Source organism: Arthrobacter sp. OV608, assembly GCA_900110595.1.
Taxonomy (GTDB): Bacteria; Actinomycetota; Actinomycetes; order Actinomycetales; family Micrococcaceae; genus Arthrobacter.
The window spans coordinates 111273-226016 of the sequence record FOEZ01000008.1 but is presented as its reverse complement, the minus strand read 5'-3'; the positions used below and the strand labels follow the sequence as shown (position 1 = coordinate 226016).

The 114744-nt window shown below is 65.4% G+C and carries 107 protein-coding genes (2 of these 107 running past the window's edge); 30 read left to right on the top strand and 77 right to left on the bottom strand.

Translation table 11 applies throughout. From position 1 onward, the window contains the following. The 3 genes from BMX78_RS13010 to BMX78_RS13000 form a co-directional block, all read right to left on the bottom strand. A protein-coding gene (locus BMX78_RS13010; protein WP_091419991.1) for an NfeD family protein crosses the window boundary here: on the bottom strand, positions 1 to 157 show its 5' end (the start). The gene continues 317 nt to the left of window position 1, outside the view; 157 of the gene's 474 nt are visible here — the first part of the coding sequence; it begins with the start codon at positions 155 to 157; its stop codon lies beyond the left edge, outside the window. A gap of 126 nt (positions 158 to 283) precedes the next feature. Next, positions 284 to 1165 carry a putative RNA methyltransferase gene (locus BMX78_RS13005; RefSeq protein ID WP_091419989.1) on the bottom strand — a complete coding sequence of 294 codons (882 nt, stop codon included), beginning with the start codon at positions 1163 to 1165 and terminating at the stop codon, positions 284 to 286. Positions 1166 to 1225: 60 nt separating this feature from the next. Next, entirely contained in the window at positions 1226 to 1906 is a 681-nt protein-coding gene (locus tag BMX78_RS13000) for a peptide deformylase (RefSeq protein ID WP_091419987.1), read from the bottom strand. Positions 1907 to 1959: 53 nt separating this feature from the next. On the opposite strand from BMX78_RS13000, the gene BMX78_RS12995 reads away from it, so the two are divergent. Continuing rightward, entirely contained in the window at positions 1960 to 2388 is a 429-nt protein-coding gene (locus BMX78_RS12995) for a nuclear transport factor 2 family protein (protein WP_091419986.1), read from the top strand. Here the strand turns inward: BMX78_RS12995 and BMX78_RS12990 are convergent. From BMX78_RS12990 to BMX78_RS12980, 3 genes are read right to left on the bottom strand one after another with little or no spacing between them, the layout of a single operon-like run. Next, complete coding sequence (locus tag BMX78_RS12990; RefSeq protein ID WP_091419984.1) at positions 2379 to 3575, bottom strand: FAD-dependent oxidoreductase; 1197 nt, start codon at positions 3573 to 3575, stop codon at positions 2379 to 2381. The genes BMX78_RS12995 and BMX78_RS12990 overlap by 10 nt on opposite strands. Before the next feature lies 1 nt (position 3576). Beyond that, the gene (locus tag BMX78_RS12985) at positions 3577 to 4260 is read right to left on the bottom strand and encodes a methyltransferase domain-containing protein (RefSeq protein WP_091420032.1); all 684 of its coding nucleotides are present in this window, start codon (positions 4258 to 4260) and stop codon (positions 3577 to 3579) included. A 17-nt stretch (positions 4261 to 4277) separates the two neighbouring features. Continuing rightward, positions 4278 to 5468 carry a type III polyketide synthase gene (locus tag BMX78_RS12980; RefSeq protein WP_091419982.1) on the bottom strand — a complete coding sequence of 397 codons (1191 nt, stop codon included), beginning with the start codon at positions 5466 to 5468 and terminating at the stop codon, positions 4278 to 4280. A 308-nt stretch (positions 5469 to 5776) separates the two neighbouring features. Here BMX78_RS12980 and BMX78_RS12975 point away from each other — a divergent pair, with 308 nt between their 5' ends. Further along, positions 5777 to 7495, top strand: coding sequence for a multicopper oxidase family protein (locus BMX78_RS12975; protein WP_091419980.1), 1719 nt, complete (start codon positions 5777 to 5779; stop codon positions 7493 to 7495). A 1-nt stretch (position 7496) separates the two neighbouring features. Then, positions 7497 to 8282, top strand: a complete 786-nt coding sequence (locus BMX78_RS12970) for a hypothetical protein (protein WP_091419978.1) — start codon at positions 7497 to 7499, stop codon at positions 8280 to 8282. A 59-nt stretch (positions 8283 to 8341) separates the two neighbouring features. Here BMX78_RS12970 and BMX78_RS23140 read toward each other — a convergent pair whose 3' ends face one another. The 3 genes from BMX78_RS23140 to BMX78_RS12960 form a co-directional block, all read right to left on the bottom strand. Next, a complete protein-coding gene (locus tag BMX78_RS23140) occupies positions 8342 to 8491 on the bottom strand; it encodes a hypothetical protein (RefSeq protein ID WP_170850803.1) in 150 nt (49 codons plus the stop codon). Between the two features lie 72 nt (positions 8492 to 8563). Continuing rightward, on the bottom strand, positions 8564 to 9034 hold the full coding sequence (locus BMX78_RS12965) for a VOC family protein (RefSeq protein WP_091419977.1): 471 nt from the start codon (positions 9032 to 9034) through the stop codon (positions 8564 to 8566). A 55-nt stretch (positions 9035 to 9089) separates the two neighbouring features. Then, positions 9090 to 9578 carry a VOC family protein gene (locus tag BMX78_RS12960; protein ID WP_502686293.1) on the bottom strand — a complete coding sequence of 163 codons (489 nt, stop codon included), beginning with the start codon at positions 9576 to 9578 and terminating at the stop codon, positions 9090 to 9092. Positions 9579 to 9602: 24 nt separating this feature from the next. Here BMX78_RS12960 and BMX78_RS12955 point away from each other — a divergent pair, with 24 nt between their 5' ends. Both BMX78_RS12955 and BMX78_RS12950 read left to right on the top strand, forming a co-directional pair. Beyond that, entirely contained in the window at positions 9603 to 10004 is a 402-nt protein-coding gene (locus BMX78_RS12955; protein WP_091420028.1) for a DUF3054 domain-containing protein, read from the top strand. A gap of 109 nt (positions 10005 to 10113) precedes the next feature. After that, entirely contained in the window at positions 10114 to 10392 is a 279-nt protein-coding gene (locus BMX78_RS12950; protein WP_091419975.1) for an Lrp/AsnC family transcriptional regulator, read from the top strand. A gap of 13 nt (positions 10393 to 10405) precedes the next feature. On the opposite strand, the gene trpD is transcribed toward BMX78_RS12950, so the two are convergent. After that, positions 10406 to 11464, bottom strand: a complete 1059-nt coding sequence (trpD, locus tag BMX78_RS12945) for an anthranilate phosphoribosyltransferase (RefSeq protein WP_091419973.1) — start codon at positions 11462 to 11464, stop codon at positions 10406 to 10408. 148 nt (positions 11465 to 11612) lie between these two features. Here trpD and ctaE point away from each other — a divergent pair, with 148 nt between their 5' ends. The 4 genes from ctaE to qcrB all read left to right on the top strand — a co-directional run bounded on the left by ctaE (position 11613) and on the right by qcrB (position 15944). Beyond that, positions 11613 to 12251, top strand: a complete 639-nt coding sequence (ctaE, locus tag BMX78_RS12940; protein ID WP_181762574.1) for an aa3-type cytochrome oxidase subunit III — start codon at positions 11613 to 11615, stop codon at positions 12249 to 12251. A gap of 86 nt (positions 12252 to 12337) precedes the next feature. After that, positions 12338 to 13126 carry a cytochrome bc1 complex diheme cytochrome c subunit gene (gene qcrC, locus BMX78_RS12935; protein WP_091419969.1) on the top strand — a complete coding sequence of 263 codons (789 nt, stop codon included), beginning with the start codon at positions 12338 to 12340 and terminating at the stop codon, positions 13124 to 13126. 96 nt (positions 13127 to 13222) lie between these two features. After that, positions 13223 to 14296 (top strand): cytochrome bc1 complex Rieske iron-sulfur subunit, encoded by a 1074-nt coding sequence (qcrA, locus tag BMX78_RS12930; RefSeq protein WP_091419967.1) that lies wholly within the window; start codon positions 13223 to 13225, stop codon positions 14294 to 14296. Continuing rightward, positions 14274 to 15944 (top strand): cytochrome bc1 complex cytochrome b subunit, encoded by a 1671-nt coding sequence (gene qcrB, locus BMX78_RS12925; protein ID WP_091419965.1) that lies wholly within the window; start codon positions 14274 to 14276, stop codon positions 15942 to 15944. Before qcrA ends, qcrB begins: the two co-directional genes overlap by 23 nt. Before the next feature lie 122 nt (positions 15945 to 16066). On the opposite strand, the gene BMX78_RS12920 is transcribed toward qcrB, so the two are convergent. Further along, positions 16067 to 16837 carry a GntR family transcriptional regulator gene (locus tag BMX78_RS12920; RefSeq protein ID WP_091419963.1) on the bottom strand — a complete coding sequence of 257 codons (771 nt, stop codon included), beginning with the start codon at positions 16835 to 16837 and terminating at the stop codon, positions 16067 to 16069. Between the two features lie 166 nt (positions 16838 to 17003). Here BMX78_RS12920 and BMX78_RS12915 point away from each other — a divergent pair, with 166 nt between their 5' ends. Then, on the top strand, positions 17004 to 17297 hold the full coding sequence (locus tag BMX78_RS12915) for an HPr family phosphocarrier protein (RefSeq protein WP_091419961.1): 294 nt from the start codon (positions 17004 to 17006) through the stop codon (positions 17295 to 17297). Between the two features lie 128 nt (positions 17298 to 17425). Here BMX78_RS12915 and BMX78_RS12910 read toward each other — a convergent pair whose 3' ends face one another. The 5 genes from BMX78_RS12910 to BMX78_RS12890 all read right to left on the bottom strand — a co-directional run bounded on the left by BMX78_RS12910 (position 17426) and on the right by BMX78_RS12890 (position 22629). Next, a complete protein-coding gene (locus BMX78_RS12910; RefSeq protein WP_091419959.1) occupies positions 17426 to 17827 on the bottom strand; it encodes a cytochrome c oxidase subunit 4 in 402 nt (133 codons plus the stop codon). Further along, the gene (ctaD, locus tag BMX78_RS12905) at positions 17824 to 19551 is read right to left on the bottom strand and encodes an aa3-type cytochrome oxidase subunit I (RefSeq protein WP_050055218.1); all 1728 of its coding nucleotides are present in this window, start codon (positions 19549 to 19551) and stop codon (positions 17824 to 17826) included. Before ctaD ends, BMX78_RS12910 begins: the two co-directional genes overlap by 4 nt. 10 nt (positions 19552 to 19561) lie before the next feature. Beyond that, entirely contained in the window at positions 19562 to 20434 is an 873-nt protein-coding gene (gene ctaC, locus BMX78_RS12900; RefSeq protein ID WP_091419957.1) for an aa3-type cytochrome oxidase subunit II, read from the bottom strand. A 186-nt stretch (positions 20435 to 20620) separates the two neighbouring features. Beyond that, positions 20621 to 21010, bottom strand: coding sequence for a HesB/IscA family protein (locus BMX78_RS12895; RefSeq protein ID WP_050055216.1), 390 nt, complete (start codon positions 21008 to 21010; stop codon positions 20621 to 20623). Positions 21011 to 21177: 167 nt separating this feature from the next. Continuing rightward, positions 21178 to 22629 carry a dipeptidase gene (locus tag BMX78_RS12890; protein ID WP_091419955.1) on the bottom strand — a complete coding sequence of 484 codons (1452 nt, stop codon included), beginning with the start codon at positions 22627 to 22629 and terminating at the stop codon, positions 21178 to 21180. 91 nt (positions 22630 to 22720) lie between these two features. Here BMX78_RS12890 and BMX78_RS12885 point away from each other — a divergent pair, with 91 nt between their 5' ends. Then, positions 22721 to 23323 carry a DUF3043 domain-containing protein gene (locus BMX78_RS12885; RefSeq protein WP_091419954.1) on the top strand — a complete coding sequence of 201 codons (603 nt, stop codon included), beginning with the start codon at positions 22721 to 22723 and terminating at the stop codon, positions 23321 to 23323. A gap of 77 nt (positions 23324 to 23400) precedes the next feature. Here the strand turns inward: BMX78_RS12885 and BMX78_RS12880 are convergent, their stop codons facing one another. After that, entirely contained in the window at positions 23401 to 24483 is a 1083-nt protein-coding gene (locus BMX78_RS12880) for a quinone-dependent dihydroorotate dehydrogenase (RefSeq protein WP_091419952.1), read from the bottom strand. A gap of 122 nt (positions 24484 to 24605) precedes the next feature. Between BMX78_RS12880 and BMX78_RS12875 the strand changes: the two genes are divergently transcribed. Further along, on the top strand, positions 24606 to 25604 hold the full coding sequence (locus BMX78_RS12875) for an alpha/beta hydrolase (protein WP_091419951.1): 999 nt from the start codon (positions 24606 to 24608) through the stop codon (positions 25602 to 25604). Between the two features lie 30 nt (positions 25605 to 25634). On the opposite strand, the gene BMX78_RS12870 is transcribed toward BMX78_RS12875, so the two are convergent. The 3 genes from BMX78_RS12870 to leuA form a co-directional block, all read right to left on the bottom strand. Next, on the bottom strand, positions 25635 to 26471 hold the full coding sequence (locus BMX78_RS12870; protein ID WP_091419949.1) for an isoprenyl transferase: 837 nt from the start codon (positions 26469 to 26471) through the stop codon (positions 25635 to 25637). Positions 26472 to 26473: 2 nt separating this feature from the next. Then, positions 26474 to 27226: a DNA repair protein RecO gene (gene recO / locus BMX78_RS12865; protein WP_091419947.1), complete on the bottom strand. Its 753-nt coding sequence runs from the start codon at positions 27224 to 27226 to the stop codon at positions 26474 to 26476. A 122-nt stretch (positions 27227 to 27348) separates the two neighbouring features. Beyond that, positions 27349 to 29088 carry a 2-isopropylmalate synthase gene (leuA, locus tag BMX78_RS12860; RefSeq protein WP_091419945.1) on the bottom strand — a complete coding sequence of 580 codons (1740 nt, stop codon included), beginning with the start codon at positions 29086 to 29088 and terminating at the stop codon, positions 27349 to 27351. 252 nt (positions 29089 to 29340) lie between these two features. Between leuA and BMX78_RS12855 the strand changes: the two genes are divergently transcribed. Beyond that, positions 29341 to 31293 (top strand): M13 family metallopeptidase, encoded by a 1953-nt coding sequence (locus BMX78_RS12855; RefSeq protein ID WP_091419944.1) that lies wholly within the window; start codon positions 29341 to 29343, stop codon positions 31291 to 31293. A 76-nt stretch (positions 31294 to 31369) separates the two neighbouring features. On the opposite strand, the gene BMX78_RS12850 is transcribed toward BMX78_RS12855, so the two are convergent. The 5 genes from BMX78_RS12850 to BMX78_RS12830 form a co-directional block, all read right to left on the bottom strand. After that, a complete protein-coding gene (locus BMX78_RS12850) occupies positions 31370 to 32818 on the bottom strand; it encodes an LCP family protein (RefSeq protein WP_091419942.1) in 1449 nt (482 codons plus the stop codon). A gap of 215 nt (positions 32819 to 33033) precedes the next feature. Then, a complete protein-coding gene (gene era, locus BMX78_RS12845) occupies positions 33034 to 33993 on the bottom strand; it encodes a GTPase Era (protein WP_091419940.1) in 960 nt (319 codons plus the stop codon). Beyond that, positions 33977 to 35308 (bottom strand): hemolysin family protein, encoded by a 1332-nt coding sequence (locus BMX78_RS12840; RefSeq protein WP_091419939.1) that lies wholly within the window; start codon positions 35306 to 35308, stop codon positions 33977 to 33979. Before BMX78_RS12840 ends, era begins: the two co-directional genes overlap by 17 nt. After that, complete coding sequence (ybeY, locus tag BMX78_RS12835) at positions 35305 to 35778, bottom strand: rRNA maturation RNase YbeY (RefSeq protein ID WP_091419937.1); 474 nt, start codon at positions 35776 to 35778, stop codon at positions 35305 to 35307. Before ybeY ends, BMX78_RS12840 begins: the two co-directional genes overlap by 4 nt. Continuing rightward, on the bottom strand, positions 35775 to 36863 hold the full coding sequence (locus BMX78_RS12830; RefSeq protein ID WP_091419935.1) for a PhoH family protein: 1089 nt from the start codon (positions 36861 to 36863) through the stop codon (positions 35775 to 35777). Before BMX78_RS12830 ends, ybeY begins: the two co-directional genes overlap by 4 nt. A gap of 376 nt (positions 36864 to 37239) precedes the next feature. Between BMX78_RS12830 and BMX78_RS12825 the strand changes: the two genes are divergently transcribed. Next, entirely contained in the window at positions 37240 to 38199 is a 960-nt protein-coding gene (locus BMX78_RS12825) for a GerMN domain-containing protein (protein WP_285250260.1), read from the top strand. A gap of 11 nt (positions 38200 to 38210) precedes the next feature. On the opposite strand, the gene BMX78_RS12820 is transcribed toward BMX78_RS12825, so the two are convergent. The 3 genes from BMX78_RS12820 to hrcA all read right to left on the bottom strand — a co-directional run bounded on the left by BMX78_RS12820 (position 38211) and on the right by hrcA (position 41219). Beyond that, on the bottom strand, positions 38211 to 38993 hold the full coding sequence (locus BMX78_RS12820; protein WP_091419931.1) for a 16S rRNA (uracil(1498)-N(3))-methyltransferase: 783 nt from the start codon (positions 38991 to 38993) through the stop codon (positions 38211 to 38213). 2 nt (positions 38994 to 38995) lie between these two features. After that, positions 38996 to 40123, bottom strand: a complete 1128-nt coding sequence (gene dnaJ / locus BMX78_RS12815) for a molecular chaperone DnaJ (protein ID WP_091419930.1) — start codon at positions 40121 to 40123, stop codon at positions 38996 to 38998. Positions 40124 to 40205: 82 nt separating this feature from the next. After that, positions 40206 to 41219, bottom strand: coding sequence for a heat-inducible transcriptional repressor HrcA (gene hrcA, locus BMX78_RS12810; RefSeq protein ID WP_091419928.1), 1014 nt, complete (start codon positions 41217 to 41219; stop codon positions 40206 to 40208). Between the two features lie 175 nt (positions 41220 to 41394). Here hrcA and BMX78_RS12805 point away from each other — a divergent pair, with 175 nt between their 5' ends. Both BMX78_RS12805 and BMX78_RS12800 read left to right on the top strand, forming a co-directional pair. Further along, positions 41395 to 42249, top strand: a complete 855-nt coding sequence (locus BMX78_RS12805; protein ID WP_091419927.1) for a DUF3097 domain-containing protein — start codon at positions 41395 to 41397, stop codon at positions 42247 to 42249. A gap of 140 nt (positions 42250 to 42389) precedes the next feature. Continuing rightward, positions 42390 to 42809, top strand: coding sequence for a DUF4870 domain-containing protein (locus BMX78_RS12800; protein ID WP_091419925.1), 420 nt, complete (start codon positions 42390 to 42392; stop codon positions 42807 to 42809). Positions 42810 to 42891: 82 nt separating this feature from the next. Here BMX78_RS12800 and hemW read toward each other — a convergent pair whose 3' ends face one another. Further along, positions 42892 to 44121, bottom strand: coding sequence for a radical SAM family heme chaperone HemW (hemW, locus tag BMX78_RS12795; RefSeq protein WP_091419923.1), 1230 nt, complete (start codon positions 44119 to 44121; stop codon positions 42892 to 42894). A gap of 36 nt (positions 44122 to 44157) precedes the next feature. After that, entirely contained in the window at positions 44158 to 46011 is a 1854-nt protein-coding gene (lepA, locus tag BMX78_RS12790) for a translation elongation factor 4 (protein ID WP_170850802.1), read from the bottom strand. Positions 46012 to 46188: 177 nt separating this feature from the next. On the opposite strand from lepA, the gene BMX78_RS12785 reads away from it, so the two are divergent. Both BMX78_RS12785 and rpsT read left to right on the top strand, forming a co-directional pair. Further along, the gene (locus BMX78_RS12785) at positions 46189 to 46758 is read left to right on the top strand and encodes a type II toxin-antitoxin system PemK/MazF family toxin (RefSeq protein ID WP_091419920.1); all 570 of its coding nucleotides are present in this window, start codon (positions 46189 to 46191) and stop codon (positions 46756 to 46758) included. A gap of 169 nt (positions 46759 to 46927) precedes the next feature. Next, a complete protein-coding gene (gene rpsT / locus BMX78_RS12780) occupies positions 46928 to 47188 on the top strand; it encodes a 30S ribosomal protein S20 (RefSeq protein ID WP_091419918.1) in 261 nt (86 codons plus the stop codon). A 342-nt stretch (positions 47189 to 47530) separates the two neighbouring features. Here the strand turns inward: rpsT and holA are convergent, their stop codons facing one another. The 5 genes from holA to leuS all read right to left on the bottom strand — a co-directional run bounded on the left by holA (position 47531) and on the right by leuS (position 55191). Then, on the bottom strand, positions 47531 to 48547 hold the full coding sequence (holA, locus tag BMX78_RS12775) for a DNA polymerase III subunit delta (RefSeq protein WP_091419917.1): 1017 nt from the start codon (positions 48545 to 48547) through the stop codon (positions 47531 to 47533). Continuing rightward, a complete protein-coding gene (locus BMX78_RS12770) occupies positions 48481 to 50430 on the bottom strand; it encodes a ComEC/Rec2 family competence protein (protein ID WP_286138936.1) in 1950 nt (649 codons plus the stop codon). Before BMX78_RS12770 ends, holA begins: the two co-directional genes overlap by 67 nt. Before the next feature lie 186 nt (positions 50431 to 50616). After that, the gene (locus tag BMX78_RS12765) at positions 50617 to 51534 is read right to left on the bottom strand and encodes a ComEA family DNA-binding protein (RefSeq protein ID WP_091419914.1); all 918 of its coding nucleotides are present in this window, start codon (positions 51532 to 51534) and stop codon (positions 50617 to 50619) included. 80 nt (positions 51535 to 51614) lie between these two features. Then, the gene (locus BMX78_RS12760) at positions 51615 to 52610 is read right to left on the bottom strand and encodes a DegV family protein (protein WP_286138935.1); all 996 of its coding nucleotides are present in this window, start codon (positions 52608 to 52610) and stop codon (positions 51615 to 51617) included. A 55-nt stretch (positions 52611 to 52665) separates the two neighbouring features. Next, positions 52666 to 55191, bottom strand: a complete 2526-nt coding sequence (gene leuS / locus BMX78_RS12755) for a leucine--tRNA ligase (RefSeq protein ID WP_091419911.1) — start codon at positions 55189 to 55191, stop codon at positions 52666 to 52668. A gap of 287 nt (positions 55192 to 55478) precedes the next feature. Between leuS and BMX78_RS12750 the strand changes: the two genes are divergently transcribed. Continuing rightward, on the top strand, positions 55479 to 57017 hold the full coding sequence (locus BMX78_RS12750) for an FAD-dependent oxidoreductase (protein ID WP_286138934.1): 1539 nt from the start codon (positions 55479 to 55481) through the stop codon (positions 57015 to 57017). Positions 57018 to 57134: 117 nt separating this feature from the next. Here BMX78_RS12750 and glpK read toward each other — a convergent pair whose 3' ends face one another. The 3 genes from glpK to BMX78_RS12735 all read right to left on the bottom strand — a co-directional run bounded on the left by glpK (position 57135) and on the right by BMX78_RS12735 (position 61349). Further along, on the bottom strand, positions 57135 to 58649 hold the full coding sequence (glpK, locus tag BMX78_RS12745) for a glycerol kinase GlpK (RefSeq protein WP_091419910.1): 1515 nt from the start codon (positions 58647 to 58649) through the stop codon (positions 57135 to 57137). A 44-nt stretch (positions 58650 to 58693) separates the two neighbouring features. Continuing rightward, positions 58694 to 59440: an MIP/aquaporin family protein gene (locus tag BMX78_RS12740; protein ID WP_091419908.1), complete on the bottom strand. Its 747-nt coding sequence runs from the start codon at positions 59438 to 59440 to the stop codon at positions 58694 to 58696. 91 nt (positions 59441 to 59531) lie between these two features. Next, complete coding sequence (locus tag BMX78_RS12735) at positions 59532 to 61349, bottom strand: glycerol-3-phosphate dehydrogenase/oxidase (RefSeq protein WP_091419906.1); 1818 nt, start codon at positions 61347 to 61349, stop codon at positions 59532 to 59534. A 167-nt stretch (positions 61350 to 61516) separates the two neighbouring features. On the opposite strand from BMX78_RS12735, the gene BMX78_RS12730 reads away from it, so the two are divergent. Genes BMX78_RS12730 through BMX78_RS12715 form a run of 4 tightly spaced genes read left to right on the top strand, consistent with a single transcriptional unit; the run spans position 61517 to position 65345 of the window. Continuing rightward, complete coding sequence (locus BMX78_RS12730) at positions 61517 to 62449, top strand: sugar-binding transcriptional regulator (protein WP_370455829.1); 933 nt, start codon at positions 61517 to 61519, stop codon at positions 62447 to 62449. A gap of 10 nt (positions 62450 to 62459) precedes the next feature. Then, positions 62460 to 63329 carry an aldo/keto reductase gene (locus BMX78_RS12725; protein ID WP_091419903.1) on the top strand — a complete coding sequence of 290 codons (870 nt, stop codon included), beginning with the start codon at positions 62460 to 62462 and terminating at the stop codon, positions 63327 to 63329. Between the two features lie 7 nt (positions 63330 to 63336). Beyond that, a complete protein-coding gene (locus BMX78_RS12720) occupies positions 63337 to 64266 on the top strand; it encodes an alpha/beta fold hydrolase (RefSeq protein ID WP_091419901.1) in 930 nt (309 codons plus the stop codon). Next, complete coding sequence (locus tag BMX78_RS12715) at positions 64263 to 65345, top strand: glycosyltransferase family 4 protein (protein ID WP_091419900.1); 1083 nt, start codon at positions 64263 to 64265, stop codon at positions 65343 to 65345. The genes BMX78_RS12720 and BMX78_RS12715 overlap by 4 nt, the downstream gene beginning before the upstream one ends. A gap of 95 nt (positions 65346 to 65440) precedes the next feature. Here the strand turns inward: BMX78_RS12715 and BMX78_RS12710 are convergent, their stop codons facing one another. From BMX78_RS12710 to pyrR, 13 genes are all read right to left on the bottom strand, one after another. Continuing rightward, a complete protein-coding gene (locus BMX78_RS12710) occupies positions 65441 to 67588 on the bottom strand; it encodes a primosomal protein N' (RefSeq protein ID WP_286138933.1) in 2148 nt (715 codons plus the stop codon). A 107-nt stretch (positions 67589 to 67695) separates the two neighbouring features. After that, entirely contained in the window at positions 67696 to 68931 is a 1236-nt protein-coding gene (gene metK / locus BMX78_RS12705; protein ID WP_050054961.1) for a methionine adenosyltransferase, read from the bottom strand. Positions 68932 to 69018: 87 nt separating this feature from the next. Continuing rightward, positions 69019 to 70260, bottom strand: coding sequence for a bifunctional phosphopantothenoylcysteine decarboxylase/phosphopantothenate--cysteine ligase CoaBC (gene coaBC / locus BMX78_RS12700; RefSeq protein WP_091419898.1), 1242 nt, complete (start codon positions 70258 to 70260; stop codon positions 69019 to 69021). Between the two features lie 34 nt (positions 70261 to 70294). After that, positions 70295 to 70555 carry a DNA-directed RNA polymerase subunit omega gene (rpoZ, locus tag BMX78_RS12695; RefSeq protein ID WP_003800778.1) on the bottom strand — a complete coding sequence of 87 codons (261 nt, stop codon included), beginning with the start codon at positions 70553 to 70555 and terminating at the stop codon, positions 70295 to 70297. A 15-nt stretch (positions 70556 to 70570) separates the two neighbouring features. Beyond that, complete coding sequence (gene gmk / locus BMX78_RS12690) at positions 70571 to 71167, bottom strand: guanylate kinase (protein WP_050054959.1); 597 nt, start codon at positions 71165 to 71167, stop codon at positions 70571 to 70573. Positions 71168 to 71212: 45 nt separating this feature from the next. Continuing rightward, the gene (gene mihF, locus BMX78_RS12685) at positions 71213 to 71530 is read right to left on the bottom strand and encodes an integration host factor, actinobacterial type (protein WP_170850801.1); all 318 of its coding nucleotides are present in this window, start codon (positions 71528 to 71530) and stop codon (positions 71213 to 71215) included. A gap of 113 nt (positions 71531 to 71643) precedes the next feature. After that, positions 71644 to 72516, bottom strand: coding sequence for an orotidine-5'-phosphate decarboxylase (gene pyrF / locus BMX78_RS12680; protein WP_091419895.1), 873 nt, complete (start codon positions 72514 to 72516; stop codon positions 71644 to 71646). Next, the gene (carB, locus tag BMX78_RS12675) at positions 72509 to 75823 is read right to left on the bottom strand and encodes a carbamoyl-phosphate synthase large subunit (RefSeq protein WP_091419894.1); all 3315 of its coding nucleotides are present in this window, start codon (positions 75821 to 75823) and stop codon (positions 72509 to 72511) included. The genes pyrF and carB overlap by 8 nt, the downstream gene beginning before the upstream one ends. Continuing rightward, entirely contained in the window at positions 75823 to 77115 is a 1293-nt protein-coding gene (carA, locus tag BMX78_RS12670; RefSeq protein WP_091419892.1) for a glutamine-hydrolyzing carbamoyl-phosphate synthase small subunit, read from the bottom strand. The genes carB and carA overlap by 1 nt, the downstream gene beginning before the upstream one ends. Further along, positions 77096 to 77617, bottom strand: a complete 522-nt coding sequence (locus BMX78_RS12665) for a PH-like domain-containing protein (RefSeq protein ID WP_091419891.1) — start codon at positions 77615 to 77617, stop codon at positions 77096 to 77098. Before BMX78_RS12665 ends, carA begins: the two co-directional genes overlap by 20 nt. After that, complete coding sequence (locus BMX78_RS12660; protein WP_091419889.1) at positions 77617 to 78951, bottom strand: dihydroorotase; 1335 nt, start codon at positions 78949 to 78951, stop codon at positions 77617 to 77619. Before BMX78_RS12660 ends, BMX78_RS12665 begins: the two co-directional genes overlap by 1 nt. Further along, positions 78951 to 79973: an aspartate carbamoyltransferase catalytic subunit gene (locus tag BMX78_RS12655; protein WP_091419888.1), complete on the bottom strand. Its 1023-nt coding sequence runs from the start codon at positions 79971 to 79973 to the stop codon at positions 78951 to 78953. The genes BMX78_RS12660 and BMX78_RS12655 overlap by 1 nt, the downstream gene beginning before the upstream one ends. Beyond that, complete coding sequence (gene pyrR, locus BMX78_RS12650) at positions 79970 to 80557, bottom strand: bifunctional pyr operon transcriptional regulator/uracil phosphoribosyltransferase PyrR (protein ID WP_091419886.1); 588 nt, start codon at positions 80555 to 80557, stop codon at positions 79970 to 79972. Before pyrR ends, BMX78_RS12655 begins: the two co-directional genes overlap by 4 nt. A 179-nt stretch (positions 80558 to 80736) precedes the next feature. Between pyrR and BMX78_RS12645 the strand changes: the two genes are divergently transcribed. After that, positions 80737 to 82008, top strand: coding sequence for a PrsW family intramembrane metalloprotease (locus BMX78_RS12645; RefSeq protein ID WP_091419885.1), 1272 nt, complete (start codon positions 80737 to 80739; stop codon positions 82006 to 82008). Here BMX78_RS12645 and BMX78_RS12640 read toward each other — a convergent pair. The 23 genes from BMX78_RS12640 to BMX78_RS12535 all read right to left on the bottom strand — a co-directional run bounded on the left by BMX78_RS12640 (position 82005) and on the right by BMX78_RS12535 (position 104042). Then, positions 82005 to 82865 (bottom strand): triose-phosphate isomerase family protein, encoded by an 861-nt coding sequence (locus tag BMX78_RS12640; RefSeq protein ID WP_091419883.1) that lies wholly within the window; start codon positions 82863 to 82865, stop codon positions 82005 to 82007. The two genes, BMX78_RS12645 and BMX78_RS12640, sit on opposite strands and share 4 nt — an antisense overlap. A gap of 9 nt (positions 82866 to 82874) precedes the next feature. Beyond that, the gene (locus BMX78_RS12635; protein WP_091419881.1) at positions 82875 to 84227 is read right to left on the bottom strand and encodes an MFS transporter; all 1353 of its coding nucleotides are present in this window, start codon (positions 84225 to 84227) and stop codon (positions 82875 to 82877) included. A gap of 40 nt (positions 84228 to 84267) precedes the next feature. After that, positions 84268 to 84423 (bottom strand): hypothetical protein, encoded by a 156-nt coding sequence (locus BMX78_RS23135; protein ID WP_170850800.1) that lies wholly within the window; start codon positions 84421 to 84423, stop codon positions 84268 to 84270. A gap of 12 nt (positions 84424 to 84435) precedes the next feature. Then, the gene (locus BMX78_RS12630; protein WP_091419880.1) at positions 84436 to 85203 is read right to left on the bottom strand and encodes an SDR family NAD(P)-dependent oxidoreductase; all 768 of its coding nucleotides are present in this window, start codon (positions 85201 to 85203) and stop codon (positions 84436 to 84438) included. 27 nt (positions 85204 to 85230) lie between these two features. After that, complete coding sequence (locus BMX78_RS12625) at positions 85231 to 86223, bottom strand: 3-hydroxyacyl-CoA dehydrogenase family protein (protein ID WP_091419878.1); 993 nt, start codon at positions 86221 to 86223, stop codon at positions 85231 to 85233. 2 nt (positions 86224 to 86225) lie between these two features. Beyond that, positions 86226 to 86720 (bottom strand): ribose-5-phosphate isomerase, encoded by a 495-nt coding sequence (locus tag BMX78_RS12620; protein ID WP_091419877.1) that lies wholly within the window; start codon positions 86718 to 86720, stop codon positions 86226 to 86228. Further along, complete coding sequence (locus tag BMX78_RS12615; protein WP_091419875.1) at positions 86717 to 88483, bottom strand: dihydroxyacetone kinase family protein; 1767 nt, start codon at positions 88481 to 88483, stop codon at positions 86717 to 86719. The genes BMX78_RS12620 and BMX78_RS12615 overlap by 4 nt, the downstream gene beginning before the upstream one ends. Before the next feature lie 57 nt (positions 88484 to 88540). Continuing rightward, entirely contained in the window at positions 88541 to 89545 is a 1005-nt protein-coding gene (locus BMX78_RS12610) for a sugar phosphate isomerase/epimerase family protein (RefSeq protein ID WP_091419874.1), read from the bottom strand. A 127-nt stretch (positions 89546 to 89672) separates the two neighbouring features. Further along, a complete protein-coding gene (locus BMX78_RS12605) occupies positions 89673 to 90389 on the bottom strand; it encodes a GntR family transcriptional regulator (RefSeq protein ID WP_091419872.1) in 717 nt (238 codons plus the stop codon). A 107-nt stretch (positions 90390 to 90496) separates the two neighbouring features. Next, positions 90497 to 90907, bottom strand: a complete 411-nt coding sequence (gene nusB, locus BMX78_RS12600; protein ID WP_091419871.1) for a transcription antitermination factor NusB — start codon at positions 90905 to 90907, stop codon at positions 90497 to 90499. After that, positions 90907 to 91470, bottom strand: coding sequence for an elongation factor P (gene efp, locus BMX78_RS12595; protein WP_050054941.1), 564 nt, complete (start codon positions 91468 to 91470; stop codon positions 90907 to 90909). The genes nusB and efp overlap by 1 nt, the downstream gene beginning before the upstream one ends. 182 nt (positions 91471 to 91652) lie before the next feature. After that, positions 91653 to 92171, bottom strand: coding sequence for a tetratricopeptide repeat protein (locus tag BMX78_RS12590; protein WP_091419869.1), 519 nt, complete (start codon positions 92169 to 92171; stop codon positions 91653 to 91655). Continuing rightward, positions 92171 to 93262: a 3-dehydroquinate synthase gene (aroB, locus tag BMX78_RS12585; protein WP_091419867.1), complete on the bottom strand. Its 1092-nt coding sequence runs from the start codon at positions 93260 to 93262 to the stop codon at positions 92171 to 92173. The genes BMX78_RS12590 and aroB overlap by 1 nt, the downstream gene beginning before the upstream one ends. Next, positions 93259 to 93768 carry a shikimate kinase gene (locus BMX78_RS12580; RefSeq protein WP_370455834.1) on the bottom strand — a complete coding sequence of 170 codons (510 nt, stop codon included), beginning with the start codon at positions 93766 to 93768 and terminating at the stop codon, positions 93259 to 93261. The genes aroB and BMX78_RS12580 overlap by 4 nt, the downstream gene beginning before the upstream one ends. A 57-nt stretch (positions 93769 to 93825) precedes the next feature. Further along, positions 93826 to 95025 (bottom strand): chorismate synthase, encoded by a 1200-nt coding sequence (aroC, locus tag BMX78_RS12575; RefSeq protein ID WP_091419864.1) that lies wholly within the window; start codon positions 95023 to 95025, stop codon positions 93826 to 93828. 26 nt (positions 95026 to 95051) lie between these two features. Further along, on the bottom strand, positions 95052 to 95912 hold the full coding sequence (locus BMX78_RS12570) for a shikimate dehydrogenase (protein ID WP_091420021.1): 861 nt from the start codon (positions 95910 to 95912) through the stop codon (positions 95052 to 95054). Next, positions 95909 to 97627, bottom strand: coding sequence for an endolytic transglycosylase MltG (gene mltG / locus BMX78_RS12565; protein ID WP_091419862.1), 1719 nt, complete (start codon positions 97625 to 97627; stop codon positions 95909 to 95911). Before mltG ends, BMX78_RS12570 begins: the two co-directional genes overlap by 4 nt. Then, positions 97624 to 98223, bottom strand: coding sequence for a Holliday junction resolvase RuvX (gene ruvX / locus BMX78_RS12560; RefSeq protein WP_091419860.1), 600 nt, complete (start codon positions 98221 to 98223; stop codon positions 97624 to 97626). Before ruvX ends, mltG begins: the two co-directional genes overlap by 4 nt. Before the next feature lie 7 nt (positions 98224 to 98230). Next, positions 98231 to 100909 carry an alanine--tRNA ligase gene (alaS, locus tag BMX78_RS12555; protein WP_091419858.1) on the bottom strand — a complete coding sequence of 893 codons (2679 nt, stop codon included), beginning with the start codon at positions 100907 to 100909 and terminating at the stop codon, positions 98231 to 98233. 133 nt (positions 100910 to 101042) lie between these two features. Then, complete coding sequence (locus BMX78_RS12550; RefSeq protein ID WP_286138931.1) at positions 101043 to 101285, bottom strand: hypothetical protein; 243 nt, start codon at positions 101283 to 101285, stop codon at positions 101043 to 101045. Positions 101286 to 101303: 18 nt separating this feature from the next. Beyond that, positions 101304 to 101678 (bottom strand): DUF948 domain-containing protein, encoded by a 375-nt coding sequence (locus BMX78_RS12545; RefSeq protein WP_050054932.1) that lies wholly within the window; start codon positions 101676 to 101678, stop codon positions 101304 to 101306. A gap of 146 nt (positions 101679 to 101824) precedes the next feature. Then, positions 101825 to 102451 (bottom strand): 30S ribosomal protein S4, encoded by a 627-nt coding sequence (gene rpsD, locus BMX78_RS12540; RefSeq protein ID WP_015937210.1) that lies wholly within the window; start codon positions 102449 to 102451, stop codon positions 101825 to 101827. Between the two features lie 169 nt (positions 102452 to 102620). Beyond that, positions 102621 to 104042, bottom strand: coding sequence for a replication-associated recombination protein A (locus tag BMX78_RS12535; protein ID WP_091419854.1), 1422 nt, complete (start codon positions 104040 to 104042; stop codon positions 102621 to 102623). Between the two features lie 66 nt (positions 104043 to 104108). Here BMX78_RS12535 and BMX78_RS12530 point away from each other — a divergent pair, with 66 nt between their 5' ends. Further along, complete coding sequence (locus BMX78_RS12530; RefSeq protein WP_091419852.1) at positions 104109 to 104786, top strand: acVLRF1 family peptidyl-tRNA hydrolase; 678 nt, start codon at positions 104109 to 104111, stop codon at positions 104784 to 104786. A gap of 8 nt (positions 104787 to 104794) precedes the next feature. Here the strand turns inward: BMX78_RS12530 and BMX78_RS12525 are convergent, their stop codons facing one another. Further along, positions 104795 to 105574 carry a GNAT family N-acetyltransferase gene (locus tag BMX78_RS12525; RefSeq protein WP_091419851.1) on the bottom strand — a complete coding sequence of 260 codons (780 nt, stop codon included), beginning with the start codon at positions 105572 to 105574 and terminating at the stop codon, positions 104795 to 104797. A 73-nt stretch (positions 105575 to 105647) separates the two neighbouring features. Next, complete coding sequence (aspS, locus tag BMX78_RS12520) at positions 105648 to 107426, bottom strand: aspartate--tRNA ligase (protein ID WP_091419849.1); 1779 nt, start codon at positions 107424 to 107426, stop codon at positions 105648 to 105650. 109 nt (positions 107427 to 107535) lie between these two features. Here aspS and BMX78_RS12515 point away from each other — a divergent pair, with 109 nt between their 5' ends. Continuing rightward, complete coding sequence (locus BMX78_RS12515) at positions 107536 to 108777, top strand: APC family permease (protein WP_091419847.1); 1242 nt, start codon at positions 107536 to 107538, stop codon at positions 108775 to 108777. A 144-nt stretch (positions 108778 to 108921) separates the two neighbouring features. Then, positions 108922 to 110517, top strand: a complete 1596-nt coding sequence (locus BMX78_RS12510) for an HNH endonuclease (RefSeq protein ID WP_091419846.1) — start codon at positions 108922 to 108924, stop codon at positions 110515 to 110517. 27 nt (positions 110518 to 110544) lie between these two features. On the opposite strand, the gene hisS is transcribed toward BMX78_RS12510, so the two are convergent. After that, the gene (hisS, locus tag BMX78_RS12505) at positions 110545 to 111915 is read right to left on the bottom strand and encodes a histidine--tRNA ligase (protein ID WP_091419844.1); all 1371 of its coding nucleotides are present in this window, start codon (positions 111913 to 111915) and stop codon (positions 110545 to 110547) included. A gap of 225 nt (positions 111916 to 112140) precedes the next feature. On the opposite strand from hisS, the gene BMX78_RS12500 reads away from it, so the two are divergent. From BMX78_RS12500 to BMX78_RS12490, 3 genes are all read left to right on the top strand, one after another. Then, positions 112141 to 112947 (top strand): peptidylprolyl isomerase, encoded by an 807-nt coding sequence (locus tag BMX78_RS12500; protein ID WP_091419843.1) that lies wholly within the window; start codon positions 112141 to 112143, stop codon positions 112945 to 112947. Positions 112948 to 113014: 67 nt separating this feature from the next. Further along, positions 113015 to 114556 carry a DUF349 domain-containing protein gene (locus tag BMX78_RS12495; RefSeq protein WP_091419841.1) on the top strand — a complete coding sequence of 514 codons (1542 nt, stop codon included), beginning with the start codon at positions 113015 to 113017 and terminating at the stop codon, positions 114554 to 114556. Positions 114557 to 114659: 103 nt separating this feature from the next. Continuing rightward, a protein-coding gene (locus BMX78_RS12490; RefSeq protein WP_170850799.1) for a type IV toxin-antitoxin system AbiEi family antitoxin crosses the window boundary here: on the top strand, positions 114660 to 114744 show its 5' portion. It continues 653 nt past the right edge of the window; the window shows 85 of its 738 coding nt (coding positions 1–85); its start codon is at positions 114660 to 114662; its stop codon lies off the right edge, out of view.

Genomic DNA, 114744 nt, shown 5'->3' with positions numbered 1-114744 from the left:
ACAGGTCTGCGCCTGCGAAGTCGGCCACGAGTGCGGCCAGGGTACCCCCGCCAAGCATGATGAAAAACAGGTCAAGCGTGATCATCTCGATCACTGCAAACGCCAGGAAAGCCGTGAGCCACAGCGCCCACCAGTTTTCCCCGAGCCATTCGAACAAGTTCTCCCCCTTTGCTACGGGGAGCCGCGGACGCGCACCCGCCAGTAACTGTCCTACAATCTTAGTGCTCGCTTGCCCAGGTGTGGGCAGGCTCATAGTGGTGGCCGGAGGATAGTGGCCAACTCGTTACCCGGCGGCGTGTTTCCTGGGGCGGAAGACCATCAGCTGGAATTTCGCGTCCGAGATGATCGGCTCCGGGAGACTTCCAAGCCGGTCCTGAAGGGCCGTCCTATCCAGGTGGTGACCTGCCGGTCCCATAAACGCAAGGTCCGCGGCAGCCTGCCGGGTCAGCGCCAAAGGGACGTCGACGTCGACGGTTGTATCGGCGTCGAAATGGCCGCCCATTGCTTCGGCGAGCCGCGCTTCCTTTCCCTCCTCGATGCCCAGCATGCCGGTCACGGCCGCAAGGGAGGCCAGGTGTCCGGCGCGGGGAGTCACCAGCACCAGCCGCCCGGACGGCCGCAGCACACGGGCGAATTCTGCGGCGTTGCGCGGGGCAAAGATCACGGTGACGGCATCCACGGCGTCCTCTGCCAGCGGTAAGGGCTGCCAGATATCGCAGACCAGGTTCACAGCTTCCGGGTTAAGCCGTGCGGCACGGCGGAGGGCGAACTTCGAGATGTCCAGGCCAAGGGCAGCGACGTTCCGGCCCTCCGCTGCCGCAGTATCCAACAGGGCCCGAAGGTAGTGTCCCGTCCCCGTTCCAGAATCCAGGACGGCAGCGCCGTCCGCCGGGAGGAAGGGTACGACGGCGGCTGCCACCGCGTGCGCGAGGGGCCCGTAATGGCCGTTCCCCAGGAAGTCGGCGCGGGCCTGGACCATGGCGGCCGAGTCGGCCTCGAAGGCCGTCCCCTTACCCACCAGCAGGTTGAAGTATCCCTGCCGCGCGGCATCGAAACTGTGACCGGAAGGGCAGGCCAGGCGGCCCTGGCCGGTTTCCGTTGTCAGAAGGTCCAAGGGATGGGAGCACACCGGGCACAGCAGCGGCAGGTCCGTGGTGGAGGGCATGGGATCAATCCTATGGCGCTGCTGGCGCCCTTTCTTCGGCGCAGGTGCGCGGCGGGAGGGTCAGCTGCGGCTGATCCCGGCCGGTCGGGCGTCGAAACCCAGCCCCTGCTGCGCCCTGCTGATGCCTGCTTCGGCCCAATGTGCAGCATATTCGGCGTTGCTGCTGAGGGACCGCAACTGGGCACGGTCCACGTACAGCACACCATTCAGATGGTCCGTCTCATGCTGCACAATCCGGGCCTGCCAGCCGGAAAACTCCCGCCGCGCGGCCGCCCCGTCCGGGGTCTGGAATTCGAGCAGTACTTGTTCGTGGCGGGCAACCACGGCCTGCAGGCCGTTGAGCGACAGGCAACCTTCGTAGAAAGCGGCGAACCCGGAGCCGAGCGGCGTATAGCGGGGGTTCACGACGGCCAGGAACTCCAGCGGGTTCCGTATCCGAAGGGCAGCGGCTTCGGGATCGACGTCGTACTGATCCTCGAGGACCGCCAGCTGCAGGGGAATCCCGAGCTGCGGCGCTGCGAGGCCCACACCGGGCGCCTGGTGCATCACCTCGCGCATGATGTTGATCAGCCTGGTGAGCAGTTCGCCGGAGAGCTGCCCGTCAAATGCTGCGGCGCGCTGGCGGAGGGCGGGGTGGCCTGCCTGCACGATGGGCGGAAGCGTCCCGGCGGCGAGGATCTGCTCCACGGTTTCGCGGATTTGTTCGGCAGTGAGGTCTGTCCCGGGCGTGCTCTGGCTCATGAGCAAAGCCTAGTGGCCTGCCGCCACATGCACGCTCAGCTAGTGTCTATCCCATGCCTGATCCTTTGCCGCGGCACGAGCCCGCACCGCAAACCTCACCCCTGGATTGTGTCCTGGGGTTCATTCGTGTCATCGAAGCCGGCGGGGGAGCCGCCGGAATCCGGCCTTTCCTTGCAGACTCGTTTGTGCTGGTGGAAGCGCCGCACCTCCTGGCGCCCGAGGGTTCCACCCGGACACTGACCGAAGTCCTGCAGGGAGCGGACCAAAGCTCCGACGTCGTGTCCCACCAGGAGTTTGTCATCCGGCGGACCACCTGCGAGGGCGGCCGCGTGGTTGTCGAAGCCGACTGGTCCGCGACGGTTGCGATGGACCTCCGCTACTGGGACCGGGGTGAAACCATCCGGGCCAGGACGTCTTCAGTCTTTGAGGTGCGCGAGGGGTTGATTGTCAGCCAGGACAGTTACGACTGCTACTACCGGTAGGCGCTGCTGGGGAGCCGGCCGCGTGCCAGTGACTGCATGGTAAAGCGCCGGGCAACCCAGAGATTGACGGCCGGGCTGGCGGCAGCGGCGCGGATTCCCAGGTTCCGCAGGGCCAGCAGGGGCTCCGGCAGCGGCCGGCCCAGCATCATGTTGATTTCAGACTGGCGCCTGGCCACTATGGCCGCCTGACGCCGCGAGGTGTCGAACTCCTTGAACTGCCGGGCCGCCGAGTCCTTTTGGCCGCCCGACAACGCCGACAGGATGATGGGGGAGAGGGCTTGGGCATCCAGCCAGCCGAGGTTCATGCCCTGGCCGCCGATGGGGCTGATCTCGTGTGCTGCGTCTCCGATCAGGACAATCCGTCCAGCGGCCATCGTGCGGGCTAGGGCGGACCGGACGCTGAACGCGCTCAGCATGGTGCTGGTCCGAGCGTCCGGAAGGATCCCGGTGCGTTCCCGCACCAGCTCCGCCAGCTGGACAGGACCGGCGCTGCCGGCGGGACGGCCCAGCCGCACCACCCACCGCCGGATACCCCCGGGCAAGGGGAATGACTCAACGATTCCACCGGGCTCAAGGAACAAAACCGCCTTTTCGCCATGGAGCCCCGGATCCAGGAAATCGCCCATCAGATAGTGGTCGGGGTAGCTCCTGCTCTCCACAGGAACGCCGAGAAGATTGCGCACCCGGGACCGCGCGCCGTCGGCCGCCACCACGAGGGACGCACCGAACTTCACCTCGCGGCGCCCGGCCGGTCCGCAGGCCTGCCCAACAACGGTGACGTGGCCGCCGTCGTCCGTAACTTCCAAGGCCTGCACGCCCCGGACGATTGCCTCCCCGTCAAGCTGGCGGACACGCTCCTCCAGGAGCTGCTCGGTGCGGTACTGGGGCAGGGCCAGCACAAACGGGAACGCATCGGAGACTGCGCCAAAGGACATCGTGCCAACGGTCTTCCGGCCGCTGACCGCCATCCCTTCCCGGATCTGGACCCCGTCCTGCACTGCGGACCCGGCAATCCCTACCTGGTGCAACGCCTCGAGGGCGGGCGGGTGGATGCCGATGGCGCGGGTGTGCAGGTTCCTCGAGCGCCGCTGTTCAAGCACCCTGACGCTGGCGCCGTCCTGGAGGAGCAGGGCTGCGAGGAACAATCCGACAGGGCCCCCGCCAATAATCAGGACGTCCGTTGCCACGTCAGTTCCTGCGCAGGGTGAGGACCTGGTGGAAGGCCGCGCCCGGTTCCACTTTCCAGCCCGGCGGGGCGATGGCCGACAATTCCGCTGGCGTGTAGCTCCTGCGGATGGAGGTCAGGCCGTCAGCGCGGATGTAGGACTGGCGGAACGGCAGCGCCGCGGCCCAGAAAAGCGCGTACGCGGCGGGGCTGCGGCGGAGGTCGTTGTGGAGGACTTTCCGGCTGGCCAGCGCCGCGGAGTCAGAGAGGAGCTGTTGCAGATCGGCGGCCGGAAGATGGTGGAGCACATGGTTGGAGATGACGAAGTCAAAGCTGTTGCCTTCCCGGACCAGGTCTGAACTGTGCGCCTGCCGGAATTCAACGCCCGGCAGCGCGGGACGTCTGCGGGCGAAGGCGGCCGCCCGGGCGTCCGGGTCTATGCCGGTGATCCGCAGCGCCAGTCCGTCGCGGCGGGCCCATTCGGCGAGCTGGCAGGCCAGATCGCCGCCGCCGGAGCCGATGTCCAGCAGCCGGGCGGGAGCGGTGCTTTGCTCCAGCGCCGGCCGAAGTTCCCGGATGTACAGCTTCCGCCAGCCGGACACCATGCGGTTGACCAGGCCAAACTGGCGATAGGTATTGTCCAGGAGCCGGGCGTCGCAGTCCGGCAGGTCCATCAGTTCCACGGCATCGGCGGCGCGCCGCCGCATCAGGACGTCCACCGGCCTCAGGCGACCGGCACTTCCGCCGCGTGCCCGGTCACCTGGTCCGGGCGCATTCCGGCAGGTGCCTGCCGCAGCTTGGTGAACAGTCCTGTCTCCACTGTGAGCCCGGGACCGAAGGCCATGGAGCAGATCCGTTCGTCGCCGTCTTCGGGAGCCTGTTCCAGGATGTGTTTGAGCACAAACAGCACCGTGGAGCTGCTCATGTTCCCGTAGTTGCGCAGTGTTTCGCGTGCAGGGACCAGTTGCTCGTCGGTGAGTCCGAGCCGGGACTGGACTTTGTCCAGAATGCTCCGCCCGCCGGGGTGGATGGCCCAGTGGCGGATGGAGGTGTAGGGGAGTGCGGCCAGTTCCGGATCCTTGGCCAGGAGGGGCTGCAGGGCGCCCACGATGTGGTCATCGATGATGTGCGGCACATAATTGCCCAGGACCATTTCAAACCCGTGGTCGCCGATGTTCCAGGCCATTGAGTCTTCACCCACCGGCGTAAGGACGGTTTCGAAGTGGTCCAGTTGAAGCAGGGACTGTTCTTCGCTACCGCTCCGGGCGGTGACGACGGCGGCCGCGGCACCATCGGCGAACAGGGCCGATCCCATGATCGTGTCCGGATCGTTGGAGGTGCGGACGTGCAGGGAGCAGAGCTCGGCGCAGACCACCAGCACCACCGCGTCCGGATCCGCTTCGCAGAACAGTTTCGCTGCCCGCAGCGCCGGGAATGCCGCGTAGCAGCCCATAAATCCGAGGTGGTAGCGCTGCACGGCCGGATCCAGGCCGAGTGCGCGGACAATCTTGTAATCGGGTCCGGGATTGAAGAATCCTGTGCATGACACGGTAATGAGATGAGTTATGTCAAGTAAATCGAGTTCAGGGGCGGCAGCGACGGCGGCACGGGCAGCGTCCACGAAGAGCTTGGTGGCCTCCCGGCCGAAAATCTCGTTGCGGGCCTTGGTGCTGGGATTCAGCAGCAGTCCGGTGGCCGGATCGTAGAACTGCGGGTTGTCGGAGCGGAAGTCATTGGTGAGTTCCTCAACGGCGGTGAAACGGGTGTCGATGGCGGCTGAGTCAAAGCAGGTATTGACCAGCCGCGAACCAAGCCTGGATAAACCTGGTTGGGCCGCGAACACGTCTCGGGCCTGGGTCTGGATCAGCATGGTTTTCGGGACAGCTGTTTCAAGGGATCGCACATAGACCGTCATTGATTCATTCTTAACGAGCACTCCGGTTAAGACAATGCTGACCTGCGGATTTGTCTGCGGGAGCGGATTTGTGGGGGCCGGAACTGGGACGTCCGGGATCGGCGCCCGACCCCTTTCGGAGCCTCTTTGCAAAGTGCCGATAATCTACATTATGTCAAGTAGCGTGAATCAGCAGCAGGATCACGACCAGGATCCGGCGGGTAACCCCTTCCCCGTAAGGTACCCCCAAGTTTTTCCCAACGTAGGGGCCGCACTATTTCGTGGGGCGACAGTACAAAGCCGGTCTCAACCACAGATGTGGAGGAGTCATGAAATCACGTCGAGAAGCTTTGAAGCTGGGCCTGCTGGGCGGCGTTGTCGCCGTCACCGGGTTGCAGCAGGGAGCGGGCCTGGTTGGAGGAGTGCATGCGGAAGGCGCGGAGGGACCGGCCCCGGCGAGCCCCAGCACGCTGGCAGCCAACAACATGCCCGTACCCTACCGGGCGGTGTTTAAGCGTCCCCCGGAACTTGTCCCCTACGAAACAGGCCTCGATCCGGACGGCCAGCCCTTCGCCAGGTACTCGCTTTCGCAGCGGTTGGGGCAGGCCCAGATCGCTAACGGCCCGTCAACCACTCTGGCCGGCTACAACGGGATATTTCCCGGTCCGTCAATTCAGGTTCAACAAGGTACGCGCACGGAGGTGCGGATCAGCAACAGATTGCCGGCCCAGGGCCTCCTGTATAGCGACCCCTTCAACACGGTGACCCACCTTCACGGCTCCGCCTCGCTCCCCCAGTACGACGGCTATGCCAACGACCGTACAGCGCCCGGGCGCATCAAAAACTACCACTACCCGAACTGGCAGGCCGCCCGCACTCTTTGGTACCACGATCACAACCACATGCTCACCGCACAGGGCGTGTACTCGGGCCTTGCCGCTTTGTACACGATCACCAACTCCCTCGAGCGGGAGCAACTCCCCCAAGGCGAATTCGACGTGCCGATCCTGGTGTCCGACGTAATGCTGAATGCCGACGGATCGCTTGGATACAACGACAACGGCCACGCCGGACTTTGGGGTGACATCATCATGGTGAACGGCGTGCCTTGGCCCACCATGAAGGTCAAACCGCGGATCTACCGGTTCCGGTTCCTGGTTGGCTCCATCACCAGGTCCTACCGGTTCTCGCTCTCCACCGGCGATCCCTTCTACGTGGTAGGAACCGATGCCGGAATGACGCCCACCGTTCAGGCAGTTTCCTCGTGGCGGCAAGGGACGGCAGAGCGCTACGAGGTCCTGATCGACTTCCGCAAGTACAAGCCCGGCCAGAGCGTGGAGTTGCGGAATCTCAGCAACAAGAACAACGTGAACTTCGCCAACACCGGCAAGGTCATGAAGTTCGAAGTTGTTGCCGATGCTCCGTCTCCACGGCCGGAGTCACGATCGATCACCTCCATTCCCACCACACTGGATCCCGGTGAGCATCCCACAAAAGCCGAGGGCGGACTGGACACGATGTCGCTGACCCCGGACATGGCCGTAGCCAGGAGAACCTTGCGTGTTCGGCGTGAGGGCGGCGAATGGACCATCAACGGCGATACGTGGGACGACGTCGAGAAATCAGGATTCAGGAAGTGCTTCGCAAATCCGCAGCGCAACCAGGTTGAAGAGTGGACCATCGTCAATGAATCCGGCGGATGGTTCCATCCTGTCCACATCCATTTGATCGATGGGAAAATCATTGGCCGCAACACTAACGGCGGCAAACCCTTTGCCTGGGAAAACGGGCCCAAGGACGTCTTCTACGCCGGCGAAAACGAGGCTGTCACCGTGCTCATGCAGTTCGATACAGGCAAACACGAGGGCGGCCGCTACATGGTCCACTGCCATAACCTCGTGCACGAGGATCACGACATGATGGTCCAGTTCGCGGTCGGTGACCTGGAAAACAACGATCCCATCACCTCCGACGCGCCCGTCGTGGAAAACACCCCCGAAGGGGCATTTGCCTCCACCTACAAGCCCTCCTATCCGGCCGGCACCTGACGTGAACGTGAAGTTTCTGCTCCCGCTCGCCGTCGTCCTCTCCATAGCGCTGGCTGGCTGTACCGGCCAGCCGGTCAGCTCAACACTCCCCGCGACGCCCAGCGCGGCAGCACCACAAGCGGAGGAAGGCCAGGACGTCGGGAACAGCCGGCCCACGGTCGGTTACGACGGGCTCATGGTGCGACGGCGTGTGGTGGTCGCCGTCCACTCCGCAATGGACGCAGATCTGGCCGGCCTGCGCATGAAGCTGGAATCGGCGGCCGAGCAGCAGGGCCTGACCCTGGCCGACATGTCACCTGACGTACTGGAACCGGCCATCCTCGAGCATGTTATGCCCGAGGTCCTGGTGGCGCTGCCGGCCTCGGCCACGCTTGATGACGGCCGGTCCCTGGTTACCCAGGTGTCCGGTCCGGACACGGAACGGCTCGGCGCTGAGCATTTCCACGTCCTCCAGGCCTTGATCCACGATCTGCGCTTCAGCATTCCCACCCCCGACCCCGGCGCCCTGGCCTTGGCTGTCGACAGGGAGGGAATACTCGCTGACGCGCTCGGGAACTACCGGACCACAGCCGTCAACGGCGGCCTCGACATCAGCTACACCGGGCCGCTGCTCGGTGACGAGGTAGTCGAAAGCGTGCGGTCCGGCATTGCCCGCCAGGCACACGCTGCGGCTTCCGCAGTCACCGTGGAACCGGCCTCCACAGACGGGGCCGGAGTGGACATGGCATCGGAACCGCCTTGGCAACCTGAAACAACCCAGGAGGCGCACAGCTCTTCCCACGGCTGACTGAAGCCGGAACCAGGAAGCTTGCGGCCACTGCCCTGCCCCCGGACAACGATGACGGGTCAGTGGCGCTTCCCGATGCCGGCGCCCACCACAGCACCGAGGCCCAGTCCCAGCGCGAAACCAATGAACGGGCTGTCAAAGACAGCCAGGCCCACGGCTATTCCGACGGCCGCGCCCACAAGGCAGCAGATCCACAAAGGTTTGTTCATCGGCACCGATGCTACCCGCCGCCCTGCGTTTCACCACGGATGCAGGACGGGGAACGCCGGCATCCCGGGGCCTCAGCCGTCGTAAGCCTTCTGCAGCTCCGCGATGTCCAGCTTCCGCATCCCCAGCATCGCCTGCATCGCCCGCTGGGAACCGAGCGGATCGGTCCCGGCGATCAGTGAGGTGAGCACGGACGGGATGACCTGCCAGGAAACCCCGAAGCGGTCCTTGAGCCAGCCGCACTGGCTTTCGCTGCCGCCGTCGGTCAGGGCTGACCAATAGCGGTCCACCGTATCCTGGTCCTCGCAGTCGACCATAAACGAAACAGCTTCGGTGAACATGGCGCCGCGCGCACCGTTCAGCGCGGTGAAGGGGCGGCCTTCGAGCTCGAATTCGACGGCGACGACCTGTTTTTCGGGGCCCGGCGCTCCTTCGAGACGTGAGACGTTCAGGATCCTGGAATTATCAAAAACCGAGGTGTAGAACCCGGCTGCCTGTTCCGCCTCGTTCTCGAACCATAGACAGGTTCCGATGGTGCGTGGCATAGGTTGCTCCCTTCCGGCTTGAGCCTAGTGGCGGTATCCGAAAGGCACAACGGTCTCAGGCGCCGTCCGGGGCCTGTGCTGCCCCCTGCGCGGGAAGCTGGCTGACGAGCCCAACAGTATTGCCCTCGCTGTCCCTGATGAAGGCCATCCACTCATCCGTGCCGGCAGGGCCCAGCAGCCCGTCACTGTGGCTGAAGATGATGTGCGCATCTGTCACGACTTCGACTCCCCTGCCCCTAAGCCCGGCCACTGACGTCCTCACATCGGGAACCTCGAGGTAGAGCAGCGCCCGCGGGGCTTCCCGCTCCAGCAACAGCCGCAGGCCGTCGAGGTCGAAGAACACCAGGCCGGGCGGGTCGAATACGGCTGTGGGCTGGACGTCGAGGAGCTCCGAATAAAAGTCCGCCGCCCGCCCGAGGTCGCCTGCGTACTGCGCTACCTGGATCAACCGCATGTCCTGCCCTTCCCGATGCCCGGATTTGTCCATCCTGCCCAGTTGCGGGGACAGGTACAAGGGGTGGCGGCGGACGGCAACCGGCAGCACGTTGACATTGCTAGGCTCGAATCCATGACTCCTCCAATCCAGCGGCCCGTGCATGTTCTTTCCAAGGGAACCATTGCAGCCGCAGCCGTCACGGACGCCGTCCTGATCCTGGTGTTTGCTGGCGTGGGCCGGGACGCACACCAACGGGGCGATGTTGTGGCCGGCGTGTTCCTGACAGCGTGGCCGTTCCTGGCCGGGGCGGCCCTGGGCTGGCTGGCCTCCAAAGCCTGGCGCAACCCGCTGGCCGTGCGCCGGACCGGCCTGGCAGTCTGGCTCGGAGCCTTGGCCGGAGGCATGGTGCTCCGGCTCCTCACCAACCAAACCGTCGTACTGCCGTTCATCATCGTCGCCTTGCTGAGCCTGGGCCTGCTGCTGGTCGGCTGGCGCCTGGTGTGGGCAGGAGCACGCCGGCTCCGGAAGAACTGACGCAGGGCGCGGATGATCCCGCGGGGTCCGGACCGGAATGTAATAGGCTGGCAGCACCCAGAAGCCTGCCGGGCCCTGCTACGGCGCAACAGATCCGAAAGGATTAAACGTGATCACCGCTTTCGTTCTGATCAAGACCGACGCTGCCCGCATTCCTGAAACTGCCGAAGAGATCTCAGCAATCGAGGGCATCAGCGAGGTTTATTCAGTGACGGGTGAATGGGACCTGATCGCGGTGGCACGGGTACGGCAGCACGAGGACCTTGCCGATGTCATTGCCGACCGGCTTTCCAAGGTGCCCGCAGTGGTCCACACCACCACGCATATCGCATTCCGCGCCTACTCCCAGCACGATCTGGACGCAGCCTTCGCCCTCGGTTTCGAGTAGCAGGCCGCACCCGTCAGGAACGGCTGAGCGACACCCATTTCTCGAGCACCGCGGCAGCAGCCCCGGACCCGATGGATTCTGCTGCCCGAGCATAGGCAGTCCGCATGCGTTCGAGCAATGGACCTTCCGCGCCGGCGTCAAAAGCCACCAGTCCGGCTGCTGCGTTGAGGAGGACGGCGTCCCGGGCGGGCCCCTCCTTGCCTGCGAGGACATCGCGGACAACAGCAGCGTTGGCGCGAGCATCTCCGCCCCGCAGCTGATCCACCGTTGCACGTTGGATGCCGAGGTCCTCAGGGGAGAACTCCTGCTCCACCACGGTGCCGTTCCGGATTTCCCAGACGGTCGAGGGGCCGGTGGTAGTGAGCTCGTCCAGGCCGTCATTGCCGCGGAATACCAGTCCCCGGCTCCCCCGCTGGGCCAGGACACCGGCCACCAGCGGCGCCATTCGCGCGTTGGCGACGCCGACTGCCGACGCCTGAACGCGGGCAGGGTTGGTCAGCGGTCCCAGGAAGTTGAAGGCAGTAGGAATAGCCAGTTCCTTCCGCGGCACGGCCGTGTGACGAAAAGACGGATGGAACACCTGCGCGAAACAGAAGGTGATTCCCGCCACCTCGGCGTTGCGGGCCACCTGGTCGATGGACAGGTCCAGCCGGACTCCCAAGGCCTCCAGCACATCCGCTGACCCGGACGACGACGACGCCGCGCGGTTGCCGTGCTTGACTACTTTGGCGCCGGCACCGGCAGCAACCAGGGCGGCCATGGTGGAAATGTTAACGGTGTTGAGTTGGTCACCGCCGGTACCGACGATGTCCAGCTTTTCGCCGGAGATCGAGACCGGATTGGCGTGGGCCAGCATGGCATCCACGAGGCCTGAGAGCTCTTCGACGGTTTCGCCCTTGGCGCTGAGGGCAACCAGGAATCCCGCGATCTGGGCTGGTGTCGCCTCCCCGGACATGATGGTGTCCATTGCCCACGCGGTGCTGTCCGCGGTGAGGTCCTTGCCGTTGATCAGGGCCGAAATCAGCCGGGGCCACGTGTTGTCCGCCAATGCCGCAGATGCCTGTGAAGTCACTTGCTGATGCTATCGAGGGATAGCAGCGGCTGACCAATGTGAACCGTCAAGGGAACTTTTCCCGGCGATTTCGCGTCTTTGTAGAAAAAGTCCCCCGAAAAGCCGGTTTGCGTTGGGCAGCACGGAGTTTTACAGACATAATGTCTATGTGACATCTGCGACCCATGCCCCCAGTACCCCGGCGCACCCCACGCTGAACCGCCCCAATATGGTTTCCGTTGGAACCGTAGTGTGGCTCTCCAGCGAGTTGATGTTCTTCGCCGGTCTCTTTGCCATGTACTTCACGCTCCGCTCCACCAGCGGCGAGATGTGGGCCGAAGAGACAGCCAAGCTCAACTTCCCCTTTGCGCTCGTCAACACGATCGTCCTCGTGGCCAGTTCCTTTACTTGCCAGATGGGCGTCTTCGCCGCCGAGAGGCTGCAGCCGCGCAAAACAGGCGGGGCTTTCCAGTTCGCCCGCTGGGGTATGAACGAATGGTTCACCCTCACATTCCTGATGGGTGCGTTCTTCGTCGCCGGCCAGGCCACTGAATACGCGATGCTGGTTTCCGAGCACGTTTCGCTCTCCTCCAACGCCTACGGTTCGGCCTTCTACATGACCACCGGCTTCCACGGCCTCCACGTGATCGGCGGGCTTGTTGCCTTCCTCCTGATCATGGGCCGGTCCTTCGCCGCGAAGAAGTTCGGGCACTTCGAAGCCACGTCAGCGATCGTCACCTCGTACTACTGGCACTTTGTGGATGTGGTCTGGATCGGCCTCTTCCTGGTCATCTACGTCCTCAAGTAGCCAGCTTTGATTCTTTTTCTACAAGAGGCAGAATTTCAGGTAGCGGCTCCCGGAGCCCGCCCAGGATCGAATAAAGGAACCACCACGTGAAGGCACTCTCGCAAAAGCGGCGACACCCACTGGCAGTCATTGCCCTCCTACTGATGGGCCTCCTCATCACTGGCGGGCTGTACGCCGTGGCCACCACCGTCAACGAGGCCAAGGCTTCCACCACCACGTACAGCACAAGTGACGTCGAGGAAGGCGGAAAGCTTTTCGCCGCCAACTGCGCCACCTGCCACGGCATGGGCGCCAGCGGTTCCAAGGATGGTCCGTCGCTCGTGGGTGTCGGCGCTGCTGCCGTCGACTTCCAGGTTGGTACCGGCCGCATGCCCATGCAGATGAACGGCCCCCAGGCGCTGAAGAAGCCTGTTCAGTTCAACGACGAACAGACCCACCAGCTTGCAGCCTATGTCGCCTCCCTGGGCGCCGGCCCGGCTCTTCCTGAGGAAAGCCTGCTGGACGAAAAGGGTGACGCGGCTGCCGGTGGCGAACTCTTCCGCACTAACTGCGCCATGTGCCACAACGCTGCTGCTGCCGGCGGTGCGCTCACCCGCGGCAAGTTCGCTCCCGCCCTGGCCGATGTTTCGGGAAAGCACATCTACGAGGCAATGGTCACCGGTCCGCAGAACATGCCGGTCTTCAGCGATTCCAACATCACCCCTGAGGGCAAGCGCGATGTCATCACCTTCCTCAAGCAGATTGAAACCAACGGCTCCCCCGGCGGCGCTGACCTGGGATCCCTCGGCCCCGTGGCTGAAGGCCTGTTCGTCTGGGTTGCAGGCCTCGGCGTCATCATTGCCTTCACCATCTGGCTGACCTCCCGGACGTCCTAGCACTTCCGGAACACCAAACTTCTGCTGACGAGTCAGCAGTTTGATATTAGAAACTAACCCGGCATCCGCCGGGACGAGAGAAGGATGAGGCGAATTATGGGCAACCATAGTGACGGCAGTCCGAACCACTCGGGCACCGTAGCTACGGCTGGTCAGAATGAGGTGGAGAAGTTCCAGGATCCTGGAATTCCTCCGCACCGTTTGCGCCTGGCTGACACGGACCCGAAGGCCGCAAAGCGGGCAGAACGGCAGGTCGCCTTACTATTTGGCATTTCTGTTGTTGGCACCCTGATCTTCCTGGTGGCGTACTTCGCCATCGATCTGGGGGCCGGTGAATCAACGATTGAAAGCATCCGGCTCCAGAACATGCTGCTGGGTATCGGTACCGCGTTCGCGATGCTGGGCATCGGAACCGGCATCGTGCACTGGGCCAAGGCCCTGATGCCGGACCACGAAGTCTCCGAAGAGCGTCACGCGATCCGTTACGAGGAGGACCGCCGCGCCGCTGTCCGGATCGTGGACGACATCGTGGAAGAGACGGGCATCAAGCGCCGCCCGCTGATCCGCAACACCCTCCTTGGTGCCGTTGCGTTGGCTCCGCTGCCCGCAGTTGCCCTTTTCGGTGACCTGGGTCCGCGTCCGGACAATAAGCTCGCACACACCATGTGGGCCCCCGCGGACGGAAAGCTCAAGCGCCTCGCCCGGGACCCTGACGGGACCCCGATCAAGGCATCCGATGTCACCATCGGCTCAGCCTTCCACGTCATTCCGGAAGGCCTCAACGAACTCCACGAGGGCAAGCTCAACGAAAAGGCCAAGGCCGTTGTGCTGCTCATGCGCCTGGATCCCGCTTCCCTGAACCCTTCCGAGGGCCGCGAGGACTGGGGTTACAACGGCATCGTTGCCTACTCCAAGATCTGCACCCACGTCGGTTGCCCGGTTGCTCTGTACGAGCAGCAGACGCACCACCTGCTGTGCCCGTGCCACCAGTCCACCTTTGACCTCACTCAGGAGTGCAAGGTGATCTTCGGCCCCGCCAGCCGGCCTCTCCCCCAGCTGCCCATCGCAGTTGACGACGAAGGCTACCTGGTCGCCACCAGCGACTTCAAAGAACCTGTAGGACCAAGTTACTGGGAGCGTGATATGCATGAGCGCAGCATCAACAGCTGAGCCCGCTTTCGTCGCCAAAACCAAGACAGGCCGGTTCACCGACTTCGTCGATTCACGTGTTGGCGGTTCCGGGATCCTCCGCGAATTCGGCCGCAAGGTCTTCCCCGACCACTGGTCCTTTATGTTCGGCGAAGTGGCCCTGTACTCGTTTGTCATCCTGCTGCTGTCCGGCACCTTCCTGACATTCTTCTTTGATCCGTCCATGGCGGAGACGCACTACGACGGTTCGTACGTGCCCCTCAAGGGCGTTGAGATGTCAGTGGCCTACAGCTCGTCCCTGGACATCTCCTTCGACGTGCGCGGCGGCCTGTTCATGCGCCAGGTGCACCACTGGGCAGCACTGCTGTTCGTCGCTTCCATCGCCGTGCATATGCTGCGCGTCTTCTTTACCGGAGCCTTCCGCAGGCCCCGCGAGATGAACTGGGTGGTGGGCAGCGTGCTGCTCATCCTGGCCATGGCTGCCGGCTTCACCGGCTACTCCCTCCCCGATGACCTGCTGTCCGGAAACGGCCTGCGCATCATCGACGGCGTGATCAAGTCCATCCCGGTCGTGGGAACCTACATCTCGTTCTTCCTCTTCGGCGGGGAATTCCCGGGCACGGCCATCATCGGCCGCCTGTACATGCTGCACATCCTGCTTGTCCCGGCACTGATCCTGCTGATGATCGTCCTGCACCTGTTTATGGTGGTCGTCCACAAGCACACGCAGTACCCCGGCCCGGGACGCAACGACAATAACGTTGTGGGCTACCCCCTGGGTCCTGTTTACGCAGCGAAGGCCGGCGGATTCTTCTTCATCGTCTTCGGCGTGCTGGCCCTGATGGCCGGTTTCTTCACGATCAACCCGATCTGGAACTACGGTCCGTACGACCCCTCCCCGGTGTCCGCCGGTACCCAGCCCGACTGGTACATCGGATTTGTTGACGGCGCGCTGCGCCTGATGCCCGGCACCTTGGGTAACTGGCACGTGGAGCAGAACTGGTTCGGCTTCGTCTTCACCTTCAATGTCCTGCTTCCGGCCCTTGTGCCGGCCGGGATCCTGTTCACGGTGATGTTTATGTACCCGTGGATTGAGCGGTGGATCACCAAGGACGACCGCGAGCACCACGTGCTGGACCGTCCGCGCAACGCACCGACCCGTACTGCAATCGGTGTTGCCGGCTTCATCTGGTACTGCGTGATGTGGGCTGCGGCCGGTTCCGACCTCATCGCCACCCACTTCCATGTATCGCTCAACGACGTGACGTACTGGCTGCGTGCACTGTTCTTCGTCGGGCCGATCATTGGTTTCGTCGTCGCCAAGCGCGTGGCCCTGGCCCTGCAGCGCAAGGACCGCGAGATAGCCCTCCACGGCCGGGAGACCGGACGTATTGTCCGCCTCCCGCACGGCGAGTTCATCGAGGTACACGCGCCGCTGGACGAGTACAAGCGTTACAAGCTGGTGGGCTTCGAATCTCCCGAGGTCCTGCCCGCTGTTCCCAACGAACACGGTGTGGTGACGCGCAAGGAGAAGCGCCGCGCGTTCCTCTCCCGCTGGTTCTTCGAGGACCGTGTTGCCCCGGCCACCCCGGCTGAGCTGGAAGCTGCCCACGGCCATGGCCATGCGGCAGTCGAAGCACCCGAGGAAGCCAAGAGCCTGAGCCACTAGGCCCAGTCATTCAGCAAAGAGAAGGCCCAGTCCATGAGGACCGGGCCTTCTCTGTGTGCAGTTCCACTGTGTGCTTAGCTGTAAGGCTCCGCGCGGCGCCTGATATCAGCCGCGGAGCAACGTCAGTGGCTGCGGGACCGGCGTGCACCCGGGCGCTGCAACGGAACCCACAGCTTGTAGCGGTCGGCCCGGTAGTACGAGACCGAATAGTCCACCATGGTGCGGGCCACGAACGCATGGCGCTGGATCTTCAGCAAGGGTGCACCGACCTCGACATTGAGCAAGCGCGCGGTGGAGGGCGAAGCAGCCGTGGCCTCAATCATGTCCTCCCCCCACTCCATCACCAGGCCGTACTGTTCGCTGAGCACGTTGTACAGCGAGGTGGGTGGCTCTCCATCCAGCAGGCCGGGAACCCGGTGGGTCGGGATGAAGTTCTCGTCGACGCTCATCGGCTCGCCGTCGGCCAGCAGAAGGCGCCGGAAACGGACCAGTGGGGTGCCCTCGTCCAGCTGGAGCTCGCGTGCCAGGAATGCACTGGCCCCGATCTGTTCGAAGCTGAGGACTTTGGCGGCCGGGACCATGCCGCGGCGCTGCATCTCTTCGCTGTACGAGGTGAGCTTGACCTGCAGGTCCAGCTTCGGCCTACGCACAAACGTGCCCAGCCCTACCACCCGCTCGATCACTTCTTCGCCCACCAGGGCATCAATCGCCTGCCGGACGGTCATCCTGGCGAGGCCAAAACGCTCCGCCAGGTCGCGTTCCGAGGGCAGCGCCGATCCGGGCCGGCACGATTCGACGATATAGGTCCGGAGGATTTCACGCAGCTGAACATAGATGGCCGTACCGCTGGTCCGGTCAATCTCGCCGGCGATGGCTGCCGCGCTACCAGCCACGGGACTTTGCCGTTTGGTTGAGGATCACCCAGCCATTTTAGGACAGGTCTAGACCAGTGTGCGCCACAGTACAGGAGCATTTCGCTGATCACGGGAAGGTGCCGCTATATTGGACAGGAAAATTTCAATACCAGACGGATGGGGCCGTCATAAAGAAGGAGTCCCGTTGCCAACTCAGAAGGCCGTGGTCACAGCCTCAATCGGACTGCATGCGCGTCCGGCCGCCGTATTTGTCCGGGCGGTCACCGAAACCGGGCTGCCGGTGACCATCTCCAAGGCGGGCACGGCATACGTTGATGCACGGTCTCTGCTGCAGGTGATGACGGCTGACTTCCATCACGGTTGCGAGGTGGAGCTCAACATCCCTGATGCAGCCCTAGACGGTCCACTGGGACGCGAAGAAGCACAGGATGTCCTCCAAACCCTTGGCAGGCTCCTGGAGTCGCAGGGAGCCGGGTAGGCCCCTGCCGGGACTGTTCCTGGGTTGCCCTGCAGGTGCTCAGGGAACGGCTCAACCACGTGATACAACAACGACGGCGGGCCTCACCTTTCAGGTGAGGCCCGCCGTCGTTGTTTACTTCCTTGTGCCTAGTGGGCGTGGTCGCCGCGGCTGTATTCGTAGACCCAGCCAATGAGCGCTACCACGGCCAGGCCGGCGGCGATGAAGACGATCCAGAAGCCGACTGCCAGGCCAAGGAACCCTGTGGCGCAGGCGATGCCCAGGACCAGGGGCCACCAGCTCCACGGGCTGAAGTGGCCCTGTTCGCCGGCGCCCTCGTGGATCTCGGCGTCAGTGCGGTCCTCGGGACGCATGCCAACACGCTTGCCGGTGAAGCCGAGGTATCCGCCGATCATGCCGGCGAGGCCGCCGACCAGGAGGATGCCGAGGATACCGACCCACTCACCCCAGTTGGTGAGGAACCCGTAGACCAGCGAAACCGGTACGAAGAAGAAGACTCCGGAACCAAAGATCCATGATTCGATTTTCACTGTGCAGTGTCCTTCTGGTCGGCGTTACCGAGTACCTGGGCTGCGGGAGCCGGCGACTCGGCAGTGTGGACCTGTCGAAGCTCGGGGTGGTGCAGGTCAAGGGCGGGACGCTCGGAGCGGATCCGGGGCAGCGACGTGAAGTTGTGCCGCGGCGGCGGGCAGGACGTGGCCCACTCGAGCGAAGCGCCGAAGCCCCAGGGGTCGTCCACCTGTACCTTTTCGGCACTGCGCCACGTGATGTAGACGTTCCAGAAGAACGGGATCAGCGATGCGCCCAGGACAAACGAAGCCACGGTGGAGAACTGGTTCATCCAGGTGAAGTTGTCCTCCACCAGGTAGTCCGCGTAACGGCGGGGCATGCCCTCGACGCCCAGCCAGTGCTGGATGAGGAAAGTGCCGTGGAAGCCGAGGAACAGGAGCCAGAAGTGGATCTTGCCCAGGCGTTCGTTGAGCATCTTGCCGGTCCACTTGGGCCACCAGAAGTAGAAGCCTGCGAACATCGCGAACACCACGGTGCCGAACACCACGTAGTGGAAGTGCGCCACCACGAAGTAGGAGTCGGAGACGTGGAAGTCCAGCGGCGGGGATGCCAGGATGATGCCGGTGAGGCCGCCGAAGAGGAAGGTGATCAGGAAGCCGATGCTCCACAGCATGGGCGTTTCGAACGTCAGCGATCCGCGCCACATGGTGCCGATCCAGTTGAAGAACTTCACGCCCGTGGGCACTGCGATGAGCATGGTCATGAATGCGAAGAACGGCAGCAGCACTGCGCCGGTGACGTACATGTGGTGGGCCCACACGGTCACGGACAGGGCAGCGATGGCGATCGTTGCGTAGACCAGGCCCTTGTAGCCGAAGATCGGCTTGCGGCTGAAGACCGGGAAGATCTCCGAGACGATGCCGAAGAACGGCAGGGCGATGATGTACACCTCGGGGTGGCCGAAGAACCAGAACAGGTGCTGCCAGAGGACGGCACCGCCGTTTTCGGGATCGAAGATGTGGGCACCGAAGCGGCGGTCGGCACCGAGTGCGAACAGCGCGGCGGCCAGCGGCGGGAACGCCATGAGTACCAGAATGGCGGTGACCAGGGTGTTCCAGGTGAAGATCGGCATCCGCCACATGGTCATGCCCGGTGCGCGCATGCAGATGATGGTGGTGATGAAGTTGACCGCACCAAGGATGGTGCCGAAGCCGGACAGTGCCAGGCCGAACACCCACAGGTCGCCACCGATGCCGGGGCTGAACGTGGTGTTGGACAGCGGCGCGTAGGCGAACCAGCCGAAGGAAGCGGCACCCTGCGGTGTGATGAAGCCGGACACCGCGATGGTGGAGCCGAAGAGGAAGAACCAGAAAGCCAGTGCGTTCAGCCGCGGGAACGCGACATCGGGTGCGCCGATCTGCAGGGGCATAATGACGTTCGCGAAGCCGGCGAAAAGCGGGGTGGCGAACATCAGCAGCATCACGGTGCCGTGCATGGTGAACAGCTGGTTGTACTGCTCCTTGGTCTGCAGGATCTGCATACCAGGCTCGAACAGTTCGGCGCGGATCAGCAGCGCCATCACGCCGCCGAGGCAGAAGAACACAAACGAAGCGATCAGGTACATGTACCCGATGGTTTTGTGGTCAGTGGAGGTGATCCAGTTGACGACGATGCGTCCCTTGGATTTGGGAACCACGGGAGCCGTGAGGACTCCGGTGGGTGCGGATTGAGTGTACGTAGCCACGTCGCTCCCCTTACTTAATTTCGTTCAGGTTCGGGTTGCGGTCGTACTCCACACCAAGGAGGCCCGTGTTGCCGGCGGCCTTGAGCTCTTCCATGTGGGCCTGGAATTCAGCTTCCGACACCACCTTGACGCGGAACAGCATTTCGGAGTGGTACTCGCCGCAGAGTTCGGCGCACTTGCCGTCGTAGGTGCCCTCTTTAGTGGGGGTAAACCGGATGTAGTTGGTCTTGCCGGGGATCATGTCGCGCTTCTGCAGGAAGGCGGGAACCCAGAAGGAGTGGATCACGTCGCGTGCGTTGAGTTCGAGGTCAACGGACTTGTTGACGGGCAGGTACAGCGTGGGGAGCTGTTCCTTGTCGATCGTGTTACCCGTGAGGTGCGCCTGGACGCCGGCCTCGTGGAGGTCTTCTTCGATGACGTCGCCGGACTTGTAGTTGAAGTCCCAGGCCCACTGCTTGCCGCGGACATCAACAACGACGTCGGCGGGCTTGGAGCGGTCGTCAATGGCCTGCTGGTCACGGTCAGTGAAGTAGAAGAACACCAGGACCATAAACAGGGGGATGGTCAGGTAAAAGACTTCCAGGGGAAGGTTGAAGCTGGTCTGCCGCGGGAATCCCACGGTGCCCTTGCGGCGCCGGTAGGCGACGAGGCACCAGACGATCAAGCCCCAGGTAATGATGCCCACAGCAAGGGCGGCAATCCATGAGTTGACCCAGAGGTCCATGATGCGGTCGCTGTTGTTGGTGGTGCCACGTTCTGTGGGCAGCCACCCCTTCTCTACCTCTGGCGAACATCCGGTCAAAACCAACGCGCCGGCAATTGCCAAGCTTGAGATCGTGGTGATCGTTTTGCGTCGGCTGCCGGTTCGGTTCTGCGAACTCACAGACGGCCCTTCCTACTTGTTGCTGTTGTCCGGGCAGCCATCGGCGCCGCGGGCACACTAAAAGTTTTACTACTCGGTGTAGAGCTTACCGCTCCCCCGGGCGTTTCGCCCACATGTCGGCGCCGTGGCTCCCGCAGTGTTGATTGCGGGAGGCCACGGCGCCGGCACCAGGCGAAACAACCGGTTCTAGTGGAACGAATCTCCACAGGCGCAGGAGCCGCCGGCGTTCGGGTTGTCGATGGTGAAGCCCTGCTTCGAAATGGTGTCTTCGAAGTCGATGCTGGCGCCGCTGAGGTACGGAACGCTCATCTTGTCCACCACTACTTCAACGCCGTCGTAGTCGCGGACGGCATCTCCGTCAAGGAGGCGCTCGTCGAAGTAGAGCTGGTAAATCAGCCCTGAGCAGCCGCCGGGCTGCACGGCGACACGGAGGCGGAGGTCCGTGCGGCCTTCCTGCTCAAGGAGACTGCGGACCTTGCCTGCGGCGACGTCGGTCAGGTTGACCTCGTGGACGGGCAGCTCATCAGTAGCAGCGCTGGTGGTCTCGGTGCTGTTCTCATTGGTTGCGGTGCTCATTGGCCTACCTTCTTAGGACGGTCTGGCGGCCCCGCGCTAACGGTGGCCTGCCCCTACGGATACGGTATGGGCTATAGCTACATGCTACGCGGGGCGCACGTGTAGCTCTAACTCCTGACGTAACCATGCAGGGTCCGCTCTTGTTCCCGCGGAGCCTGGCCAGGACCTCAGGCTTCCTGGAGCCCGCCGCTGTCCATCCGCGCGAGCAGCAGCGCTTCGGCAAGGATGGCTTTCCGGAAATCCCCGAGATGCAGCGACTCGTTGGCGCTGTGGGCGCGCGAGTCCGGGTCCTCCACACCCGTCACCAGGATCTGGACGTCGGGGTAGAGCTCCGTGAGATCGGCGATGAACGGGATGGAACCGCCGATTCCGGTCTCCACCGCCGGCACGCCCCACGCCTCCCCCAGCGCCCACATGGCCAAGGCTGCAGCAGCCGAGGACGTGTCCGTCTGGAACGGGTTGCCGCTCTCCCCCGGCGTAAAAGTGACCTTCGCGCCAAATGGGGCGTTGGACTCAACATGCTTGCGGACTGCCGCCATGGCTTCTTCCGGCGACTGCCCGGGCGCCAGCCTCAGGCTGAACTTCGCCCGCGCCCTGGGCAGCAGCGTATTGGACGCCACATCCACGGCCGGCGCATCAAAGCCGATGATGGACAGGGCAGGCTTCGTCCAGAGCCGTGAGGCGATGCTGCCCGTGCCGGCGAGGCGGACGCCGTCGAGCACTGAAGCGTCGGCCCGGTAGTCGGCCTCGGGGAAATCCACTGAGGCGTTATCAGTGGCGACGAGCCCCGGGATGGCGACGTTGCCGTCGTCGTCATGGAGGGTGGCAATCAGGCGCGCCAACAGGGTGGGGGCATCAAGCACGGGGCCGCCGAACATCCCTGAGTGCACCGCGTGCTCCAGGACCTGGACTTCGATGGTTCCGTCCACCAGCCCCCGAAGGCTTGTGGTCAGGGCGGGTATGCCCACCTTCCAGTTGCTGGAATCTGCGACGACAATCACATCGGCGCGGAGGAGTTCCCTGTTCGCCTCCAGGAAAGGCCTGAACGTGGGTGAGCCGGCTTCCTCTTCACCCTCGATAAAGAAGGTGACCCCCAGGCCAAGCTCCGCACCGAGGACCTCGGAAACAGCTGCATAAGCGGCGATGTGCGCCATGATGCCGGCCTTGTCGTCCGCAGCGCCACGGCCATACAGGCGGCCGTTCTTCTCGACGGCGGCGAAAGGTTCTGTTTCCCACAGTGCTTCGTCGCCTGCTGGCTGTACGTCATGGTGCGCGTACAGCAGGATGGTGGGTTTGCCTTCCGCGGCGGGACGGCGGGCGACGACGGCGGGGCCGCCGGGAGTGCCGTCCGGTTTGTCACAGCCGAGGATTTGAACGTCTTCGAGACCGGAATCCCGCAGCAGTACTGCTACGGCTTCCGCGCTCCGCTCAAGGGGCGACCTGTCAAAACTGGGCCAGGCGATACCGGGAATCGCCACGAGGTCCTTGAGGCGCGTAAGGGTCTGGTCAAAGGAACGGTCTATGGCGGCCCGGAGGTCTTCCGTAGCCGCGGCGGAGCCGGAACCGGCCGCTTGGGCGCCGACAAAACTGACCGGGGTTTCCGGTGAGGGTGAAGTCATGGAAAAAACATTACCCCCGTCACATTGGGCGTTGCCGCAGGCATGAGTACACACAGGAATCCGGCGCCCTCCCGCAAGGTATTCTGTTCAGGTGTTCGGACGTAAAAAGGAAGCGCCCTCGGCGCAGGAATTAATTGACCAGCAGGCTGCGGATGCTGCGGCGCGGCAGGGCGGCGTAGCCGGCAAGGGCGCCCCCACCCCAACGCGCAAGGCTCAGGAAGCGGCCCGCAGGCGCCCGCTGGTGCCCGAGGACCGCAAAGCCTCGAAGGCTGCCGAGCGACAGGCCGTCCAGGACCAGCGCCTCAAGATGCGCCAGGCGCTGGACACCGGGGACGAGAAGTTCCTCCCGCTCCGGGACAAGGGGCCGCAGAAGAGGTTCGCCCGTGACTACGTGGATGCACGGTTCAGCCTCGGCGAATACCTGATGTTCGGCGCCTTGGTATTTGTCCTGGTGTCCTTGGTGGTGCCGGCGTCCAGCGACATGATGATCTATGTGCTGGGTGGTTTCTGGGTAATGTTCCTGGCCGTCTTCGTGGACGTGTTCATCCTCTCCCGCAAGCTCCGCAAGCGGCTGGCCGAAAAGTTCGGCGAGGTGGAACGCGGCACCGTTTGGTACGGCTCCATGCGCTCACTGCAGTTCCGCAAGCTCCGGCTGCCCAAGCCCCAGGTCAAGCGCGGGCAGTACCCGGCCTGACCAGTGCGGCGGCGCCCGCGCCCCACAGAGCAAAAACAACCCCGGCGGGATGACCCGCCGGGGTTGCCCCGTTAAGACTACAAAGCCGGCTGGGCCGCGCGGCTCTTCGCCAACTGCTTGTTGATGCGGGCAGCCCAGAAGGGTCCTTCATACAGGAAGGCCGTGTAGCCCTGCACCAGGGTTGCTCCGGCGTCGAGCCTGTCCTGGACATCCTGGGCAGTCTCCACGCCGCCAACCGCCACCAGGGTCAGCGAATCGCCAGTAATTTCCTTAAGCCGCCGCAGCACGTCCAGGGAGCGTTGTTTCAGCGGTGCGCCGGAAAGGCCGCCTGCACCGCATTTTTCCACTTGCTCCGCGGGGGTGGCCAGACCGGTGCGGGCAATGGTGGTGTTGGTGGCGATGATGCCGTCCAGCTTCAGGTCCAGCGCAAGGCGGGCAACGTCGTCGATATCCTCATTGCTCAGGTCGGGCGCGATTTTCACCAGCAGGGGAACGTGGTGGCCGGCAGCACGGTCTGCTTCTTCTCCCACTGCCGTGAGCAGCGGCCGGAGGCTCTGAACATCCTGCAGGAGCCTCAGCCCGGGCGTGTTGGGCGAGCTGACGTTGACCACCAGGTAGTCCGCGGCGGGGGCGAGGCTGCGGGCACTGACCAGGTAGTCCTCCACGGCGTCTGCCAGTTCCACCACCTTGGTCTTGCCGATGTTGACGCCGATGACGGGGCGAACAGAAGGGTGCCTGCGTTGAAGGGCAGCCCTGGCAGCCTTCAGCCGCGGGGCCACGGCAGTGGCGCCGTCGTTGTTGAATCCCATCCGGTTAATCACGGCCCGGTCTTCAATCAGGCGGAACAGGCGCGGCTTTTCGTTGCCGGGCTGGGCCTGGCCGGTGATGGTTCCCACCTCGACATGGCCGAAGCCGAGCTCAGTGAGGGCTTCAATGCCGTGGCCTTCCTTGTCGAAGCCCGCGGCAAGGCCAAAGGGCGAGGGAAAGGTAATCCCGAACGCCGTTGTCTGCAGAGATGGTGCCGGCGCTGTCAGTTTCGCCAGGACTTTCCCTGCTCCCGAGCGGTGCGCGAGCCTGATGCCCTTGAATCCGATCTTGTGGGCGCGCTCGGCGTCCATCCATGAAAAGGCCAGCCTGAAGAATGTGGGGTAAACGCGCATGCATCCTAGTTTTCCGTCTTGTTGGCGCCACACCAAAACGGAGCGGCCACGAGACGAACCGGGACCTCCACGGACCGGGCCGGACGAGGCAAAGGAACTGGAAGGCGGATTAGCATAAAGCCATGGAATGGCAGCGGGACATCCTGGGCGAGGAATTCGAATCCTATGCCTTTTCCGCCGTCGGGGACGACGCGGTGGAGCGGACGGCCACGCTGGTCCGGTTCCGGCCGGCCCACCAGGAATCAGGGCAGCGGGAGTCCAGCCAGGAGCCAGTTGCATCCACGAAGCCCCGGAGGGCCGTCCTCTTCCTGCACGGCTGGAGCGACTACTTCTTCAATGTTGACCTGGCCCGTTTCTGGTCGTCCGCAGGCTACGACTTTTACGCCCTGGATATGCACAACCACGGACGCAGCCTGCGCCCCGGATCCCCAGGCGGATATGTGTCCGATCTGGCCGACTATGACGCTGAAATTGAGACGGCATACCGGCTCATCGGCCAGGAGGGCGCTGCCGCCCCGCTGACCCTGATGGGCCATTCGACGGGCGGGCTGGTTGCGGCATTGTGGGCAAGCAGGCACCCCGGGGCCGTGTCGCAGCTGATCCTCAACAGTCCGTGGCTGGAGATGCATGGGAGCGCCCTGGTCCGGCGCGCGGCCTACGGCATGGTGGGGCCGGTAGCACGTTTCCGTCCGGAGGCGGTGCTGCGCCTGCCGCCGCGCGGCTTCTACTGGCGCACCATCAGCAGCGCGGCGGAGGGCGAATGGGCCCTGGATGACCAGTACCGTCCGCCCATGGCGTTTCCGGTCCGGGCGGGCTGGCTCAGCGCCGTACTCGCCGGCCACGCAAGGGTGGCACGCGGCCTCAACCTCGAGGTCCCGGTGTTGGTGCTGTTGTCCCGCGGAAGCGCCAATGGCCTCTTCTGGTCGGAGGAGATGCGGCGGACCGACGCCGTGCTTGACGTCAACGTTATTGCCGCCCGGGCCCTCACCCTGGGCCGCACGGTCACGGTTGAAAGGATCGACGGTGCCCTGCACGATGTGTTCCTCTCCCAAGCTGCCGTCCGCGCCGACGCCTACGAGAGGCTGGCGCGCTGGCTCGTTGCCTATGGCGGGACGGCGTGAAGGTGGAAGCGTGACCTGCCCCGGATGGCCCTACTGTGCGGCGTCTCTTGCCGGGCCGGCAGCGTCAACGGCACCGCCGTACCGGCGATCCCGGCGGGCGTACTCTTCCACTGCAGTCCACAGGGTGCGGCGGTCGACGTCGGGCCACAGGGTGTCCATAAACACAAACTCGGCGTAGGCGGACTGCCAGAGCATGAAGTTGGACAACCGCTGTTCTCCGGAGCTCCGCAGGAAAAGGTCAACGTCCGGGAGGTCGGGCTCGTCAAGATATTTCTGGATAGTGCGCTCGGTGATGGCGCCGGGCTTGAGCCTGCCCGCTGCAACGTCCGCAGCGATGGCGGAGACAGCGTCCGTGATTTCCGCCCGGCCGCCGTAATTAACACACATGGTTAACGTGCACGTACTGTTGCCCGCCGTGAACTCTTCTGCCTCTTCGAGTTCGCGGATGACTGAGCCCCACAGCCGCGGCCGCCGGCCGGACCAGCGGACCCGGACGCCCCATTCATCGAGCTGGTTCCGCTGCCGCCGTAGCACGTCCTTGTTAAATCCCATCAGGAAGCGCACCTCCTCAGGGGACCGCCGCCAGTTTTCGGTGGAGAAGGCGTAGACGCTCACGTACTCAATCCCCAGCTCGATGGCCCCGGCCATCACATCCAGCAGTGCCGGCTCGCCGGCCTTGTGCCCTTCGATTCGGGGCAGCCCCCGCTGGTTGGCCCAGCGGCCATTGCCGTCCATCACAATGGCCACGTGGCGCGGAATGAACTCTGACGGGATGGACGGCGCCACGGCGCCTGAAGGATGCGGGTAGGGCGCAACCACAGGGTGGCTCCGCTTCGGGGCTGCGTTGTTCTTTTTTCCCAGGGCCACTGTCAGCTGCGCTCCACATGTTTGAGGGACTTCAGTACTCGTTCAAGATGCCATTGCAGGTATGCGGCCACCAGACCGCCTGCTTCCTTGCGGTGTACCGGCAGTGAGGCGTCTGCCGTTGCCCACTCCCCCGTCAGGAGCGCGGCCAGCAACACCACCGTTTCCGGCGCGGGCGCCGGTGATCCCGGCGGCCTGCATCCGGCGCAGACCATCCCGCCCAAAGGCGCCGAAAAGGCGTTGTGGGGCCCGGCCTGTCCGCAGCGGGCACAGTCCGTGAAGCTCGGCGCCCAGCCGCCGGTGGCGAGGGCCCGGAGCAGGTAGGAGTCCAAAATCAGCCCCGCGGCATGTTCGTCCCGGCTCAGCGAAGCCAGTGCCCCGACCAGCAGGTTGTACTGTGCGGTTCCCGATTCGCCATCGACGTCCGTGAGTTTTTCGGCGGTCTCCGTCATGGCGGCGGCGACCGTATACCGGCCATAGTCTGCGGCGATGCTGCCGCCATAGGCCCCTTTGGCCACTGCCTGCGTGACGATATCCAGGCTCTTCCCGGACACAAGCTGCAGGTCCGCCACCATAAAGGGCTCGAGGCGGGCGCCGAACCGGCTGCTGGTCCGCCGGACGCCCTTGGCGACGGCACGGACCTGGCCATGGTGTTTGGTCAGGAGCGTGATGATGCGGTCCGCCTCACCCAGTTTGTGGGTACGGAGGACGACGGCGTCGTCCCGGTACGCGCGGGAGGCGAAAGAGTGTTGGGCCACGCCTTATCTTCCCATTTCTTTGCGGTGCGGCCTCGCGCCGCTCCCGGACAGCCGCTCCCGGACACCAGTGATGCCCCTGCCATTGTGCCGCCGGGCATTGCCCGGCGGCACTATATGCGGCATCAGCCCTGGGCGTCCCGGATGGCGCGGTTGACCGCTGAGATCACGGCTTTGAGGGAGGACATGCTGGTGTTGGCGTCGATACCTACACCCCAGAGCACGCGTTCCCCCACGGCGCATTCGACGTAGGCGGCGGCCATGGCGTTTCCGCCTTCAGAGAGGGCGTGCTCGCTGTAGTCCAGCACCCGGACGTCCACGCCGTCCTCGCCCAGGATGCTCAGCAGTGCGGCGATGGGACCGTTGCCGGTCCCTGTGCGCTGGACCTCAACGCCGTCCACGGTGAGGGAGGCGTGCAGCGTCATGCCGCCGTCGGCATCTGTTTCTGTCTTGACCCCGCCCAGGGAGTAGCGTCCCCACTGCCCGTCAGCTTTCCCGGACGGCAGGTACTCGTCCTGGAAGACCTGCCACAGCTGGGCTCCGCTGACTTCGCCGCCCACGGTGTCGGTGCGCTTCTGGATGACGCCGGAGAATTCGATCTGGGCGCGCCGCGGCAGGTCCAGGCTGTGCTCGTTCTTGAGCAGGTAGGCCACGCCGCCCTTGCCCGACTGCGAGTTGACCCTGATCACGGCTTCGTAGCTGCGGCCCAGGTCCTTGGGATCCACGGGCAGGTACGGAACCTGCCAGGTGAAGTCGGCCACGTCCTTGCCGGCGGCGGCTGCGTCGCGCTCCAGGGCCTCGAAGCCCTTCTTGATGGCGTCCTGGTGCGATCCCGAGAACGCGGTGAACACGAGGTCGCCGCCGTAGGGGGAACGCTCCGGGACGGGCAGCTGGTTGCAGTACTCGACGGTCCGGCGGACGTCGTCGATGTTGGAGAAGTCGATCATGGGGTCGATGCCCTGGACAAAGAGGTTCAGGCCCAGGGTGACCAGGTCCACGTTGCCGGTCCGCTCACCGTTGCCGAAGAGGCAGCCTTCAATCCGGTCCGCACCGGCCATGTAACCCAGTTCCGCGGCCGCGACGCCCGTCCCGCGGTCGTTGTGCGGGTGCAGGGAGAGGATGATGCCCTCCCGCGGGTGCAGGTGGCGGCTCATCCACTCGATCGAATCGGCGTAAACGTTGGGGGTGGCCATTTCCACGGTGGCGGGCAGGTTGATGATGACCTGGCGGTCAGCGGAGGCTTCAAACACATCGGCGACAGCGTTGCAGACGCGCACGGCATACTCCAGCTCCGTGCCGGTGAAGGATTCCGGGGAGTATTCGTAGGTCACGTGTGTGTCCGCGAGGGTCTCCTCGTACTTCTTGCACAGGCGTGCGCCCTGGAGCGCGATGTCCAGGATTCCGTCCTCGTCCTGGTTGAACACCACCCGGCGCTGCAGCACTGATGTGGAGTTGTAGAGGTGGACGATGGCCTGCTTGGCCCCGACCAGGGACTCATAGGTCCGTTCGATCAGGTGCTCGCGGGCCTGGGTCAGGACCTGGATGGTGACGTCGTCCGGGATGTGGTTGCCCTCGATGAGCTGGCGGACAAAGTCGAAGTCTGTCTGGGAGGCGGAGGGGAAGCCGACTTCGATCTCTTTGTAGCCCATCCGGACCAGCAGGTCGAACATCTTCATCTTGCGGGCCGGGCTCATGGGATCGATCAGGGCCTGGTTGCCGTCGCGCAGGTCCACTGCGCACCAGCGCGGAGCCTTGGTGATGATCTTGTCCGGCCAGGTGCGGTCCGGCAGCTCAACTTTGATCTGGTCCTGGAACGGCGTGTAACGGTGGGCGGGCATTCCGGAGGACTTCTGTGCGTTTCGCATTACTATCGGGGCCTTTTCTGTGGTTCTTCTTTGAAAGGGTGGCCGGGCAACACAAACTCCGCAGCGAGGGTGGCCTTGCGCTAGATCGCGTCTGAGGCCTCGCCGCGGCAGCTAAGAAGAAGAAGCTCTGCACGCACCTTTTGAGGGTAGCACGCATGCGTAAGATGAAAGGGCACTACCGTCCGTTACGTCCACCATGCAGACGCCGCCCGGTATCCAGCTGGCCGCGGCTCTTCGTCAGAAGGAGCTTCCGTGCCCATTTCGGGGATCGACCTGTCCACCTTTGATAACACTGTCCGGCCGCAGGATGACCTCTACCAGCATGTGAACGGGGCCTGGCTCAAGGCCACCGAGATTCCCGATGACCGGCCCCTCGAAGGCACGTTCACCGCGCTGCGCGACGGCTCGGAAATCGCCGTCCGCGACATTATCGAGGAAGCGGCTGCGAAGGGCGCGGACGCCAGCGGCATCGAGCGGAAAGTGGGTGGACTCTACAGCAGTTTCATGGACGAAGCAGCCGCGGAGGCCAAGGGGATGGAACCGATCCGCCAGCGCCTGGCCGACGTTTTTGCGACCACGTCCGTGGCCGATCTTGTGTCCCTGGCGGGCCGGCTGTTCCGCGCCGATGTTGGCGGACTTTTCTACATCTACCCGGCACCTGATGCAGGGAACCCGGACCGCGTCCTCCTTTACACGGGACAGGGCGGCCTCGGGCTGCCGGACGAGTCCTACTATCGGGAAGAAAAGTTCTCGGCGATGGTCACCGCCTACGAGGCACATGTACGCAGGATGCTGGATCTGGCGGAGGTGCCGGATGCCGGTGCCGCCGCCGCACGGGTGGTGGAGCTGGAAACAAAGCTGGCATCACATCACTGGGACAACGTCACGCTGCGGGATCCGCAGAAGACCTACAACCTGAAGACAGCGGACGAGGCCTCGGCACTGTTCCCTCTGCTGTCCGCCTGGTTCGAAGCCGCCGGCATCGATGAGGCCAAGCGGCAGGAGATTGTGGTGAGCACCCCGCCATTCTTCGACGGCGCCGCCGGGCTCCTCGAGTCCGAGCCTTTGGCCCATTGGCAGGAATGGCTTGCCATGCGTGTGGTCAGTGCCGCGGCGCCCTACCTGTCCTCGGCTTTCGTCGACGCCAACTTTGCGTTCTACGGCACCACCATCAGCGGAACGCCGCGGAACAAGGACCGCTGGAAGCGCGGCGTGGGCGTGGTGGAGGGAGCCCTCGGCGAAGCCGTTGGGCAGATCTATGTTGCCCGGCACTTCCCGGAAACCCACAAGGCGCGGATGCAGACACTTGTTGGCAACCTGATTGAGGCCTACCGGCAGAGCATCACCGGCGTGGGCTGGATGGGTGAGGCCACCAAGGCGGAGGCGCTGCGGAAACTGGAAGGGTTCCGCGCGAAGATCGGCTACCCGGAGGAATGGATTGACTACTCCGCCGTGGAGATCGACCCTGCTGATCTCCTGGGCAACGTCGAACGGGCCCACAATGCCGACGTCGACCGGCACCTGGACGAGGTGGGCAAGCCGGTGGACCGCAACAAGTGGCTGATGACCCCGCAGACCGTGAACGCCTACTACCACCCGATGATGAACGAGATTGTGTTCCCGGCGGCGATCCTGCAGCCGCCGTTCTTCACCGCCGACGCTGACGATGCCGTGAACTACGGCGGGATCGGGGCGGTCATCGGTCACGAGATCGGCCACGGGTTCGATGACCAGGGGTCCCAGTTCGACGGCGGCGGGGCGCTTCGGAACTGGTGGACCGACGAGGACCGCCAGGCCTTCGAGCAGCTGACTGCGAAACTGGTGGCCCAGTATGATGCCCTTTCCCCCTATGCAGCACCGGGGCATAACGTCAATGGCCGGCTCACGCTTGGCGAGAACATCGGCGACCTCGCCGGCCTGGCCATTGCCTACAAGGCCTACCTGATCAGCCTGGATGGCAAGGAGCCCGAGGTCCTTGACGGCCTCACGGGGCAGCAACGCTTCTTTGCTTCCTGGGCAGCGGGCTGGCGGCAGGTCATCCGGAGTGAGGAGGCGATCCGCCGGCTTGCCACGGACCCGCACTCCCCCAACGAGTTCCGGACCAACGCCATTGCGAAGAACCTGGACGCGTTCCACGAAGCATTCGACGTCACTGACCAGGACGGGATGTGGATGGCCCCCGGGGAGCGCGTCAGCATCTGGTAGCCATTAAAAATCGGGGCCCGCCATTGCGGGCCCCGATTTTTTAGTGCTGGTTGGTATGGCCTGCAGCCAATGCCGGCTAGTTGTTGACGATCAGCTCCGGATTGGCCTGCTGGCAGGTGGCATCGCCGGCGGTCTGGTTGACAATGTCATCGGGCAACGCGACCTTCGCACCGTAGGTGGTCCCCGAGGTGAAGTCGGTGCCGAGGTAAACCTGGACACCCGATACGGCCGGAGCCGGGAGGATCTGTGCTGCGGGTATCCCGAGTTGGGCGGCGACGTCGGCGGCTACGTCCTGGAAGCCGGTCCCGTAGTAGACCACGGACTGGTCCACAGCCACGGCCTCGAACCGTCCGGTCTGGGTGAACCCGCCGGAGACCAGGGCCTGGACGATCTCCTGGGACCGGCCGGGAAGGCCGCTGCCGTTGGCCACAGTGACAGGCTGGACCGCCTTGTCATAGGGCGGGAGGGGGGTGGCCGTCTCGGTGGGAGCTGCTGAGGGCGTCTCGCTGGGCGCAGGTGTGGTGGGCGCCGTCGGGTCGGTCAGGTCGATGTCCCGTTGCAGGGCGGAGAAGAGCTGCGGGCCGGCCGGTTCCGCGATCTGTAGCCTGTTCGGATCAACAAGCGCCGGGGTGGTGGGAACCGCCACGAAGGCGACCTTGCTGATGTCGATGTCCTTGAGCCGGTTGCCGATGGTCAGCAGACTGGGAACGGAAGCGAGTCCCTCGTCCACGGTCAGGTTCTGGGTGACGACGTCGGCGATCTTCAGCATCCTGCCGGGATCGGACAGCGTTCCTTCATCCTTGATTTTCCGGGTGAGCGAGGAAAGGAAGCCCTGCTGCGCCTTGATGCGGCCAAGGTCGCCGCCGTCGGCAAATGCATGGCGGGTGCGCAGGAAGGCGAGGGCCATTTCACCCTGGACGGCGGAGGTCCCCTTGGGCAGCCGAAGCCGCGAATCGGGGTCGTAGACGGCGTCGCTGATGCAGACGTCCACGCCTCCCACGGCATTGGACAGTTCCTTCACCGCGTTGAAGTCCGCCATCATGAAGTGGTCCACCGTCAACCCGGTCAACTTGTTGACGGTATCCACGGCGCAGCCGATCCCCGCCTCACCCATGGCCTCGTTGATCATCACACCACTGCGGGCAGGGAAGGTCTGCTTGGTCTTCTCGTCCTTGCACTCCGGAATATCAACCAGGAGGTCGCGCGGAAAGCTGATCACGCTGACGCGCTTGTTGTCCTCGGAAATATCCATCAGCATCATGACGTCGGACTTGCCATAGCCCTTTGAATCATCAGAAGTTCCGTACTCGCCGTTCAGGCCGTCGCGCGTGTCCGAGCCCAGGATCAGGATCTGCATCCGCCCGGTGGCGTCACTCACTGGAGCGTCAGTGCCGCCCCCGCCGGCGTTCAGCGGGGCCTTGGAGATGTTGCTTTGCAGCCGCACGAACCAAAATCCGGCGAACGCAAGGGCGCCGATCATCACCAGCGACAGAATACCGGTGACGATCTTCAACCACACCGGCATTCCCCGCTCGGGGCCCAGGTGGCGCGCGGCTCCAACGGTGCCGGCTTCCGCGTGCCTGGACCTTGGTCCCCCGGCTGACACGTCAGCTCCGTTATCGCGCTTTTCGCGGCCTCGCCCCACGTAATGAACCTTCCTCTAGATTCTGAATCCGGTCCATTTTAGTGGCCCAGTCTGGGAAATTGCCGGGCTGCCCTTTGCGGCACCGGCAGGCGGGCTCAGAAGCCCAGCTTGACCAGCTGTTTCGGGTCCCGCTGCCAGTCCTTGGCAACCTTGACATGCAGGTCCAGGTAGATGCGCGTCCCCAGGAGCGCCTCGATGCCCTTGCGTGCGTTGGTGCCCACTTCGCGCAGCCGGCTGCCGCCCTTGCCAATGATGATGGCCTTCTGTGACGGCCGCTCCACATAGAGGTTCACGCGCACGTCCAGGAGGGGGTTATCGTCTGGACGGTCCTCCCGTGGAACGATCTCTTCCACGACCACCGCGAGCGAGTGCGGCAGCTCGTCCCGGACCCCTTCCAGCGCCGCTTCCCGGATGAGCTCGGCGACCATCACGGCTTCCGGTTCATCGGTCAGCTCCCCATCCGGGTAGAGCGGGGGCGACGGCGGCATGTGGCTGATCAGCACATCGGCTACGGTTTCCACCTGGAAGCCGTCCGTAGCGGACACAGGGACGATATCCTTCCAGCCTTCCTCCCCCAGCACTTCGCGTCCGAGCGCGGCCACGGCCAGGAGCTGTTCCGTCAGGGCCTGCCTGTCCACCAGGTCCGCCTTGGTGACGATGGCGATGACGGGCTTGCGGCCCACGGCGGCGAGTTGCGCCGCGATGAATTTGTCGCCCGGGCCGATTTTTTCGTTGGCGGGAAGGCAGAAGCCGATGGCATCCACCTCGGCCAGGGTGTCGGCCACAAGATCGTTCAGGCGCTTGCCGAGCAGGGTGCGGGGCCGGTGCAGGCCGGGAGTGTCCACCAGGATCAGCTGCGCGTCCTCCCGGTGGACGATGCCGCGGATGGTGTGGCGGGTAGTTTGCGGCTTGGCGGAGGTAATGGCCACCTTCTTGCCCACCAGCGCGTTGGTCAGGGTGGATTTTCCTGCATTGGGACGGCCCACCAGGACCGAAAACCCTGCGCGGAAACCGCCGAAATCCTCTTCGCCGGCGGCCTTATTTTTCTTGCTCACGTGGAACTCCCTGCTGGGTTGCTTCCGCCTCTTGGAAGAGGTCTTCAAGGTCAGTGTCTACTTTTGGAACGGGCGCCGCAATGATGTGGCTGACACGGTTCCGGCGTCCTTCGAGCCGGTCGGCGCGCAGCGACACCCCGTCCACGTCCACATGGCTGCCGACGATGGGAACGCGGCCCAGCGCTTTGGCCAGCAGGCCGCCCACGGTGTCCACTTCGTCGTCGTCGAGCTCGATGTCAAAAAGCTCTCCGAGGTCGTCGATGCTCATGCGGGCGCTGACGCGGTAGGAGCCGTCGCCGAGCTCCACGGCCTCGGCACTCTCGGTGTCGTACTCGTCCACGATTTCGCCCACGATTTCCTCAATCAGGTCCTCGAGGGTGACGAGCCCGGCGGTGCCGCCGTATTCATCGATCACGATGGCAACGTGCGTGGATTCTTTCTGCAGTTCCCGGAGCAGGTCGCTGACCGGCTTTGATTCGGGGACATACCGGACTTCACGGACCAGGGAGTCCACCAGGGGCGGTTCCTCATCCGGTGCCAGCTCATGGAGGACGGCCGCCACGTCCTTGAGGTAGACAATGCCCAGGATGTGGTCGCTGTCTTCGCCGATCACCGGCATCCTGGAGTAACCCGAACGGAGGAAGAGTGACATGGCCCGGCGGAGGCTGGAGCCTGCTTCAACGCTGAGGATGTCGGTCCGGGGCACCATAACGGCCCGGACCAGGGTGTCGCCGAAGTCGAAGACGGACTGGATCATCTCCGCCTCGGTGTCCTCGATCATGTCCGATTCGCTGGCCCGGTCCACCAGCTCGCGGAATTCCTGCTCACTGAAGAACGCCTCATCACCGGTGGGCGCCCCGGGGGCCGCCGCGCTTCCCACCGCCACGAGCCAGCCCGGGATGGGCCCCAGGACCCAGGTGAGGAAGCGGATCATGGGCGCGGTGAACCGCACCACCGCAGCCGAATGCAGCCTGCCGAGCTGGCGCGGTGAGACGCCCACAATCACAAATCCCAGCAGGGCCATAATGCCAGTGGCAGCCAGGCCCGCAAACCAGATATTGTCCAGCAGGCTGTAGAGGAGGACGGCGACGGCAACCGCCGAGGCCATCTCGAACCAGATGCGCCAGAACCGCAGGGCCCGGATATGGGCCACCGGCTGGGCCAGGATCCGCCGCATGGCGGTGCCGCGGCTTTTCAAGAGCGCTTCTTCCGCATCGTGGCGCGGGAGGAAATTGAAGGCGGCTTCGGCCGCGGTCAGTACTGCCGCGATACCCAGGAAAGCCAGGGCCATCGCGACCAGGAGCAAAGGCGTCACTGGGTAGTCTCGGCGGGCGCTTCTTTACCGGTGAAGCCGGACAGGAGTTCGCGCTGGAGGCCGAACATCTCGGCCTTCTCCTCAGGTTCGGCATGGTCGTAGCCCAACAGGTGCAGGATGCCGTGCGTGGTCAGCAACAGCATTTCATCCTGCAGCGAGTGGCCGGCATTCTTGGCCTGGACAACGGCCACCTGCGGGCAAACGGCGATGTCCCCGAGCATGCCCTGCGGCGTGGGCCGGTCCGGAGTCCCCGGGGTCAGTTCATCCATGGGCACTGACAGGACGTCCGTGGCGCCGGGCTCATCCATCAGTTCGATGTGAAGCTTCTCCATGGCCGGCTCGTCCACCAGGAGGATGGACAGTTCGGCCTGCGGGTGGATGTACAGCTGCTCGAAGATGTACCTGGACAGCGCAACGAGTTCAGATTCGTCCACCTGGACGCCGGACTCGTTGTTCACCTCGATGCTCACGCGCGTTCCCCCCGTTTTTCCCGGCTTGCCGAATGCTTCACCCTGTTCCGCTGGGCGTCGTCCCAGATGCTGTAGGCGTTAACGATGTCACCCACCAGCCGGTGCCGGACCACGTCTGCGGCGTCCAGGACGGAGAAGTTCACATCGTCAATGCCCTGCAGGATTTCCTCCACGATCCGCAGCCCCGAGCGCGTGCCGAACGGCAGGTCCACCTGGGTGATATCGCCCGTGACCACCATCTTGGACCCGAATCCCAGCCTGGTGAGGAACATCTTCATCTGTTCCGGCGTGGTGTTTTGGGCCTCATCGAGGATGATGAAGGCGTCATTGAGGGTGCGGCCGCGCATGTAGGCCAGCGGCGCCACCTCAATGGTTCCTGCTGCCATGAGCCTCGGAATGGACTCCGGGTCCATCATGTCGTGCAGGGCGTCATACAACGGACGCAGGTACGGGTCGATTTTGTCGCTCAAGGTGCCCGGGAGGAAGCCAAGCCGCTCCCCTGCTTCCACTGCGGGGCGGGTCAGGATGATGCGGCTGACCTCTTTTTGCTGCAGGGCCTGGACGGCCTTGGCCATGGCGAGGTAGGTCTTGCCGGTGCCGGCCGGACCGATCCCGAAAATGACTGTGTTGGCGTCAATGGCATCAACGTAGTTCTTTTGGTTCAGCGTCTTGGGGCGGATCGTTTTGCCCCGGCTGGACAGGATGTCATGGGTCAGCACGTCCACCGGGTTCTGCAGGGACTGGGTGCGGAGCAGGGCAACGAGTTGCTGCAGTACGGCCGGGCTGATGACGGTTCCGCGTGCCACCAGTCCCCGGACCTCGTGGAGGAGCCGCATGATCCGCGGCACGTCCGTAGCCGGTCCGCTAATGGAAAGCTCGTTGCCGCGGACGTGGAAGTTCACGTCAGGGAACTGCTCTTCAATGAACCGCAACGCTTCATCATGGCTGCCGAGGGATTGAACCATCTGGTCGGAGCTGTCGAAGAGGACAACTTCGGTGCGGACGCCAGGGAGTGTGTGGGGAAATTCCCCCGCGGCGCCTTCGCCGGTGACAAGCCTGCGCTTTCCGTTAGCTGATTCAGTCATGGTGTTGGCCCGCGGGCCCGTGATCCCCTCGATCTCGAAAAAGTGGCTGCTGGCTGATCGGCGGCGGGCTGTCCCCGTTGCGTCTCAGCGGTACCTTCCATCTTACGCCAGAGGGCAGCCCTGGCCCGATGCCCGCCCCGGTACGGGCGCGGGGTGCTTGGCCCTGGCCGCCGATACTGTTCCGGTTCCGGCTGTCCGTCATTAGGTATCAACTTCATATCGGCCTCATATCGTTCACGTTGCAGTTGGGCCGCTGGGCGCATCCGGCGGCTTTTGCCCGCCGGCGCTGTGTAATGCTGGAAATCCAGGGTGCTACGGAAGCGCCCAGGCTGACCGGGGATCGGCCAATCCAACCAGGGAAGGACAGGCAATTACGGTGCCGGAAACCGCAGGGCCCCACCGGGCCGGAAGAACACTGAACGGCGCCCGTTCAATGGTTCTTGCCGGGCTGCTGGTTGCCATCCCTGCCCTGACCGGCTGCATCGCCGAACCGGGCCCGTCACCCACGGGCCTCCTGGCCTCGAGTCCCGCCGCCACCGGCAGTGTCTCTGGTGCGCCCGCCACCAGCGCACCCCTGGAAACCACGCAGTCCTCCAACAAGGCCCCGGTTTACTGGATTGGCCGCAGCAACAGCAACGTTTTCCTGTACCGCGAGTTCAGGGATGTTCCCGAGCAGGAAAATCCAGTGACGCGGGCCCTGCGCGCCATGATGTCTGAAAAGCCCCTGGACCCGGACTTCTTCACCCCCTGGCAGAACCCCAAACAGCTGGCAACCTCGATTTCCGGCAAGGACATCATCACCGTTGACGTGTCGGAGGACGCCTTCAACAGCAACCTGGACGCCGATATGGCGGCCCGGGCCATCCAGCAGCTGGTCTATACGGCCACCGCGGCTGCGGCGAGTTCCGGCCTGATTGACTCCGGCCAGCAGATCCGCGTGCGCATCCTGGTGGACGGGCACACAGATTACGTGGCGTTCAACCACGTGCAACTGGGGTCCCTCATGGCCCGCACGGCCGGGCTCGTGGCTCCGGTGTGGATCATCGACCCGCAGGAAAACGTTGAGGTGGCGGACGGCAGCGTCAAGATCACCGGCCGGAGCACGGCCGCGGGCGGCAAGCTCCGCTGGCAGATCCTACGGTCGGAGGAGAACGGGAACAAGACACCATTCCTGACCGGCGAGACCACCGCCGCGGCGGACCCTGCCCAGGCGGGAGTCTTTACGCTGGCCCTGACCCTGCCCGCCGGCGACTACGAGCTCCGGGTCGGGCAAACGTCCAACCCCGACAGCCAGCAAAACGGCACCGAAGATACCCGGGGATTCAAAGTACGGTAAGCCGTGGCCGTTCAGGCTGCGGGCGCCGCCCAGCGGCCCAGGACATCGCTGGCAAGCACGACGGCGGCGGGACCGGCGGTTGATGAACGCAGCACATGGTGCCCCAGCAGGGCAGTCACGGCTCCCTGGCCGCACAGTTTCGTCACCTCGCGCTGGCTGATGCCCCCTTCGGGGCCGACAATCAGGAATATTTCCCGCGGCCCTTCTACAGCATCATTCGAGAGCCACGATTCCAGGACCAACCGCAGTGGACGCACGGCGTCCTCGTGCAGGATAACGGCGAGGTCGGCCGCCCCGGCAGCAGCAGCGAGACCGGCAGTGTCGACGGCGGCACGCACCTCGGGGATCCAGGCCCGCCGGGCCTGTTTGGCAGCCGCGGTAACAACAGACTGCCACTTTGCATGGGCCTTGGCCGCCCGGTCCCCCTTCCAGCGCACGATGGACCTTTCGGACTGCCACGGTATAACGGCGTCGATCCCCAGTTCGGTGGCGGTTTCGATGGCCAGCTCGTCCCTGTCGCCCTTGGCAAGGGCCTGGACCAGAACCAGCCTGACGCCGGGCCGCTCCTCAACCGCCATGGACGTGCATTCGACCTCGAGCCCGGCCGGGGAGGCAGACAGCACTTTCCCGCTCATCCGGGTGCCGGCGCCGTCAACGATGTCCACGGGCTCGCCGGGAGCCAGCCGTTTGACGGTCACTGCGTGCCGGGCCTCAGGTCCCTCAAGGACAAAATGCCCTTCGGGTGCCATCTGGTCCAAGGACCCGGACGCCGTGAAAAAGACGGGGTTGCTCACCGCTACAGGTTACCGAACCGGTCCCGGAGCTTGGCGAACATACCGCCGCTGGCGGCCAGCTTGCCCTCCGTGATCTGCTCGCCGCGCAACCTGGCGAGCTGGCGCAGCAGGTCCTCCTGCGCCGCGTCCAGTTTCGCCGGCGTCTCCACCTGCAGATGGACCTTCAAATCACCACGGCCGTAACCGCGCAGGTGGGTCACACCCAGCCCGCGCAAGGTGATGATCTCGCCGGACTGCGTTCCTGCCTTCACATCGATCTCCTGGGGACCGTCGAAGGTTTCCAGGGTGACGTCTGTTCCCAGCGCGGCTGCGGTCATGGGGATGTTCAGGGTGGCGTGCAGGTCGTCGCCCTCCCGGACATATGTGGCGTCGTTGTTGACGCGGATTTCAACGTACAGGTCTCCGGCGGGGCCGCCGGCAGGACCGGCCTCGCCCTGGCCGGAGAGCTGGATGCGGGTGCCTGTGGCAACGCCGGCGGGAACCTTGATGGTCAGGGAACGCCGGCTGCGGATGCGGCCCTGCCCGCTGCATTCGTTGCAGGGGTCCTTGATGACGGTGCCGAAGCCTTCGCAGGTGCCGCACGGGGCGGCGGTCATGACCTGGCCCAGGATGGACCGGACCGCCCGCTGGACCTGGCCGCTGCCGCCGCAGATGTCGCAGCGCTCGGGGTGGGTGCCCGGCCTGCAGCACGAGCCTTCGCACGTTGGGCAGACCACTGCCGTATCCACTTCGAGCTTCCTGTTGACGCCGAAAACGGCGTCGCGAAGTTCGATCCGGACGCTGATGAGGGCGTCCTGGCCGCGCCGGACGCGCGATGCGGGCCCGGAGGAACCGCCGGCGCCAAAGAACGTATCGAAGATGTCCTGGAAGGCGAAGCCCTGGCCGGCGTAGGCTCCCCCGCCGAACCCGTTGTCCGTGCCGTTCTCGTTGCCGGTGGTGTCGTACACCCGGCGCTTCTGGGGATCGGAGAGAACTTCGTAGGCGTGGGTCACGGCCTTGAAGCGGTCTGCCACATCTTCGCCGGGGTTAACGTCCGGGTGAAGGGTGCGGGCCAGCTTGCGGTAGGCCTTCTTGATCTCTTCGCCGGTTGCATCCGGTGAGACTCCAAGGACTTCGTAGTGGCTGCTCAAAGTTCGTATCTCTTCCTTGTTGTTTTGCCTGCAGTTGTACTGCGGGCGCTACTGTTCGTGCCTGGCCGCAGGACGGTTCGGGTCAGGGACCTAAAATCCGTGACAGGTACCGGGCGACGGCCCTGACCGCGGCCATGGTGGTGGGGTAGTCCATCCTCGTGGGGCCCAGGATGCCAATCTTCGCGACACTGTCCGGCCCGTACCCGGTGGCCACCACCGATGCCTCCGCCAGGCCGTCGTACGGGTTCTCGCGGCCGATGCTGACGGCCACCCCACGGTGGTCCTGCGCCATCTCGCTCAGGAGCCGCAGCATCACCACCTGTTCCTCCAGCGCCTCCAGCACGGGGCCGATGCTGAGCGGAAAATCCACGTTGGAACGGGCAAGGTTGGCTGTCCCGGCCATCACCATGCGGTCCTCCCGGCTGCTGTGGGCCAGGGCTTCCAGCCCGTGCGCCAATGCCTGGGCTGCCTGCCGCTGTGCGGGGGCGACGCCGGACACCACCGCGGGCAGCGACTGCGTCAGCTGGCTCAGGGCAGTCCCGCCAAGGGATGCCAGGAAATGCGTGCGTAAAGTACCGAGGACGTCGTCGCCAAGGTCCTGCCCGACGTCGATGACCCGCTGCTCCACCTTGCCGCTGTTGGCGATCAGCACCACCAGCACCTTCCGCGGTGCCAGGAGGACGAATTCGATATGCCGGACCAGGGCTCGGTTGAGGTGCGGATACTGGACCACTGCCACCTGGTTGGTCAGCTGGGACAGCAGCCGGACGGTGCGCTCCAGGACGTCGTCGAGGTCGTCTGCCCCTTCCAGCAGGGACTGAATGGCCCGGCGTTCGGCCTGGGACAGCGGCTTGACCGCAGAAATCTGGTCCACAAAGAGCCGGTAGCCCTTGTCCGTGGGAATGCGGCCTGCGCTTGTGTGCGGGGCTGTGATCAGCCCTTCGTCCTCAAGTGCGGCCATATCATTGCGAATGGTGGCGCTGGAGACACCAAGATGGTGCCGTTCCACCAGGGCCTTGGACCCGACGGGCTCGCGCGAGTGGACATAGTCCTCCACGATGGCCCGCAGTACTTCAAGCTTGCGCGGTTCGCTCACACTCCACCTCCATCCAGGGATCAGGGCAGCCGTTCCGCCCGCACCGTACCTCACAGGGGTTAGCACTCGACATGCCTAAGTGCTAACAGTCTATTATGACTCGCCCCGTTGTTAGCATTGGTACCGCTCCGGGCGAAATTCCGGGCCCGGATCCAGCACGAAGCGGAGTTCATCCATGCAATACCAGAACTGGGGAGCCCAGGACCTGACGGCACCTGCAAGAACGCAACTGCCCGAAGTGCCGGTGGAGCGCGGCATGGTACTGGAGGAGGTCCAGTCCGGCTGGGTAGGCGCAGTGACGCGGGTGGAAAAATCAGGCGGCATGCACGTGGTGGCCCTGGAGGACCGCCGGGGCAAGTCCAGGTCCTTCCGGCTGGGTTTCGGTTTCCTTCTGGAGGGCCAGCCCATCCGGCTGATGCCACCGGTACCGAAGCAAACCCAGGCCGGGGGCCCGGCCGGCGGCCGGACAGCATCCGGTTCGGTGCGGGTGGCGGGCCAACGGGCACAGGTGGCCAAGGCGAGCCGCATCTGGGTGGAAGGAAAGCACGACGCCGAACTGGTGGAGAAAGTATGGGGCGATGACCTCCGGGTGGAGGGCATCGTCGTCGAACCCCTGCACGGCATTGATGACCTGGCGGCGGCGGTTGCCGGTTTCAGGCCCGGTCCCGGGCGGCGCCTGGGCGTGCTCGTGGACCATTTGGTGCCCGATTCGAAGGAGTCACGGATCGCGGATGCGGTCATGGCCTCCCCCGGAGCCGCCGGCAACGTGCTGATCGTTGGCCACCCCTATGTCGACGTCTGGCAGGCGATCCGCCCGTCGGTCCTGGGCATTGAAAAGTGGCCCGAAGTGCCGCGCGGGCAGGACTGGAAGACCGGCATCCTCAAGGCGTTCGGGTGGCCGCACGCCACCAAGGAGGACACCGGGCTGGGCTGGCAGAAACTGCTGGGCGCAGTGCGCACCTACGCGGACCTGGAAGCGTCGCTGCTGGGCAGGGTCGAGGAAGTAATTGACTTCCTCACTGTCCCCTGAACTGACAGGATCCAGCGGCAGGACGTCGGAGCGGGCGGCTTCACCAAGTATTCTTGGTACTGCGGTGTCTGCTTCTGGCATTACCTCAGCAGATATTGGCATTCTTACCCAGCACCATTGCACTTTCGAAGGAACAGACTGTGGCAGAAAACGCACAAGATCACAGGGACAGCCAGGGCGGCGAGGGCCGTTCGGAGTACCATGGCGTCCCCGCGAATGCGCTGCCCCTGACGGCCAGCGAAGACAGGCAGTGGGCTACGCTCTCGCATTTCGGCGGGATCCTGGGCTGCGTCCCTGCACTCCTGATCTACCTGATCTTCCGTGACCGGGGGCCCTTCACCGCGCAGGAGTCCAAGGAGGCGCTGAACTTCAGCCTGCCCCCAACCATCGCCGCCGTGCTTGCCAACATCCTGGTGTTTGTGCCGGTCGTGGGCAACATCTTCGCCGTCATCGCAACCTTGATCTGGATTGCCCTGACGTGCTTCTCGGTGGCGGCCGGAATCCACGTGAACCGTGGCCAGCCGCACCGCTACCAGTACAACCTCCGCTGGATCAAGTAGCGTTCCAGCAACACGGGGTCACTCCCTGCCCGATAACCAGGCGTTTTTGGGCAGGGAGTGACCCCGTGTTGGTGTTGGCGGATCAGTCCGGGAGGACCCGGCGCACCACCGCATCGGCCAGGAGCCTGCCCTTCAGCGTTAGGACCAATCGGCCCCGGAAGGCTGCCGCCGGTTCCACCAGGCCGTCCGCGATCAGGCCGGCCACTTCGTGCCTGCCGTCTGCACCGAGGGTGGAGACAGCCAGCCCTGACTGCAGCCGCGCCTCAAGCATCACCCGCTCCACGTTCCGGGTTTCCGGGTCCAGCGTTTCCCGGCCGGCGGCGGGCGAGAGGCCCTGGGCCAGCCGGCCTGCATAGGCCGTGGGGTGTTTGACGTTCCACCAGCGGACGCCGCCCACGTGGGAGTGCGCACCGGGCCCGATCCCCCACCAGTCATCCCCGCGCCAGTAGGCGAGGTTGTGGCGGCAGGCCTGCTCCGGCGTGCGGGCCCAGTTGCTGACTTCATACCAGCCCAGCCCGGCTTCGGTGATCAGCTGATCGGCCAGCTCATACTTGTCGGCGTGATCGTCGTCGTCGATACCGGGAACTTCGCCACGGCGGATCTGGGCCGCAAGCTTGGTCCCGTCCTCAACGATCAGCGCGTAGGCGCTGATGTGGTCGGGCTCGTAGGACAGCGCGGTTTCCAGGGAGTGGCGCCAGTCGGCGAGCGACTCCCCCGGCGTCCCGTAAATCAGGTCCAGGCTCACCGCCAGTCCCGCTTCGCGTGCCCAGTGCACCACCTGTGGAACGCGGCTTGGGGTGTGCGTCCGGTCCAGGACCTTCAGGACGTGCGGGACGGCGGACTGCATGCCGAAGGAGACCCTGGTGAACCCTGCCTCTTTCAGGACCGCGAGGGACTCCGGCGTTACCGAGTCCGGATTGGCCTCCGTGGTGACCTCGGCGCCGTCTTCGATGCCCCACTGGTCGATGGCACGGCGGAGGATCAGGGCCAGGTCTGCGGCGGGCAGCAGCGTGGGCGTGCCGCCGCCGAAGAACACCGTGCTCAGTTTTCGGGGAGGAAGGCCCGACGCCGAGAGCACCTTCGCTGCCAGCGTCACCTCCGAGGCTGCCGTCTGGGCGTACGCATCCTGGGAGGCGCCGCCGCCCAGTTCCGTTGCGGTGTAGGTGTTGAAGTCGCAATAGCCGCAGCGCACCGCACAGAACGGTATGTGGACGTACAGCCCGAACGCCCGCGCCGCCGCACCGTCCGCTGCCTGGGCAGGCAGCAGGCCGTCCGACGGCGCCGGGTCGCCGAGGGGAAGAGTACTAGGCATTGCGGGGGCCTCCGGTCTTGCCGGACGCGGTGTTCACTACTTCTTGGCCTTATCCTTGGACTCGTCAGTGGTGAGGGCGGCAATGAACGCTTCCTGGGGGACCTCCACGCGGCCCACCATCTTCATGCGCTTCTTGCCTTCCTTCTGCTTCTCCAGCAGCTTGCGCTTGCGGGAGATGTCGCCGCCGTAGCATTTGGCCAGGACGTCCTTGCGGATGGCGCGGATGCTTTCGCGGGCGATGATCCTGGAGCCGATGGCAGCCTGGATGGGCACCTCGAACTGCTGGCGCGGAATGAGCTCGCGCAGCTTGGTGGTCATCATGACGCCATAGGAGTACGCCTTGTCGCGGTGGGTGATGGCGGAGAAGGCATCCACCTGCTCGCCCTGGAGCATGATGTCCACCTTGACGAGGTCGGCCACCTGGTCGCCGTCGGCCTTCCAGTCCAGCGAGCCGTAGCCGCGGGTCTTGGACTTCAGGATGTCGAAGAAGTCGAAGACGATCTCGGCCAGCGGCAGGCGGTACCGGATTTCCACCCTGTCCTCGGACAAGTAGTCCATGCCGCCCATAACACCGCGGCGGCTCTGGCACAGTTCCATAATGGCGCCGACGAATTCATTCGGCGCCAGGATGGTGGCGGACACCATCGGTTCGCGGACCTCGGAGATTTTGCCGGAAGGGTACTCGCTGGGGTTGGTCACGTGGACCACCTTTTTGTCTTCCAGCGTTACCTCGTATTCCACGTTGGGAGCGGTGGAGATGAGGTCCAGGTTGTATTCGCGTTCGAGCCGTTCACGCGTGATTTCCAGGTGGAGCAGTCCGAGGAAGCCCACGCGGAAACCGAAGCCCAATGCAGCAGACGTTTCCGGCTCATACACGAGCGCGGCATCGTTGAGCATCAGTTTCTCCAGTGCGTCGCGAAGCACGGGGTAGTCAGTGCCGTCGAGGGGATACAGGCCGGAGAAGACCATCGGCTTGGCATCGGCATAGCCGGGCAGCGAGTCAGCGGCTGGTTTGGCAAGGTTTGTGACAGTATCACCGACCTTGGACAGCCGGACATCCTTAACACCCGTGATGAGGTAGCCCACTTCACCGACGCCCAGGCCCTTGGAGGGGGTGGGCTCCGGGGAGCTTACCCCGATCTCCAGGAGTTCGTGCGTTGCCCGGGTGGACATCATCTGGATGCGTTCGCGCGGGTGCAGCATGCCGTCCACGACGCGGACGTAGGTGACCACGCCGCGGTACGTGTCATAGACGGAGTCGAAGATCATGGCTCGGGCAGGAGCATTTGCGTCGCCCTCGGGGGCGGGCAGGTCGCGGACGATCTTGTCCAGCAGCGCTTCAACGCCCATTCCGGTCTTCCCCGAAACGCGGAGCACGTCCTCGGGGTCGCCGCCGATCAGGCTGGCAAGTTCTGCCGCGTACTTCTCGGGCTGGGCCGCCGGGAGGTCGATCTTGTTCAGGACCGGAATGATGGTGAGGTTGTTTTCCATCGCCAGGTACAGGTTGGCGAGCGTCTGGGCCTCAATGCCCTGCGCTGCGTCAACCAGCAGGATTGCGCCTTCGCAGGCCGCGAGGGAGCGGGAGACCTCGTAGGTGAAGTCCACGTGGCCGGGGGTGTCGATCATGTTCAGCGCGTAGCTGGTGCCGTCGAGTTCCCAGGGCATACGGACAGCCTGGGACTTGATGGTGATGCCCCGCTCACGTTCGATGTCCATGCGGTCCAGGTACTGGGCCTTCATGTCGCGGCTTTGGACGACCCCGGTGAACTGCAGCATGCGGTCCGCCAGGGTGGACTTGCCGTGGTCAATGTGCGCGATGATGCAGAAGTTCCGAATAATAGCCGGATCTGTCGCGGCGGGCACCGGGGCGGTGCGGGCCATGGGAGACACGCAGGGTCCTTACTGTTGGCATTCACGCGGTTCCGCCGGCAGGGCACAACGAAGGCCCCAGCGGTCAGCCGCACATCTTGGAACCTCCAGTGTCCCACGTCCACGCCCGTGTCACCGCATTCCCCGGTCCCGTTGACGTTCCGCCGGCGGGGAGGCTGCCGGGGATAGGGTTGCCGGATGGCCATCAACCTCCATTCCCTCACAAGCGCCGTCAAAGCTGGCCTGCGCATCCTTCGAAACGCAGGCACAGGCAGACCTGCGGGCGGGGGCCGCCCGGCCCGGCGCGGCAGGCCCGGCCGGAGTAACTCCATCCCCGCGAAGGACCAGGGCGGAGCGCGGTTCGACACCCTGTATCCGGGCGATTATCGGGGCAGCATTTCTGTCCGGTACGCGCCCCGACCCGATGGTGCACCCGATCCGGGCGAAGTGGTGTGGGCCTGGGTCCCGTATGAGGAGGACTTCAGCCGGGGCAAGGACCGGCCGGTGCTCGTGGTGGGCAGAAGCGGCGGCTACCTGCTGGGACTGATGCTGACCAGCAAAGACCACGTTCCGGCGTCGGCAGCATCAAAGGACTACGTGGACCTTGGACCTGGCGCCTGGGACCGGCAGGGACGCCCCAGTGAGGCTCGGGTGGACCGCATCGTGCAGTTGCGGCCGGACAGCATCCGCAGGGAAGGCTCAGTGCTGGACCGGAAGCGTTTTGACAAGGTGGCAGCAGCACTCCGGCGGCGACACGGCTGGGACTAGGCGGCAAAATGGCCAGCCCCGCGCCTGACCTGCTATTCTTTATAGCTGTGTGTCCGTGCAGGTCGACGGCCACTGATGGTTGGCCGCCATAGGTATCCCCACGCCGCTCAGTCAATGGCCAATCTGAAAGCCCTCTAGACCATTTCCGCATTAAAAAGAGAGTTCACACGTGGCGAATATCAAGTCCCAGAAGAAGCGCATCCTCACCAACGAGAAGGCACGCCTGCGTAACAACGCAGTCAAGTCCGAGCTGAAGACGGCCATCCGCGCCGTCAACACCGCCGTTGAGTCCTCGGACAAGGATGCCGCTGCTACGGCCCTGGTTGCTGCCAGCCGCAAGCTGGACAAGGCTGTTAGCAAGGGTGTTCTGCACAAGAACAACGCAGCGAACCGCAAGTCGGCGATCTCCAAGAAGGTCAACGCACTGTAAGGTTTCCAGTTCGCTTGAACTGATGGTTGTGGCCGGTACCGTTTGGTACCGGCCACACATCTTTAACGGCGACAATCTTTTCCGGGCGGTTGGGGGCTAACCCCGGTTGGGCGGATTGAATCAGCCCGGGGGTTGCCTCATGCAGGGTCCAGTCCATTGCTCCGCCACACACCGGGCCCTTCGCTGGATACGCCCCGGCCGAGCGCGTCCGCCCAGTACCGGCCGAGCGCTGAGCCATCCCCCGCGTTGAAGTTCACTTGAACAAGTCGCAACGCCGTAACGCCGACCCCATACCTGGCTGCCGACCGCTCCGGGAGTTCGGCCCGGCGAGGTACCGGCGGCCTACCTGCCCTGGACTGACATCGCAATGATCCGCACCGCATTTTCCACCGCATACACGGGGTCCCTGGCCAATCCCTTGACTTGGGCGTCGGCCTCAGCCGTCGCCTGGATGGAGCGCACCAGGCCTTCCGGCGTCCATCGCCGGACATCGCGCTGTGCCTGTTCCACCAGCCATGGCTGCATTCCGAGTTCTGCCGCGATCTGCGCTGACGAACCGGAAGCGCCGGCCACGCGGGCCACGGTCCGGAGCTTGGCCGCCAGGGCAGCGACCAGCGGAACGGGATCTGCTCCCGTGGCCAGTGCGTGGCGGAGGGTGGACAGTGCCAGCGGGCCGTTTCCTGCCATGGCGGCATCTGCCACCTTGAAGGCCGTTGCCTCGATCCGGCCGCCGTAGTAGCGGTCCACGACGTCAGTGGTGACCGTGGTGGCGGCGTCGGCGATGAGCTGGCTGCAGGCTGCGGCCAGCTCGGAGAGATTCGCCCCGACGGCGTTGACCAGCGCCTGCACCGCGTCCGGTTCGATCCGCCGTCCCCCGGCCTTGAACTCGGCCGCCACGAACGCCACCTTGTCCGCGTCCTTTTTCAGGGGCTGGCAGTCCACTACTGGCCACCCGCCTTTTTTGATGGCGTCGAGCAGTTTCTTGCCCCGGGCTCCCCCGCCGTGGCGCAGCACCAGAACAGCATCGGGCTCCGGGTGGGCGAGGTAGGCCAGCGCGTCCGCCAGGAAAGCGTCGTTCATCGCTTCAACGGCTTCGACCTCGATGAGTTTGCTTTCGCCAAAGAGGGAGGGGCTGACCTGCATCATTAATGTGCCGGCCTCATAGGCGGCGGCGTTGATGCGGCTCACTTCGACATCAGGGGTAGCTGCCCGCACCTGGGCGCGTACCCGGTCCATGGCCCTGATGCCCAGATACTCTTCCGGGCCGCCCACCAGGACCACGCCGGCTGGAGTTACATCCCGCCAGGTGGGGCCGTTCGGTGCCGGGGAACGGGTTGCACGCTTCTGCGCAGCGGCCATCGGGGCTTCCTTCCGGAAATTTTAGTGGAGTATCCCAGCCTGCCATGTCCCGCGGCCCGGTCCAAGCCGGCCCCGCGGCGCACCTGCCGTGATCCCCGTCCAGGCCAGGGCAGCGGCCTGCCGTGAGTTTTTCGCAGTGTCCGGGCCGCGTATCCCTCCAGCCGTTCAATCAGGGTAACGGTCTGCCCGTGGGCAGCACTGATTCCGCGGCGGAGTCGGTGTGGGCGGGCTGCCGCCCACAAAGCGCCGTAGGTCAGCACGGACAGGAACAGCATGGTCAGCAGTCCGGGAGCGCCATCGGGCCACGGCAGGGCCGCCCCCGGAAGCTGCGCCGTAAACCTCGCTGTGGCTGCTACTCCCGCGCTGAAGGTGCCTGCCACCGCGATCAGCGCAGTACCCGCCCACGGAACCAGCACCACCAGGGGAACGGCAGCGGTTCCCAGGAGTGTCACCGGCGCTACAAATGGTGAGGCCAGGACGTTGGCCAACAGCGAGTACGTTGAAAACTGCGGCTGAAGCACTACGGTCACCGGCCCGCACAGCAGTTGCGCGGACAAGGGAACAGCAACCGCCGCTGCTGCCCAGCGCGGTATCAGTGCCGGGATCCAGTTCATGATGTGCCGGCCCAGGATGATGATCCCGAGCGTTGCCAGCACCGACAGGAGGAAGCCGAAACTCGACCCCAGCCCCGGGTCCGCCAGCAGCAGGCCGATCACGGCCAGGCACAGGAAGCTCAGCCCCCGGCCCGTACGTCCACCCGCCAGGGAGGCCACTGCAACGGCTCCCATCAGGGCTGCCCGCAGGACACTTGCGTCCGGACCCACCAGCAGGACAAACAGTCCAAGGCCTGCCACAGCGAGTACCGCCGCAGGCACCCGGGGCAGGCGGAGCCGCCGGCAGGCCATCAGCAGGGCGCCGAGCACCAGGCTGCAGTTGGCCCCGCTGACAGCGGTCAGGTGGGTCATACCCACGGTCTTCATTGTGGTCTCCAGGCCCTCATCCAGAGCGCTGGTGTCCCCGGTGACCATCCCGGGAAGCAGGCCCTGTGGATCCGGGGCGAGGAACGAGGCCGCCGAGACAAAGCGTTCCCTCAATTCCTTCGCGGATTCCTGCAGGAACGGCGAATCGGTGGGCTTTCCCGGTCCCGAGGACGCCGTCAGCATGCCGGCTTCCTCCCGTCCGGGATCCGGGGGCCGGAGCTTCCCCGTTGCGCGGACCAGTTGTCCGGGCACCACGTTTCCCCAGGCGCCGCCGCCTGTTATCAAGAGTTGGGCACGGGTGCGCAGCAGCACGCCTCCCGTACTGACGTCCCGGGTCCATACAGCGACCGACCAGCGCGAGGGCGTACCTGCCTGGTTCGGTGGGTTCAAGGCCCGCGGCGTTCCTGCCACTTCCACGACCGCCACCACCGACCTGCCTGACGAAACCGCAGCTGCCAGCGGGCCTTCATGACGCTGGGTGGACGCCACCGCCGAGTGCGCTGCCGCGGTGGCGGCCAGCAGGAGCGCAATCGCTGTGGTGGTCAGGAAACTCCGCCGGGCGGGTTTCCGAGGGTCGTCAGTGACCGGCCTCATCCTGCGGGCACGCCAGGCCTTGTGCAGAAGCATGGCCGAAAGCAGCAGCAATATGCAGCAGAGGCCCGCCAATGCACCGGGCGGCAGCCAGAGCCCCGCAATCGACGCGGCCCAGACGAAGGCCGCAGGCAGTGCCAGCCGCAGGTCGGTCCGCCGTCGTGGTGCTTCCTCCACAGAGTCCGCGTCCTGGGCCGCCTTCTTGGTGCCGGCGGCAAATCTGGCGGACTGCGCAGTCCAGTATTTCCGTATAGCTTCGGTTGGTCCCCGGCCCCGCGGCAACGCCCGGAAGTCCGGCCTGGCCGCCGCCATGGGCTCCTGCCCCCTAGCCCCGCGGGCCTCCCCCGGTCCCGGGCGCCCATCACCGTCCGGCGGCGTCGCATACCCCCGGACGGCTGACTCTACATACCGGCTCCACGGGCTGGACCCCGTCCCCGGCGTCCGGTCACCCATAACAGCGGCAGGCCATCGACGTTGTCACCGCATCTTCCCTTCGCCTCATATGGTCACCAGCGGGAGCAGGGCCTCAAGCATCTTTGGGCCGACGCCGTCAATGGCATCAAGTTCCTCCACTGCTTTGAAGGGCCCGTGTTCCTTGCGCCAGTCCACGATGCGCTGGGCCAGCACGGGGCCGACCTTCGGCAGACCGTCCAGTTCCTCCACTCCGGCCGTATTCAGGTTCACCTTTGAACCCGCGGCTGCGCGTCCGTCCGTGGAGTCTCCTGCATCCGGCGCTCCGGCTTCCCCGGCACTGCCGGGCACCACTTCACCCTGCCGCGGGACATGGATCTTTTGTCCGTCCTCCACCGCTGCAGCAAGATTCAGGCGGTCCAGGTCGGCGCCGGGACCGCCTCCTCCTGCCGCCGCGACGGCATCGTGCACGCGGCTCCCTGCCGGCAACTGCACCACCCCGGGCCGCACCACGGCCCCGGCAACGTGGACCACTACCGTGCCGGCCGGGGCGCTTTCCTGCGCTCCCGGCAACGCATCGGCAGGGGCTCCGGGCGATGGACCGGCCCGGCTCCCGCCACCGCCGTCCTCGCCTGATGCGGCGTCCTCACCAGTTTTGGCTGTGGTCTCCGGACCAACCCCGCTCAGGGGAAGGATCTCGGGCCGCCCCGACGCCGCCTGCCACCAGAACCAGGCACCTCCGGCCACGGCAAGGATGCCCAGGAGCACGGCAAGCCGCAGGCCAAGGCGCCAGCGGATGGCCGGTCCGGCGTCGTGGGCTTGGGTATGACTTGCACCGCCGACGGTGTCAGCGCCGGCATCGGGACCAGGTGTGCCCCGGTATTCGAAGGCATGCCCGTCCTCCTCAACGAGGAGCCCGCCAGTACTGGTGCCCAGCGTGGCCTCCAGCCGGTTCCTGGCATGGCGCGCCTGCTGACCTGCGGCTCCAGCATCCCGGCGTGACATGCACCCCACGCTAGGAAAATGCCGCACCCCGCAACAGAGCGAGGCCCTGCTATGTGGAAAGGGTGCCCACAGCCGGCACCTTAAGCGCTGTCCTCACCCGCACCGCTGCCGCTGCCCACAATGACGGCCAGGACACCAAGGCCCGCATGAGCCGCGAGTACGGCGGGAAGGGAACTGATCTGGGCAGGGGGGCACTGCGGCAAAGCCGCTTCAAGACGTGCCGCCAGGCTCTGGGCCTCTGCCGGGTTTCCGAAGTGGTGGACGGCCAACCGCACCCCGTCCGGCCGTGCGGCCGCGTCGGCTGCGACAATTTCTTCGAGGCGCGCGACCGCCTTGGCAGCGGACCGGACTTTTTCCAGCGGTACGATCCTGCCGTCGTCGACTGCCAGGATGGGTTTGATGGCCAGCATGGTGCCCCAGAGCGAAGCTGCCGCTCCGATCCGGCCGCCGCGGCGGAGCTGCTCCAGGCTGGGAACGTAGAAATAGACCTTGGTTCTGGCTGCCTGGTCCGCCGCAGCAGCGGCCACCGTCCCGGCTTCTGCGCCTTCCGCCGCCGTGCGGACACTTGCCTGCACTGCCATGCCGAGGGCCATGCCCACTGTTGCTGAGTCCACCACTTCCACGGGAATGCCCACGCGCGCGGCCGCCAGGCGCGCCGCGTCCGCCGTCCCGGACAGGCCGCCGGAAATATGCACGGAGACCACTGCGTCGTAGCCGCGGCGCTGCGCGGCCAGGTACGCCTGTTCGAACTGTCCGGGCGAGGGCCGCGAGGTTTTTACCGAGGTGCCGCTGGCCAGTGCCAACGCGATGGTCTCCGAAATGTCGTCCTCACCCTCGCCGTAGATCTCCTCACCCACCATCACGGGCATGGGGATGATGGTCAGGCGCCCGTCACCAGTGAGATCTGCTGACCAGTCCGCGGGCAAAGCAGACGCGGAATCGGTGACCACGGCAGTCCGTACGACGGCGTCCGGCTGGGGTGCGGCGCTGCCCCGCCGGGCGTCGTCCTGCTTTGCGCGCATGGCGGCTACGCGCGCCCGGAGCCAGGGCCAGGCGGCGGCGTCGCGGTGGGGCAAGGTGGCCTCCTGGGGTCAAGCAGGCCGCCGGAGGTTTCCGGCGGCCCGGTCCAGCCTAAGCCGGGACGATGTTGACCAGTTTAGGGGCGCGGACGATGACCGTGCGGATGCCCCGGCCGTCGAGGGCGCGCTGGACGTTGTCCGAGGCCAGCGCCAGTTCCCGCAGCTGGTCCTCAGAGACATCCGGGGAGACCTCAAGCCGGTCCCGCACCTTGCCCTGGACCTGGACGACAGCCGTGACGGTGTCCTGCACCAGGAGTGAAGCGTCGTGGGCAGGCCAGCCCGCGTTGGCTACCGAGGCCGGGTGCCCCAGGACGTTCCACATGTCCTCGGCCGTGTAGGGGGCAAAGAGGCTCAGGATGACGGCAACAGCTTCTGCGGCTTCCCGGACTGCCGGGTCGGCACCGCCGGCACCGGAGTCGATGGCCTTCCGGGTGGCGTTCACCAGCTCCATCAGCTTGGCCACCACCACGTTGAACTTGTTGGCGTCCAGCAGTTCAGCCGCGTCAGCGATAGTCCGATGCGTGACTGACCGCAGGGCGCGGTCTCCGGTGGTGACGTCGACGCCCGGCGCACTGGACACGTCCTGGGCGAGGCGCCAGGCGCGGGCAAGGAACTTCGCTGAGCCGGAGGGCGAGACGTCTGCCCAGTCGACGTCGTCCTCGGGCGGGGACGCGAAGATCATGGTCAGCCGGACGGCGTCCACGCCGTACTTGTCCAGCTGCTCGCCGAGGTCCACACCGTTGCCCAGCGACTTGCTCATGGCCTTGCCGCCGTTGAGCACCTGGCCCTGGTTCAGGAGCGCGCTGAAGGGCTCGTTGGCCTCGATCATGCCGAGGTCGTTGATGACCTTGGTGAAGAAGCGGGCGTACAGCAGGTGCAGGATGGCGTGCTCAACGCCGCCCACGTACTGGCCCACGGGCATCCAGTCGTTGATCTTGTCGGGGTCGAACGGGCCTTCGGTGTACTGCGGGGAAACGAACCGCAGGAAGTACCAGGACGAGTCCACGAACGTGTCCATGGTGTCCGTGTCCCGCTTGGCCGGACCGTGGCAGGAGGGGCATTCGACGTTGACCCAGGCTTCGGCCGCAGCCAGCGGCGAGGTGCCCTTCGGCGAGAGGTCCTCGCCGCGCAGGTCGGAGGGCAGCGTGACGGGCAGCTGCTCGTCAGGAACGGGAACCTCGCCGCAGGACGGGCAGTGGATGATCGGGATGGGAGTGCCCCAGAAGCGCTGGCGGCTGAGCAGCCAGTCACGCAGGCGGAAGTTCACGAACTTCTCGCCGGTGCCCTGGCGCTCCAGGATGGCGATTGCAGCGGGGATGGCTTCGGCCTTGGGCATGCCGTCCAGGTCGCCGGAGTTGATCAGCGTCCCCTCCCCCGCGGTGGCGGTGCCGGAGACTGCGGGATCCTCTTCGCCGGTGTCAAGGACGGCGCGGACCGGCAGGTCGAAGGTCTTGGCGAAGTCAAGGTCGCGCTGGTCGTGGGCGGGCACCGCCATGATGGCGCCCGTGCCGTAATCGGCCAGGACGTAGTCCGCGGCCCAGACCGGCAGCTTCTCCCTGTTCAGCGGGTTGATCGCGTACCGGCCGGTGAAGACACCGGTCTTCTCACGCTCCGTGGACTGCCGTTCGATTTCCGAGAGTGCTTTGACCTGCTCGCGGTATTCGTCCAGGGCAGCGGTGTGCTCCTCTGTGACGAGTTCGACGGCGAGCGGCGCGTCCGCTGCCACCACAAAGAACGTTGCGCCGTACAGGGTGTCGGGGCGGGTGGTGAAGACGGTGACCTCTTTGGCGGGCTTGCCGCCGTCGGCCTCGATCACGAAGTTGACGTGTGCACCCTCAGACCGGCCGATCCAATTCTTCTGCATCGCCAGGACACGCTCGGGCCAGTGGCCGCGCAGCTGCTCCATATCGTCCAGCAGCCGGTCGGCGTATTCAGTGATCTTGAAGTACCACTGGTTGAGGGACTTCTTGGTGACGGTGGTGCCGCAGCGCTCGCAGGCGCCGTTGACTACCTGCTCGTTCGCCAGGACGGTCTGGTCCTTGGGGCACCAGTTGACCGGGGAGTTCTTCCGGTAGGCCAGGCCGCGCTCGTAGAAGCGCTTGAACAGCCACTGGGTCCAGCGGTAGTACTCGGGGTCCGAGGTGTGCAGGCGGCGCGACCAGTCAGCGGAAATGGCGTACCGCTTGAAGGACGCTGCCTGGGTGTCGATGTTGGCGTAGGTCCACTCGCTGGGGTGGGCGTTGCGCTTAATCGCGGCGTTCTCGGCGGGCAGGCCAAAGGAGTCCCAGCCGATCGGGTGCAGGACGTCGTAGCCCCGCTGGCGCAGGTAGCGTGCCACCACGTCGCCCATGGCGAACGCCTCTGCGTGGCCCATGTGCAGGTCGCCGGACGGGTACGGGAACATGTCCAGCACGTAGCGGCGCTCCCGGGACCCGTCATCCACCGGGGTGAAGACCTTGAGGTCCTCCCACACCTGGGGCCATTTGGCCTCCATGGCGGTGAAACTGTAGGTGCCCTCTTCAGGCTCCGCCGATACTGTTGTTGCTGTTCCGGTCTCTGTCTCCGGCTGAACGCCCACTGCTGCCCTCTTCTGTTCTGTTACGGCATCTGTGCTGCCATAACGGCCTGATCCTCCTGCTGCCGGCCCGACAAACACGCCCGGACACACAAAAGCCCCTCGCCAGGGAGGGGCTGCCGCACCGTTATCCGTTGTTCCGGACGCCGGGCGGCTAACTAAGCAGAAGGATCGCACGCATGGATCTACTTTAGCGCACCGCCGCGCAGACTGCGGCAGCCAGGAAGCGGTTCGTTGCTTTACCCGGTGTAAGCGCGCATGATCATCCCACGACGTTGGGAGGGGTGAGCATGATGCCTGATGCAACCACCGCCGGGCCCGCTGAAGGTGAGCCGCTTTCCCTTTGGCTCGCAACCGCCGGCGCCACCTCCTTCCCGGAGCTGCGCGGGACGGTGGAAGTGGACGTGGCAATCATCGGCGGCGGCGTCGCCGGGCTGACCGCGGCACTGGCCCTGAAACGTTCGGGCCGCTCGGTGGCCGTCCTAGAGGCAGCCCGGATCGGCACAGGTGTTACCGGCCATACCACCGGCAAGGTGACGTCACTGCACCGCCTGGCTTACACGGATCTCGCCCGGACTCATGGCAGCAGCGCCGCCGGAACCTACGGGCTCGCCAACCAGGCTGCGGTGGAACACATCGCGCGCGTGGTGGCCGCGGAAAACATCTCCTGCGGTTTCCGCCGGGTTGCGAACTACACCTTCGCCGTTAGTGGAGACACCCTGCAGCAGCTGCGTGCAGAAGCCGAACTGGCGGCCAGGCTGGGTCTTCCGGCCACATTTACGGCCGAGGTACCCCTGCCGTTCCCTGTGGCCGGCGCCGTCCGTTTCGACGGGCAGGCCCAGATTCACTCCGTGCAGTACCTCCAGGGACTGGCTGCCAGGGTGGACGGGGACGGAAGTTTCGTGTTCGAGGGGACCCGCGCGACTGAACTGCAGGAGGGGACGCCGGTGAAAGTAGCCGGCGGGAACGGTACAGTGCTGGCCGCTGACGCCATAGTGGCCACGAATGTTCCCTTCGGAGACCATGGCCGGTTTGAAGCATTGTGCCCGCCGCACCGCTCCTACATCGTTGCCGCGACGGTGGACACTCCTCCCCTGGACGCCACTTTTATCAGCGCGGATGAGCCCATGCGGTCGGTGTTGACCGTCCGCCTCAACGGGTTGACTTACCTGCTGGCGGGCGGCGAGGGCCACCCTGCCGCGGAACGGGTGGATCCGGCGTCGCGCCATGCCAGCCTGGCCGCGTATGCGCGCAGCCGTTTCGGCGCCGGGCCCGTCGCGTACCGCTGGTCCACCCAGGATGCGATGCCCCTGGACGGGCTGCCGTACGCCGGGCCGCTGAATCCGGACAGCCGGCACGCCTTCGTCATTACGGGCCTGCGCAAATGGGGATTGACGAATGGGACCGCCGCCGCACTGATGCTGGCAGACCTGCTCAATGGCACACCCAACGGCTGGGCGCCCTTGTTTGACAGCAACCGCGCGCCCGCACGGATTGGGACCAGGTCAGAAGGACCCACGGAATCGGCGGCGACGGGTTCTGAGGACTGGGAGAAGACCCCTGACGGCGCTGCACGGCAGGTAGCGGACCTCGCTCCCGGTGACGGCACGGTGATTGAAACCGCCGGGACCAGCACGGCGTATTACCGGGATCAAGCAGGAGAAATCCACGCCGTGTCCGCGATCTGCACCCATCTGGGCTGCACCGTTGCTTTCAACCGGGGCGAGCGCACCTGGGATTGCCCCTGCCACGGATCCCGGTTCGACGCGGCAGGCAAGGTCATCCAGGGACCGGCCACAGAGGATCTGCCGCCACGGCCCACCTCCTGACCCCTTTTGCAGCCGGGACACCAGGAACCTGGGACGCCTGGCGCCTTGCCGGGTATGGCCTGGAGACGGCAGGGGCCGCCCTGCCGGATTGGCAGGGCGGCCCAGGACGGATGGAGATTACCGCACGTCCGCGTCCACCCAGTCCATGGATTTGGTCACTGCTTTCTTCCAGAGCCGCATCTGGCGGTCCTGCTCAGCCTGGTCCATCTGTGGCTCCCAGCGCTTGTCCTCGGACCAGTTGGCCGACAGCTCGCCGAGGTCCTTCCAGAAGCCCACGGCAAGGCCGGCAGCGTAGGCGGCGCCGAGGGCCGTGGTCTCGACCACCTTCGGCCGGATCACCGGGACGCCAAGGATGTCCGCCTGGAACTGCATGAGGGCGTCGTTGGCCACCATGCCGCCGTCGACCTTCAACTCGGACAGCGGAACACCGGAGTCCGCGTTGACGGCGTCAAGCACCTCGCGCGTCTGGAAGGCGGTGGCTTCGAGCGCGGCCCGGGCGATGTGGTTCTTGTTGACGAACCGGGTGAGGCCCACGATGGCACCCCGGGCGTCCGATCGCCAGTACGGCGCGAAGAGCCCGGAGAAGGCCGGGACGATATACACGCCGCCATTATCCTTCACGGATGCGGCAAGGGTTTCGACTTCGGGCGCGCTGCTGATCATGCCCAGGTTGTCGCGCAGCCACTGGATCAGCGAGCCGGTGACAGCGATGGACCCTTCCAGGGCGTAGTGCGGTGCAGCATCGCCGAGCTTGTAGCCGACCGTTGTCAGCAGCCCGTTCTTCGAGTGCACGATCTCCTCGCCGGTGTTGAAGATCAGGAAGCAGCCCGTCCCGTAGGTGTTCTTCGCTTCGCCGGTCTGGAACGCCGCCTGGCCGAACGTTGCTGCCTGCTGGTCGCCGAGGATGCCGGCCACGGGGACCTCGCGCAGCAGCTGCGAGGTGTGGACCGTGCCGTAGACCTCCGAGGAGGACTTGATGTCCGGCATCATGGACCGCGGAACGCCGAAGATTCCCAATATTTCGTCATCCCACTGCAGGGTCTCCAGGTCCATAAACAGGGTGCGGGAGGCATTGGTGACATCGGTGACGTGGACGCCGCCGTCCACGCCGCCGGTGAGATTCCAGAGGACCCAGGCGTCGGTGTTGCCGAACACCAGGTTCCCCGCTTCGGCTTTCTCCCTGGCGCCGTCCACGTTGTCCAGGATCCACTTGATCTTGGTTCCCGAGAAATAGGTTGCCAGCGGCAGGCCCACTTTCTGCTTGAAGCGGTCCGCGCCGCCGTCCCTGGCCAGCTCGTCCACGATGTCCTGGGTCCGTGTGTCCTGCCAGACGATGGCGTTGTACACAGCCTCCCCGGTGGTTTTGTCCCACACCACGGCGGTTTCACGCTGGTTGGTGATTCCGACGGCGGCAATATCGTGCCGTGTCAGGTTCGCCTTGGAGAGGGCGGAGGCGATGACCTCACGGGTGTTGTTCCAGACTTCGGCGGGGTTGTGCTCCACCCACCCGGCTTTCGGGAAGATCTGTTCGTGCTCCATCTGCCCCGAGGAGACGATGGCGCCGCTGTGGTTGAAAATGATGGCGCGGGTGCTGGTGGTTCCCTGGTCGATGGCGATTACGTACTGGTTCATGGTGACGTCCTTGTCTTGAGTTGGGTGGGTAGCTGGGTAATGGGTCAGGCGGCTGCGGCGATGATCGGGACCAGCCGGGCGACGAGCCCGCCCAGAGCCCCGCCGACGAGGGGTCCCACCACGGGAATCCACGAGTAGCCCCAGTCGCTGGAGCCTTTGCCCTTGATGGGAAGCAGGGCGTGGGCGATGCGCGGGCCGAGGTCACGGGCCGGGTTGATGGCGTAGCCGGTGGGGCCGCCCAGGGATACGCCGATGCCGACGACCAGCAGTGCCACAGCGAGCGGGCCCAGGCCCGAGGGGGTCCCGCCGAAGGCCAGGATGACGAAGACCAGGACAAAAGTGCCGATGATCTCAGTGACCAGATTCCAGGAGCTGGACCGGATGGCCGGGCCGGTGGAGAAGACGCCCAGCTTGGCAGCAACTGCCTCTTCGGCGTCGAAGTGCTGCTTGTAGGCGAGCCAGCAGAGCACCGCGCCGAGGAATGCGCCGAGCAACTCACCGCCAAAATAGGTCAGGGTTGAGACGACATCAACGGGGACGCCCTTCGCGTATTCCGTGTTGCCCTTGGCCAGGAAGCCGAGTGTCACGGCGGGGTTCAGGTGTGCCCCGGACTTCGCGGCCACATAGACGCCCGCGAAGACAGCAACACCCCATCCCCACGTGACCATCAGGAACCCGCCGCTATTGCCTTTGGTGCCCCGCAGGGCGACGTTGGCCACGACACCGCAACCGAGCAGGGTGAGCATCGCCGTTCCGAATACTTCGGAAAGGAAAACAATTCCAAGAGACATCTTTGACTCTCCTTATTTTCTGTTGTCAGTCCTTCCCGGGTTGAAGGACCGTTTGCCGGGGCGGGATATCGCCCCGGCCGGACGCCGGGCCTCAAGCGACCAGGCTGTTGATTTCCACTCGGTGGAACCGCTGCAGCACGTCCTGCGCGTGCCGTATCTCGGCGCCGCGGGCTGTGGCGTCCCAGCCGAGCGGAACGGCCAGCACCTCTGCCACCTCGTTCAGCAGTTCGCCTGTGACGAGGCCACGGAATGCCAGCGACGTCCGGCGGATCAGGACGTCCACCAGGTGCCCCACCTGCTCATGGGCCGCCATGAATTCCAGTTCGCGGACGCTGAGTTCCCGCGTGGAGCGGAGCAGGTGGTCGGGCCCGGCGTCCAGGTAGTCGATCACGGCCTCCGCCCGCGTTCCGTAGCGGGTCAGCAGACCGGCTGTGCGGTCCGCATCCCGGCCGGGAACCATGTGCTGCTTGATCCACTTCTGCACGCCGGCGTCGTCAGCGGGGAAGCCTGCGCCGCCGCCGATGGCCAGTTGCGCCGTCGAAACTTTGCGCTGCATGCCGAGCTCGGCGAGGACATCGTTGGTCAGGTGCTCTGCGAGGGCCCGGAAGGTGGTCCATTTTCCACCCACGAGACTGAGCACGACGGCGCCCGCACCGGATTCCGGCCCGGCCGGGCCGCGGCGCTCAATCCGGTAGTCCCGCGAAACGAACCCGGGCTGGGTCGCATCGTGCCGGGGCAGGGGCCGCACACCTGAGAAGGTGTAGACGATCTGTTCATGGCTGACGGGAATGTCCGGAAACACGTGGCCGATCAGTTCGAAGAAGTATTCGATCTCTTCATCGGTGCAGACGGCGTCCTTGCGCATGTCTGCATCCACGTCGGTGGTTCCGACCAGGACGCGGTCCCCCATCGGGTAGATGAGGACGATGCGGCCATCGATGTGTTCGAAGAAGATTTCGCGTCCGCGGCAGGCGTCCAGGAGCACTGGATGGTCCAGGACAATGTGCGATCCCTTCGTGCCGCCCATAAAGGAGGAGGCGGTGCCCATGGCCTCGTTGGTCAGGTCCACCCACGCTCCCGTGGTGTTGACAATGACATCAGCGGTGAAGTCGAACTCCTCACCTGTCAGCTCATCGCGCAGCCGGGCCGTGCTGCCGGTGCCGGTGCCGCGGTTGGGTTCGCCCGTCAGGGATTTCAGCGAAAGGTAATTGCTGGCGCGGGCAGTACTGCCCTGGGTAGTGCCGGCCCCGGAGACCTGCCCCGCTTTCTCGCCATCCTGCAGGACGTCGAGGGTGAGCCGCTCCGGGTTGTGCACTGAGGCATCAAAGTACGTGGCCGTGTATTTAATGTCCGGGCGCAGGGCGGGCAGTTCGGCCAGGGCGCGTTTGCGGCCCCGGAACTGGTGCCGCGGCACGGAACCGCCGTCGCGGGAGAAGGAGTCGTAGAGGCTGAGGCCAACCTTGATCAGGAATGCACCGCGTTCCTTGGGCTTGCCTTGCTGCTTATGGGTCAGGAACCGCAGCGGAGCAGCGAGGATTCCGGAGAAGGTGCTGAGGATGGGGATGGTGGTCTGCAGCGGCTTGACGTAGTGGGGGGCGATCCGAAGCAGGCGGTTGCGCTCCACTACAGATTCCCGCACCAGCCGGAATTCACCGTTTTCCAGGTAGCGGATGCCACCATGGATCATGTGTGAGGACGCCCCGCTGGCCCCCTGGCAGTAGTCCCCGCGCTCCACGAGTGCCACGTCCACGCCCTGCAGTGCAAGGTCCCGGAAAGTTCCGACGCCGTTGATCCCGCCGCCTACCACCAGCACTTTTGCGTGGGGCCGCCGCCTCAGATTGTGAACCGATGCGCGTTCGCCGCCAGGCTTCGACGCGGAGGGATGGACAGGTGAATCCTTGGGTCCCAAAACAACTCCCTTGGGGCTTTGTGTGTCGCGGCCACCCCTGGGTGCGCCGCCGTTCTCATCTATTGTTTGGAGTAATGGAAAATGGAGTCAAGCACTATGCACAAACGTGCAGAACGGAGGTCGGGGTGGATCCTTCCCGGCATGCGGACGCTTTGCGGGCTGCACAAATGTATTACCTGCAGGACCTCACCATGGACGCCATCGCCCGGGAGCTGCGGACCTCACGGTCCACGGTTTCCCGGCTGTTGTCCTCGGCCCGGGATTCAGGCCTGGTCCAGGTCCAGATCCGCAATCCGCTGGACACTGCGCCGGAACTGGAAGGCTTGATCCGCCGCCGGTACGGGGTTGACGTGCACGTTGTCCCGGTGGTGGAAACCCTCAACGAAGCCGAAACCCTGGACCGCGTGGCGATGCAGGCCGCGCGGACGTTCGGGCCCCTGGTGGATTCCAACGCGATCATCGGCGTGGCCTGGGGCTCCACGCTCAGCGCCGTGAGCCGGCACCTGACCAGGAAGATCACGCACGACAGCGTGATTGTGCAGCTGAACGGCGCAGGCAACATGCACACGACGGGCATCACCTATGCCAGCGACATCATGCGCCGTTTCGGCAGCGCCTACGGAGCCCGGGTGGAACAGTTTCCGGTTCCCGCCTTCTTTGACCACGCGGCCACCAAAACCGCGATGTGGAATGAACGCAGCGTGCAGCGCATCCTCGAACTCCAGGCCAAGATGAGCATCGCGATCTTCGGCGTCGGCTCGGTTGATGCGGACTACCCGAGCCACGTCTACGCCGGCGGCTACCTGGACGAGAACGACCTCAAGATCCTGGCCGGTTCCGATGTGGTGGGCGACGTGGCCACCGTCTTCTTCCGCAGCGACGGTTCATCTGACGGCATTGTCCTGAATGAGCGGTCCACGGGCCCTGCCCTTTCCGAACTCCGGCAGGTCCGGCGCAGGATCTGCGTGGTTTCAGGGGTCTCCAAAATCAACGGCCTCAAAGGCGCCCTCGCCGCCGGCCTCGCGACGGACCTGATCCTCGATGAGGCAACCGCGCGCCGCCTCGTGGACCTGGAGGGCATGGCGACCTCGAGTAGGTAGAGTCAACGTTATGAGGACCTCACCGCGGATCAGCCTGAACAACGGCGTGCTGATCGACCAGCTGGGCTTTGGCTTGTATAAGGTGCCGCCGTCAGACGCCGCGGGACTCGTAGCGACGGCCCTCGATGCCGGATACAGGCATTTCGACACGGCCGCCATGTACGGCAACGAATCCGGTGTGGCCCGCGGTATCAGCTCCCTGTTGGGTGCGTCGGCGGGCAGCGGCGGCTCCGGGGAGCTCTTTCCCGCCCCCGCCAGGGAAGACCTCTTTGTCACCACCAAGGTGTGGAACGACCACCACGGCTACGATGCGACCCTGCGGGCCTTCGATGACTCAATGGTCAACCTGGGCCTGGACTACGTGGACATGTACCTCATCCACTGGCCCTGCCCCCGGCGCGGACTGTTTCCGGATACCTACCGGGCACTTGAGACGCTCTACCGGGAAGGAAAAGTCCGGGCCATCGGCGTCAGCAATTTCCAGCCTTCCCACCTTGACCGGCTGATGCAGACGGCGGAAGTAACCCCCGCAGTCAACCAGATCGAGCTTCACCCCTGGCTTCAGCAGCAGGAGCTCCGGAAAATCCACGACGACCTGGGCATCCGGACCGAAGCGTGGAGCCCCTTGGGGCGCGGCCAAGTGCTTGCCGACCCCGTGGTCCAGGCCTGCGCCGCTGAACATGACCGGACAGCCGCCCAGGTGATCCTCCGCTGGCACATCCAGCTGGGCAACATCGCGATCCCCAAAGCCAGTTCAGAGGCGCGCATCCGCGAGAACCTGGACATCTTCCGCTTTGAACTTTCGGATCGGGACATGGAAGCGCTCGCCGGCCTCGACCGGGGACAGCGCACCGGCTCCCACCCGGACAACGTCAACTAGGACCTGCATGAAAACAACAGACTCAGGGCAGTCCGCCGCGCCCGCCTACTTCAGCCCGCATCTGGCCGGACGCACCCGCGCCTCGTCCGTGCAGCTCGCCGGCGGGAAGGTGGCTTTCTGGACATATGAACCCGTACAGGAGCTGCCGGACACCCGGACCATCCTGGTGATCCACGGGTTCCGCGGTGACCACCACGGACTCCTGCGAGTGGCCGACCTGCTGCCCGAAATGCGCATCATCATGCCGGACCTGCCCGGTTTCGGCAGCTCAGAGGCCTTCGGGCAGGGCGGCCATACCGTAGCCGGCTATGGGGCGTTCATCAAGGAGTTTATGGCCGCCCTGGACCTGGGACCGGACACCGTGCTCCTGGGCCACTCTTTCGGATCCATCATCACAGCGCACTTCGTCGCAGCCCATCCCAACGCAGTCCATCCCCTGATCCTCATCAATCCGATTGCCGCCCCGGCCCTTGAGGGTCCAAAAGGCATCATGACCAGGCTGGCCGTGCTGTACTACAAGCTAGCCGCCCGGCTTCCCCGCCCGTTGGGGCAGGCCCTGCTGCGCAGTCCGCTGATTGTCCGGGTGATGAGTGAGGCCATGGCCAAGACGAGGGACCGGGAACTGCGGCGGTTTATCCACGGCCAGCACCACGCGTACTTCAGCGCGTTCGCCAGCCGGGACAGCCTCCTGGAGTCCTTCACGGCCTCGGTCAGCAGCCATGTGGCCGAGGTAGCCTCCAGCCTGCAGCTTCCCGTGCTTCTCATCGCCGGTGAAAAGGACGAAATTGCAACACTCCCTGACCAGCACCGGCTTCTTGAGCTGCTGCCCAGCGGCAAACTTGAGGTCATTGCCGGCGTCGGCCATCTGATCCACTACGAAACGCCGGAGCCGGCCGCCCGGTACATCCGCAGCTTCCTGAAGGACCATCCCGCGTGAAGATACTCATTGATGCTCGTTTCACCAGGACCGACCACCACGACGGCATCAGCCGCTACGGCGCCAGCTTGATTGAGGCGACCGCCAAAATCGCAGACGTTTCCATGCTTGTCTCTGACATCCGGCAGCTCGCCCTCCTGCCGGATGTTCCCTACACGCTGATCAACAGTCCGCTCTCCCCCGCCGAACTGTTTGTGGCCCGCAAGGTGAACCCGCTGGGCGCGGACGTGGTGGTCTGCCCGATGCAGACAATGGGCACGTGGGGCCGGAAATATGGGCTGGTCCTGACGCTGCATGACCTCATCTACTATGAGCACCCTGCACCGCCGGGTTTCCTGCCCGCCCCGGTCAGGGTGCTGTGGCGGCTGTACCACAAGGCCTTCTGGCCGCAGCGGCTCCTCCTCAACCGGGCCGATGCAGTGGCCACTGTCAGCCGGACCACCGAAGCCCTGATGGCCAAATACCGGCTGACGCGGCGTCCGGTAAGGATCATCGGCAACGCACCCCAGCCGGCCGCGGAACCACGCGCACCGGAAGCGGGGGCCGAACCGTCGATCGTCTACATGGGGTCCTTTATGCCCTACAAAAATGTGGAGACCATGGTCGCCGGGATGGCTGCCCTTCCCGGCTACACTCTTCACCTGCTCAGCCGGATCACCCCGCAACGCCGCGGCGAGTTGGAAAAGCTCGTTCCAGCCGGGGCGGACGTGGTGTTCCACAACGGTGTGACTGACGAGGAATACGCGAAGTTCCTGTCCACTGCCACTGCGCTGGTGAGCCTCTCCCGGGCTGAGGGGTACGGCCTGCCGCTGGTAGAAGCCATGGCCCTGGGCACGCCCGTCATCGCCAGTGACATCCCCATTTTCCGGGAAGTGGGCGGTGACGCCGCCAGCTATGTTGATCCGGCCTCGCCGGAGCAGTTCGCGGCGGCAGTCACGGGACTGCGGGACCCGAAACGGTGGGAGGAAGCCTCGCGGCGCTCCCTGGCCCGTGCGGGAGAGTTCACGTGGGACGCCTCTGCCCGCCAGCTGGTGGACGTGGCCCACGACATCGTCGCCCAGCGCCGCAGCAAGATGTAATTGCGCCGCGGCAAAATGTAACGGCGCCGCAGCAAGAACTGACAGCGCCGCGGCGGAAAGTAACAACGCCACCGCAGGAAGTAGCGGCGCCGCTGCTACAGCACGTCCACGCCGTCGAGTCGAAGCTGGACAGGTTCCGCGCTCCGTTTTGCGGCCGTCGCTGCCCTGGTTGCACGCAGGACGCGCGTTACGGCTGCTGCCTGGGCGTACGGGAAAAACAGCAGGGTCCGCACGTCATCCCCCACCCGGCGTGACGAGGGGGGTCCGCTAAGGAGCACGGGGGCAGGTCCGGCGGTGCGCAGGCTGATCCCCGCAGGTTGCAGGTGCGCCGCCGCTGCAGCGGTGAAGTGTTCGACGGCGGCCCGGGGGCCGGTGACCGAGGCGATCCGCACCGCGGGCGGCAGTTGGAGTTCCGTGCGAAGGGACAGCTCCCGCCGGGCGTAACCAGGAGGATCCCATCGGAGCAGGGCACCCACGGCGGAGGTCTCCGAGGCCGTGATGACCACAAGGCCGTGATCGGACGCCGGCCGTACCAGGGCTGCGGCGTTGAACCAGCGGCGCACCGTGTCCTCACCGGCGCGCAGGTTTTCCCGCCGCAGCAGCGAGTCGCCGTCCAAAAGCAGAGCGGCCGCGTACCCGCCCTCGGCCACCGGCTCGGCGCCCACGGTAGCCACTACCAGGGACTTACCCGGGCCTACGCTTGCCTTGACGTGGTCCCCGGAGGACGTGATCACCGTTTTACCAGGGAAACCGCGGCCCAGTTCCTCGGCCGTCCGCATCACACCGGTAGCACCCTTGCGCAGCCTCCGCCCACCGCAATGGGAGCAGCCCCACTCCAGTGCCGGGGTGGAGCACCAGCGGCACTGCGGCACCGCGGAACCCCCGCCGGCAAGGGCCAGTGGCCCCTGGCAGGCTCCGCAGCGGGCGGGCTCCCGGCAGGTTTCGCACACCAGCGAAGGCACGTAACCTGCGCGTGCCACTTGGACCAGGACCGGTCCCCGTTCGAGTCCTTCTTTCGCAGCGCGCCAGGCGGCGCCAGGCAGGCGGGCAATCCGGGCCAACGGATCGCGTTCCTGTTCGAAACTGTCGGCTGTGTTCACCACCCGCGGGACGCTGCGCCGGACAATGCCCCGCTCCGCCTCCACCGGAAGCACCCAGCCCGTTTCCACCAATCGCTGGACTTCAGTGCTCCGCGTATGGCCGGCCAGGAGGCACGCCGCGCCTGCCTGCTCGGCACGAAGGAGCAGGACCTCACGGGCATGGGCATAGGGCGCGCGTTGCTCGATGTGGAGGTCGTCGCCGTCGTCCCAGCAGACAACGAGCCCCAGGTCCTTTACCGGCGCATAGGCAGCCGACCTGGTGCCGATGGCCACGCGGGCCGTACCGGCAAGGAGGTGAAGGAAATTCTGGTAGCGGGGCGTGGGTCCGTCCTCTGCCGTCAGGCGGGCTACGGCATCTTCGGGCAGCAGGCCCTTCACCGCGTCCTCCAGCAGGTCAAGGTCGCGGTTGTCCGGCACCACCACCAGGGCGCCCCGGCCGGATTCAAAGGCTGCGGCTACGGCCTGGGCCAGCAAGTGGGGCCAGCCGGAGGTGCCGAAGCCCCTCAGCGGATTCAGTACAGCCCGGGGCGCACCGCCTTCACTCAGGTGGCGCAGGAATGCCGGGCCGTTGCGGTAGTCAGCCCAGGCGGAGTGGCCGGTAACGTCTGCACGGGTGTTACCTGGCTGGCGCAGGGCCGCCTCAGCCGCTGGTTCCTGGGCGCCTCCGGATTCCCTAGCGGCAGGAAGGGTCTTCTCCAGCCGGGCAACCCGGGGCGGGACTGCGACACGCAGGACATCAGATACCGTTCCGGCATAACGCGCAGCAACAGCGGTGGCGAGGTCCCGTATTTCCGGCGTGAGGACGGGAACCGGGGAAACCACCTTGGCCAGCGGCAGGAGGCTGTGGCCGGCGTCGGGTTCCGCCACCCGCTCGATGATGAAGCCGCTGAGGTCCTGGCCGTTGAACTTGACCTTGACCCGGACCCCGGGCTGCGCCTCATTGTCGAGGCTTGCAGGGACACCGTAATCAAACGGCCTGTCCAGATGGGGCAGGGACGACTCCACCAGGACGCGGGCCACCGGCAGGTGGCCTGCGAACTTCGGCCCGGACTGCTGTTTCCGGTCCGGGAACCCCTGCAGCAGGGACGGCTGCACGGCCGCCGGCAGGTCCAGCAACGGTTGCGCCGCATCATCAGCAACCACTGCGGCCACCTCCGTTCAGCATCACCTATGTGGACAGAGCCAGCAAACCACCAGGCACAGACATTCCGGCGCATCGGCATCGCCGCCGGCAGGGCACACCGGTTCTGCTAGGCGTTGAAGAACGCCTTCAGGTCATCCACGCGGTCCAGGCGCTCCCAGGTGAAGTCCGGATCGTCGCGGCCGAAGTGGCCGTGCGCGGCAGTCTTGGCGTAGATGGGCCGCTTCAGGTCCAGGGCGTCGATGATGGCGCGCGGACGAAGGTCGAAGATTTCCGCGATGGCCGCGCTGATGCGGGCAGGATCCACCGTTTCGGTGCCGAAGGTTTCAACGTAGGTTCCCACGGGGCGGGCCTGGCCGATGGCATAGGCGATCTGGATTTCGGCACGCTTGGCCAGTCCTGCTGCCACCACGTTCTTGGCAACCCAGCGCATGGCGTACGCGGCCGAGCGGTCCACCTTGGAGGGGTCCTTGCCGGAGAAGGCACCGCCGCCGTGGCGGGCCATGCCGCCATAAGTGTCAACGATGATCTTCCGTCCGGTGAGGCCGGCGTCGCCCACGGGACCGCCGATGACGAATTCGCCGGCCGGGTTCAGGATGTTCGCTGCCCGGGAAATGTCCAGGTTGGCGCCGGCGAGGACGGGCTCGATGACGATGGAGGCGAGGTCCGCGCGGAGCTGCGCGAGGCTTGCGCCTTCGGCGTGCTGGCTGGAGATAACGACGGTTTCGACGGAGACGGGCAGGTCCTTGTCGTAGCCCACGGTCACCTGCGTCTTGCCGTCCGGGCGGAGATAGGGCAGCTGGCCTGACTTGCGGACTTCCGTGAGCCGCTCAGACAGCCGGTGCGCCAGCCAGATGGGGGTGGGCATGTAGGACGGGGTCTCGTCGCTGGCGTAGCCGAACATCAGGCCCTGGTCGCCGGCGCCCTGGAGGTCGTAGTCGTCTTCCTGGCGTCCTTCGCGGGCTTCGAGGGAGTTGAAGACTCCCCCGGCGATGTCGTTTGACTGCTGGCCGATGGATACGGAGACCCCGCAGCGGGCGCCGTCGAACCCGTTGGCTGAGGAGTCGTAGCCGATGCCCAGGATGGTTTCGCGGACAATCTGCGGGATTTCGACGTAGGCGTCGGTGGTGACCTCGCCGGCCACGTGGACCAGGCCGGTGGTGGCCATGGTCTCCACGGCTACCCGCGATTCGGGGTCGGCTGCGAGCAGTGCGTCCAGGATGGCGTCGCTGATCTGGTCGCAGATCTTGTCCGGGTGGCCCTCGGTGACTGACTCGGAGGTGAAGAGCCGGAGCGCGGAGGGCGTGGCCCCATGGGACTGGGGAAGGTGCAGCGGTAAAGTCACTCAATTACCTTACTTGTTGGAATCCGGACTGCCCCGACGGGACGTCATGCGATGTCACTCTGTTCAGCGGACCTGCCCGCGGAACAGTCAGGTGCGGGGCGATACGTGGTTCAGTTCGAAGCCGATCCGGCTGATGATGGCGGCCGAAACCTGGGTCTTGGTTCCGGACGCCTCCTGTGGTTCGGAGCCGGAGCGGGCCAGGATGACCACGGAGTTGGTGTCCTGGCCGAAGACTTTGTCCGCGCCGACGTGGTTGACCACCAGCAGGTCGCAGCCCTTGCGCTGCAGCTTGGCTTCCGCGTAGGCCAGCACATCGCCGTGGCTGTCCCCGGTTTCCGCGGCAAATCCTACGATCAGCTGCTCGCCTTCCGCGGATCCGGAGCTGTTCCGGCGCTCCACGAGTTCGTGCAGGATGTCAGGATTGCGGACCAGCGTGATCACGGGATCGGCGGTGTCGTCGCGCTTTTTGATTTTGGTGCTGGAGACCTCTGCCGGACGGAAGTCGGCCACCGCGGCGGACATAATCACGACGTCGGAATCGGCAGCGGCTGCCAGCGCGGCCTCCCGCAACTGCAGGGCAGTCTCCACCTGGACCACTTCCACCCCGGCCGGGGGCGGGACTTCCATGTGGGCCGCGAGCAGCCGGACCGTTGCCCCGGCGTTCCGGGCGGCGACGGCCAGCGCGACACCCTGCTTCCCGGAGGAACGGTTGCCGAGGAACCGGACAGGGTCCAGGGGTTCGCGGGTTCCCCCGGCACTGATGGTCACGGTCTTGCCTGCCAGCGGCAACTGGTAGTCCGACTGCCCCTCTACCAGGGCCATCGCGGCGTCGAATATCACTTCGGGTTCGGGCAACCTGCCCGGTCCGGAGTCGGATCCTGTCAGCCGGCCGGTAGCCGGTTCCAGGACCGCAACGCCGCGGCTGCGCAGTGTTTCCACATTGGCGCGGGTGGCCGCGTGCTGCCACATTTCGGTGTGCATGGCAGGAGCGAACAGCACTGGCCCGTGGGCCATCAGCAGGGTGTTGGTCAGGAGGTCGCCGGCCTGGCCGGTCGCCGCTTTGGCCAGGAGGTCGGCAGTTGCCGGGGCGATGACCACAAGCTCGGCTTCATGGCCCAGACGGACATGGTTGACCTGGTGGACGTCGTCGAAAACGCTGTTGCTGACAGGGTTCCCGGACAGCGCCTCCCAGGTGGCGGTGCCCACAAAGCGGGTGGCAGCCTCCGTGGGAATCACCGTGACGTGATGGCCGGCTTCAGTAAAAAGCCGGAGGAGTGATGCCACCTTGTAGGCGGCAATCCCTCCCCCGACTCCGAGGACTATGCGCACGTGACCTCCGTCAACAGCACCTCAGGCGGCAGGATTACTCCGCGGCTTCGATCGGCGTGGAAACCAGCTTGCCTTCGTTGATCTCGCGCAGGGCGATAGACAGCGACTTTTCGTTTAGCTTGGTGTCAACCAGCGGGCCGACGTACTCGAAGAGGCCCTCGTGCAGCTGGGCGTAGTAGGCGTTGATCTGACGAGCACGCTTGGCACCAAAGATCACCAGGCCGTACTTGGAATCGGCTGCCTCGAGCAGCGAGTCGATCGGCGGGTTGATGATGCCTTCAAGGTTCGTGGACACGAATTCTCCAAATTCCTAGCGGGCTGACGCTTCCCGCGCTCCATGCGGATGCGGGGTCAGCCCCATGAGTGAAACAAGCTCGTCCGCCGCCCGGCGAACGTCGTCATTGATGACGGTATGGTCGAACTCCGGTTCAGCAGCAAGCTCCAGTTTAGCGGTTTCCAGCCGGCGCTGCTGTTCCTCGGGGGTTTCGGTGCCGCGGCCCACCAGCCGGCGGACCATTTCGTCCCAGCTGGGGGGCGCGAGGAAAACGAACTGGGCGTCCGGAACGGCGGCCTTGACCTGGCGCGCACCCTGCAGGTCGATCTCCAGCAGCACGGAGCGTCCCTCGGCGATGGCCTGGTTCACGGTGCTTTTCAGGGTGCCGTATGTGTTCTGGCCATGGACCACGGCCCACTCCAGGAGCTCGCCGTCCGCTACGAGCCGCTCGAACTCCTCCTTGGATTTGAAGAAGTAGTGGACGCCGTCGATTTCACCCGGCCGGGGGGCCCGGGTGGTGGCTGATACGGACAACCAGACCTCCGGGTAGTTGTCCCGGATGAAGGTGGACACGGTGCCTTTGCCAACAGCCGTCGGACCTGCGAGGACTGTCAGTCCAGGTTTTTTGCTCACGTATTCCTTTATGCCGGATTTCGGGGAAGGCGGCCGGAGCCAGCCCTAGTTCTCGTCTATAAAATCTACCAGCGCCCGGCGCTGGTGGATGCCGAGGCCGCGGAGCCTGCGGGAAGCCGCAATGCCCAGTTGCTTCATGATGGCGGCGGCCCGGACTTTGCCGATGCCGGGCAAAGCCTCCAGCAACTCCGAGACCTTCATCCGCGCCATGGCTTCGTCTTCCATGGCCGAGTTGATGATCTCGGCCGCGGACCGCTCGCGGTTCTTCAGGCTTTCCTTGGCCGCCGCGCGGGTGGCCCTGGCTGCCGCCGCTTTGTTCAGGGCGTCTGTACGCTCGGACGCGGATAAGGGTCGAAGCACCATGGGTGGCACCCCCGGATCTCGGCGGTTACGTCCAGGGGCGGCCGCCCTTGGACTTGTCCTGAAACTACCCTTTGGTGCTGCTCGAATCAATGGATCAGGGGAAACGGCTCCCCCTATTCGCCGCGCAATCCGTCGAGGGTCCGCTGGGCGGCGTCCCGCAGTTCCTGCCGTTTGGGGCCGGCCGAGAGGATCTCCCGGCTGGACGTTCCCAGTACCTGGCCATAGGCGTTGCCGAAGGTGGCGCGCAGATGGGCCGGCGTGGCGCCCTGTGCGCCGAGGCCCGGCGCCAGGATGGGTCCGCGCATGGCCGCGAGGTCCACGTCAAGGTCCGCCAGGGCGGAGCCCACCGTCGCGCCGACCACCAGTCCCACAGAACCCAGATCGCCGGGGTAACGGCGGTTTTCCCCGCCGGCTGCATGGGCAATGCGGCGGGCCACGGAATCCGCTCCCCCGACGTGCTGGACCGACGGCCCTTCGGGGTTGGAGGTCAGAGCCAGGACAAATACGCCGCGGCCGGTTTCGGCCGCGAGGTCCAGGGCCGGACGCAATGATTCGAAGCCCAAATAGGGGCTCAGGGTTACCGAGTCGGCGGCCAGCGGGGAACCGTCGCGGAGCCACGCGTCGGCGTAGGCAGCCATGGTGGATCCGATGTCGCCCCGCTTTGCGTCGGCAATGGTCAGCACGGACTCATCCCGGGCAATGGCAAGGACTTCCTCCAGGACGGCAATCCCGGCGGATCCGTGGCGCTCGTAGAGCGCCACCTGCGGCTTGACGGCGGCAGCGAGGGAAGCCACCGCTTCCAGGACCGTCAGGGAAAACGCACGGAGGCCGTCGACGTCGTCCTTCAGGCCCCACGCGGACAGCAGGGACGGGTGCGGGTCAATTCCAACGCACAGCGGGCCTCGGGCGGCCATGGCGGCGCCGAGCCGGGAGCCGAAGGACTCCCGGCCTTGCACTTGCGCGGACGCTGCTGCCTGCTCAGGCATGCTGCAGGGCCGCCTTCTGGGACTCGGCGAGGGCTGCCGCGTGCTCCTGCAGGCTGGTGACGGACCATTCGTAGGTGCGCATGGCCTCGATCGCCTGGACGGCGGCGTTGAACTCGGCCACCGTGGTGATGCAGGGGATGCCGATGGAGGTGGCGGCGGCGCGAAGTTCGTAGCCGTCGCTGCGGGCTTCGCCGCCGGAAGGGGTGTTGAAGACCATGTCGATCTCGCCGGCGATGACGAGGTCCGCAATGGTGCCTTCGCCTTCGGCGCTGCTGCCCTCGGCCACCTTGCGGACCGGAGTGGCCTGGATGCCGTTGCGGCGCAGGACGTCCGCCGTGCCGCCGGTGGAGACGATCTCGAAGCCGAGGTCCGAGAGCCGCTTGACGCCCATGATCACTGAGCGCTTGTCGCGGTTGGCCACGGAGACGAAGATCTTGCCTTCGGTGGGCAGCGCGTTGTTGGCCGCGGCCTGGCTCTTGGCAAACGCGGTGTCGAAGTGCTTGTCGATGCCCATGACCTCGCCGGTGGAGCGCATCTCGGGGCCAAGCAGGGAGTCCACCACCTTGCCTTCGAGGGTGCGGAAGCGGCTGAACGGCAGGACTGCCTCCTTGACGGACACCGGGGCGTCCAGGGGCAGGGTGGAGCCGTCGCCCACTTCCGGCAGCATCTTGTAGGCGCTGCGGAGCTGGTTGATGGTCACGCCGGTGCCGATCAGGGCCGCGGCCTTGGCCATCTGCACGCCTGTGGCCTTGGAGACGAACGGCACGGTCCGGGATGCGCGCGGGTTGGCTTCGAGGACGTAGAGCACGTCCGAGGCCAGGGCGAACTGGATGTTGATCAGGCCGCGGACGCCCACGCCTTCGGCGATGGCCCGGGTTGCGGTGCGCACCCGCTCCAGGACGTTGGCGCCCAGGGTGATGGGCGGCAGGACGCAGGCGGAGTCGCCGGAGTGGATGCCGGCTTCCTCGATGTGCTCCATGATGCCGCCAAGGTACATGTCGGTGCCGTCGAAGAGGGCGTCGACGTCGATTTCGACGGCGTCCTCCAGGAAGCGGTCGATCAGCACCGGGTGGTCCGGGGTGATTTCCGTGGCGTTGGCGATGTAGCGGGACAGGTTGGGCTCGTCGTAGACAATCTCCATGCCGCGTCCGCCCAGAACGTAGGAGGGGCGGACCAGGACCGGGTAGCCGATCTCGTCCGCGATCTTCTTGGCATCCTCGAAGGAGACGGCCGTGCCGTTCTTCGGCGAGACCAGCCCTGCCTTGTCCAGGACCCGGGAGAACATGCCGCGGTGCTCGGCGAGATCGATGGCTTCCGGGGACGTTCCCAGGATGGGCACACCGGCGTCGGCGAGCTGCTGGGCGAGCTTGAGCGGTGTCTGGCCGCCGAGCTGGACGAAAACGCCCATCACGCCGCCGGTGCGCTCTTCGGCCGCGATGACCTCCAGCACGTCCTCGAGCGTCAGCGGCTCGAAGTACAGGCGGGTGGAGACGTCGTAGTCAGTGGACACGGTCTCGGGGTTGCAGTTGACCATGACCGTCTCGTAGCCGGCCTTGCGCAGTGCCATGGAGGCGTGGACGCAGGAGTAGTCGAACTCGATGCCCTGGCCGATGCGGTTGGGGCCGGAGCCGAGGATCAGGATCGAGGGCTTGGCGTGCAGCGCTACCTCGTCCTCCTCGTCGTAGGCCGAGTAGTGGTACGGGGTGTAGGCAGCGAATTCCGCGGCGCAGGTGTCCACGGTCTTGTAGACGGGGCGGATGCCCAGTGCCTGGCGGACGCCGCGGACCACGGCCTCGGAGTTGTGCGTGAGGGCACCGATCTGTTCGTCCGAGAAACCGTGCCGCTTGGCGCGCTTGAGCATCTCAGCCGTGAGCGCCCCGGCCTGGCGGATTTCGCGGGAGATCTCGTTGAGGAGCTGGAGCTGGTCCAGGAACCACGGGTCAATCTTGGTGGCCTCGAAGAGATCCTCCACCGAGGCACCGCCCAGAAGCGCGCGCTGGACCTGGTGCAGGCGCTCGGTGGTGGGACGCTTGGCCTTTTCGATCAGCTCGGCGACTTCCCACTCGGGAACGCTGCTGAAGTCCAGCTGCGAGCCCTTCTGCTCCAGGGAGCGCAGGGCCTTCTGCAGGGCTTCGGTGAAGTTGCGGCCCATGGCCATGGCTTCGCCCACGGACTTCATGGTGGTGGTGAGGGTGTTGTCCGCTGCCGGGAACTTCTCGAACGCGAAGCGCGGAACCTTGACCACCACGTAGTCGAGGGTGGGTTCGAAGGATGCGGGGGTCTTCTGGGTGATGTCGTTGGGGATCTCATCCAGGGTGTAGCCCAGCGACAGCTTGGTGGCGATCTTGGCGATGGCGAAGCCTGTGGCCTTGGACGCCAGCGCCGAGGAACGGGACACGCGGGGGTTCATCTCGATAACCACCACACGGCCGGTGGCGGGGTCGATGGCGAACTGGATGTTGCAGCCGCCGGTGTCCACGCCCACTTCACGGATCACGGCGATGGAGATGTCGCGCAGCCGCTGGTATTCGCGGTCGGTCAGGGTGAGGGCGGGTGCCACGGTGATGGAGTCGCCGGTGTGGACGCCAACGGGATCGAAGTTTTCGATGGAGCAGACCACCACGACGTTGTCGTTCTTGTCGCGCATCATCTCCAGCTCGTACTCTTTCCAGCCCAGGATGCTCTCTTCGAGCAGCACCTCGGACGTGGGGCTGTACTGCAGGCCCTGGCCCACGATGCGGCGGAGGTCGTCCTCGTTGTAGGCAAGGCCTGAGCCGAGGCCGCCCATGGTGAAGGACGGGCGGACCACCATGGGGTAGCCGAGGTCGTCGGCGGCCTTGAGGGCCTCGTCCATGCTGTGGATGATGTGGCTGCGGGCAGATTCGGCACCGCAGCGTTCCACCACGCCCTTGAACTTTTCGCGGTCCTCACCGAGTTCAATGGCGGCGATGTTGGCGCCGATGAGTTCCACGTTGTACTTCTCGAGCACACCGTTCTTGTCCAGCGCGATGGCGGTGTTCAGGGCCGTCTGGCCGCCCAGGGTGGGCAGCACGGCGTCCGGGCGCTCCTTGGCGATGATCTTCTCCACCACCTCGGGGGTGATGGGCTCAACGTAGGTGGCGTCGGCGAACTCAGGGTCGGTCATGATGGTGGCCGGGTTGGAGTTGACCAGGATGACCCGCAGGCCTTCCTCCTTGAGGACGCGCAGCGCCTGCGTGCCGGAGTAGTCGAATTCGGCGGCCTGGCCGATGACGATCGGGCCGGAACCAATGACGAGGACGCTCTTGAGATCTGTACGTTTCGGCATTACTTCTTGTCCTCAGTCTTGTTGTCGTTTTTGTGTTCAGCGCCGGCTGAATGTGCGGAGTCCACCGGGTCCTTGGACAGGTTGGCGGTTTTACCGTCCCGGGTGCCCTCCATCAGGTCGATGAAGCGGTCGAACAGGTAGGCGGCGTCGTGCGGTCCGGCCGCGGCCTCCGGGTGGTACTGCACCGAGAAGGCGGGGATGTCCAGGCAGGCCAGGCCTTCCACGACGTCGTCGTTCAGGCTGACGTGGCTGACCTCGACGCGTCCGTAGCGTGCCTCGGGAGCCTGGGTGGCGCCGTCGAGCGGTGCATCCACGGCGAAGCCGTGGTTCTGCGAGGTGATCTCCACCTTGCCGGTGCGGCGGTCCATGACGGGCTGGTTGATGCCGCGGTGGCCGTAGCGCAGCTTGTAGGTGCCAAAGCCCAGGGCGCGGCCCAGGATCTGGTTGCCGAAGCAGATGCCGAAGTACGGCAGCTTTTCGTCCAGGACGGAGCGGAGGAGCTTGACCTGGGTGTCGGCGGTGGCGGGGTCGCCGGGGCCGTTGGACATAAAGAAACCGTCCGGGTTGACGGCCTTGACGTCCTCGAGGGTGGCGGTGGCGGGGAGCACATGGACGCGGACGCCGCGCTCTGCGAACCGTACGGGGGTCATGGCCTTGATGCCGAGGTCAATCGCGGCGATGCTGAACCGGGGTTCGCCGTCCCAGCCGTGGTCCTTCGGTTCCACGACGTACGCCTCGTCCACGCTGACTTCCTCGGCCAGGCGGGAGCCTTCCATCGGGGCGCTGGCCAGCACGGCGTCGAGCAGTTCCTTGTCCGTGGCCTGCGCGGCTTCGCCGGAGAAGATTCCGGCGCGCATGGTCTTGTGCTCGCGGAGATGGCGGGTGATGGCGCGCGTGTCCACGCCCTGGATGCCCACGATGCCCTGGGCCACGAGTTCTTCGTCCAGGGAGCGCTCGGAGCGCCAGTTGGACGGGCGGCGGGCAGCGTCGCGGACGATGTAGCCGGCCACCCAAATGCGGCGGGACTCGGCGTCGTCATTGTTCACGCCGGTGTTGCCGATGTGCGGTGCGGTCTGCACTACCAGCTGGCGGGCGTAGGAGGGGTCGGTGATGGTTTCCTGGTAGCCGGTCATGCCGGTGGCGAAGACTGCCTCGCCCAGGGCGGTGCCGGTGGCGCCGTAGCTGCTTCCGCGGAAGATGCGGCCGTCTTCGAGGACGAGCGCAGCAGGAGCGGAAACTGGGGCGGATACTGCGGTGTTTGTTGTCACTTGCTTACTTTCCACTATTGGCATCAGCCGCGGGGGCCGAAGAAATCAATTCCTGAAGTGCTGCGAAAAGCACGTTCCTGTCCTCTGCGCGGCGGGTCCGGAAGCCGGTGTCCAGCTCGTGGCTGCCGTGCCTCCACGCCAGGACCAGGAGGCCGTCCTTCTCCACGAACTTGCCGGCCATGCCGCTGTCCAGCCGTACCCCGGTGAGGGTTGCCGCGGGAATGTACAGCGCCGGCGCCCCTGCCCGGTCAAAGAGTACGCCGTGCGGGTAGACCTCCAGCGTGGCGTTGGTCCGGATGCCGAGCCCGTGCACGGCGATCCGGTCCAGCCAGTCACCGCCGGTGGTGGATGCGACGTACTGCCCCTCGGCACTGACGATCGGCTCCCCCGGCGCTTCGGGCACCATCGGCAACTGTTCGACGTCGGCCTGGCGCCTTAGGCGGTTCCGCCAGCCCAGCCCGATGAGGACGAAGGCGATAGCGATCAGGGTCAGCGTGATGACCAGCGAGAGCAGCTGGGTGTCCATCAGGCGGCGCCCACGGACGCGGCGTGCGGGTACGGGGTGTTGAGCTTGCCGTCCAGCACGGTGGGGTGGCCCTTGAAGAAGGTGGCCACCACCTTGCCGGGCAGCTCCATGCCTTTGAACGGGGAGTTCCGCCCCATGGTGGCCATCTTTGCGGGCTCGACCGTCCACCGCGCGGCGCGATCCACCAGGATGATGTTGGCGGGCTCCCCCGCTTCCAGCGGCCGGCCCTGGTCCTCGAGCCGGCCGATCTTCGCGGCAGCTGCAGAGGTGACCCGGGCGAAGTCAGCCCAGCTGATCAGGCCGGTTTCGATCATGGTGTGCTGCACTACGGACAGCGCAGTTTCCAGCCCGGTCATGCCCATGGCGGCCTGGGCCCACTCGCATTCCTTGTGCTCGCTGGGGTGGGGTGCGTGGTCGGTACCGACGACGTCGATGGTTCCGTCTGCGAGGCCGGCGCGCAGGGCCTGGACGTCGGCGTCAGTGCGCAGCGGCGGGTTGACCTTGTACACGGGGTCGTAGCTGCGGACCAGGTCATCGGTCAGCAGCAGGTGGTGCGGGGTGACCTCTGCCGTGACGTTGATGCCGCGCTGCTTGGCCCACCGGATGATTTCCACTGAACCCGCGGTGGAGACGTGGCAGACGTGGAGCCGGGAGCCGACGTGCTGGGCCAGCAATACGTCGCGGGCGATGATGCTTTCCTCGGCCACCGCGGGCCAGCCGGTGAGTCCCAGGACGGCGGAGACTTCGCCTTCGTTCATCTGGGCACCGGCGGTCAGGCGCGGTTCCTGGGCGTGCTGGGCCACCACGCCGTCGAATGCCTTGACGTACTCCAGCGCACGGCGCATCAGCACGGGATCGTGGACACAGATGCCGTCGTCGGAGAACATCCGGACCCGGGCGCGGGAATCGGCCATGGCTCCCAGTTCGGCAAGCTGCTCGCCGGCGAGGCCCACGGTGACGGCGCCCACCGGGCGCACGTCCACCCAGCCGGCTGCCTGTCCCAGGCTGTAGACCTGCTCCACCACGCCGGCGGTATCCGCCACCGGAGTGCTGTTGGCCATGGCATGGACGGCGGTGTATCCGCCGAGCGCGGCGGCCCGGGTTCCGGTTTCGACGGTCTCGGCGTCCTCGCGGCCGGGCTCGCGGAGGTGGGTGTGCACGTCCACCATGCCCGGCAGCGCCACCAGGCCGGCGGCGTCGATGACGGTGGCACCGTCATCCGAGAGGCCGGTGCCCGTTTCGGCGATCACGCCGTCGCGGATCAGCACGTCCGCCGGTTCGCCGCCCAGGAGCGAGGCGCCGCGGATCAGATAGGTTCCGGTGTTGGCTGCCATCAGTTGCTCTCCTTGGTGGAATGGGTGCCGGCATACGCCAGGGCGGGGGCGGCTGGTTCGCGGGTGTCCCCGGAGAGCAGCAGGTACAGGGCGGCCATCCGCACGGACACGCCGTTGCGGACCTGGGCCAGGACGGTGGAGCGGGGGGAATCGGCGGCGGCCGCGGAAATTTCCAGGCCCCGGTTCATCGGGCCGGGATGCATGATGATGGTGTCCTTCATGCCCAGGGTGTCCAGCGCGTGAAGCCGGTTGTCGTCGAAGCCCCACCGGCGCGAGTACTCCCGGGTGCTGGGGAAGAAGGAGGCGTTCATGCGTTCGCCCTGCACGCGGAGCATCATCACGGCGTCGACGCCTTGCTCGAGGGTTTCGTCCATGTTGTAGCTGACCCTGCAGGGCCATTTTTCGACGCCGATGGGCAGCAGGGTCGGTGGCGCCACCAGGGTGACCTCGGCGCCGAGGGTGCGCAGGAGCCAGACGTTGGAACGGGCCACGCGGGAGTGCAGGACGTCGCCGGCGATGGCAACGCGCATTCCCTTGAGGTCTGCACCTTCCGAGCCGGTGCCGGCCAGGCGGGCCCAGTGGCGGCGCATGGTGAACGCATCAAGCAGCGCCTGGGTGGGGTGTTCGTGCGTGCCGTCGCCGGCGTTGATGACGGCGGCATCGATCCAGTCGGTTGAGGCCAGCCGGTGCGGCGCCCCGGAGGCCCAGTGCCGGATGACGACGGCGTCCGCGCCCATCGCGGACAGCGTCTGGGCTGTGTCCTTCAGGGACTCCCCCTTGGAGACGGAAGAACCCTTCGCGGCGAAGTTGATGACGTCCGCCGAGAGCCGCTTGGCGGCGGCTTCGAAGGAGATGCGGGTGCGGGTGGAGTCCTCGAAAAAGAGGTTCACCACCGTGCGGCCGCGCAGGGCGGGCAGTTTCTTGACTTCGCGGTCGCCCACGGCAGCCATTTCCTCGGCGGTGTCGAGGATGCGGATGGCGTTGGCCAGGCTCAGGTCTTCGGTGGAGAGGAGATGCTTCACGAGCGGCCCTCGATCACTACTTCGTTGACGGGGGTGCCGCCGGGGGCCGTGTCCGTTTCCTCGAGCCGGACGCGGACTTTCTCCGCGGAGGAGGTGGGCAGGTTTTTGCCTACGTGGTCTGCCCGGATGGGGAGCTCGCGGTGGCCGCGGTCAATGAGGACAGCGAGCCGCACGATGCGGGGCCGGCCCAGGTCCACGAGGGCGTCCAGGGCGGCGCGGATGGTGCGGCCTGAGTACAGGACGTCGTCAATGAGGACTACTACTTTGTTGTCGATGCCTGTGCGGGGCAGCTTGGTGGGGTACGGCGGGCGCGTGCCCTGGTGCGAGAGGTCGTCACGGAACATGGTGACATCGAGCTGGCCGGTGATGGCTGCGGCGTCCACGGAGGGATCCGCAGCGGCGATCTTTTGGGCGAGCCGGGCGGCCAGCGGGTAACCGCGGCGTGGAATGCCGAGCAGGACCAGGTCCTGGGAGCCCTTGTTGGCCTCGAGGATCTCATGGGCGATACGAGTGAGGGCCCGGTCAATGTCCGCCTGGCTGAGGACAACCCTGGCTGGAACCGGTGCGCTGGTGACAGAAGTCAACGCTCGTCTCCCCTTTCCCCGCCTCACAGGACGGAATTAAAAAAGGATCATGTGCGTCTCAAAATTACCACACGGGCATGGCGGCACCCGTGCCGGAGGGAGGCGGTGCTGGTCACACTCCCCGCCGCTCCCGGGCTGCATCCTTGGAGGTGCGGCGGGAGGCACCTAGGCTTTCGGATATGTCGATGCATCCCCGCTTCCCGGCGTCCGGACCGCCCGAAGATCCCTTCAGCGGCGGCACGCCGCTGCCCCGCGAAGCAAATCCCACCTGGATGGGCCAGGTCCAGCCCGGAAACTATCAATCGGCACCGGGCCATCAGGGCCGTCCGGTGCAGGGCCTGGTCCCGCCGCAGGAGTCGGTGATGCGGGCGGGCCGGGCCCGGGGCGGGAGCCTCGTTGCCCTGTCCATCGGCGGCAGCGCCCTCGCCTTCCTCAGCCTCTTCCTGGTGGTGCCGTTCCTGTTGTCGAATACGGGTGCGCCGGGGTTCCTGATTGGTTTCCTGGCCTCCCTGATCCCCCTGTCCGCAGTCCTCCTGGCGGTCTATGTCATCGACAAATGGGAACCCGAGCCAAAGCGGCTCCTGTACTTTGCCTTTACGTGGGGCGCGGCAGTATCCATCGCGGTCACCTTGCTGATCCAACCGTTTTTTGTGCTGGGATTCCAGTTTTCCGATGAAGCGGACCTGCAGACCTTTATGGCCACGGTCCAGGCACCCATCGTGGAGGAGTTCGCCAAATCCCTGGGACTGCTGCTCCTGCTGATACTGGCCAGAAGGCACTTTGACGGGCCCGTTGACGGAGTGGTGTTCGCATTCACGATCGCAGGCGGCTTCGCCTTTACCGAGAACATCCTGTACTTCGGCAGGGCCATCGCGGAATCGGCCAACCCTGCCAGCGATTTCGCCCAGGTGTTTTTCCTGCGCGGCGTGATGTCCCCCTTCGCCCATGCGATCTTCACCGGCACCACGGGGCTGGTCATGGGGTTCGCCGCCCGCCGCGGAGGCACCGGCGTCGCGGTGGCAGCCTTTGTCCTGGGGCTCCTGCCGGCCATGTTCCTGCACAACCGGTGGAACAGCATGGGGCAGGGATTCCTGCTCGACTACATCCTGGTGCAGGTTCCCATCTTCTTCCTTGCCGTGGGCGGCATCATCCTCCTGCGGGTGGCGGAGAAACGGCTGACCCGCCAGCGCCTGCTCGAATACTCCGCCGCAGGCTGGTTCACTCCGGCCGAAGTGGAGCTGCTCGCCACTTTCGGAGGCCGCCGGACCGCGTTGAACTGGGCCGGCAGCTACGGCCGGAAGCGGCACATGAAGGAATTCATGAAAGCCGCCACGCAACTGGCCAACACCCGCCAGCGGATCCTCACCGGCCGCGATGTCCAGCTCCACCAGGCCGAGGAGCGGGAGCAGCTGCAGCGCATCCTGGCACTGCGCGCCGCCGTTGCGCGTTAAGCGCGTTGCCCCCATAAGGGAGTTGCAGAAAGACCGGAATCTGCCAGCTCGAGTGCCTCATCCAGCACCTTGCCGAAGTTTGCGGCGTCATGGGCAAACCTGCCAAGGAAGAGCCCCGACACGCCGTCGAGCGTGGGCAGGAGCCTTGGCTTTGCCGATCCGCCGTAGATGATCGGCAGGTTCCCCAGCGCTGCGCCGGCTTCCGCGCTGCGGACGTCGAGCAAGGTCCGCAGTACACGGACTACAGCGGAAACGTAGGCTGCGCCGGCCGGTTCTGCTGCCCCGATTGCCCAGACAGGCTCGTAGGCAAGGATGAGCCGCGACGCCAGTGCCCAGTCGCCGTCCACCGCGTCGGCGACTTGCCTGAAGACGAACGCAGCGGAAGCTGTTACCCCGTCTTCAGTTCCTGAAGTGCAGGTTTCCTCACCCACGCACAGCAGCGGTGTAACTCCGGCAGCATCCGCTGCCTGGACCTTTCGTGCGATCTGCACGCTGTCTTCACCGAAATACCGGCGGCGTTCAGCGTGCCCAATCTCCACCAGGCTGACGTCGAGCTCCGCGAGGAGCGCGGGTGAAATCTCGCCTGTCCAGGGCCCATCGGCCCATCCACAATTTTGGGCACCGAGGCGCACCGGTGATCCGGCCAGGATTGAGGCGGCTGCCGGAAGTATCGGGAAGGTGGGAACCACAAACGGGACTACCCGCCCGGCCGCCAGTGCCGGACGGGAGTCCACTTCATTGCGTACCTGCTTCAGCCAAGCCAGGGAATCGCGGTAACCCAGGTACATCTTGGTGCTGACCCCGACGTACACTGTGCCGGTCACGTCCGAATCCCTTCCGGTGCTGGTTTCAGGCATGGCAACCGATCACTTGGTCTGGAGCAGGTCATCTGCCTTGTTGCGGAACCGCTTGGTGGCGTACATCATGATGGCTGCCAGGAAAGGGAGCACGCCCAGGGCGAAGACGCCTGCGGAGCCGGTGGAGTCGGCCGCGATCCCGTTAACCGTGGTGCGCAGGATGGGCGCAACAAAGCCGCCGAGGTTTCCCAGCGAGTTGATCAGGCCGATGCCGGCGGCTGCGGCCGTTCCGGTGAGGAACGCCGTCGGGTAGGACCAGGCGATGGGTCCGATGGCGAGGAAGCTGCACACGGCCAGGGTGATGAAGACGATGCCAAGCGCCGGGAGGTGGTTCGTGCCGGCCCAAGCCGAGCCGAAGATGCACAGGCCAGTGGAGACAAACAGCCCGGTCCCCCACACCCGGCGGCGGACCAGCGTATTGGCGGCCTTACCGATGAGGTAGCAGGCGAAAATGCCGAAGAACCACGGGATGGCTGCCATCAGGCCGACGGCGAGCCCCACCTTTTGGCCGGTCAGCTGGGCTACCTGCTGCGGCAGGTAGAAGGTGACCCCGTAAACGGCGATCTGCAGGCAGAAGTAGATCACGGTGAAGTACCAGACCTTGCCGTTCTTCATGGCGGCAAGGACGCCGCGCGGGCCTGTTTCTTCCTTGACCGAATCCTCCAGTGACATAACGTCCAGGAGCGCCTTCTTTTCACCGGCGTTCAGGAACTTGGCGTCCTGAGGGCTGTTGATCAGGAAGAAGTAGGCCGCGACGCCGGCGACGACTGCCAGCATCCCTTCGACGAAAAACATCACCTGCCAGCCCTGGACTCCGGGCACCTGGTCGCCGATGTTGATCAACCACCCGGACAGCGGTGCGCCCATCATTTGCGAGAACGGCTGGGCCAGGTAGAAGATGGCGAACATCTTTACCCGGACCTTGTTGGGGAACCAGGCCGCCAGGAACATGATGACGCCCGGGAACAGGCCGGCTTCGGTGACGCCTAGCAGGAAACGCAGAATGATAAAGGACGCCTCGCCTTGCACAAACGCGAAGCAGGCGGACACGATGCCCCAGGTGATGGCGATGCGGGCCAGCCAGACCTTTGCCCCGAACCTGGTCAGAAGCAGGTTGCTGGGGATCTCGAACAGGGCGTAGCCGATAAAGAAGATGCCGGCGCCGAGGGCGAAGGCTCCTGCGCTGATGCCCTTGTCGACGCCCAGTGCGGCTTCGGAAAAGCCCACATTGGTACGGTCAAGGAACGCCACGATGTACAGGATCACGAGCATCGGCATCAGCCGGCGGGAGGCCTTGGAGATCGCCGATTTCAGGACCGGCGAGTCCAGGAGCTCCCTGGTGGATGTTGCTGCTAAAGACATCAAAACTCCTCTTTGAGTACTTTGAAGACAGGCTGGGGTTCTAGCGGGAGGCCACGATCATCACGACCCCTGCGATGCAGGCGAGGATGCCCGCGGCCAGGTAGACGGTGCGCGCCCTGGTCCAGGGGCCAAGCCCGGTGGTTCGGGGTGTTGCTGCGGGTGTTGACCGCCCCGCGGCCTTGCTTTTCTGCGCCATTGCCGGCCTTCTTTAATGCATGTAGAGTCCGCCGTCCACATTCAGCGTCTGGCCGGAGATGTATCCGGCATCTTCGCTGATGAGGAAGGCGATGGCTGCTGCGATGTCCCGCGTGGACCCGACCCGGTTGACTACCAGGTCCTTGGTCAGTTCGTCCTTGCGTTCCTGGCTGAGGGTGCCGCCCATGATGTCCGTATCGATCGGGCCCGGGGAAATGGCGTTGACGGTGATGTCGTACTCCCCCAATTCCCTGGCGGTGGAGCGCGTCAGTCCGATGACGCCGGCCTTCGCCACGGAGTACGGCGTCTTGGAGTAGGTGCCGCCCCCGCGCTGGGCTGAAACGGAGGAAATGTTGACGATCCGTCCGATCCGGTTTTTCACCATGGACTCGGCCACCCGGCGGGTGGCGTAGTGGACGCCATTGAGGTTGATATTGAGGACCCGGTCCCATTCCCCCGCGTCCAACTCGAGGTATGGAACGGGGGAACTGACGCCGGCCACGTTGGCAAGGGCCACGATTTGGGGCAATTCCGCCTCGATGGAGTCGATGGCGGCCCGGACTGATGCTTCGTCTGCCACGTTGGCGCCCGCACCATGGGCGCGGATGCCGTACTGGGCAGCGAGTTCCTTTGCCGCGGCTTTGCACAGGGCGTCATCGAGGTCGATGATGCCGATATTCCAGCCCTGGGCGGCAAGGTAGTTGGCGGTGGCACGGCCAATGCCGCGTTCCGAGACGGCTCCGGTGATTATGGCGGTGCGTTCAGCGGGAAAACTGCTCATGGTTGCTCCTGGGTAAGGCGGACTGGATCAGCTGATGGGTGCGGGGCCGAGGTCTTCGAGGAGCTTCTGCATGGCCACATACGCTTTGTTGCGGTAAGCGATCAGCTCGGGCGTACGCTCGGCCGGGACATTGAGGAACCCGGCACCGGTCTTGGTGCCCAGCTTTCCGGCGTCCACCAGGTCGCTCAGGATTTTCGGGGTGGCGAAGCGCTCCGGGAAGTCGGTTTGCAAGGACTTGTAGCAGAAGTTGTAGACGTCCAAACCGGCCATGTCCGCTATGGCGAAAGGTCCGAAGAACGGCAGCCGGAAGCCGAAGGTGGTTCGGACGAGGGTGTCCACATCGTCCGCCGTTGCGATGCCCTGCTCCACCAGCTGCGCGGCTTCGTGGAACAGCGCGTACTGCAGGCGGTTGAGCACGAATCCGGTGACGTCCTTGACCACTGCGGTCTGCTTGCCCGCTGCGTGCACCAGCTCGCGGACAGCCCCCACGGCAGCCGCAGAGGTGCCGGCGTGCGGGATGATTTCCACGCCGGGGATGAAGGGCGACGGGTTGGAGAAGTGCACGCCCAGGAACCGGTCCGGGTTGGTAACCGGCTCTGACAGTTCGGCGATGGAGATGGTGGAGGTGTTGGAGCCGATGATGGCATCCAGCCTGGCGGCGGCGCTGATGCGGGCCAGCGTCTGGTGCTTGATGGCGATGACTTCGGGGACTGCTTCCTCAATAAAGTCCGCATCCGCCACGGCTTCTTCGATGTCCTTGGCAGCCCAGAGGTTCTGCTTCAGGATTTCGGTGGAACCCTCCGGGAACAGGCCGTCGGCCACGAACTGGTCCGACTCGGTGAGGAGGCGTTCGTAGTTGTTCTGTGCCACCTCCGCGGACACGTCCGCGAGTGCCACCCGGGCACCGCCCAGCGCCAGGACCTGGGCGATCCCTCCGCCCATGTAGCCGGAGCCGACGACGGCGATCTTCCGGGGGCTGTTCGCGTCCGTCGCGATTGAGGTGCTTGCTGTTTCGGTCATGATCAGACTGCCTTCGTGTAATCGGGTTCGTAGGAGCAGATTGCGTCCACTTTGGCGGCGGAGGCCGAGGTCTCGTCGAAGCGGTAGTCGAGCCATTCGCCCACCAGTTTCTTGGCCAGTTCCAGGCCGATGACCCGCTGGCCCATCGTGAGGACCTGGGCGTTGTTGCTCAGGACGGAACGCTCCACGGAATAGCCGTCATGGGCGGTGACGGCGCGGATGCCCGGTACCTTGTTGGCTGCGATGGCGACGCCGAGGCCGGTTCCGCAGATCAGCAGGGCACGGTCCGCTTCGCCGCCGGCCACTTTGCGGGCGGCGTCGACGGCGACGTGCGGGTATGCCGTGGTGTCGTCGGCGGCCACGCCCACGTCAACCACAGATGCCACCCGGCTGTCCGCTTCGAGCAGCGCCTTCAGCGCCTCCTTGTATTCGACGCCGGCTTCATCATTTCCGATGACGATGCGCCAGCCTGCTGCGGCACCTTCGTGTGCGCTCATGCTTGTGCTCCTTTTCCGGCCGCTGAGCCGGCCAGCAGTGAATAGTCAGACAGTTCAGAGTTGAAGTAATCGGAGACGCGGGCCGCGATCAGTCCGAAGGAAACTGCGCCCGGGTCCGGATGTCCGAGGCTTTTCTCGGCCAGCGGACGCGCCCGCCCCTTGAGCGGCCGCAGGGATGCTGTGTCCTCCGCGGCCTTCCGGGCAGCCGCGGCCCCGGCGGCCAAGGCCGCAGCTGCGGTAGCACCGCCGCTGGAGGAGGCCAGGAAGGCGTCCCGGAATGGAAGCAGGGCGTCCACCATGGTCTTATCGCCCGGTTCTGCCTTGCCAAGGGTGGTGATGGCGTTTACGAACGCGGTCACCGCGGAGGCTGCATCCCCGTCACGGTAGGACTCCTTGTTGCCGAGCATCATTCCGGCAGCCAGCACAGCGGAGCCCCAGAGCGCCCCGGACGTTCCTCCGGCCCGTTCACTCCATGCCTCCCCTGCCGCCATCAGCACACGCTGTACGGAAGCTCCCGCCGCCGCTGCGTCCAGGGCGGCTGCCGCTGCGGCATCCACGCCCCGGCGCATGCCGATGCCGTGGTCGCCGTCGCCCGCAACCGCATCCAGCCTCCCCAGTTCCGTTTCGTGTTCGACGACGACGTCCCGCACCTGGGCGAGCACAGCGGCTGCCAGCCGGCCCATGGCAGCTGCTGCCGCCGTCGTGAGCTCCTCGTCGCCGGCCACGGCATCCTCAGGCCCGGCCAGTTCCCGGCGGGGACGAGGTGCCAGGTTTCCCTTGCGGAAAGCGGGGGTGTCCGCCGGAGCTGCCCAGTAGCGCTCGAGTTCCTCGTCCAGCCACAGCAGGGTCAGGGAGAGTCCGGACATGTCCAGGCTGGTGACCAGTTCGCCGCACTCGGGTTCCACAACAGTGAGGCCGGCGGCGGTGAGGAGCTTCTCGACCTTGCCGAAAAGCAGGAACAGTTCGTCGTACTTGACGGTCCCCAGGCCATTGACGATGGCCACCACGCGGTGCCCGGCATCATCTGGCTTGTCCTCAAGGAGCCTGGAGACCAGGAGCTCCGCAAGTTCAGAGGCCGTGGGCAAAGGATGCTCGGAGATGCCCGGCTCACCGTGGATTCCCAGTCCAAGCGACATCTGGCCGGCCGGCACGTGGAACAGCGGCTTCCCGGCTCCCGGCAGCGTGCACCCGTCAAAGGCCACGCCCAGGGAACGGGTGCGGTAGTTGGCACGGCGGGCCAGCTGCTCGACCGCGTCCAGGTCCAGGCCCGCTTCGGCGGCGGCACCGGCAATCTTGAAAACAGTCAGATCGCCCGCGATGCCGCGGCGTTTCCCGATCTGGTCGATGGGCGCGCTGGCGATGTCATCAGTGACCAGGACGGTCCTTGTGTCGATGCCTTCCGCCTTGAGCCGCAGCTCAGCCTGGCCGAAGTGGAGAACGTCGCCGGCGTAGTTGCCGTAGCTCAACAGCACACCCCCGCCGGCGTTGGCCGCTTTGGCCACCCGGTACACCTGGCCGGCCGAAGGGGATGCAAACATGTTGCCGCAGGCGGAGCCGGCTGCCAGGCCCGGTCCCACCAGGCCGGCGAAGGCCGGGTAGTGGCCGGAGCCGCCGCCCACCACCAGGGCCACCTGACCGGCGGGCACCTCCGTGGAGCGGACAACGCCGCCGTCGACCCGGGCAACGTACCCCCGGTTGGCTGCCACAAAGCCGTCCAATGCCTCATCTGCAAAGTTGGCGGGGTTGTCAAAAATCTGCGTCATGGTTCCTCATTGAATCCTTGGTGACAATTTCTTATCCGGTTCGAAGGCCGGCAGCGATCACACGCTGGAGAGTTCAGCCGCGCTGGGCTGTTGCCGTCCCTGGGCCACCTGGCTGCTGCCGAGGGTGTACCCGTCGGTCTTGGGGAGGACGTGGCGGCGGAGGTAGTCCTGGTTGCTGGCCGTCACGCTCAGCCCGTCGCCGCCGTAGTGCTCTGTGCAGAGAATGCCCTGGAAACCCACGGAGAGTGCCACTTTGAAAGCCTCACGGTAGTTGATCAGGCCGCTTTCCATTGGCGCCGGCATGGTGACGTACATATCGCGGGCACGGTCCTCGTCGCGGATGTAGTTCTTCATGTGCCAGTAGTTGGAGTAAGGCAGGGTTTTAGCCACCATGTCCCGCCAGTCCTCGATGGGCCGGTGAAGCCGGATCAGGTTCCCGAGATCGGGGTTGAGGCCAACATTGGCCAAGCCGATGTCCTGGACCAGCCGGACGGAGGAATCGGCAGTGCCAAGGTAGGTGTCCTCGTACATCTCGAGCGAGAGCAGCACGCCAACCTCGGCTGCGTGCCGGCCAAGTTCACGAAGCCGGATCACCGCGTTGTTCCACGCTTCCGCGTCACCCGCGGGGTCTTTGTAGCCCTCCACCGTCCAGAACCACAGCTGCTTCTGCTGCTCGGGGGTGATGGCCTGGTGCAGCCCGAAGGAGACAACCTCACAGCCGAGTTCGGCGGCGGCGTCTATGGTGCGGTGGCTGTAGGCGAGGTTCGCTTCCCAGCTGCCTTCCTCGATGACGCTGCGGCGGATGGCGGAGATCACCGGGATACCGATGCCTACCTCGTCTGCTGTCTGCTTGAACTCAGCAAGCCGCTTTGTGCCCAGGTCACCGGGGCGTACCCAGCTGTCGGTAAGGTCCGCGTTCGCGAAGCCGGCTTCTTTCACTTCCGTCAGAACGTCCGCCCACACCGAAGCTTCCGCGTCGTTGATGTGCACTCCTGCAGCATCGGTCGCGGGAAACTGCAGCAACGCTGCTGTGATGGGCCAGTTCTTTGCCGTGTAAACCACGCGGGTCTCACTTTCCTAGATCGTGTTTCCTATAGGATTTACTATCGCGAGGAATGTTGTCAAGATCACTTTCAGGAAAAAACGGCGGGCTACAGGCAGGGGTTATGCGATCCCGTCGGGGCGGGGACTAGCTTTCGGGTGCGGCAGCAATGGCCCTTGACCGGACCTGCTGGATGTGCGCAGCCATGGCTGCTTCGGCTTTACCAGGGTCGCCCGTCGAAAAAGCGTCCAGGACAGCCTGGTGCTCGGCTATGGCGGATTCCGCGTCGGTAATGCCCACTCCCCCGAAAAGGCGGAAGCGCTGGATCTGGCCGCCGAGGGCCGAGTAGGCGGCCTCCATGAACTGGTTTCCGGTCTGCCGCGCGATCAACTGGTGAAACCGCTCGTCCGCCTCAAGGTACTCCTTGAACTCGGCGAAGGCCGGTCCGCGGGGAGCGGATTTCAGGTCTTCCACCGCCTGCTTCAACTCCGCCAGGCCGCCCTGGTCCATGCGTTCACATGCGAGCCGCGCGTTGACCGGTTCGATCGCCAGCCGGGCTTCCATCAACTCGGCAAAATCCTCTTGGGTGAAGACGGGCGCCACACGGTAGCCCTTAAGTGCAACGCGGCGTACCATCCCGGTGTGCTCCAGCCGGGCCAGCGCTTCCCGGACGGGAGTGGGGGAAACGTCAAGATCCCGGGCGGTTCCGTCGATGCTCACCACAGATCCCGGAGCCAGCCGGCCGTCCATGAGGGAGGTCAGGAGTTCGGTGTAGACGTGGTCGGCAAGCACCTGGCGGCTGACTGCGCGTCCGGAACGGCGGGCGGGCGGCACTGCATCGGTGCTGTCCAGGGCATTCTGCATGTGTAAATCCTATAGGGCTGCCTCGGCCCGCACTGGTGACGTGACCTAAGGGGATGCAAAAGAGCCCCGGCCAGGCTGACCTGGCCGGGGCTCCTTAAATGCTGCGCCTATGCCAGCAGGGAAGGCTTCAGCTGCTGCAGGCGGCCGAGGAGGCCGTTGATGAACTGCGGCGACTCGTCGGTGGAGAGAGTCTTGGCCAGCGCCACGGCTTCACTCACCGCCACGCCGTCCGGGACGTCGTCGTTGTACAGGAGCTCCCAGGTGCCGATGCGGAGGATGATGCGGTCAACCGACGGCATGCGCTCAAGGCTCCAGCCCTGCGAGTAGGTTTCGAGGAATTCGTCGATGGCGACTTGCTGCGAGAGCACGCCTTCAACGATCTCAAGGGTATAGGGGTTGATGATCTGGTCAGTCTTCTCCCGGCGCGCCCGGAGCACCTCGAAAGCCGAAACCGAGCGTTGCTCGGCTTCGAAAAGTACATCCAGGGCCCTGTTACGGGCTTTACCGCGGGCGCTCACTACTCGGTGACCCGGCCAAGGTAGCTGCCGTCGCGGGTGTCTACCTTCACCTTGGTGTTGTTCTCGATGAACAGCGGGACCTGGATCTCGTAGCCGGTTTCCAGGGTGGCGGGCTTGGTGCCGGCGGAGGAGCGGTCGCCCTGCAGGCCCGGCTCCGTGTAGGTGATCTCGAGGACGACGCTCGGCGGCAGTTCGATGTAAAGCGGGGTGCCCTCGTGGATGGCGATGTTGACCATCTGGTTCTCGAGCATGAAGTTGGTGGCGTCGCCAACGGTGGCTCCGGAGACCGTGATCTGGTCGTAGTCGGAGGTGTCCATGAACACGAAGTCAGCGCCGTCCTGGTACAGGTACTGGTAGTCGCGGCGGTCCACGGTGGCGGTTTCGATCTTGAGTCCGGCGTTGAACGTCTTGTCCACAACCTTGCCGGACATCACGTTGCGCATCTTGGTCCGCACAAAGGCGCCGCCCTTGCCCGGCTTGACGTGCTGGAATTCGATAATGTTCCAGAGCTGGCCCTCAAGCTTCAGGACCGTTCCGTTCTTGATGTCGTTAGTGGTTGCCACTGGTATCCTCTGGTTTCTCTGTCTGGTCGCGTTGTCAGGCGCTGTATGCCGGGCAGGCAGGCCAGGCGGCGTGCCAGCTCGTATTTGTCAAAAATCGGAGTTCGAAAAAATTCAAATACCATTCTACCGGTAAATCGGGGGTGCCCCCGGTACGGCCTCCCGTGACGGTGCGCTGTCCGGCGTCAGCAGGCCAGGTCCAGCACGTCCCGGGCGCGCTGGAGAGCCACCGTGGAGGAGTAGATCAAGGCGGCATCAGCTGACTCGGCCACCCGCAGATCCAGCGCGCGGGCAAAGGATTCAACGGCCGCGGAGGTCTGGCCTGCCGTGTACTGTGTTTTGCCCAGGAACTGCAGGACCAGCGCCTCACGGGGCGTGCCCTGCACTTCGGCGAGCAACTGCCGGAACAGCTCCACCGCCCTGTCCAGGCGGTTGGTCACCCGGAGCACTTCGGCTTCGAAGGCCCGGAGCCGGAAAGATTCGGGATCCTTGAAGCGGGCTTCTGCCAGCAGTTCGGCAGCCTCGGCAGCATGTCCTTCCACCAGCAGGACAAAAATGTGGTCGGCCGGGTCAGTGGAGACCGCCAGGGCTTCCCGGCAGGCGTCTTCATTGACGATTTCCGGGAGCAGTGATTCCGGGTTGATGCGGATACCCGGGAATCCGGCCTCCGGCCAGTCCGTTGTGCCTTCCCTGTCGCCGTGCATCAGGAAGCAATTTCCTGGTAGGCGGCGAAGAGCAGCGACGTGTCCGGCACATCGAGGATCCCGGGCTTGGCCACGCCGTCGAGGACCACGAACCGCAGCAGGTCGCCGCGGGACTTCTTGTCCCGCCGCATGCCGTCGAGCAGGCCCTGCCAGCGGTCCTTCCGGTAGGTGACCGGAAGCCCCAGTCCGTCCAGGATGCTGCGGTGCCGGTCGGCGTCGGTATCGCTGAGCCGGCCCACGCTGCGGGCGAGCTCGGCGGCGAACATCATGCCCACGGAGACGGCGGCCCCGTGGCGCCAGGAGTACCGCTCGACCAGTTCAATGGCGTGGCCCAGGGTGTGGCCGTAGTTCAGGATCTCGCGCAGGCCGGACTCCTTGAGGTCCTCGGAAACCACCTTCGCTTTTACGGCGATGGCCCGCTCAATGAGCTCGCGGAGGGCGGCTGATTGCGGGTCCGCTACGGCTTCCGGGTCCTTTTCAACGAGGTCAAGGATGGCGGGATCTGCGATAAACCCGCACTTGATGACTTCCGCCATGCCGGAGATGATCTCGTTTTTGGGCAGCGTGTTCAGTGTGTCAAGGTCGGCCAGGACGGCGGACGGCGGGTGGAAGGCACCCACCAGGTTCTTGCCTTCCGCCGTGTTGATGCCGGTCTTTCCGCCCACGGAGGCGTCCACCATGCCCAGCAGGCTGGTGGGCATGTGGATGACCTTGACGCCGCGCAGCCAGGTGGCAGCCACGAAGCCGGCAAGGTCCGTGACGGCCCCTCCCCCGACGGCGACAATCGCGTCGGAGCGCGTGAAGTCGTTTTGCCCCAGGACCTGCCAGCAGAAGGCGGCCACCTGGATGTGCTTGCCCTCTTCGGCGTCGGGAATCTCGGCCGTCAGCGAGGTGAAACCAGCCGCGGCCAGCTCGTCACGGACTGTGTCGCCGGTGAGCCGAAGGGCGCGCGGATGGATGACAAGGACCCGCCGGACCCGCTCGCCGAGCAGGCCCGGAAGGTCTCCGAGCAGCCCCCGTCCCACCACTACGTCGTAGTTGTTGGCGGCGGACTCGCCGGTGACCTTGATGACTGTTGATTCGGCGCTCACTTTTCAACTTCCTGTTTGGCAGCTGCGTAGTCCCGCAGTGCTGCTTCCAGTCGGCGTCCCAGCTCGGAAACCGAGCCGTGGCGCACGTCCAGGGTGATATCTGCCAGCCGCTCGTAAACCGGCTTGCGGGTGGCGAACATGGCTGTCCAGCGGCCCATCGCATCCCCTGCGAGCAGGGGCCGTCCGGAGTTCCGGGCGATGCGGCCGGCAACGGTATCGGCATCGCACTCGAGGTACACCACGGTGCAGCGGCCAATGAGCTGCTGCGTTCCCGAGTCAAGTACCGCGCCGCCGCCAAGGGAGACGACGGTAGTGGTGCCTTCTGCCGCTTCGACGACGTCGGCCACCGTCCGTGCCTCAATTTCGCGGAAGGCGTGCTCGCCACGCCCTGCGAAGATATCCGCGATGGACCCGTGGGCGGCCACGATGACGGCGTCGGTATCCACGAACGGGACACCAAGCTGCTGGGCGAGCTGGTGGCCGATGGCGGATTTGCCGACTGCCATGGGCCCGATAAGGACCACGGGACGGCCGACGGCCAGGGGTTTGTTGCGGTGGGGCACTTACCGGCCGATCGAGTCCAGGGACGCCGGAATGTTGTCCAGGTAACCCTTGATGTTGCGTGCGGTTTCCGCCACGGAGTCGCCGCCGAACTTTTCGCTGACAGCTTCGGCCAGGACCAGCGCCACCATGGCTTCGGCAACAACGCCGGCGGCCGGCACGGCACAGACGTCGGAGCGCTGGTGATGGGCCTTGGCCGGTTCGCCGGTGCTCACGTCGATGGTCTTCAGGGCGCGGGGGACCGTGGCGATGGGCTTCATGGCCGCGCGGACGCGGAGCACGTCGCCGATGCTCATGCCGCCCTCAATGCCGCCGGCACGATTGCTGGTCCGGGTGATCCGGCCGTCAGTGTCCTTGACGATTTCGTCGTGGGCGGCGGAGCCGCGGCGGGCGGCGGTGAGGAAGCCGTCGCCCACTTCCACACCCTTGATTGCCTGGATGCCCATCAGGGCGGCAGCAAGCCTGCCGTCGAGCCTGCGGTCCCAGTGGACATAGCTTCCCAGTCCCGGCGGGAGCCCGTAGGCAAGGACTTCAACTACGCCGCCCAGGGTTTCGCCTTCCTTGTGGGCGGCGTCCACCTCGGCCACCATCGCGTCCGACGTTTCGCGGTCGAAGCAGCGCAGCGGGTCTGCATCCAGGGCCAGCACGTCGGCAGGCAGGGGCAAGGGCCGTCCCTCCGGGACCGTGACACTGGCGATGGACACGGTGTGGCTGACGAGTTCAATCCCCAGGTGCTTCAGGAACTGTGCGGCGACCGTACCAAGTGCTACGCGGGTGGCGGTTTCACGGGCACTGGCGCGTTCCAGGACGGGGCGGGCCTCATCGAAGCCGTACTTCTGCATTCCGGTGAAGTCAGCGTGGCCGGGGCGGGGACGCGTCAGGGGGGCGTTGCGGGCCTGGTCGGCAAGAAGTTCCGGGTCAACCGGGTCCGAAGCCATGATCTGTTCCCATTTGGGCCACTCCGTGTTGCCCACCTGGATAGCCACGGGACCGCCCTGGGTGATGCCGTGCCGGACACCGCCGAGGATGGTCACCACGTCCTGTTCAAACTTCATGCGTGCGCCGCGCCCGTAACCCAGGCGGCGGCGGGCCAGTGAATCGGCGATGTGCCCGCTGGTGATTTCAACACCGGCGGGGACGCCTTCAATAATTCCCATCAGAGCCGGACCATGGGATTCACCGGCAGTCAACCAACGCAACATATTTTCCATCCTGCCACGTATGGCGGTCACAACGCCCGTCGGGGAAGGCCGACTGCGTCACACATCACATCTATGACGGATGCATTAACTTCGTCTTCAAGCCGGCTGAACAGGCGTACCTGTTCCACGGCCTGGTAGAGCAACATTTCAAGGCCGGGCACCACAGCACCACCACCCGTCTTCCATACGGACGCGATGAGGCTGGGCCAGGGATCGTAGGCAACATCGAGCAAAACACCGGGTGTGGGGCTTTTCAGGGCGGCGATTTCGGCCGCCAGTCCGTCCGCCGCCCGCGGCGGCAGGGTGGATATTACGACGTCGGCAGCGGCCGTGGGTGCCGCAGCCTCGGCCAGTGGCTGGACGTCCAAAGCCAGGCCAAGGCTGTCTGCCGCGCTTCGGACGTCGGCTGTGCGCGCAGGGTCCCGAACGAAGATCCGGGCAGAACCGGCGCCGAGTTCCTTCAATGCCGCCACGGCAGCTGCCGCCGTTCCGCCCCCGCCCAGGACAACCGGCGCGGACGGCGTGCGGGCGCCAGCGTGCCGGACCGCGTTGACGATTCCAGCCACATCCGTGTTCGAACCGATGGTGCGCAAGCCGCCGCCGTACTGCTCGAAGGACACAGTGTTCACCACGCCCAGCGTCCGGGCCACGCCGCGGACCTCATCCACTTCGCCCACCATGGCCGCCTTCAAAGGCATGGTGACGGACAGCCCGCGCCAGCCCGGCTGGTCACGGACCTGGCGCATCAACGAGGGCAACAGTTCCTCAGTGACGTCAATAGCCGTATAGCTGATGCCGATGCCCAGCCTGCCGTACGCCGCATGGTGCAGCGCCGGTGATTTGGAGTGGCTGATCGGGTGGCCCAGGACGGCTGCCCGGAGGCTCATGTGCAGCGGCCGGCGTTTGCCGTGCACCACGCGTTGTACTGCTCAACGTAGCCGTTGTGCTCCGCCAGGGTGCGGGAGAACTTGGTCTCCTTGGTGTCAAGGTTGATCGTCACCCAGTACAGGAAATCGTTGGTCTTCGGTTTGGCGGCAGCGTCGATGGCCGTCTTGCCCGGAGAACCGATCGGCCCGGGAGGCAGGCCCGGATTGGCGTAGGTGTTGTACGGGTTCGACTTGTCCTGCCGCTGCTCGTCGGTAAAGTTGAAGCTCCTGGTGCCCAGCCCGTAGGTCACGGCTGAATCCACCTGCAGGAACCCGCCGGTCTGGTCATTGGGCTTGAGCCGGTTATAGATGGCGCCAGCCACGTCACCGTAGTCCGCCTGGCCACCCTCGGCCTGGACGATGCTGGCGACGATCACAGCTTCGTACTGTTTCGCCGGATCGGTAATGCCCTGCGAGACAAGCTCGTCCACGGTGGTCTTCACCAGAGACTGGAGGATGTCCTTCGCGGAGGTGCCGAGCGGGTAGCGGTGCTCCCCCGGTGCCAGGAAGCCCTCCAGGTTCTTCGCACTGGCGGGCAGTCCGAACTGGGCCGGCTGGTCGCTGAGGGCCTTCAGGTCCTGGATGGACACTCCGGACCCTTCCGAAATGGCCTGCAGGGACTCGCCGATGCGAAGCCCGGCACTGAGCGCAAAGTAGATAACCTTGGTTTTGTCCTGGCCGAGCAGCACATTCACGGCGTCGCTGTTCTTCATCTCCGTCTTGAACGTGTAATCGCCCGGCGCCAGGGTCCCTCCTGAGGCGGTGAATGCGGCCAGGAAGGTGTCAGCGTTCGCCACCACCCGCTGGCTCTCCAGGGCGCTGGCCACGGAACGCGTGCCTTCGCCGTTCTGGACAGTCACCACAACCTCGCCCGATCCCGGGCCGGGGAAATCGCTGGGCTTGTCGTTGCCCAGCAGCGGCTTGAGGAACTGTGCGCCGACGGCGACCGCGGTGACAAAAACAGCAAGGGTGAGGAACAGTGCCAGCAACCTGCGGCGGCGGCGGACTTTTTTGGACGGCTTGGCCACTACGGCTGCTGCGGCAGGGCCGGGCAGGAAGTCGTGGCGCCCGTCATCATGGTGCCCGTCATCGTACTGCGCATCGTCGTAGTGTCCCTGCTCGTAGTGCCCATCATCATGAAGGGGCCCGTCATGGTGCAGGGCGTCCTGGTAGCCGTGGCCCTCCGCATAGTGCACGTCGCCGTCGTAATGCCCGTCGGCTGCATGCTGGTGGCCGGCAAGGGCCGGCTCGTAGGAAGCGTGGACATCGTCCTGGTGAACGACGTTGTGGATCTCGGTCGCCGGCGCGTCCGGCTCATGGGTGGCCGCGTGATGGACGCCGGGCTGCGCAGCGGGGTGCGCCTCGGGGGCGGCCTCGGGCTGCGGCTCTTCCTGTTGCAGATCCTGGATGGACGGGGGTGCGGCCGGAGCGGCCGGAACGGGCTGCTCTTCAGGAACCGGATGGTTGGGAACCGAAGCAGCGGAAGACGCCGCCACGGCAGGTGGATCGGCAGGCACTGGCGGCACCTCATGTCCTGTTTCGTAGGCCTGCTCCGGCACTGTGCCCTGGAGCGCTGTGGTGGTCTTCTCGCGCGCCCGGAGCTCCTTGCGGGTCAGCGGCCTCGCTGCCCCGGCGTCCCAGGGACCGGTTGCGTCGTCAATGTTGGCAGGGCTCACTGTTGCCTTCCATTATCTGAAGATCGGTCTGTGGCCTCCGGGGCGGCGCGGACAGACTCATCCGCGCCGTTTGTCCCCGGATCCACGAAAAGGGAGGGCGCTGCGACGCGTCGGCCCACATCCGCTCCCCTGGCTTTCTGCATGTCGAGGGCGTGCTGAAGGATGCCTGCCGCCGCGACCTGATCAACTACTTTACGGTGGTCCCTGCTGCTCATGCCAGCTTCATGCAGGTTCCGGTGCGCAGTCACGCTGCTCAGCCGCTCATCCACCAGGTTTACCGGGACGGCCAGATCCCGCGCTGCCAGCTCTGCTGCCAGCAGCCCGGCGTACTCCGTGGCCATTTTCGCAGAGGCGTGCTCTTCACCCTTCATGGTGCGGGGCAGGCCCACAATGACCTGTACCGCGCCGAGTTCCTGCACCAGGTTGGCGATGACCCGGATATCGGAGTTTTTCTTCGGATTCCGGTCCAGGGTCTTGTACGGCGTGGCCAGGATCGAGTCCCGGTCGCAAATGGCCACACCGACCCGGACGGTGCCGACGTCGATCCCCAGTTTGACGCCCTGGGGGCTGCCGCCGGCAGCTGTTGGATTGGTCATGGGTGCTTTATCGCCGTGCGATGGCGTCCACAACGGCTGCCAGGGCTGGAGCTACCTTGGCTGCGTCCGTTCCGCCGCCCTGGGCAACATCGTCCTTGCCGCCGCCGCCACCGCCGAGGATGCCTGCGGCAACGCGGACCAGACCGCCTGCCTTGACCCCGGCGTCCCGCGCTGCCTCGTTGGTGGCCACCAGGATCATGGGCCGGTCATTGGCAACACCGGCCACGGCCACGGTTGCCGCAGCCGAGCCCAGGCGGTTTCGAAGGTCCAGTGCGAGTCCGCGGAGGTCGTCCGCCCCGCTGACCTGGCCGGCGTCGTGCGCAATGACACTGACGCCCGAGGCGTCCTTGGCGCTGTTCACCAGCTGGGCAGCCGAAGCAGCCAGCTGTTCCTTGCGGAGGCGGTCCAGCTCCTTCTCGGTGGCCTTGAGCTTGGCGAGGGTGGCGGCGATCCTGTCGGCCAGCTGGCCGGACGGGACCTTGAGCATGTCCGTCAGTTCCGTCACGAGAGCACGTTCGGCGGCAAGGTGGCGGAAAGCGTCCATGCCAACGAAGGCCTCCACGCGGCGGTTTCCTGACCCCACGGACTGTTCGCCGAGCAGCGAAAGGCTGCCGATCAGTGAGGTGTTGGACACATGCGTTCCGCCACAAAGCTCGCGGGACCACGCGCCGTCGATTTCAACAACACGCACTTCGCTGCCGTAGTTCTCGCCGAAGAGGGCCATGGCGCCCAGGGCCTTGGCTTCGGCCAGTCCCATCACCTTGGTTTCCACCGAGTAGTTGTTGCGGATGGCAAGGTTGGAAACTTCTTCGATTTCGGAGCGGGTGGCGGTGCTCAGCCCTTCGCCCCAGGCAAAGTCGAAGCGCAGGTAGCCCGCCTTGTTGAAGGACCCGCGCTGGGTGGCTTCCGGCCCGAGGATCTGGTGCAGGGCGGCGTGCACGATGTGCGTGCCCGTGTGCGCCTGCTCGGCGGCGTGCCGGCGTTCCCGGTCGACGGCGGCCCGGACCAGTGAGTCGGCGCCGATCTCGCCTTCGCGGACAATCGCCTTGTGCACACTCAGGCCCTTCAGCGGGCGCTGGACATCGAGGACTTCGACCACGAAGCCGTCGCCGGTGATGAGGCCGGTATCGGCGGCCTGGCCGCCGGCTTCGGCATAGAACGGGGTTTCGGCGAGGACCAGCTCGATTTCGTCGCCGGTGGAGGCCTGCTGTACCGGCCGCCCTCCGGTGAGGATGCCGCGGACGCGTGATTCGCCGTCGAGCTCCGTGTATCCGGTGAAAACGGTCTCGCCCTGGCCGAGGAGTTCCTGGAACACGGTGAGGTCGGCGTGGCCGCCCTTTTTGCCCTTGGCGTCGGCCTGGGCACGCTGGCGCTGCTCCTGCATGAGGCTGCGGAAGGCTGCCTCGTCCACCTTGAGCCCCGCTTCCTCAGCCATTTCCAGCGTGAGGTCGATCGGGAACCCGTAGGTGTCGTGCAGGGCGAAAGCGTCGGCGCCCGAGAGCGGCTTATCGGCAGCTTTGGATTCCCTGACGGCGTCCTCAAGGCGGGCAGTGCCGGAGGCGATGGTGCGCAGGAAGGCCTTCTCTTCGGCGTAGGCAATGCGGCTGATCCGGGCGAAGTCTGTGTCCACCACCGGGTAGACGCCCTTCATGGCGTCCCGGGAGGCGGGCAGCAGATCGGGCAGGCAGGCCTGTTCGACGCCGAGGAGCCGCATGGAGCGCACGGCACGGCGGATGAGGCGGCGCAAAACGTAGCCGCGGCCTTCGTTGGAGGGGGTGACGCCGTCGGAAATGAGCATCAGGGCCGAGCGGATGTGGTCGGCCACCACACGCATGCGGACGTCGTCCGTGTGGTGGGGATCGTCCGGGGTCTCGGCGGAGGTGTATTCCCTGCCGGAAAGTTCAGCGGCTTTGTCAATGACGGGACGGACCTGGTCGGTCTCGTACATGTTCTCGACGCCCTGCAGGATCATGGCCAGGCGCTCCATGCCCAGGCCGGTGTCGATGTTGCGCTTGGGCAGCTCGCCCACCACATCGAAGTCTTCCTTGGTACGGACGTTTTCGATCTGGTACTGCATAAACACGAGGTTCCAGATCTCGATGTAGCGGGTCTCGTCCGCCAGCGGACCGCCCTCCACACCGTACGCCGGGCCGCGGTCATAGTAGATCTCGGAGCAGGGGCCGGCGGGTCCGGGCTGGCCGGTATGCCAGTAGTTGTCAGACTTGCCCATCTTCTGGATGCGCTCGGCCGGGACGCCGGTGTTCTTCAGCCAGAGGTCCTTGGCTTCGTCGTCCTCTTCGTAGACGGTCACCCACAGCAGTTCGGGCGCAAGGCCGTAGCCGCCGTCGGCAACGCTCGTGGTGAGCAGTTCCCAGGCGAACTTGATGGCGTCTTCCTTGAAGTAGTCGCCGAAGGAGAAGTTGCCGCACATCTGGAAGAAGGTGCCGTGCCGCGCGGTCTTGCCCACTTCCTCGATGTCGCCGGTGCGGATGCATTTCTGCACGCTGGTGGCGCGGGAGTAGGGCGGCACCTCGCGGGCCGTGAGGTAGGGAATGAACGGAACCATGCCGGCAACCGTGAACAGCAGCGATGGGTCGCTGGAGACCAGCGATGCGGAGGGAACCGCCGTGTGGCCCTTGCTGACAAAAAAGTCCACCCAGCGCTTTGTGATCTCCTGCGACTTCATGAGCTGTTTACTTACCCTTCTTGGTCCACGCGGCTGCGCGGAAGTTCGTTCACGTGGCAGTTCCGTTGGCACGGTTGCTGCCTGTTGGTTCTAAGGTGCTGCGGCCGGGCGCCGCCTGGTGCCGTTGCTGAGGTCAGCGCCGCGCGAGTTCCCCGGAGTCCACTCCGAGGGCGGCGCGGAGGTCGGTTTCCCGTTCGCGCATGCCGTCCCGGAGGGCATCGGCAAAGTCGTAAATTCCGTCAGTGAGCCTGCCCACTGCCCGGTTCAGGCCTTGCGGGCCGAGGGTGGACTGCATGCTGGCCTGCGCCTCAGTCACTTTGCGGAATGCGATGACGCCGATGGCCACGCCGATTCCCATCCAGACAAGTCGTTTCATTTCAGGTTCTCCGAAAGGTCAGCGGCTGCGGCGGCCGGCAGCGGGTTTCTTGCGGTTGGCCAGCGCGGTGCGGACGCCGTAGCTGAACGCCGCCACCTTGATCAGCGGCGAGCCGACGGTGGCGGCAACCAGGGAGGACAACGCGGAAAGGTTGGCCGAGGCATCCGAGACGTTGGACGAAATGCCATCCACCTTCTTCAGCTGCTGGTTGGTGGTGGACACGGTAGCGGTGACCTCGTCCATCAAAGGCGTCGCGCCGTCGCTCAGTGACCGGATGGATGTGCGCACCTCGTCCAGGACTTTGCCCAGCTTCAGGATGGGCACTGCCAGCAGCAGCACCAGGAGCGCGAACACTCCGGCAGCGATCAGGCCGGCAATATCGCCACCAGACATAGACGTTTCATCTCCTCGAAATTCTGTGGTTCATGCCATCGGCGGGTGCTTCGCAAAGCGCGCTTCCGCAGATGTCCCCCAAGTACCTTACATACAAAGAAGCCCGCGGCGCTTGCCACGGGCTTCTTTGGATACGCTGCTGGGATTTAGCGTGCGTAGAATTCGACGACGAGCTGCTCTTCGCAGGTCACCGGGATCTCGGACCGCTTGGGGCGGCGGACCAGGCGTGCCTGGAGGGCTTCCAGCTTGACGTCCAGGTAAGCCGGAACGGCGGGCAGGACGTCGCGGTGGGCGCCTGCTGCTGCGACCTGGAGCGGAACCATGGTTTCGCTGCGGCTGTGGACGTGGACCAGCTGGCCTTCGCCGACGCGGAACGACGGGCGGTCAACGCGGATGCCGTCAACCAGGATGTGGCGGTGCACAACCAGCTGGCGGGCCTGGGCGATGGTGCGGGCGAAGCCGGCACGCAGGACCAGGGCGTCAAGGCGCATTTCGAGCAGTTCGATGAGGTTTTCACCGGTCAGGCCCTTGGTGCGGCGGGCCTCTTCGAAGGCACGGGTCATCTGTGCTTCGCGGATGCCGTACTGGGCGCGCAGGCGCTGCTTTTCGCGCAGACGTACGGCGTAGTCGGAGTCCTGCTTCTTGCGGGCACGGCCATGCTCACCGGGGCCGTACGGGCGGCGCTCCATGTACTTGGCGGCCTTGGGGGTCAGAGCGATGCCGAGGGACCGCGAGAGGCGGGCCTGACGGCGAGCACGAGTGTTGTTAGCCACTTGTGTCCTTCCAATATCTGCGGTGTGTCAGTGTTACTGGCCTCCACGATGGAGAGCATCGGCCAACCGCTGCCTTTTGCTACTGGGCGCAGGCATAACCTTCTCAACGTGAAATTGGGGAGATTGTGCGTCCGCGCCTTGCCAGACAAACATCCATCCTACCACGGGGTTACTTGCCCCGGACAATCTTCCGCAGCCGCTCCAGCCGCACCGCAATGTCCCGTTCCGCGCCGTTGGCGGTGGGCTGGTAGTAGTCCTTCCCCACCAGGTCATCCGGCGGGTACTGCTGGGCGGCCACCCCGTGCGGGGCATCGTGGGCGTATTTGTACCCAACGCCGTGGCCCAGCTGCTTGGAACCCGGGTAGTGTGCGTCCCTCAGATGCGCGGGAATGCCGATCCCCAAGCCCGCCCGGACGTCGGCGGTGGCCTTGTTGATGCCCATGTACGCGGCGTTGGATTTCGGCGCCGTGGCCAGGTGCACCACAGCCTCGGCGAGAATGATGCGCCCCTCCGGCATCCCGATCAGCTGCACCGCCTGCGCCGCCGCCACAGCAGTCTGAAGTGCGGTGGGGTCAGCCATCCCCACATCCTCGGCGGCCGAGATCATGATCCTGCGGGCCACGAAACGCGGGTCCTCCCCCGCTTCGAGCATCCGGGCCAGGTAGTGGAGGGCGGCGTCGACGTCGGAGCCGCGGATGGACTTGATGAAGGCACTGATGACGTCGTAGTGCTGGTCTCCGGCACGGTCGTACCGCACTGCCGCAACGTCCAGCGCGCGTTCCGTGTGCTTCAGATCGACGGCGACCGGCCCGTCTTCGGCATCATCTGCGTCCCCGAACGCCACGCCGGCGGCCGCCTCCAGGGCGGTCAGGGCACGGCGGGCGTCACCGCCCGAAAGCCTGACCAGGTGGTCGAGTGCTTCGGCAGTGAGGTTTACTTTCCCGCCCAAGCCGCGGGGATCGGTCACGGCGCGCTGCAATAGTCCTTCGATATCCGCGTCTGTCAGCGGACGGAGCGTCAGCAGGAGTGAGCGGGACAGCAGCGGTGAGACCACGGAGAAGGAGGGGTTCTCCGTGGTGGCCGCAACCAGTACCACCCACCGGTTTTCCACGCCCGGCAACAGGGCATCCTGCTGGGCCTTGTTGAAGCGGTGGATCTCGTCCAGGAACAGGACGGTGGTTGTTTTGTACAGGTCGCGGGCGGTGAGGGCGTCGTCCATGACGCGCCGTACGTCCTTGACGCCGGCGGTGATGGCGGAAAGTTCCACGAACTTCCGGCCCGGTCCGCGGGCGATTACGTGCGCAAGGGTTGTTTTGCCGGTCCCCGGGGGACCCCACAGGATCAGCGAAGTAGGCCCCGCGGGTCCGGAGGTGTCCGCTCCGGCCCCGGCAGCCAACTGGCGCAATGGTGACCCCTGGCTCAGGAGATGTTGCTGCCCCACTACCTCATCCAGGGTGCGGGGGCGCATCCGGACGGCAAGCGGACCGCGCGGGGAGGCATTGCCTCCTACCCCGGCAGTCCGGCCGACGGCGGCAACGGGAGCGTCGTCGTCGTCATCATTGCCTGGCCCGTGCCCGAAGAGATCATCCACATAGATAGGCTACTTCCAGTCCTTCGGCTTTCCCGCCGAAGCCGCCGCCCAGCCAAGGATGCCCTGATGCCCGCACGTACCGCCGCAGGAGGACAGCGCGGACACTCCGTCCGCACTGCCTTCATCGCCGGCAGCCGGCTGGCTGGCTGGGCGGAGAGGTTCGGGGCGGCGCACGGCGGGTTCCAAGTAAAGGATGACGACGACGGCCTGCACCTGCTGGCGTCCGACGGCGCCGAAGCGCTCCTGCAGGCTCCCTGGCCCGCGGACGGCCGTCCGGGACGCGGCGCGGACGAACTCGAAAGGCTCGCCTCCCTGGCGTCGCAGCCGCGCCGTCTTGGGCTGTTGCTGGTGCGCCGGGGTGGATATGGCGTAGCGGTGGTGAGTGAAGGAACACTGTTGGCCTCGAAGGTGGGTTCGACGTATGTACAGTCCCGGACTGCGGCAGGCGGCCAGTCGCAGCAGCGGTTCGCACGGCGCCGGTCCAACCAGGCGGACGCGCTGGTTCAGACTGTTGCAGAACAGGCGTTGCGGATATTCACCAGCGGGCAGTTTGAATACGTTGTTCCCGGCGGTGACCGGGCGTTAGCGGGGCTTGTGCTCCAGCACCCGGCCCTGAAGGACTATGCCGCGCTCCCCCGGCTTGCCTACCTGGATGTCCCGGATCCCAAAGCAGCAGTGCTGCGGAAAGCTGCCGCCGACGCGTGCTCAGTTCGCGTCCAGGTTTCCGACGCCCCGGTCGGCTGAGGCCCGGCTCAGCAGCCCGTCAGCGCCCGGCGCGGCCGCTGCTGACGGTAGAGGTAGCGGCCGGATTCCGTAAATCCGGCGCGGGCGTACAACTGCTGTGCAGCCTCGTTGGCGGCGGTGACGAGCAACCAGAAACTGTTCATCCCACGTGCGTTTCCCTCGGACAGGAGTGCCTGCAGTACTTCGGAAGCGTATCCACGCCGGCGGTGCGACGGGGAGGTGGCCATGCAGTAAATCCCGCCGGTTTCATCCACCAGGGCGAGGCGCCCGACGGCGGCGGGCCGGCCGTCCTCGTCCCTCACCAAGGCATACAGCGAGGGGCAGCCGGTGAGGATGGCACGCGCTGTCTCCAGCTCTGCCCCGCCGCCGCGGCCGTCCACGCTCCACCACAGAGCCAGCCATTCGTCGTCGGGCCGGTCAGTTATCTCCACCGGAACGGCATCCCGTGCGGGCACGCGTGCGGCCGCCGCGCTCCGAACCATGATGAGTGTCTCCGACTGGCGTGTGAAGCCGTGTCCGTCCAGGACGTCGTTCAACGCGCCGTTGGCGGGTGCGTCCGTGACCTGGAAGATCAGGGGAAGCCGCCGTTCCCGGTACCACTGCGCCGCTACGCGGAGCGCATCGCCGGGCGCTTGGGCACTGGTCCGCGGCCACACAGAATTGGCCCGTTGGGTGACACCTTCCGCGGCGCGGAGGACCCACTCCCCCGTGTCGTGCCGCTCCATGGAAGGCCAGGCAGCATCCATCAGCGTTTCAAAATTATGCAGACCCGGGAGGCCGTAGCCCATGTGGACTCCTGTGTGCGATAAGCCTGAAGGCCCTCCTTTGCGGGAGGGCCTTCAGGTCAAACGGGTTGATGCCCTACTTGCCGTCGGTGGGCTTGGCTTCCGGCTTGAAGTCAACGCCGGCTTCCTTGCGCTGCTGTGGTGTGATGGGGGCCGGGGCCGCAGTCAGGGGGTCGTAACCGTTGCCGGTCTTGGGGAAGGCAATAACGTCGCGGATGGACTCGACGCCGGCGAGCAGAGCCACCACCCGGTCCCAGCCGAAGGCGATGCCGCCGTGCGGAGGGGCACCGTACTTGAAGCCCTCCAGCAGGAAGCCGAACTTGGTCTGGGCGTCTTCCCGGTCGAGGCCCATCAGTTCAAAGACCCGTTCCTGGACGTCGCGTTCGTGGATACGGATGGACCCGCCGCCGATTTCGTTGCCGTTGCAGACGATGTCGTAGGCGTATGACAACGCTGATTCCGGATCCTTATCGAAGGTGTCGAGGAACTCGGGCTTGGGCGAGGTGAAAGCGTGGTGGACAGCGGTCCATTTGCCGGCACCTACGGCCACATCGCCTGAGGCGACGGCCGCTGCTGCGGGCTCGAACATCGGGGCGTCCACCACCCAGCAGAAGGCCCAGGCGTTGGGGTCGATGAGTCCAGTGCGGTGGCCGATTTCAACGCGGGCAGCACCCAGCAGGGCACGGGCCGCCGTCTTCTCGCCGGCAGCGAAGAAGATGCAGTCGCCTGGCTTGGCGCCAACAGCGTCGGCCAGGCCGGCGCGTTCCGCGTCTGTCAGGTTCTTTGCCACGGGGCCGGCGAGTTCGCCGTCCTCCTTGAACAAGACGTAGGCGAGGCCCTTGTGGCCGCGCTGCTTGGCGAATTCCTGCCAGCCGTCCAGGGTACGGCGCGGCTGGGAGGCACCGCCGGGCATCACCACGGCGCCCACATACGGCGCCTTGAACACACCGAAGTTGGTGTCCTTGAAGAATTCGGTCAATTCGGTGAGCTCCACACCGAAGCGCAGGTCGGGCTTGTCCGAGCCGTAGCGGGCCATGGCGTCCGCGTAAGTGATGCGCTGGATCGGCGTGGGGATCTCGACGTCGATCAGCTTCCACAGTGCCTTGACGATGTTCTCGCCCAGGGCAATGATGTCGTCCTGGTCCACGAAGCTGGCTTCGATGTCCAGCTGGGTGAATTCCGGCTGGCGGTCGGCGCGGAAGTCCTCATCGCGGTAGCAGCGTGCGATCTGGTAGTACTTCTCGAAGCCGCCCACCTGCAGGAGCTGCTTGAACAGCTGCGGGGACTGCGGCAGGGCGTACCACGAACCGGGTGCCAGGCGGGCGGGGACCACGAAGTCGCGGGCGCCTTCCGGCGTCGAACGCGTCAGTGTGGGGGTTTCCACCTCGACGAAGCCGTCCTGGTGCAGCAGCTCGCGGGCCACGCGGTTTGCTTCCGAGCGGAGCCGGAGGTTGCGGGCGGGGCCGGGGCGGCGAAGGTCCAGGTAGCGGTGCTTCAGGCGTGCTTCCTCGCCCACCTCAACGTGCTCGTCGATCTGGAACGGGAGCGGCTCGGAGGTATTGAGGATGATCACCTTGTCCGCCATAACCTCAATTTCGCCGGTGGCCAGGGCAGGGTTCTCGTTGCCCTCGGGCCGCTTGGAGACAGTGCCGGTGATCTGCAGGACGTACTCGTTGCGCAGGCCGTGGAAGACTTCTTCCTCGCGGACCACGACCTGGGCCACGCCGGACGCATCGCGCAGGTCAACGAAGGCCACGCCACCGTGATCACGACGGCGGCCCACCCAGCCAGCGAGGGTTACGGTATGTCCAATGTGCTCGGAACGAAGGGATCCGAGGTCATGTGTGCGCAGCACAGCACGCCTTTCTGCGGGGTAACAACGGGGAGATAACGGCGAAGTTAAATAGGATCGATCCGGGAACGATCCCGTTCGAGTTTACCCGCAACCCAGGGACTACCGCCGCATGAGCGAACACCAGCAGCTGCAACGCAGGCTTGGCACCTTTGACGCCACCACCATCGGCCTCGGCTCCATGCTGGGCGCGGGCGTGTTTGTGGTGTTCGCGCCCGCCGCTGCGCTGGCCGGAAACCTGCTGGCGGTGTCGGTGGTCATCGCGGGTGCCGTGGCGTACTGCAATGCGGTGGCGTCCGCAGCACTGGCAGCAAAATATCCCACCAGCGGCGGCACCTACGTCTATGGCCGGAAGCAGCTTGGCGAGTGGCCCGGCTTCCTGGCCGGCTGGGGATTTGTGACCGGGAAGACTGCCTCGTGTGCTGCCATGGCGCTGACGTTTGGGAGCTATGTTGCGCCGGCTTATGCAGTGCCGGTGGCCGTGGCGGCAGTGGTGGCGCTGACCGTGGTGAACCTGCTGGGAATCACCCGGACCGCGCTGCTGACGCGGATCCTGCTGTGCGTGGTACTGGCAACCCTGGTGTTCGTTGCGGTAGCCGCGCTGGTCGGGCCCCATCCTGTGGCGGTCCCGGGTACGGCGTCCGCCGGCGGGCTGGTTGGCGTGCTGCCCGCCGCCGGCCTGCTGTTTTTCGCCTTCGCAGGGTATGCCAGGATCGCCACCCTGGGCGAGGAAGTGAAGGACCCGGCCCATTCAATCCCCCGGGCCATCCTTGGTGCCCTGGCTTCGGCCTTCGCCATCTACCTGGCCCTGGCGTTGCTGCTCCTCAACCACCTGCCCGGTGGGCAGCTTGCGGCCACGAAGACGCCGCTGTTGGAGGCCGTCCTGCGGTCCCAGTTCGCGGCGGGCGCGCCGGCAGTGCAGGCGGGTGCGGCGGCAGCCTGCCTGGGTGCGCTCCTCGCCCTCATCACCGGAGTGGGACGCACCACGCTGGCCATGGCCCGGGAGCGCGACCTCCCCCGCCCGCTGGCCAGGATCGGCGGCAAGCACACCGTGCCGTACTTTGCAGAACTGGCAGTGGCCGCCGTCGTAATCCTGCTCCTGCTGACCGCCGACGTCATGACGGTGGTGGGCTTTTCCAGTTTCGGCGTGCTGCTGTACTACGCGGTGGCGAACGCCTCCGCCTTCACCCTGCGGGAACATCCCGGGTACGCACCGAAGTGGTTGAACGCCGCCGGCTTCCTGGGCTGCCTGCTGCTGGCCTTCACCCTGCCTGCCGCTTCCGTGCTGACCATGACGGCGGTCCTGGCCTTAGGTGTGGCGGGGCGCTGGCTGGTTCTGCGCTTCCGGCGGTAGCGCTGCGGGCGGGTGTCCGACGGCGGCCTGGCCGCTTATAGCGGAAAGCGCGCCTTCCTGAGGGCCTGACGCTGATGTCCCGGGTTATCCACATAGGGCCGGTGGGTTCATGCCGTTGGCTGGGGCCGCTGGAAGACTTTGGTTATGGAAGCGATTCGAGGTTTGGCAGGGGCGGCCGCCGTGCAAAACCGTCCTGTTCCTTCTGTTGCTGATGTCCTTGAATTGCTGGCTGCTGTCCCAGTCGCTATGGACGGGCCGGGAAAAATTGACCAGCTGCGGGAGTTGGAGGATGTAAAGTCCGCGGCTGCCGCAAAACAGGCACGGATCGCCGTGGCCCTCGAACTTGCCGCCCGGCAGGAACAGGCCGCCGCGGGAGTCCCTGCGGATGAACTCGGAGCCGGGGTGGGCGCGGAAATCGCGTTGGCGCGTCGGGAGTCACCGTCCCGTGGCGCCCGGTTGCTTGGTTTGGGGAAAGCCATGGTTGAGATGCCCCACACCTTCGCGGCGCTGGAATCAGGCCAATTGAACGAGTGGCGGGCCACACTGGTGGTGAAGGAAACAGCATGCCTGTCGGTCGAGGACCGGGCCGCGGTAGACGAGGAACTCGCCGCGGACAGCGGGTCCTTTGCCGGGTATGGGGACCGGGCCATCATCGCCGCGGTCCGGGCTGCTGCGTACCGGCGGGACCCGCAGGCGGTTGCCCGGCGGGCCAGCCACGCTGTGAATGAGCGGAGTGTCACGCTGCGTCCGGCGCCGGACACGATGACCCGGCTGACCGCACTGCTCCCGGTGGCCCAGGGCGTGGCCGTCTATGCCGAGCTGACCCGCCACGCTGACACCCTGAAATCTTCCGGGGAGGAGCGCCCGAAGGGCGCGATTATGGCCGACGAATTGGTCGAACGCGTCACCGGCACCCCGGGCGGCTACACAGGCATCGACCTCCAACTCGTCATGACCGACCGCACCCTCTTCCAAGGCGACAGCGAACCCGCACGCCTGGCCGGCTACGGCATCGTCCCCGGCGAATGGGCTCGAAAGGCCATCCGTGGCGAGCTGATGTCAGACGCGGGATCAACCGGCGGTGGAGCAGCCGTCCAAGGATCTGCGGAGCTCGCGCCGGATGGCCCAGCACCAGCAGGGCAGGGATCAGATGGCGGTGTTAACGCGGGCACCGGAGACGTTGGTTTTGGCCGCCCAAGCAGGCCGCCTTCGGTCGGCACTCCGGAAGGTAGAGAGTTGAATGTCTGGCTTCGCCGGCTCTACACAGCGCCGACGCACGGAGAGCTCGTCGGGATGGACTCCAGGGCCCGGCTCTTCCCGGCAGGACTCCGCCGATTCATCCAGGTCAGGGATGACACCTGCCGCGCCCCCTACTGCGGCGCGCCCATCCGCCACCTGGACCACATCACCCCCTGGCACCATGACGGGCCAACCACCAGCACCAACGGCCAAGGCCTCTGCGAAACCTGCAACCACACCAAAGAAACACCAGGCTGGGCCGCAAAGACGGTTACCCGGCCAGGACAAAGACATTCAGTCGAAACACGGACACCCACCGGCCACACCTACAGGTCAACAGCGCCGCCGCTCCCGGGAACGCGGCCAGCCAACAGTCCCCTACTTCGACCCGTTGCGGTTGGCCTGCCGGCCGCCGCAGTAATGCGGCCAGGGCCCCGTCGCGCTGAATTCAGGCAACGCAAAGCCCTTAAACGCCCCCACTTCCGGGAAGCGCTGCCGTAGGTACCGGCAGCGCATCCGGGAGCAGCCCTAGACTGCGGAAGCCACCGGAGCCGTGGACGCGACCTGGACAGCCAAATCCTCCGCCGGCGGGGTCCAGGTCTCGGGGAATGCCACTACCTGCTCGCCGGTGCGGATGTCCTTGACCTGGTGCGTGCCGTCGTCGTCGGTGAACCAGACGAAGGGGATGCCGCGGCGGTCGGCGAACTTGATCTGCTTGCCGAATTTCTCCGCCTTGGCTGCCACCTCCGTGGGAATTCCACGACTGCGGAGCTGTGCCGCGACGTCCTGCGCGGCACTCCAGCTCCCGTCATTGGTCAGGGAGACGAGCACGGCGGTGGGAACTGAGCGAGACGCCTTGGCCAGGTCCTGGCTGAGGATGCGTGATACCAACCGTGTAACGCCGATGGAAAGACCTACCCCGGGGAACTTCCGGTTGCCCTTGGAGGCCAGTGCGTCGTAGCGGCCGCCCGAGCAGATGGAGCCGAGCTGTTCGTGGCCCACCAGCACCGTTTCCACCACTGTGCCGGTGTAGTAGTCCAGGCCACGGGCGATACTGAGATCGGCCAGCACCTTGCCGGGTGCCCGCTGGACGGCAGCCTCGATGACCTGCTCCAACTCATTCAGGCCTTCCTCAAGCAGCTCATTGCTGACTCCCAAGGCGCGCACCTGTTCCACGAAGGACGTGTCCTCGGTACGTATTCCGGCCAGCTCCAGAGCCTTCTGCGCCTGCTCGTCGGTTGCACCCAGTTCAGCTTTCAGCAGTTCGGCCACCTTCGCGGGACCGATCTTCTCGAGTTTGTCGATGCTGCGCAGCACCCCGGCCGTATCGTCCAGGCCGATGCCGCGGTAGAAGCCCTCTGCGAGTTTGCGGTTGTTGATCCGGAGCCGGAAGTCAGGGATGGGAAGGGCGCTGAGGGCCTCTGCAATGACCAGCGCGATTTCGACGTCGTAGCGGAACGGCAGGTCACCGTCCCCCACCACGTCGATATCCGCCTGCGTGAATTCACGGGCCCGGCCCTCCTGCGGGCGCTCACCGCGCCAGACCTTCTGGATCTGGTAACGGCGGAACGGGAAGGCGAGGTAGCCGGCGTTCTCCACCACGTAGCGGGCGAACGGAACGGTCAGGTCAAAGTGGAGCGCAAGCGCGTGTGGATCGGCTTTGCCGCCCTTAACCGGATTCTCGCTCTCGTCCTCCTGAAGCCGGCTGAGACCGTACACTTCCTTATCGATTTCGCCCTTGCGCAGCAACTGCCCCACGGTTTCAACAGCCCGCGTTTCAATGGAAGCGAAGCCGTGCAGCTCGAAAACCCGGCGCAGCGTATCCAGCACATGCAGCTCCACCAGCCGCTCCTCGGGAAGCCACTCGGGGAATCCGGACAGGGAGGCGGTGCGTGCCATGGTGGATTTTCTCCTCTTGATAAGGGTGCCTGGGACTTGCGCGGCCCGAAACGGGCCTGGAACGGCGGCAGTCCAGCCAGTCATGCATAAACTATGTGCGGCAGTCAGTTTATGCGTCATCCGCCAGCATCTCTAATGCAGCGGACGCGTCAGGACTTGGCCGTCAGACACATGCGCCCGGGGCCTGTGCCGCGGGGCGCAGCAGCCCGACAATAAGGAGGACCCTTGGCGGCCAGTTCACGCAGTGCCCGCGAAGCAAGGCGGCGCATTCAGCAGATGGAAGCCAAGCGCGAGCTGCGCCGGGAACAGGAGAAGCGGCGCAAGCGCGACAACGTGATCGCCGCCGGTGCCGGAACCGCCGCCGTGATGCTCGCCGTCGTCCTCCAACTGACCGCCTTCGCCGGTAATCCCACCGAGGAGGAGTTCGCCGCCGCCGAGGCAGGGCTCTCCAGCCCCTCCGCTTCTGCAAGCCCGTCCGTGCCGGCGACCAACAGTCCCAACATTCCTGCTGCGGAAACGGCCGACGGAAAGACCTTCACGGGCGATCTGGTCCTGAACGGGAGCCCCCTTGCAGTGGAGCTGGACGGGACGAAAGCACCGCAGGCAGCCGCTGTTTTCAAATCGCTCAGCGACGAAGGCTACTTCAATGCCAAAACCTGCCACCGCCTCACCACCGGCGATACCTTCGGGCTGCTTCAATGCGGCGCATCCGGACCCAACGGGGAGGGGGATCCAACCTACACCTGGGGTCCCCTCGAAAACACGCCCGCCGACAATACCTATCCGGCCGGAACCATCGCCGTGGCACGCACCGGAAACAACGCCTTCGGAAACGGGAAACAGTTCTTCATCGTGTACAAGGACACGGTCATCCCGGCGGACAGCGCAGGGGGCTACACCGTGGTGGGAAGAGTGACTTCCGGGCTTGATGTGGTGTCGAATATAGCTGCAGCCGGGATTACACCGGGCAGCAGCGACACAGACGGCGCACCTGTGGAACCAGTCACGATAGACTCGTTTTCTCTGAAGTAGGAAGCCCGGCCCCTGAGGCTGCGGTGCAGGACCTGAGTATTTTCCTCCAAGCGAAAGACTTTTAGCGGTGACAGACAGTCAGAAATCCGACGAAACAGCAACAGACCTGACCGGGACGGCGGCACCCGCCGCCGAGGAAGTTGCACCTGCAGCCAGCGATCCCGCAACGGAAGCTCCCGTGGAGAATGCCCCGCAAAGTGGCGCCAGTGAGAGCCCGGCCGAGGAAAGCAATGCCCCGGAAAGCACTTCCCCGGCACCGGCACCCCGCCCGGCACCTTCTCCGGCCGCCTTCGCGTCCCGCCCCAAGCCAGCTGCTGCACCTGCTGCAACAGCTGTTCCCGCAGCGCCGGCAACGTCGCTGGCAGAAGCGGCGAAGTGGGGCCGTGTAGAGGGCGATGGACACGTCTTTTTGGCCATCGACGGCGCGGAACACCCCGTGGGCCAGTACCCGGGGGTCAGTGACGACGAGGCGCTGGCGTACTTCGCGCGGAAATATGACGATGTGGTGGCCCAGATCGTGCTGCTCGAACAGCGCGTCAGCTCAAAGGCCCCCAGCACCGACATGCAAAAGACCGTCACGCACCTGCGTGAGCAGCTCGCCGAGCGCAACATGGTGGGAGACCTTAGGTCTGCAGAGGCGCGGCTCGATGCGTTATCCACGCAGATCGCTGAACTCGAAAAGGCGGAGAAGGCCGAGCATGACGCCGTCCGCGCCTCCGAGCTCGCTGCCCGCGAGGCTATCGTCGCCGAAGCCGAGGAAATCTCGGGCCAGGATCCCACCCAAACGCAGTGGAAGACCTCCAGCGCCCGGATGAACGAGCTGTTCGAGAGCTGGAAGACAGCCCAGAAGAGCGGAGTCCGCCTGGGCCGAAGCAACGAGGACGCCTTGTGGAAGCGGTTCCGTGCCGCCCGCACTGTTTTTGACCGTCACCGCCGCGCCTACTTCTCGCAGCTGGACAGCAACAACTCTGCTGCCAAGTCAGCCAAGGAAAAGCTGATCGCCGAGGCCGAAGCCTTGTCCACCTCCACCGACTGGGGATTCGCCGCCGGCGAGTACCGGCGCCTGATGGATCAGTGGAAGGCCTCCCCGCGGGCCAGCCGCAAGGACGACGACGCCCTCTGGGCCCGGTTCCGCGCCGCCCAGGATGCCTTCTTCACGGCGCGCCAGGCGGCAAATGATGAGATCGACCAGGAATATGCCTCAAACCTCACGGTCAAGGAAGCGCTCCTGACCGAAGCCAACGCCATTCTCCCGGTGAAGGACCTGACTGCTGCCAAGAAGGCCCTGCAGTCGATCCGGGACCGCTGGGAAGAGGCCGGCAAGGTCCCGCGCGCGGACATGGGACGCGTTGAAGCCGGGCTGCGGAAGGTGGAAGACTCAGTCCGCCACGCCGAGGAAGAGCAGTGGCAGCGGTCCAACCCGGAGCGGAAGGCACGCACCAACAGCGCCCTGTCACAGCTGGAATCCGCCATCGCGGGGCTCCAGGAAGATCTCGCCACGGCTGAAAAGACCGGTGACCAGCGCAGGATCAAGGCAGCCCAGGAAGCCCTGGAAGCACGCCAGGCCTGGCTGGACCAGATCCAGCGGTCTGCCAGCGAATTGTCCTAGCCCTTTTCACGCCGGCTGTTTGTCAATGCAGGCCCGGTTCCGGTTATCCACATAACCGGAACCGGGCCTGTGCCGGTTAACGCCATCGGGGCAGGATGGGTGGATGGCGACATCCACGGCACCTCCCGCCGCCGCCCACGGCGCGGATTCCTCCTCCAGCCCGGAACCACTGCCGCGCTTCCCCGAAC

Excerpts from the sequence above, each read along its gene's own strand:
- hisS (WP_091419844.1), bottom strand. The coding sequence starts at position 111,915 with ATGGCACGCACCGCCTCCCTGTCCGGATTCCCCGAGTGGCTTCCCGAG.
- hemW (WP_091419923.1), bottom strand. The coding sequence starts at position 44,121 with ATGCCTAGTACTCTTCCCCTCGGCGACCCGGCGCCGTCGGACGGCCTG.
- BMX78_RS12625 (WP_091419878.1), bottom strand. The coding sequence starts at position 86,223 with ATGACCGAAACAGCAAGCACCTCAATCGCGACGGACGCGAACAGCCCC.
- BMX78_RS12720 (WP_091419901.1), top strand. The coding sequence starts at position 63,337 with ATGAAAACAACAGACTCAGGGCAGTCCGCCGCGCCCGCCTACTTCAGC.
- BMX78_RS12660 (WP_091419889.1), bottom strand. The coding sequence starts at position 78,951 with ATGGCAGCCAACACCGGAACCTATCTGATCCGCGGCGCCTCGCTCCTG.
- BMX78_RS12510 (WP_091419846.1), top strand. The coding sequence starts at position 108,922 with ATGGAAGCGATTCGAGGTTTGGCAGGGGCGGCCGCCGTGCAAAACCGT.
- BMX78_RS12615 (WP_091419875.1), bottom strand. The coding sequence starts at position 88,483 with ATGACGCAGATTTTTGACAACCCCGCCAACTTTGCAGATGAGGCATTG.
- BMX78_RS12530 (WP_091419852.1), top strand. The coding sequence starts at position 104,109 with ATGCCCGCACGTACCGCCGCAGGAGGACAGCGCGGACACTCCGTCCGC.
- alaS (WP_091419858.1), bottom strand. The coding sequence starts at position 100,909 with ATGAAGTCGCAGGAGATCACAAAGCGCTGGGTGGACTTTTTTGTCAGC.
- BMX78_RS12750 (WP_286138934.1), top strand. The coding sequence starts at position 55,479 with ATGATGCCTGATGCAACCACCGCCGGGCCCGCTGAAGGTGAGCCGCTT.
- BMX78_RS12850 (WP_091419942.1), bottom strand. The coding sequence starts at position 32,818 with ATGCCGGTGTGGTTGAAGATCGTCACCGGTATTCTGTCGCTGGTGATG.
- BMX78_RS12550 (WP_286138931.1), bottom strand. The coding sequence starts at position 101,285 with ATGAAACGACTTGTCTGGATGGGAATCGGCGTGGCCATCGGCGTCATC.
- aroC (WP_091419864.1), bottom strand. The coding sequence starts at position 95,025 with ATGTTGCGTTGGTTGACTGCCGGTGAATCCCATGGTCCGGCTCTGATG.
- BMX78_RS12635 (WP_091419881.1), bottom strand. The coding sequence starts at position 84,227 with ATGTCTTTAGCAGCAACATCCACCAGGGAGCTCCTGGACTCGCCGGTC.
- BMX78_RS12995 (WP_091419986.1), top strand. The coding sequence starts at position 1,960 with ATGCCTGATCCTTTGCCGCGGCACGAGCCCGCACCGCAAACCTCACCC.
- BMX78_RS12805 (WP_091419927.1), top strand. The coding sequence starts at position 41,395 with ATGCAATACCAGAACTGGGGAGCCCAGGACCTGACGGCACCTGCAAGA.
- BMX78_RS12725 (WP_091419903.1), top strand. The coding sequence starts at position 62,460 with ATGAGGACCTCACCGCGGATCAGCCTGAACAACGGCGTGCTGATCGAC.
- BMX78_RS12665 (WP_091419891.1), bottom strand. The coding sequence starts at position 77,617 with ATGGACACCCAGCTGCTCTCGCTGGTCATCACGCTGACCCTGATCGCT.
- BMX78_RS12975 (WP_091419980.1), top strand. The coding sequence starts at position 5,777 with ATGAAATCACGTCGAGAAGCTTTGAAGCTGGGCCTGCTGGGCGGCGTT.
- BMX78_RS12545 (WP_050054932.1), bottom strand. The coding sequence starts at position 101,678 with ATGTCTGGTGGCGATATTGCCGGCCTGATCGCTGCCGGAGTGTTCGCG.
- qcrB (WP_091419965.1), top strand. The coding sequence starts at position 14,274 with ATGAGCGCAGCATCAACAGCTGAGCCCGCTTTCGTCGCCAAAACCAAG.
- glpK (WP_091419910.1), bottom strand. The coding sequence starts at position 58,649 with ATGAACCAGTACGTAATCGCCATCGACCAGGGAACCACCAGCACCCGC.
- qcrA (WP_091419967.1), top strand. The coding sequence starts at position 13,223 with ATGGGCAACCATAGTGACGGCAGTCCGAACCACTCGGGCACCGTAGCT.
- BMX78_RS23140 (WP_170850803.1), bottom strand. The coding sequence starts at position 8,491 with ATGAACAAACCTTTGTGGATCTGCTGCCTTGTGGGCGCGGCCGTCGGA.
- BMX78_RS12630 (WP_091419880.1), bottom strand. The coding sequence starts at position 85,203 with ATGAGCAGTTTTCCCGCTGAACGCACCGCCATAATCACCGGAGCCGTC.
- BMX78_RS12895 (WP_050055216.1), bottom strand. The coding sequence starts at position 21,010 with ATGAGCACCGCAACCAATGAGAACAGCACCGAGACCACCAGCGCTGCT.
- holA (WP_091419917.1), bottom strand. The coding sequence starts at position 48,547 with ATGGCCGCTGCGCAGAAGCGTGCAACCCGTTCCCCGGCACCGAACGGC.
- BMX78_RS12765 (WP_091419914.1), bottom strand. The coding sequence starts at position 51,534 with ATGTCACGCCGGGATGCTGGAGCCGCAGGTCAGCAGGCGCGCCATGCC.
- BMX78_RS12965 (WP_091419977.1), bottom strand. The coding sequence starts at position 9,034 with ATGCCACGCACCATCGGAACCTGTCTATGGTTCGAGAACGAGGCGGAA.
- BMX78_RS12980 (WP_091419982.1), bottom strand. The coding sequence starts at position 5,468 with ATGACGGTCTATGTGCGATCCCTTGAAACAGCTGTCCCGAAAACCATG.
- BMX78_RS12525 (WP_091419851.1), bottom strand. The coding sequence starts at position 105,574 with ATGGGCTACGGCCTCCCGGGTCTGCATAATTTTGAAACGCTGATGGAT.
- BMX78_RS12640 (WP_091419883.1), bottom strand. The coding sequence starts at position 82,865 with ATGCCTGAAACCAGCACCGGAAGGGATTCGGACGTGACCGGCACAGTG.
- BMX78_RS12620 (WP_091419877.1), bottom strand. The coding sequence starts at position 86,720 with ATGAGCGCACACGAAGGTGCCGCAGCAGGCTGGCGCATCGTCATCGGA.
- BMX78_RS12955 (WP_091420028.1), top strand. The coding sequence starts at position 9,603 with ATGACTCCTCCAATCCAGCGGCCCGTGCATGTTCTTTCCAAGGGAACC.
- BMX78_RS12830 (WP_091419935.1), bottom strand. The coding sequence starts at position 36,863 with ATGACTGAATCAGCTAACGGAAAGCGCAGGCTTGTCACCGGCGAAGGC.
- BMX78_RS12590 (WP_091419869.1), bottom strand. The coding sequence starts at position 92,171 with ATGCACGGCGACAGGGAAGGCACAACGGACTGGCCGGAGGCCGGATTC.
- leuA (WP_091419945.1), bottom strand. The coding sequence starts at position 29,088 with ATGCGAAACGCACAGAAGTCCTCCGGAATGCCCGCCCACCGTTACACG.
- BMX78_RS12770 (WP_286138936.1), bottom strand. The coding sequence starts at position 50,430 with ATGGCGGCGGCCAGGCCGGACTTCCGGGCGTTGCCGCGGGGCCGGGGA.
- ruvX (WP_091419860.1), bottom strand. The coding sequence starts at position 98,223 with ATGACCAATCCAACAGCTGCCGGCGGCAGCCCCCAGGGCGTCAAACTG.
- BMX78_RS12880 (WP_091419952.1), bottom strand. The coding sequence starts at position 24,483 with ATGCGCGTTTACCCCACATTCTTCAGGCTGGCCTTTTCATGGATGGAC.
- BMX78_RS12875 (WP_091419951.1), top strand. The coding sequence starts at position 24,606 with ATGGAATGGCAGCGGGACATCCTGGGCGAGGAATTCGAATCCTATGCC.
- mihF (WP_170850801.1), bottom strand. The coding sequence starts at position 71,530 with ATGGTGCTTCGACCCTTATCCGCGTCCGAGCGTACAGACGCCCTGAAC.
- BMX78_RS12605 (WP_091419872.1), bottom strand. The coding sequence starts at position 90,389 with ATGCAGAATGCCCTGGACAGCACCGATGCAGTGCCGCCCGCCCGCCGT.
- BMX78_RS13005 (WP_091419989.1), bottom strand. The coding sequence starts at position 1,165 with ATGCCCTCCACCACGGACCTGCCGCTGCTGTGCCCGGTGTGCTCCCAT.
- BMX78_RS12985 (WP_091420032.1), bottom strand. The coding sequence starts at position 4,260 with ATGCGGCGGCGCGCCGCCGATGCCGTGGAACTGATGGACCTGCCGGAC.
- carA (WP_091419892.1), bottom strand. The coding sequence starts at position 77,115 with ATGCCAATAGTGGAAAGTAAGCAAGTGACAACAAACACCGCAGTATCC.
- BMX78_RS12740 (WP_091419908.1), bottom strand. The coding sequence starts at position 59,440 with ATGTCTCTTGGAATTGTTTTCCTTTCCGAAGTATTCGGAACGGCGATG.
- BMX78_RS13000 (WP_091419987.1), bottom strand. The coding sequence starts at position 1,906 with ATGAGCCAGAGCACGCCCGGGACAGACCTCACTGCCGAACAAATCCGC.
- BMX78_RS12580 (WP_370455834.1), bottom strand. The coding sequence starts at position 93,768 with ATGGCAGTCGGCAAATCCGCCATCGGCCACCAGCTCGCCCAGCAGCTT.
- BMX78_RS12645 (WP_091419885.1), top strand. The coding sequence starts at position 80,737 with ATGTCGATGCATCCCCGCTTCCCGGCGTCCGGACCGCCCGAAGATCCC.
- BMX78_RS12785 (WP_091419920.1), top strand. The coding sequence starts at position 46,189 with ATGGCCATCAACCTCCATTCCCTCACAAGCGCCGTCAAAGCTGGCCTG.
- pyrF (WP_091419895.1), bottom strand. The coding sequence starts at position 72,516 with ATGCCTGAGCAGGCAGCAGCGTCCGCGCAAGTGCAAGGCCGGGAGTCC.
- carB (WP_091419894.1), bottom strand. The coding sequence starts at position 75,823 with ATGCCGAAACGTACAGATCTCAAGAGCGTCCTCGTCATTGGTTCCGGC.
- BMX78_RS12570 (WP_091420021.1), bottom strand. The coding sequence starts at position 95,912 with ATGAGCCTCCGGGCAGCCGTCCTGGGCCACCCGATCAGCCACTCCAAA.
- BMX78_RS12890 (WP_091419955.1), bottom strand. The coding sequence starts at position 22,629 with ATGACTTCACCCTCACCGGAAACCCCGGTCAGTTTTGTCGGCGCCCAA.
- BMX78_RS23135 (WP_170850800.1), bottom strand. The coding sequence starts at position 84,423 with ATGGCGCAGAAAAGCAAGGCCGCGGGGCGGTCAACACCCGCAGCAACA.
- BMX78_RS12730 (WP_370455829.1), top strand. The coding sequence starts at position 61,517 with ATGTATTACCTGCAGGACCTCACCATGGACGCCATCGCCCGGGAGCTG.
- BMX78_RS12515 (WP_091419847.1), top strand. The coding sequence starts at position 107,536 with ATGAGCGAACACCAGCAGCTGCAACGCAGGCTTGGCACCTTTGACGCC.